Origin of the sequence: Levilactobacillus cerevisiae (genome assembly GCF_003946245.1) — a bacterium.
Lineage (GTDB): Bacteria > Bacillota > Bacilli > Lactobacillales > Lactobacillaceae > Levilactobacillus > Levilactobacillus cerevisiae.
Genome location: NZ_RHNN01000004.1, coordinates 57,350 through 147,403 on the forward strand (window position 1 = coordinate 57,350; position 90,054 = coordinate 147,403).

Here is a 90,054-nt window from a genome sequence, read left to right on the forward strand (position 1 = left end):
GCTGGATTAAGTGGCCGGCTTGCCTAACCGAAGGCCCAACCGTGTCAGCGACTGGGTAGAGGGCTACAATGGTCGCAATGGGGGTGAGGGCCGTGCAAAATGAAAATGGGTGGTTGGGGAGCCACTTAATCAAGCTTGAAGTCAGCTTTCAACGCAACCGGCAAGTGGCCGCCATTCGGCAGTCACTCCGGTTGATTTTTCCAATCATTCTTTTAGGCAGTCTCGCAAATTTCTTTGACCAGGCCTGGTTACAGCAATCGGGGTACTACTACCAAACGCTTCACGTGGCTAAATGGCTGTTTCAGGTGAGAGTTCTGCGGCAGTACCTGCGACTGGTCAGTGCGGGGACACTCGGACTGGCGGCTATTTTGATGGCCTTTGCCGTGAGCTATTATCTAGTTGTGCCCGTGACTCGCCAGACCACGAATCGGTTAATGGCCGGGATTACGGCCGTAATCAGTCTGAAATTTTTCAATGTGAGTCGCGCGTCGGTATTGAGCCTACGACCAATCAAGTGGGTGTCCGCTAACCTGGGATTGCAAGGCATTCTAATGGGTCTCTTGGTGGGCCTCCTGATTGGCAATAGCTATCGGTGGCTGTTGAACCGGCAAAAGGAAGCTGACTTGACGGCGCCGTTGCTGTTGACGAGTGGTTGGTTGATGGGCATGGCTGCCTTGGGCCTGATTTGGACCACGACGCAGACCGCTAGCCTCAACGCCGCGTTCGTCAGTGCTATTCAGTGGCCGTTTCGGTTACCGCATTTCATATTGGGCCTATTTGGTTATAGTGCTTTAAATAGTGTGTACGCGTGGTTGGGAGCACTGGGGTCCACCACCATTGGCGGCCAAACCGTGGCGACGGCACAAAATTTGGAAGCCGTGCTCAATCATCCGGGGTGGCACCTGCCGCACCCGTTGACGCCCCACACGGTGATTGACGTCTATGCTAATTTTGGTGGCACCGGCATGCTGCTGGGCTTATTGTTGGCCATGTTGTTGGTTCACGCGCACCAGCAATCCCGGCAGGTGGCCTGGCTGAGTCTGGTGCCGACCATCGGTAACTTCGGGGCGCCCCTCATGGTCGGGATTCCTGTAATTTTGAGCCCAGTGTTGGGGATTCCGTTTATCCTAGCGCCGCTGGCCTGCATCAGCGTCAGTTGGTTGTGTATCCGTCTGGCCTGGGTGCCGGCCGTGGCCTATCCGCTATTGACCGGGACACCGGGCCCCTTCTTAGCCTACCTGGGAACGGGCGGTAGTTGGGTGGCACTCGGCCTCGGCGTCGTGGACCTACTGATCAGCACAGCCATTTACTATCCATTTGTGAAATGGCATTGTCAGGCCCAAGCTCAATTGGACGGGGAGGTGTTGCCCGATGAAGCGTAAATTTACATGGGGATTCATTGGGGTCGTGAGCGTCATCATTCTGTTGTGCCTACCAGGATTTCTCTGGCGGCCACAACAGCGGAGCGAAGTGCGCGACCACTATCAAACGTTGCTGGCCCCCGTCTTTCTGGTCCCCGGCTCGAGTGCGACGCAGAACCGGTTCAACGCGTTGGTCACGGAACTCAATCACGAGACAAAAAGTAGCCACAGCCTTTTGCGGGTGGAAGTCAAGACGAACGGTCAATTGGTCTACACGGGCAGCATTCGCCCGGGGGATGAGCATCCATTCATCGTCGTTGGCTTTCAAAATCACAATGATGGCTATCAAAATATTTTAAAACAAGCCAAGTGGTTTGCCCTGGCCTTTAACGCGCTACAGAAGACGTATAAATTCAATCATTTCTCGGCGATGGGGCACTCCAATGGCGGTCTCATTCTGACCCTCTTCATGGAGGATAGCCTTGATCAAAAGACAGTCACGGCGAATCGCTTAATGACGATTGCGTCGCCATTTAACCTGGAGGAAAAGGATCCGGACGTGGATACGCCGCTGTTTAAGCGGCTAACGGCCAACCGCCAACACCTGCCACGCCAGCTAGTCGTCTACTCGATTGCCGGCAGTAAGACGTTCACCGGGGATGGCATCGTGCCCTTCGACAGCGTGAACCGTGGGAAGTACATTTTCCAAGATCAGGTTAAGGGTTTCACGCAGATTACGGTGACGGGCGCGAACGCCAATCACGCGGATTTGCCGGAAAATCAACAAATTGTTGGCCTCATGTGTCAGGACCTTTTGTCCCATTAGTGGTTTATTTCACAGGCCGTTACGTGTAAACTAGGGGCATAAGGAAAAATTACGGAGGCCAACAACGAATGATAAAAATGATTGCGCTCGACTTAGACGAGACGTTACTCAATACGGATAAAACCATCAGTGAAGCCAACGCGGCGGCATTACGCAAGCTGCATACGGCGGGCATCAAGGTCGTGCTATGTACCGGCCGGCCGATCAATGCCATCTGGGGTTACCTGGAACAATTGGGCTTGACCACGGCGGAAGACTACACGATTACCTTCAATGGTGCGCTAGTGATTCAGAACACGACGAAGGACGCGCTGGCCCAGAGTGGCTTGAGTCGCACCGATTTTCAACCGCTACATGAGTTTGCGGCGGAAAATGGGTACCCCCTGGACGTCTTGGACTTTGAACAGGTTTACCCCGTCGCCGACCTGACGCCATCCGTTTACCAGCAGATGTTGAAGGCGCCGATGACCTTCACGCCGACCGCGTTCGCTGACTTGCCGGACCATCTGTTTAGTAAGGCAGTCATGGCGACCGATCCAGCCGTCTTGGATGCTGTCGTTGCGAAATTAACGCCGAAAATGCATGACCTGTATCACGTGGTCCGGTCACAGCCGAAGATTTTGGAATTCCTGGCTGCGGACATGGACAAGGCCGTGGGATTGGGCCAACTGTTGACGCACTTCGGCTGGGACTTTAGCAATCTGATGACCTTCGGCGATGCAGAAAACGACTTAGGGATGATCAAGGCGGCCGGGGACGGTGTGGCCATGGTGAATGGCCAACCAGCTGTGAAGGAAGCTGCCAACCATATCACACCAAAGTCTAATAATGAGGCGGGAGTTGCGGCATATCTTGAACAAACCTTCCCAGAATTGTTGGGATAGGGAAGGTAGCGCTTGCAATTTCATAGACAAACTGGCAGTATAAAATGTGTATAGCATAAATCTTAAGGAGGATTATGGTTATGAAACGTTTGATGGTAAAACTTGGATTAGTAGTCCTTGCAGCGGGTACCCTGGGTGGCATCGCGGCACCTAGTGTGGCTAGTGCCAGCACCAAGGCCAAGCCAACGTTTACGAACACTGACTTGAAGCGTTATTACAAGAGTGCGAAGTCAAAGACGGCGTTTTACTTTAAGACTTATAAGTCGAATGGTAAGACCGGGACCCTGCTGATTTTTGGCGACTTCAACGGTAAGAATGCCAACGTCAAGTACGGTGTGCCAACTTCGATTAAGGTCAGCAAGAACAAGCGGACGTTGACCACGAAGTACAAGCTGATTGAATTTAAGACGACCAACAACAAGACGACCACGTCCTTGACGAAGAAGGCATACACCTTTAAGCTGACCAAGAAGACCAGCACGACCTTTAGCACCAAGGTGACTGGGACGAAATTAGCACGGCGCCTGGCAACTACTGGGAAGACGTACACGTATACCAAGACGAAGACTAGTCCAGCTTCCGCATACGCAAAGAAGTACGTGAAGCCAGCCATGCAAAAGGAATACACAGACATCTTCAATAACACGGATTCGTTGACCGCTGCGCAAAAGAAACAATACGCAACGCAATACACGAACACCGCTGTCACGACGATGATCAACAACTTTAACTACAAGTCATAATGAAGCGTTGCGCGCGTTGGTTGTGAACGACCACACGCTTTCAGTAAGCTAAATTTAGAGAAACTAAGAAGGTCATGACGATTGTCGTCATGGCCTTTTTTAATGGAGTTATCTCAGTGTTGTGGTAATCTGCCGGCTTACCGTGAGCCAAATTTAGGCTGGAACGCTGTGGGGAGGACGCCGAAAGCCTGGGAAGCGGTCTTTCAGCTCGCTTTGAACCGCCAAGTGCGCGTTTCAAAGTCGCCATTTTCCAAGATAGACTGCATGGAAAATCCCACGGTTGAGCCTAAATTTGGTTCACTCACGCCTACATTGAGTGAGTCGATGACTAAACGCTGGCTATCGCTGGAATAACATTTTATAACACTATAGTTGTTAGAACGCATTCTGAACCGGAGGAGGACAGAGATGGAGGCAGCTGTGTCGACGGCGTTAGCTGAGTGATCTACTCAGGTTACGCCGTGGGACACGTTTGGAGACTGACGATTTTTCAGGCTTCAAACCGAGCCGGAGGACCGTACCTCAGGCCGCAGGCGGTCCCCACAGCAGCCGGAATCTCTGGCAGCCGCAGGCGATGGAACGGAATCACCAACGTTATATTGCTGAATCGTGGAACGAAAGGCAGCCGGCTCAGCTTAAAACTGATAGCCAAACAATCCAAGCCCGGGATTATTCGGCTACCAGCCTTAATGCTCACCAGCAAACCGCCTTTCGTCCCACTCTCCAAAAGAAAAAAGCACCAGCCGCAGCCGATGCTTTCAAAATTGTTTACTTGTTAGCTTTGAATAAAGCAGTCAGGTATTCCATGAAGACCTTGAGGTAACGGTCCTTGTCAACCATGACGGAAACCTTGACGTTAGTAGGTTCGTTCAAGCGGTTGTCATCACCGATTGTCCGGCCGTAAGTTTCTTTGTTGTAGTTAACAACCATGTTCAAGTCAATCGTCGTAACGAAGCTAGGGTCCAAAGCAACCCCAACAGCCAGTGGGTCATGCAAAGCACAGCCACCTAAGTTGTCATTGAATTGCTTGTAGGCTTCGATGTAGTAGTCCACGATGTCAGCGAATTTTTCACCGGCAACAGTGCCTAATTCACGCCACTTCTTGGTTTCCTTCTTGGTTAAGAGGGTCCGCAGCGTGACATCCAGGCCAACCATCGTTGAGTGGAGTGGGCTAGTCAAGACAGCGTTGGCAGCTTCAGCATCTTGGTTGATGTTGGCTTCAGCGTAGGCCGTGACGTTCCCAGGCATGGTTAAGGCACCACCCATGAAAGTCATGTTGCCAATTTCGTTGGCGATTTCTGGGGCCTTCTTCAAGGCAGCGGCCAGGTTGGTCATTGGACCAGTTGGGACCAAGGTCAAATCTTTGCCGTATTTGTGAGCTGATTCGATTAAGAAATCAACGGCGGATTCTTTTTCAATTGATCGCGTAGGTTCTGGCAATTCAACTTCACCAATCCCATTTTGACCGTGAATGTTTGCACTAACTTCCATCCGGTCGAAGTGGTCAGAAGTTGAAGAGTGACTTTCGCCTAAGTATACGGGGATGTCGGTGTGACCCAACAGTTCCAAAATCTTCAATGCGTTCTTGCCACCCTCTTCGACGATGACGTTACCGTAGGATCCCATGATCCCGATTAAGTCAACATCAGGTGCACCTAATGCGTAAGCAATTGCAAGAGAATCGTCAATCCCAGTATCCAAGTCCAAAATCATTTTACGTTTTGCCATGATAAGCGTGTCTCCCTTTTGATCAAGATTTAAGCTTTAGAGCCTGCTTTAACTATAATGTAACTGGTTACATTTAGCAAGCTCAGTCAGTCACCAAGTTGAAGCATTTGTGGGTTCAGGGTAAGATAGAAGGCAGAAGTTGAAAATGAAAGCGCACTCATTTCGGGGACGAACAAAGACTGAGGTAAAGCGATTTACGTACACTTTCAAATTCGCCAAATTTCCGGAATTTATTGTGGTTCGACGGGGTTAAGTGGTAATCTAAATTTAGTAAAGTTTTTTTCTGGCGGCTGGAATTTTGAGTCGAAAATTGCGGAATTTGCCGACCAGCTATAATTGATGCTAATGAAAAGTAAGCTTAACGTACGCGATAACAAGGGAAAAATGAACCACAAGAAGAAAAACCACGTCGATCATTTCTTTATGGTTTAAACCGATGTGAGCCGCAGGGCTGGTGAAAATGAGCCAAGCCGTGGGAATTGTCTTAGCGGCGTCTTTTGCCGCTTAGACAATTGATACCTTTGAGACTCGCTAGAGGCTCAAAGTAAGCTCGGAGACCGCACTTAGGCTCCAGGCGGTCGCCCACAGCGATCCGGTCTCATTTTCACCAGCCCGGAGGCGCAATCAAAGCCGAATTTAAAAAGATAAAGTAAGGAGGCCGCTATGGCTAAGGAAGGCAGTAAGCCCATCAGGAAACATTTCGAGTATCACAATCACCTCCTAGACGACGCCACCAAGGAAATGAACGAGTGGACGGGGGAGAACAAGGTGGTGGAGATTCACCTGTTCCAAATGTTCTCGGAGGTCTTCAAGCACCACGATTTAGACGATGCCGAAGCCCTGTTTATCGTCGGCACCAAAGAAACTACGCCCTCACTGGAAGCCGTTTCGGCGGCGCCAGTCAAACCGTGGCTGTTCTCGCGGGTCTTTGGCGTGCTGGGCGCCAGCTTCTTTCTGCTCGCCATGTTGTTCTTGGTCTTTCGCAGTAACAACGCGGTTCCCGGGATGATTTTCATTGGCTCGTTGACGGTGCCGTTTGCGCTGTTGATCCTCTTCTTTGAAATGAACGTGTTTCAAAATATCTCCGTGTTCCAGCTGATGACGGTTTTCCTGGTCGGCGGCATCCTGTCGCTGATTGCGACGATGATTCTGTACTCCCTGATTCCGTCGGGAAACGGTACGTCGTGGGAGTCGGCGCTGATTGTCGGCTTCATTGAAGAAACTGCTAAGATGCTGGTGATTGCGTACTTCATCAACCGGTTCCATTTAAATTACATCTTCAATGGCCTCCTGATTGGTGCGGCCATTGGTGCGGGATTTGCTGTCTTTGAAACGGCGGGCTACACGGGGCAGTACGGCCTGGTGACGCTCCTGATGCGGAGTTGGCAAGCCATCGGCACGCATACGATTTGGTCGGCCATCATGGGTGCGGCAATTATTTTGGCCAAGGAACGCCATCAACCGGTTACCGGTAGCAATATGGTGGCGCCAAAATTCCTGCGCTTCTACCTGCTGGCGATTGCGCTCCACGCCATCTGGGATTGGAACGCGCCGTTTGCACTATTAGATATTTTATATCTGCAGCAGTGGGTCCTGATTGCCATCGGCTGGGTCGCCATCTTTGTGCTGATCAACGCGGGCTTGCGCGAGGCCCGCACGCTCCAGGGCCAGCGCATCCTCAAGGGCAATCAGCTCGGCGGATAAAGGTAGCGCATCATTTTCACGTCGAGCGCGGGATTTTCGTGAAGCAGGGAATGTTGCGTATCCCAGACGGGCCCGTTAAACGTGGCAAATTGGTACCCACCGACGTGGCCAGCCACCAAGGCTTTCAGCGGGGTAACGGTGTTGACCGGGACCTCGCTGTCGTTGGCGAGCCGGCCGATGGTTCCCGCCAAGTTAAGAATTTGGAGTTGGGGATAGTGGCCGCGTAGGGCGGTTCGTTCTGGAAAATCAGCTCCGACCATGACGATTCGGTGCACACGAACGGGGGCTGGCGCGTCATTGTTGAGGTAGTCGTAGGCAATCGTCCCGCCAGAAGAATGGCCGACAAAATTAACGCGGTCAATCCCGTAGCGCTGGTGCAGTTGCGTTAAGACGGTCGCCAGCTGACGGGCCTGCTTTTGCGGGTGGGTGTTGTCCTTAAAGACTACCGGAATCAGCGGGTTGTTGGCGGCGACAGCCTGGTGCTGTTGCCACGTCACCCGACCGTTCCAGCTGACGCGAGCGGTGAGGGCGAAGGTGCCAACTCCCGGGCGGTCGAGACTGGTGACCATGCTACGTAGCGACAACCACGCGCCGTGAGTTCCCGGCAAGAAGAGGGTGGCCGTCCGTGTCTGGGGCACGCGCAGGTGATTGAGCACGGTCCAGCGGTGATTCCACCAGACGACCAAGCTTCCCAGAACCAATAAAGTTGTTAAAAATATGGTGAGTCCACGTTGATGTTTCACGGTGACCACCTCCTTAAAATTGAAATGGAGAGCGATAAAATGACTGAAACTTATGACATTACGATTATTGGTGGCGGACCTGCCGGCATGTTTGCGGCCTTCTACGCGGGCATGAACAAGGCCAAAACGCAGGTGGTTGAGAGCCTCGCCGAGTTAGGTGGCCAGGTCAACGCGTTGTATCCGGAGAAAACCATTTTAGACGTTGCAGGCTTTCCCGCTGTGACGGGGCGTGACCTCATCGCCAACCAGCAGAAGCAGTTGGACCAGTTCCCGTTGACCATCAGGACGGGGCAGGCGGTGACCAACGTGACGGCCAACGCGGACGGATTTACCGTCACCACGCCGCAGGGCACGTCGCAGACCAAGACAATCATCGTGGCGGTCGGTAACGGGGCCTTTTCACCGCGTAAGCTGAACGTGGCCAACGCGGACGAGTTGACCGGTAAGCACTTATTTTACAGTGTCCGTGATTTGGAACGCTTCCGTGACAAAAATGTTATGGTGGCTGGCGGTGGTGACGCGGCGATTGACCAGGCGTTGATGCTCGAGCAGGTGGCGAAATCCGTCACGCTACTGCACCGCCGCGACCAGTTCCGCGGGTTGGCCCACATGGTTGATTTGCTGGAACAGTCCAGCGTCAAGGTCCAAACGCCATACTTGATTCGGGAGCTGGCGGAGACAGCGACTGGATTAGATGTGACACTCAAGCAGGTGGGTGAGCAAGGCACCATCGTCCATGAAGATATTGATGATTTGGTGGTCAGCTACGGTTTCACCGCGGATCATCGAGCTCTGGCGGCGTGGGACGTCGACCTGGCAGAAGACCATCGATTGATTGCGGTGGACTCGACCATGGCAACCAACGTGGCCGGCATCTACGCGATTGGCGACGGCGTGATGTATCCCGGTAAGCAACCGCTGATTGCGACGGGCTATGGCGAGGCACCGGTGGCGGTAAGGTCGATTATGACGCAATTCTTCCCCAACCTCCACGGCCCAGTGCGCAGCACATCGCTGAGTTCTAAATAGGCACGGCGGATCATGTAATAGAGACTTATGGAAATTGCCACCTGCGGCTGCCAGAGATTTCGGCTGCTATGGGGACCGCCTGCGGCCTGAGGGGCGGTCCTCCGACACAGCTACCACCATCTCTGCCCTCCTCCGGTTTTGGTTGGGTCTTCAACAGGACATTGAGGTGATCGTCGACAGACCACTTCACGGGGCGCCGGCGTCCTATCCATAGCTCTCTAATCTTCAACCTTTAGTTAATGTTTAACTAATTAGCCGCCACAACTACCTTAACAATAGTAGAAATTCAATATAAATCAAAGAAGCTGTTCGCGCAATCGTGTAGATTGAACGGACAGCTTCTTTATTTGGCCGAATCTTGCCAGCTTACCGTTCCCCAAATTTAGGTTGTAGTTGTATGAGTAATCAAAAAGCCGTCTATCCCAATCACAGTGATGGGATAGACGACTCATGAAAAATCTTTGGTAGCGTATTAATCAGGTAAGTCACCCAACAACGGAGAGACATTTTTGATTGTGAACGCCAACTGAATCATCAGTAACCAGTGACGCAAGCTGGAAGTGAACGGTCAATCTCAGCCGGAGACGGTTAGGTACGGAACCCTGTGTCGGTGGTGTTGGCCGGTGAATTGCCGGCCTTACAAGATGAAAAATATTCGGATAACTAAAAAGCCGTCTACCCAATCGTAGTGAGGGGTAGACGGCTCAGAGAAATCATTATTCACACGCTAACCAGGTAAGTCACCCAGCAACGACGACTCTGCGAGGAAGTAGCTTCATCGCGGAGCCGGAGAAATTCTAGGAACGCAGACCTGTGTCGGTGGCCTTAGATCGGTGGTTTTCCGATCTTAGACCACGGGTCGATCTTGGAAACTCACGGTTTTTGTGAGGTTTCAAGTCGCCTTTGAAGACCGGTTCTCAGGCTTCAAAGGGTCGCCCCACAGGCGGAGTTCCTAGAAATTTCGGAGGTGGAGCGGGAAGCTACTTCCCGCTAGTGTCATCTTGGTTGGTGATTTTGATTCGGTTGGAGTTGGTGGTCTTGTGGCCTAACTCGGGCGCATCCGTCTTATAGAACGGTTGCGTCGACTTATCCCCATTCCGGGAGAACAGGCTAGTCGACTTCAACCCCAACTTCTGCTCAATCTTCTCTTCCTTCTGGAGCCCGTCAGAGTAGTTGTAATCGGACGGATCCACGGTCTTGAAGCCCTTCGGATGGAAGAAACGCAGGAGGTTCTTTTGGTTCAACGAGTCGGAGTAGTTTAACCCTTGGTTGACGTGCTTTTGCATGGCCGCAATCTTCGCCTTCAATTTCTTATCCGGCTGAATGACCTGCTTGGTCTTATTGCTGTAAATGGTCCCGTCAATCGAGGTGTAATCCGGACTGACCCAATCTCTGTTCCGGAAAGCCACGACCGGATTGTGTTCCTTGGAGAAGAGGTCGGTCCCGAACTGAATGTACTTCTTGGTATTCATGCCCATCAGGTGCATCAGGGTTGGCAACACGTCGATTTCACCGCCATAGGTGTGGTCGACCTTCCCCTTGGTGTAGCCAGGCATGTTAAACATCAGCGGAACCCGCTGGAGTTGCGCGTTGTCGTAATCGTTCCAGTCATCTGGATTGACTCCGAGCAACTTGGCCAAACTCTTGTTAGAGGAGTTGGAAATACCGTAGTGGTCCCCATATATCATGATCAGCGAGTTCTTCGCCAAGCCGGATTTCTTCAGGTAGGCGTAGAATTCCTTCACGGACTGGTCGAGGTAGTGGGCGGTCTTAAAGTAGTTATCGACCGTCTTATCCCCGGTGTTTGGCGTCTTGAAGCTAGAATCCTCACTGTCCAAGGTGAACGGGAAGTGATTGGTTACGGTCAGGTATTTCACATAAAATGGCTGCTGCAGGTGCTGCAGGTACTTGATGGAATCGTGGAACAATAGTTTGTCCTTGAGTCCGTATCCCAGTGATTTGTCACCGGACGTATCGTAGTAACTGGCGTCGAAGAAGTACTGGTAACCCAGGTTCTTGTAGGTGCTACTCCGGTTCCAGAAGCTGGCGACGTTCCCGTGGAAGACCGCGGTGCTGTAGCCGGCCTGGTCGAAGATGGCCGGTGCCGCCTGGAAGGTGTTGTCGTTCCCCAGTTGGGTAAACAGCGAGCCCTGTGGCAGGCCGTAAGTCCCGGTTTCCAGCATGGTTTCGGCGTCGGAAGTCTTTCCTTGGCCGACTTCATGGAAGAAATTGTCGAAGCTGTAGGTCGACTTGCTCTTGTACAGCTTGTTCAAGAATGGCGTGACCTCCTGACCGTTAATCTTCTTGTTGATCAGGAACTGCTGGAAACTTTCCAGGTGAATGACAATCACGTTCTTGCCCTTGGCGATGCCGTAAGTCTGCTTATTTGGCGCGGCATAGTTCTTATGCACGTATTTCAAAATACCGCTGAGCTCAGACTTTTTGGCGTGCGACCGCAGTTCACTGGTGTGTTGCGACTTGATGCCATCGTAAACGGTGAAGGCGTCGAGCCCCATGTACTTCACCAGGTAAGTCCGGTCAAACGTCCGCGTTAACAGCTGGGGCCGATCCATTTCGCCCATGGTCAGGTTGACCGTGAACAACAGGAGGGCGCTAGACGTTACGGCAAAGCCGACGCGCTTATTTAACGGGCGCGGATCGATGTAGATGCGCCGCGTCGCCAGTAGGGCCAGCACGACGACTAGATCGAGCCAGAAGAAAATGTCGTGCGGCGAGGTCAGTGCCAGTGAGCTCCCGGAGAGTCCCTGGTCGACCTTGGAGTAACCCAGCATGGTGCTAACGGTCATGAAGTCCGTGAACTCACGGAAGTAGATGACGTTTATGTAGAGCAACAGGCTGTTGAGAATGTCGATGAGAAAGATAAACGGGTAGAAGAAGCGCGCTCGTTTGAAATATAACGCCAGGCCGAACAGGAGAATCGTTGTGGCCAGCGGGTTCAAGAGGAGAATCAGAAATTGAAACGGATCACTGAGTCCCAACTTGAAGTCGACGAAATAGGCGAGTAAAGTCTTTAGCCAGAACAGGACGACTAGCAGGGTGGTAAAGCCCATGCGCGTGCCGGTTCTGGCCCATATTTTTTTGAAACGTTCCACGGTTCGTTCGCTCCTTCATGTACGGATAAAGTAGTCTCATTCTACCATATAACTTTGGGTTGTGCGCTACTCGGTGGCCAGCCGCCCATCCTGTGGGGCAGACCTGAAGCCACAGGGCGGTCTTCAGGGCGGTTTGACCCCTTACCAAGAGCGTAAGGGGTCAAACTCGGCCGTGACCTAAGACGAGAACACCACTCGTCAAAGGCCACTGACACAGGATGGGCGGCTGGCCGCTCCGGAACACCGAGTAGCGCGCGGCAACGTTGTCTGGTTCATGAGCCGATGGGGTGTTGGTTAGGGTGATCAGGTGAGCCTCCGGTGACCAGACGCCACTCCTGTGGGGCAGACCTGAAGCCTGGGAAGCGGTCTTCAGGGCGACTTGAAGCCTTACCAAAAGAGTAAGGCTTCAAGCTCGGCCGTGGTCTAAGTCGAGAAAATCACTCGACTAAAACCACCGACACGGGGTTCTGTCTGGTCACCTCCGGCTCACCTGGCAGACTGCCCGCTAGTTACTGGTAGTTGAGGTGGTGGGGATGTTGTTTTGCTGTTCTATTGTTGTAGAAAACCTGTGCAAAAAGATGCGGTGCAGTGTGACTTGCAACAAATTTGTTTATGTTTCTTCCATTATATGTGATGCTCACTTGTACACATACTGATCAGGTACAGTCGTTAAGTTGCAAACCTAGAATTCACACGGTTTCTCAGCCATCAGGTCACACAGCGCCAGTGCACCAATCCCAACTACCCTATCCTAGTAGTCACATTTTCCTAATCCTATCAAACTTCACCCCGACGTAACCGTTTTGCCGGCAAGTTTAGGAAAACTTTAAGTCAGACTACGAAATTGTAACCGCTACCGTGCTTTCTTTGGTACACTAGAGGTATATTCAGATGAAAGGTGTGACTTAGATATGACGAAACAACTCACGCTGTACGTGGTCCGTCATGGGCAAACGTATTTTAACATCTATAATAAACTGCAAGGCTGGAGCAACTCGCCGCTGACTGAGGCGGGGATCGCTGATGCTGAGGGCGCTGGCCAACGGCTACAGGACGTGCAGTTTGGTGCGGCTTACTGCAGTGACACGACGCGGGCCGAACAGACGGCGAAGACAATTTTGGCCGCTAACCACTCGGCACCGGCTGCGCAATTGACGACCGCTGCTTTCTTCCGGGAAGAGTTCTACGGCTACTACGAAGGCACGGACATGGCGCAAGCCTGGTACGTGGCAGGTGCACCGCATGGCGTGCCGTCGTTTAAGGCGATTGAAGAAAAATACTCGATTGGCAAGGCCAAGGACTTCTTAAAGGAAGCCGACCCATTCCGCCAAGCCGAAAATAACCAAGAGTACTGGGCGCGGGTGGACCAAGCGTTTGACCTGATCCGCCACAATACCGATTTAAAAGACGGCGATAACGTCTTGATGGTCAGCCACGGCAACACGCTGCTGAGCCTGATGGAACGTTACGGCCAAGGCAAGTACGACCTGAGCGAACGGCCAGCCAATGGGAGTGTCACAAAGCTCCTGTTGACGCCGGACGATATTCAGGTGTTAAGCTACAACCAAAAAGATTAAGCGAGGATGGATAGGTTAATGGAAATTAGAATGGCTTGGGGCAAATTGAACCCCGTATACCAAGACGCCTTGCAACTGCGTAAGGACGTGTTCATTGAAGAACAGGGGATTGATCCCAAGGATGAGCTGGACGGAACTGACGAAGACAAGATGCACTACGTCGGTTACATTGATGACGAACCCGTCACGACGGCCCGGATTGACATGCTGGCTGGTAACCGGGTGAAGATTCAGCGGGTGGCCACGGCAGAAGATCAACGCAAGCACGGCTACGCGGCAGAATTGATCAAGCAGATCATCCACGATGCCAAGCGCTCAGACGTCGCGCACGTGGAACTGGACGCCCAGTTAACGGCCATGGATTTCTATAAGGAATTAGGATTTGAACCAGTAGGTGACCCGTTTGAGGAAGCTGGTATTCAGCATCAGACGGTGCGGTATTCTGGGGAATAAATAAGAATTAAATTAAAACACTCAACTGGATTATCAGTTGAGTGTTTTAATTACTGTTGCAACTTCAGATTTAGCTTTTTTTTGGTCAGAGGAATAAGTCAGATAACTGACAATGAAAGTTCCTACGGCAGGAACGATAAATAAGGCAATCCTTGTGAGGGTATTCGCCGTAATATTTACTGAAATTAATTGAGATGACACTAAAATAAGTGAAATGAAAAATTCAAGGATAATCCATGCAACGGAATTTTTGAACCATAAATTGGAGAAAGCATTAATTCCAATTTTGTAATTGTCAGTGGACTCAACAAAATCGTCATCATTATTAATGATTGAAGCATCAATGTGATTGATTTTATCTTCAATGAGGTTGAAGATGAGGTTCTCTAAATATTTATTTCGAATATAGTTTGGGTACAAGTGGAGTTTCATCGGTGAACGAAGTCCGCTGACAGTCCCGTGTTTTAACCAATTCAATTTAAGTAAAAGACGGCCTACGTCTTGTACATCGTCCTTGTATATGAAGTAGTCCGTTACAGACACTTTTTCTAAGAGATGTTGGCAAAGAAGATTGATAAGTCGGTCTTCTGTTGATTCCGATAAGGGTGAAACGAGCGACTGGAATTTTTGCACATCACTCTGAGTTAGACTCGGAGAAATTGTAAAATGGTATAATTCATTACGCCAGTCAAAAGTATTATGGAATTTTGCGTTGATTTGGGTACTATTGAGTAATGGAGAGATGATTACAGAGGAAATAATTACAGCAATCACAGCTCCTATGGCAGAATTCAATTTTGAAGCCTTCTTTCGGTTTAGAAAAATAAAACCACATAGCTGTCTTACCAACGCGGTCGAGTTAGTTTGAGGTGCTTACAACCTTCAGAATATAATACTCGACGTTCAAATGCAATATCCAATGTTGAGAGTAGAGCTGGAGAATCGTTTAAATGTAGAAAAGGCCCATGCTTCATCCCAAATGGATGAGAGCATGAGCCGGAAGTAAATCAAGATGATTCACCCCGAATGGCTGATCAGCTCATGACTCTCAATAGCGGTCAAAAATGTAGGAAAAAGGCGGTTTAAAAATGTCCTTTTTTGGCGGCCAAATTGTCGGTGTTAAGCGGTACGGCTCACTGGTTATCTTAATGATATGGGAATGATGAACCAGTCTGTTTAGGATTGCTGCGATGACCGTTGGATTCTTAAATATTTCTACTCACGTCGACAGCTCGTTGATACTCGTAGCAATGTTGGCGTATGTGGATTCCAGTTACGCTAAATGGTTTACAATTCGCTAAAATTCGTGTATATTGTGTACAGGAAGAGAGATACTTCCTCGTTAATTGTGTTTAAGATTGGTGATTCTCTACCGTGAGTGAGAATTTTAAGATTGGTGATTCACTACCGTAAGTGTGAATTTTAAGATTGGTGATTCTCTACCGTAAGTGAGAACTTTAGTGTGATAGGGGCTGGCCATCAGCCCTTTTTTTATTGCTAAATTTTGGGGGAGAGCAAGTGGAATTAGTTTACATCAACAGTGACTATATTACCTACCTAAGGAAGTTTGATGATAGAGTTCGCTGGAACAAGAGTCATCGTCCTTATGTGGGAATCGTCTTTAGTATTGGCGCTTTTACATATTTTGCTCCGTTGGAAACGGCTAGGAAAGGTAAGAAGATTAACAAGCGTATTGCAATTGAGATTTGGGATAATCCTAAGAGGGATGATTCTCCACTCAGCTTTCTACTCATCAATGATATGATTCCGGTTAATGCTGATAATTGGACACCAGTTGACTTTGAATTTGAGAAGGAAAATAACCTACCTAAATTTCAATTGTTAATGAACGAGGTTAATTACATTCGTTCCCATTTTGATAAAATTACGACTATGGCAAATAAGGTCTATGTGAACACGACAGTGAAACATCTTCCATTCTTTAAGCAGATGTGTTTAGATTTCAAAAAGCTAGAAAGTAAATCCTTGAAGTTTAAAAAGTAAGTCTCATTCAAATAGAGAAAGGTCTGGGACAGACTTGCATATGCTGCTACACACCCTGAAAGATGAAAACGACGACCACTGATCATTTAATGATAAACTATCATTGAGGGATTAGTGGTCGTCGTTTTATTGGCACTTTGTTTCGCCAAGGGATAAACTGATCCTTCTAACTTGTGAGCACCCCCAAACATTGTCTTGAGCATGAATATAAAATTACAGATTTGATTCAGTTAGGGAATCCTGCTACATATTAATACAAGGAGGCGCCATCATGGATATGGATGTAAATGATGATAGTTGCGCTGGCTGGGATGTCCACTAAGGAAACGTTGTGGCTTGTATCCTTCATGGTAAAAGAACTTTTACTCGTTCCAATGCAGGTCACTAATGAAGAAAAGACCCATGTTTCATCCCAAATGGATGAGAGCATGAACCGGGAGTAAATCAAGACGATTCACCCCGAATGGCTGATATCATCTCGTAATCATTATGCTTGTTCAAGAGGGGGCAGAGCAAGCGGTGGGGGGCGTTACTGGAGTTATACATCAAAAAAACACGCTACCACCGGCCATTCACCAGTGCGTAGCGTGTCGAATTTTTAATCGTTCAGATGAATTCATGAGGTGCAAACTGAACGTCTATTTCAGAAATTAATCAGCGTCGGTGGCGCTAGTAGTAGAGCTACTGTCATCAGTGGTTACACGTGCGTAACCAACAGCGTGCCACCATGGGGCATGAACGGCTTCGCGAACAACGCCGCGGTTTTGGGCATCGATCATCTTACCCTTACCAATGTACATCACCACGTGGGAGATAGAGTAGCTACTGCTACCGAAGAAGACCAAGTCACCCTTCTTGATGTTGCTGTAGCTGACGTGCTTGTAAGCATTGTATTGGGCTTGTGCAGTCCGTGGCAATGTTACGCTAGCACCCTTCTTGTAGATGTAACCGGTAAAGCCTGAGCAATCAAATGCCGTAGGACCAGTCGCACCGTACACGTAGCTGGCACCCAAGTGGGCCTTAGCAACCTTGTAGATGGACGTGAAGTCACTGGACGTAGCGGCCGAAGCGGTTGTTGTGTTACTGGCGTTAAAAGCAAAGAACCCGACGAAAACTAGTGCGCTTGCTGCGATTGTTTTAATAAATTTCTTCATTCTAATAAACACCCCTCATGAATTTTACAGTTACAAGAATACCAGTGTAATATGACAAATGTGTAACAAGCCAGTTGCAGGGCTGTTAAATGTCTTAAACAAAACATTACTTTTAACCAGAAAGTTGTAATTGGGGTACGGAATTTGCTATTATCTAACATAATTGGTAACTTAGTTAACAGGAATGTTCAGAGGAGGAGAGTAAAATGGCACAGTTTACAAATGAAGCGCGGAACTTCTTTGATGTCCAGCGGCTGGTCTTTCGGATTGGGGAGTTGGCAGCCATGACGGACGTCTCAGCCCGTCAGCTACGTTACTGGGAGAAGAAGGGCCTCATCGCCTCACAGGAGCGCGCAGATGGCCAGCAGGCGCGGGTCTACACGTTTAAGACCTTCGTGCGAGTGTCGATGATTAAGTATTTCTTGGATGAAGGCTTTACCTTAGCCGGGGCAGCTCGTCAATCCGACAAGCGTCAAGACCGGATGAAGTCGATTCACCACTTTGTGTTACACGGTCTCAAGGGGATGGCGCAGATTGACGGCCAGTTGGCCATTAATTTAGGCGCATTCGACGCGGATCAGACCTTAATGGCGCTGATGCCAGACGACGGTCCCATTCATTACAAATTGTTACCAAACGATGAAGCACAACGCGTGACCCAGGCGGAACCGGAATAGTCTAGGTTTAAGACCGGTTTGTGACGGGCTCAGGACAACTGTCTTGGGCCTTTTCGTGTGTCCTGGGCTAGTGGGAGACGGGTAAGCCGGCCCTATGATACTGCTGCGGACCATGTGTTCCGACTTCCCAGTCAGGCATAGCGAAACGGTTAATCGTTGGTGTATCCCAAGTTCACGCTATTTCCGCCCGGCCATTGCATGTATCGTCCAGATATACTATAATCAACAGCGAGGAGGGGTCACGATGTACGAATTATTTGTGTTAGGGCAACTCATGGATCACGAGATGGCCGGGTATCAGCTGCGCAAGGCGCTTAAGGCCGTGGTCGGGCAGGAACAGACCGTCAGCTACGGCGTCCTGTACCCACTGCTAGAGCGACTGAGCCAAGCGGGGGACATTATCCTCACGACGACTGACACGCAACGACCCAAGAAAGTGGCCACCCTCACGCCCCAGGGACATGCCCATTTCAAGGAACTAGTCCTAGTGCCGGTGACCATCAACAAGCAGGCACAACTGACCTTTCAAATCAAATGTGAGTTTTTGCATTTATTATCCGTGGCCGATCAGCGGACGGTGCTTCAAGACTTCCGGGCCTTCAGCCACTTTCAATTACAGAACCTGCAAGCGGTCCGCGACTACCTGACGGATCATCCGCGGATGGTACCCAGTGATGTGGCCGATTCCTTACAGGTTAACCAGCTCCAACAAGTACGGGCGCAGGCGCAAGACGATTGGATCGTCGAACGCATCGCCAATTTAGAAAAGAAAGCGTGAGTAACGTGCAACCGAAAACTTTTGCGGCCGATCCGCAGATTCAACAACACCGCTGGTGGATCCTCGTCGCGGTGTGTCTCTTTACCTTCATGTCGACGCTGGACGGTAGCATCGTCAACATTGCCTTGCCCGTCATGAGCAAGGACCTCCACATTCCCATGAACCAAGCGGAGTGGGTGGTCTCCATCTACTTAATCGCCATCTGTGCGCTCCTGCTGGTCTTTGGCAAACTCGGCGACACGCGCGGGAAGATTCGGATTTTTAAAATGGGTTCCGTGCTGTTCATTCTGGGGTCCTTACTCTGTGGGTTCAGTGCCGGGCTGCCATTTCTACTGGTTGCCCGGGCCATTCAGGCGATTGGGGCGGCGATGACCATGGCCACCAACAACGGCATCATCACCGAGGTCTTTCCGTTTAGTGAGCGGGGCCGGGCCCTAGGGATGATTGGCTCGTTCGTGGCTTTGGGGAGCATCGCCGGTCCCGGTGTCGGTGGCCTGATTCTGGCGCACCTCCACTGGGGGTATATCTTCTGGATCAACGTGCCAGTGGGCGTCGTCGCTTGGTTTATCGGTCAATGGATTCTGCCCAAGGACATCACCGTGACCCACGCACCGATTGACAAGGCGGGGGCCAGTCTCTTTGCTTTAATCATGGTCAGCCTCTTCGCTGCGGTCTTCGTGGGCCAAGAAATTGGCTTCACCCAGCCACTGATTCTCGGGCTGTTCGTGGTCGCCGTCGTGGCCATCGCAGTGTTCGTGCGCCTGGAGTTACGAATCGCTGATCCTATTCTGGCCTTGCAATTATTTAAAAATAAACGGTTCAGTATCAGCATTCTCTGTGCCTTTCTGATCTTCGTTGCCAACTTCTTCTTCAACGTGATTGCGCCATTCTACTTGGAAAACGCCCGGGGGTTGGCCGCCAATTACGCGGGATATGCGCTGATGACGTTCCCCGTGGTGCAGGTGATTGTGGCGCCGATTGCTGGGGCCGTTTCGGATAAGATTGGCCCGGAACTGTTGACGTTTATCGGCTTGATCCTGATCTCCACCAGTCAGATTGGTTACATGCTCGCGAACCTACAGACGCCGCTGTGGATCTTCATGTTCTTCATCGGCCTGGTTGGCCTGGGCAACGGGATCTTCATGTCGCCCAACAACTCGATTGTCATGAGTTCCGTCCCGGTCCAAAATTTAGGCGTGGCGGGCGGCATCAATGCCTTGGCGCGGGAACTGGGGATGATCATCGGCATTTCGATTGCGACGACCGTCCTGTTCTCAGCGATGGGGCACTACGCCGGCCATCACGTGACCGCGTACTTACCGGCCCATCCAGAAATCTTTATCGACGGGATGCGGGTAGCGTTCATGGTTTCGCTGGCGATCTGCCTCGTGGCCACGGCGATTACCGGGTTCCGCTTGTTCCGGCGTTCGGCGGAAGCCTAAGCGGGCTTGGTTTTATAGATCATCGCAGTATTTATATTAAAAAAGTAGTCCGTTCAACTGATCGTATCCCGGTCGTTGAGCGGACTACTTTTGGGTTGAAGTGATGATTATAGCGTCATATCTACAGGAGATGAACAGCCGGGAGGTGGGGATTTGAAGCGACATTACAGCATCTCACAGACATATGGACGATGCGTTTTCTAATAACGTCCGGTTGGTAGTCTATTCAATTTTGGAACAAAAAAAGCCACCGACCAATTTCATAGTCGGTGGCTCTCAGCTCATAATTAATCTTGTTTAGACTTGGTTGACTCATCAGTCTCAGTCGGCTTGGCATCGGCCTTGCTAGACTTCGCTGACTTCATTGGCCGGTCCGCACGCCGTTGCCGCTTTCTGCGGTGGGGTGCGTGGAATTGATGCGGCTTCTGTGCTGGAATGATCACGGATAACTTCCCGAAGGAGGCCGCCATGATTGGCAGCGTCAGGTTGAAAATGATTGCCGTCATGATGGTAATTAAGGTAACTGCGGTCAACGTTTGTGATTCAGCGACCAGCAGGCCTAAGACGCCGGCAATGATGATGAACAGTGAGTGGCGCATGGTTTGGCCAACCTCATTGATTCCTGGCAATAACCAGTCAAGCAGTGGGGCGTCGTTTAACCGGTAGCTCAAGGCTAACTGGGTCAATTCGACGACGGCCAAGACGGTGACTGGGACAAAGGCCAACAGTGGCACTTGCCAGTTGAAGTCGCCGTTACCGGTCAACCACTTCATGAACAAGTGGGTCAGCTGGTAACTGGCAGCTGTTGAGGCTAAGAACGTCAAGAACCAGTAGGTGGCTTGCAGGACGGACCGACTGAAGATGATCAGGAGCAATAACGTAATCCCGAAGACCATCAGTAAGATGCGTGGTAAGTCGTGTTGGAACTGGTTTTGAATCGTGGCCGTCGTTGCGGGTTGACCGGAGAAGGTTAAGGTAGAGCCTTCCAGGACGGTCCCGCGTAGTTGAGCGGCGGCGACTTGCTTCAATTGGGTCAACGTCTTTGCCGTATCATTGGCGTTTGGCGCTTTCTTCAAGGTGATGGTCAGGTACGTGGACTTGACCTTTTCATCCGTGAAGTTCGTCAAGGATTGTTGGAAATTGCCACTGGTGATTTGCGTTGGTGACAGGTACAAAGCCTTGGCTGCTTCGGAACTTTGCAGGCCACTCAGGTACAGGTACATCTTGTTTAAGGACTTCTGCGTGCTGATGACTTGCTTACGGGAATCATTCAGGCTGGTATTGACGGCCTTGATGGTTTCGGCGTAGTTGTTCAAATTAGTGTGGGCAGTGGTTGCGTCCGTGTTGGTGGTGCTAACGTCACTGGACAGGGTGCTCAAGGTACTGATGGCCGAGTTCAGTTGTGAGTTCACGGCGTTCAATTGGTTAATGTAGCGGGTAACCTTCTTGGACGTACTGCTGGTGCTGGCCGCGCTCGACTTGGTTTGAGCAGCTTGTAAGGAACTCTGCAGGGACGTGCTGTCGCTGACCAGACTAGTGGTTTGCGTTGACAGTTGTTGGAGACGTTTGATCTCAGCCTTCAAGGTCTTCTGCTTGAGGTTCACGCTGTCGGACTTCAAGTCGTTGCGGACGGTTCCCAACTGGCCGACGACCCCGGTCAATTCGTTGGTTAACGAGCTGAGTTGACTGGAAGCGTAGTACTCAGTGATGGGTTGGCCACCGGGTTGGGTGACGGACGTCACAGCGGCGACACCAGGTTGGGCACGTAATTTCTTGGTTAAATTATCCAACTGGAAGAGTTGGTTTTGGTTATCAAGACGTTTGTTCGTTTGGATGTAAAGGGTCAATGGCGTTGCTTTTCCTTGTCCAAAATGGGCACTTAAGACCCGAGCACCCTGCACGGCTTGGTTATTTGGAATATCCGTTGAATTATCATAGTTCAGTTGGTTGCGGTAGCTGTACGCGAACGGACCAACTAAGTAGAGGACGACCAGAATGGCAATCCATGGCTGCCAGAGACCAAAACGGGCCAGGCTGTGCCACAACTTGTGATCCTTGAGTTTTGGCCGGGTTTTCTTCGGCCAGAAGAGGCTGGTACCGAGCATCCCGGAGAAGACGGGGATGAGAGTAACACTGGCGATCCCGGTGATGGCAAAGCCAATGCCGAGGAGGCCGTAAGCCCGAATGGTGGAGAAGTCAAAGAGCATTAAGCTCCCAAAGGCCAAGGTTAAACTGAGCGTACTGATGAGGATCCGGTAGCCCAAGTCCTGAATGACCTGCGAGGTTGCTTCCTGACTTTCCATGCCGTCGTCCACGTGGTTGCGCAGTTCCCGGAAGAACCAGAAGCTGGTCAACAGCGTGAAGAGGCTAATCCCCAGCAACAGAAAAATAGGGGTGTACTCGGAGTAAGCAAAGTTCCAGTGATAAGCCAGGTTAGTCGCCAAACTAAGCGTAGAAATATAACTGATTAAAATGGCTAGGAACGTAATAATTGGGGCAATGATTGACGCGAATAAAATCCCCATGGCGACTAAGGCAATCAGTAACGTCATTAAGATCACGATTAACGTGAAGGACGAAATGTGCTCGTTCGCGGCGTCACTGACAATTTCTGGACTGGTCACGTAAGTTTGTAGGCCGAGCGTGGAAATTTGACTGGTCAGTTGACTGGTGATTTGACGAACCGTTCCCTGGTTGTGGCTGACCGCGAGTTGGACAATCTCGGTCGACTTATCCTTGGAGAGCAGTTGCGGTTGACTCGTCGGCGTGTTGGTCATTGTGGTAATCTTTTGGATTCCATAATAACTTGACCGTTTTTGCAAATTGGAGACGGTCTTGTTGACCGCTGCCAGTTGCTTATTGGTCAGCGCGCCGTTCGGGTTGTTGAAAACCGCGTTGACGGTGTACGTCCCGTTTAAGTTGCGTCCCCAAGTGTTTTGAATCTGGGTCGCCTTTACGGGTTGACTCGTATTCGCCAATTGTGGTTGACCATCATACTGAATAATGGTATTGACATTCGGCAAGGTGACAATGGCCGCAAAAACCACGATTAACCAGAATACGAGTGCAAAGATTCGGTTGTGGTGGAGCTTTCTAATCCGTTCTTGCATAAGTAGTCTGAGTCCTCTCTATGTATCCAATCTCCCGCCGTGCAAGCAGGGTGTAATCCATACTCAATTTTACCATAATGGCTGGCTTTGGGGCCGTTTTAAGTCGGATTTAACAAAGTTTAAGAAACTCTTTAGTTGCTTTAAAATCTTAAAGGGGTAAGGTTATAAACACTTGTATTACCCAATAAGGGAGGGGAGTTCAATGGCTAAGCATCATCAAGCGTACCAGAGTCCATTTGCGAAAATGTTAACTGACCAACGTTACCCGTTTGCCACCCAATTGGCCACACAGGCTGGGTTGGATCCGAGTCAGGTCATGTTTGCTTACTTGAAAATTACCGCGGGCGTGCCGGAAACGCTGACGACGGAGGCACGGCTGCGGGAGGTAGATCGCCGCTTCCAATCCTTCCTCAAGGACGCAGCTGCCAAGTAACAAAATGTGGCTTGACCCGCCACCTGCGGTAGACTGACAGCTCCGCACCTGTGGGGAACGGCCGAAGCCTGGGAAGCGGTCTTCGGCCTCGCCTTTGAGCCTTGAAGAACACAAGTCTCAAAGGTCGTCCCGAGCCCTAAGCTGAGACAACCGCTCAGCTAAAGCCACCGACACAGGGGCTCCGTGTCAGTCTACCTCCGGTTCTGGGTTGGCAACATTCGGTTGCTTGGCGTGGTCCTTTGCTTCATCCTGTCTCTGAAGTTGAGGGATGGTTAGGTTCCAATGGCTCTGAGACTCGTGGGCCTCTGCAGAGTGAGGAACGGCTGAGAAAGAACCTCGACCAACGAGACCGACACAGGACTGCGTGGTCTAGCTGCCTCTGACCAGCGTTGCTGTTTTAGTTTTGCTAGGACTGTTAGTCATTTGCTTCTTTGGATGTTTAAATATAATGTACACGAATTTTAGCTCTCTTTTGATTTTTGTCTGGCTGAAGTTTTAGGTGATTAGCGACCTTACGATGTGTAAAGTTAGAACAAGAATGACTGTAGAAAAATTGCAAGTATCTCTTTGGATTTCAGTTAGTTGGTTAGTCGATCAGTCATTTACTTTTAGACTTGCCAGCGGCTGACTGGTGGTATCGCTCATTTTTAAACGTCGTAGCTCCAGTTTAGTTTAGGGGACTACGGCTTCTTCGAGGTAATTGATTGAAGCGCTTTCATTTGTATGCTTTAATGAAGAGGTCGGGAAAGCTGATGGTGATAACCACTGACTCCGTTTGAGACAGCTGTCGGCGTGTTCCACGGACAAATCAAGTAGAAGGAGTGTTTTGAATATGACAAGAGTTGCGATTGTTACCGGTGGTGGCCAAGGAATTGGTGAAGGTATCGTTAAGCAATTGGTTTCAGATGGGTTGCAGGTTGCTGTGGCTGACCTGAACAAGGAACATGCTGAAGCTGTTGCCGCTGAAGTGGGCAATGGGTCCAAGGGCTACTTCGTCGACGTTTCTAAGAAGCAAGCGATGTTTGACTTGGTTAAAAATGTGGTTGCTGACATGGGCCACTTGGATGTCATGGTCAACAACGCTGGGATTGCTAAGATCGACCCCGTCATTGAAACCTCCGAAGAGGACTTGGACCAAATTTTAGACGTGAACATTAAAGGTGCCTTCTTTGGGATTCAAGCCGCCGCAACACAGTTCAAAGCACAAGGAACTGGCGGCAAGATTATCAGTGCGTCTTCCATCGCCGGCCACGAAGGCTTTGAAATGTTGGGGGCATACTCCGCAACGAAATTTGCCGTCCGTGGTCTGACCCAAGCCGCTGCCAAGGAATTGGCCAAGGATAAAATTACGGTCAACGCTTACTGCCCAGGCATCGTACTGACGCCAATGTGGGATGAAATCGACCAGCGGATGGCAAAGATTTACAACGTGCCTGAAGGGGAAACCTTGCAGAAGAACATTGACAGCATTGCCTTAGGCCGTGGTGAACAGCCAGCGGACGTTGCCAACTTGGTTTCCTTCTTAGCTGACAAGAAGTCCGATTACATTACTGGGCAAGCCATTATTGTTGATGGCGGGATTAATTTCGCTTAAAATGGAATAACTGCATAAAGCTATCGGTCATCGCTCAGTGCGGTGGCCGTTTTTTGTCTTGGTCCGTGGTTTTCGCTCCCGGCGGCAGCTCTTGCTCCCGTCGCTATGGGGACCGCCTCCAGCCTGAGAAGCGGTCTTCTGGCTCGCTTTTAAGGCTTGCAAAGACCGCAAGTCTCAAAAGTCTTCCCATTTCCTAAGCCGGGTGAACCGTCCGACTAAGGAAATCGACACAGCGACGTCCGCAAGGCTGCCTCTGGTCGCTGACAACGGCCAAGCCAAAAACGGTCAGCTTTGAGCGGTGACGATTGTTTCTGCCGTGATGTTGTTTGTCACGTTAAGATATATTGGTGACGCTATAGCTGGTGAGTGTGTGCATGGTGTATACAGAGAAGTTGATAGCGCACTGCATTAAGTCAGGAAACAATATCCAGTTGATGCTAGCAGCATAAAACCAGTAACACCCAAGAGCGTACACGTGCTGTACCCAAACCGGTATCAGCACGCGGTAAAATTAAGCTCAGTTTGGTTGGCTGGGTGGAGTCGGAGGCAGCCGAGCGCGGTAGTCCTGTGTCGGTGGCCTTAGTCGGGGCATTTTCCGGCTTAGGGCACGGGCCGACCTTTGAGACTTTAATCTCAGCCGTTTCAAAGGTGAATATTGTAAAACCAGTAACAACTAATCATATACGTGCGGTACCAAAGCTGGTATCAGCACGCACCAAAATTAATGTTAGGTTGACTTCACGGTTGGAGCCGGAGGCAGCTTGATGCGCAGTCCTGTGTCGGTTTCGTTAGTCGGAGTGTTTTCCCGGCTTACGAAACGGACCGATCCCTGAGACGCTGACCTCGGCCGTTTCAAGGTGAATATTGTAAAACTAGTAACAACCAAGAGCGTACACGTGCGGTACCTAAGCTGGTATCAGCACGCGGTAAAATTAAGCTCAGTTTGGTTGGCTGGGTGGAGTCGGAGGCAGCCGAGCGCGTAGTCCTGTGTCGGTGGCCTTAGTCGGGGCATTTTCCGGCTTAGGGCACGGGCCGACCTTTGAGACGCTGGGCTTGGCGGCTCAAAGGCGAGGGTGAAGACCGCTCTTTGGCTTCACCCGGGCCCCACAGGCGGTAGCGCTCGAGCTGCCGCAGACGGAACCCAGCCAACCAACCGCAAAGACAATTTTAAGGAGGCTGACACCTGTGTGTACCAGCATATTACAGATTGCGAAAGATGGGAGCCACATCCTAGCTCGCACCATGGACTGGCACGCCCTCTACGTCCAACCACTATTCGTTCCCCGCGACTACCAGTGGCTGGGACTCTACGACAACGCCGTTCACACCAACCGCTACGCTATGATTGGTGGCGGGGGCGCCCACGACCATGAAATTGACGTGTCCGATGGCGTGAACGAAATGGGATTGAGCGTACAAAAATTGACGTTTGCCAACGGGTCACACCTCGTGGAAACGCCAACGCCGGGCCAAGTTCACTTGGCACCGTATGAATTTTCATTCTATTTATTAGGGCACTACGCGTCGGTGGCAGACATTGAAGCCCACATCGACGAGATTCAATTGATGACCAACCAATTTGCCGTGAATGACATTGGCGATTCCGAACTCCACTTTGCGGTGGTCGATCGGACGGGCCGGACCGTCGTGATTGAGCCAACGCATTTTCCCATGAGGGTTCGGGAAAATCCGCTGGGCGTCGTCACCAACAGTAAGGACTTTGAGCTCCAACTGAAGCGCTTGGGCCAGTATGTCAATTACACGGACGACTTTGATGCCGGCACCGTGCCCTTGAATGCCCCGCGGGTCACGACTGGGCGTTTCTCTGGTAAACCCGTGCCGAGCGGATCCTTCACGCCAGGGGGCCGGTTCGTCCGGGCCGCCTATTACAAGGAACGGGCCGACCTGCCCGACAACGAGGACGAGGCCATCATCAGTGCCTGGCATTTGCTTGACAGCGTGACGGTGCCGAAGAGCTCCAAGTACCGGCCAACGTATTCAGTCTACCGGGCGGCCACGGTTTGCGAGTCGCTCACGTACTACTTCCAACCGTACAATCGGCTGGATACGGTTCAGCTGCGGTTGACGCCGGAAATGTTGAACTGGACGAAACCTAAATTTTACAACGTGCCCAACCAACTCAGCGTCACCGCATTAAATTAAGAACCACAGAATGTTGCCGGCAATCATGCCAATCAGGACGCCGCGATGCAGGCGGGGATGGAGCATGATAATGGCGAGAAATTCCCGCGCCCAAGCAGCTGGTAGGTAGCTCCCCGGTGTCGGTGCCGGGTAACCGCCAAAGCGAATGCCCAGCTGGCTGGCGAGATGTTCGGCCCGAAACAGGTGGTAGTTGTTGGTCACGATGACGACCCGGCCACCCTGCTGGGGCAACTTCGCCCACAACCGTTGACTGTTAAGTAAGTTAGTAAACGTACTGGTGGCCTTGGTTTCCTGTAAAATGCGCTCGCTGGGCCACTCGTGGTCAACGAGGTAGGCCGTCATGGCCGCGGCTTCGGTCGTTGTTTCATCGGGTCCCTGACCACCACTAACGACGATGGTAACGGGGCTTTTTTGGCGTCGCGCCAGCGCTAACGCAGTGTCTAACCGACTGGCCAGGACGCGACCAATCTGATTGCCGTGGCGCAGACCGGCGCCCAGCACCAAGATGGTGTCAGCGCGGTGGGCGCGCCAGATGTTGGCCCGAACGTAACCCACCAGACTGGCGGCGAACAGGATGCCGAGGTAGACGCTAAAGGCGGGGATGAAGGTCAGCCACGGCCACCAGCTTTCACCGAAGTCGCCGCTGGCCAGGCCGTAACCCCAACCGATACCGAGAATCAGCCACACCCAGATGCCGGCTAGTAAGCCGATGGTCAACCGCTCACGTTTACGAACGACCAACCGCGGGGCGTTTAGTATCAGCAACAGGACGACCAGACCCGCGATTCCGATCAGTCCCATCACACCCCAGCCGATGTGCGCAACCAGTTGCCAACCGGCGTGATGGGAGAAGCCGGCCAGTAAGATAATCAGGCCAGCACTGACGCAGGTCATCACGGCCGAGCTCAGACCGTGGGGTTGCCAAAAGGTTAGTAAGACAGTTAATAAAATTAGAATAAGGCTCACAGTGAGCAGCATCGACAATACTCCCTTCGCAAAGGTTAAGTTTTTTTGAGGCTTTTTGAATTTAGCAGTTCCTTAAACATTTCTAGGTATAATTGAGTCCATTATAACGGAAATGGAGGGATTCTGGTGGCAAAACGACGGAGAAAAAAGCGAAAATCAACGACTAACCCCGCCACGGCTACCTGGATCTTTGTGGTTATCCTCTTAGTGCTGGGCGGCGGGCTGTTAATGCGCGGCAAAATTAAAACGGTCATGCAGACCACCCGCATCGCACAGACGGGGACCAGTTCCAATTCTGGTGAAACGGCCGCTCAGAAAAAGTTCATCAAGAAGATGGCCGCACCGGCCGTTCGGGTGTACCAACAGAATGGGCAGGTGCTCCCCAGCATCGTGATTGCCCAAGCCATTCTTGAATCCAGCTGGGGGACCTCGAGCTTGTATTTACAAGCCAACAATCCCTTCGGCGTGAAGGGGAGTTATCAGGGCAAGAGCAAGGCCTTCCCGACCACCGAGTACGTCAACGGCAAGAAAATTCATATCAAGGCCAACTTCCGGGATTACCCCAGTCTGACCGCAGCTATCTTGGACCACGACGCTTTGTTGAAGCAGAATTACTTCAAGCAAACGGTCACGGACTACCAGACGGCGGCGAAGTTGCTTCAGGCCAACGGGTACGCGACGGATCCGGATTACGCTAAGAAGCTGGATAACGTCATCGCGACTTACAATTTGAACCAGTATGACACGTAGAACTTAACAGGGGTGACAGCCCAAATAGTTGCGACACGGTCTAAACCTGCCGGCTTACCGTTCGCCAAATTTAGGCCGGAACGCTGTGGGCAAGAGTGTGGCAGATGGCGGTTAGCTGGTGAGCATTAACGGTGATAACCGAATAATCCTGGGCTTGGATTGTTTGGTTATCAGTGTTAAGCGGAGCCAGCTGCCATCTGACACACGTTTCGACAATGAAAAGTTGGAGTACCAAATCCCACGACTGAGCCTAAATTTGGCTCACTCACGCCTACTTAGACCGTGTCCAACTATGGAAGACAGGTGTAGCAAGTCAAGCGATGGTCACGGCAATTTCATGTTAAAAAACAACCATAACCGGAGGAGGACAGAGATGGAGGTAGCTGTGTCGACGACGTTAGCTGAGTGATTTTCTCAGGTTACGTCGTGGGACGCGTTTGGAGACTGTCGTTCTTGGACAGGCTTCAAACCGAGACGGAGGACCGCTCCTCAGGCCGCAGGCGGTCCCCACAGACGCCGGAATCTCTGGCAGCCGCAGGTGGTAATTTTCGACTGATTTTGAGGATCGAATCCCTGTTAACTGGGCCGGTTTAGGTTCTTTTAAACTTTCAATCATTTGCTTGCAATCTTCAATAAACCAAGAATCCCCGCCACCAACGTTCACGAAGGATGTTGATGACGGGGATATTTGTTTGCTTAAATTTGCTGGGCAACTGCAATAAAGCGGCGGCAACGGAACTAGCGCGTTAGGTTGCCACGGAGCCGGAGGTAATCAAGCGCGAACCCTGTGTCGGTGGTGTTAGTCGGCGGTTTACCGGCTTACAGCACGGGATGTCCTTTGAGACTTGCGGGTTGGGCAAGGCTCAAAGGCAAGCCGTAAGCCCGCACTTCGGCTGAAGGCGGTCCCCACAGGGTGAAGCGCTTGAATTACCGTAGGCGGAGTAAAACAACCGCGTTAGTTCTCGTTGTAGTAGCGCGCGAGATCGTAGAGGGTCTTGGCCAACGTGTCAATCGACTTCGTTGGCTTCTGATTGGCGAACAACACGACACCCTTCTTGTTCCCCTCGGAACCATAGTAAATGGTCTCGTAACCAGAACCAGTCAACGCGCCACGCACCCGTTTGATACCGCCACTATAGTGATACAAGCCACCGGCATAGTTTAACTTGTAGTCGTTGGCGAGGTCGTAGTACTGCGACTTGGTGAGAATCTTACCGTTCCGCAGGCCCTTTTGAATCTTATAGTAGTCGGCAGGCGTTGCGTAGTAGTTGCCGGCACCCAACAGGGAGGACATCAACTTCTGCGAAACGTTGTTACTGACGTTGGTGCCGTTACTGTAAGTGTAACCGCTAGCGACCACGGCGTTGCTAGGCAGATTGTCCCAAGCGTAGGTATTTTGCAAGTTCATCGGCTTCACAATCCGGTTTTGCACCAACGTTTCGTAACTTTGGCCGGTCACCTTGGAGGCGATGGCGGCCAGTAGCGTGTAGTTGGCGTTGGTGTAGTTAAAGGTTTGTGAACCGGTACTCTTCAGCTGGCTCAACGTGTAGTTCAGCTCGGAAGCCTGCGAGGTCAGCAACGTGCTGGGCGTGCTTTCATCCATGTCGATACCGGAGCGGTGATTCAACAACTGTCGCAGCGTGATATTTCCACTGCCGGAGACGCTCGGGTAATACTTATTGAGCTTGTCGGTCAGGGATAACTTGCCACTGGCGGCTAATTGTTCGATGATGGCGCCCGTCATGACCTTTTGCAGCGAGGCGATGGGGAACAGTGTGGTGCTGGTGTTGGCTAATTTACTAGTGACATCGGCATCCCCCACGCTAACCTGACTCGCGCCGGTCGCGTAGTGGTTGAACAGCATCGCGTTCCCTTGAAAATGCGCATTGCTCAAGAGGGCCGCCGCGTTTTGCGAACGACTGTACTTTTGCAGGGCACTTTGATTGACCCAGCCAATCGTTTTGCCGTACCAAGCAAACTTCACGTAGGTGCTACCATCAGACAATTTAGCGGTCTGCGTCACCTTCACGAAGCGGTGTTGCCAGTTCTTCCCGCTAGCGTCACGGGTCTTGGCCGAGCGCTGCGTGTAGTAGGGTGCGTAGTAATAAATCCCATCGTTGCGGCTACTCTGGTTCACGAACCGCGCGTTGTAGCTGGTCTTCGTACTACTGGTAATCTGCAGGTAGCTCTTCGCATGTGCCGAAGTGGCCGGGATGAAACTACCGACAAGAAACAATGTCCCAATTACTAACCAAATTTTCTTCACAATCATCATCCATTCCCCTTATTGATACGTCCAATGGTACCGCGGGATAGTTGCGAAGAGGTAACAAGACTGTCACTTTTCAGTAACAATTACGACGATTTATTTTATAAATGGGTTCACTGAACTAACCAAGTCGGCTGGTAACCACTTGAATACGCTCGTGACAGCAATCGTCTAAACCATAAAAGACTGCAGGGCGAAGCAAATCAATGGTTCGCAAGTTTAGGGGGAGTGTGTTAAACTTAGCTCCAATATAAAATTAGTTATGAGGAGCTGAACCCAGCATTGTTACATTTTCTTGGCCAACTTTATGGGCCATTCTTTGATCTACACAATTGGGAAACGGTGGTCACGTCTGGACAAGATTGGCTACTGATTTTTTCCCTGGTCTTAATCGAATGTCTCTTGTCGGTGGATAACGCAGTCGTGTTAGCCGCCCAAACGCAGTCACTGCCCAACCGGAAGCAACAGGAAGAATCCCTGTTCTACGGGATCTGGGGCGCGTATATTTTCCGGTTCATCATCATTGGACTGGGAACGTATTTGATTAATTTCTGGGAAATCAAGGTTGTGGGTGCGCTCTACCTCGTCTTCCTCGTGTTCCAGTACTTCAGTAAGACCCGGGTGAAGCATACCCGCAAGCTGGTGAAGGATAAGAAACACCGGATTCTGCCGCTGTTCTGGTCGGTGGTCTTGCAGATTGAAATGATGGATATTATTTTCTCCGTCGATTCCGTGTTGGCGTCGTTAGCCATTTCCAACAACCCCGTGATCGTATTGATTGGGGGCTTGATTGGGATCCTGGCAATGCGGGGCGTGGCCGAAGTTATTATGAAATTGATGCGGCGAATCCCCGAGCTGGAGCCGATGGCCTACATCTTGATTGGGCTCATTGCGCTGAAACTGTTTGTCTCCATTCCAGCGATTGACATTGAGGTCCCCGCCACGTTATTTGGAATCGTCGTGCTGGGCGCCATCGTGATTACGCTGGTGATCCACGTCATCCGCAAGCGGCGGCAACCACAGCGTAAAACCGAAAAAGTCACAGAGGAAGCTTCCAAATCAACTGAATCGTAATACAAGGCCACGAACATTTTCTGTTCGTGGCTTTTTGGTAGGTCTGGGCTGAATAAATGGGTATACTGAAGCTAAGTTTCAATCAGTTCAGGGCTCGTTCTGTACGGAAAAATCTGGAGGTAACGCATATGCAAATTGGGTTTATTGGGACCGGCGTCATGGGCACCGGCATTGTGTTGAATCTTTTAAAGGCGGGGCAATCGGTCGTGGTTTATAACCGGACCAAGGCGCACGCCGAAGCCGTTTTGACCGCTGGGGCCACCTGGGCGGACACGCCCGCAGCCGTGGCGGCGCAAGCACAACTGGTCATGACCATGGTCGGTTATCCCCGCGACGTCGAGGAAGTGTACACCGGCGAGCACGGCATCTTTGCCGGGATTCAGGCTGGCAGTGTCGTGGTTGACATGACGACCAGTACGCCAGCACTGGCCGTAAAATTAACGCAGTTGGCACACGACCAGGACGTCCAAGCGCTGGACGCACCCGTTTCCGGTGGGGATGTCGGGGCCAAGAACGCGACGCTGACCGTCATGGTCGGCGGCGACCGTGCGGCGTATGACCAGGTGCTGCCCATTTTTCAAGAGTTGGGTCAGCGGGTCAATTACTTTGGGGAAGCTGGCAAGGGACAGCACACCAAGATGGCCAACCAGATTATGATTGCCGGCACGATGACTGGTTTGACGGAGATGTTGGTTTACGCCAAGGCGGCGGGATTGGATTTACCTCAGGTGCTTGCCACGTTGAGTAGTGGTGGTGCCGACAACTGGAGTATGGACAACTACGTGCCGCGGATTTTAAAGGGGGACTACACGCCGGGCTTCTTCGCCAAGCATTTCTTGAAGGACTTGCGGATTGCCCTGCAAGAAGCCGACCGGATGGGCCTGGATTTGCCAGCCACCAAGCAAGCTAAACTGTTGTACGAGGCAATGGTCGATGATTATGACTTGGGCGACGACGGGACTCAGGGCCTGATTAAAACGTACGGGAAGTAAGGGCGTTGATTGTAAAACGCTGTGCTAAATCAATGGAAGTGTTCGTTGAAATCGTCCGAGATGGGCGATTTTTTTGTAAATAAAAAAATAATCAGCCGCTTTTTACGGAGTTAGCCTTTAGAGTAGTAAAATTCTGGAGGTGCCCGTTTGATTGACCTTGAGTTGCTAGAACAAGTGATTGTGGAAATTAGGGAACTGTATGATTTGTTTACGGCCGAATTTTATGGTAGAGTTCAGACTAAGCAGTTAGTTAATCTGAAAAAGCTATTGGTTGATGATTTTGTGATGACAGGCGGATTGGTTAATGCGGATAACTATATCGATAGCCTTTCGCGAACTGACGTGAGTTTAATTGGAAGTATTGAAAGAGACTATATCTATTGGAAATTTCAATACCGAGTAAAGTTCTTGGCATCACTAAAAGTTAAGGTCGGTCACAATCTTGACAAGCATCGGTATGTGGCCAAGGTTGTGAATGACTTAGTGGGCACCAGGATTATTGTAGGACATCTGAATCGGAACTTTGATGAGGTTGAAGAAGTGCTGGTAAGATTGCTAAAGCGCCAGGTTATTTCACGATACTATTTACGAGAAGATGGGAAGTACCGAGCAATCCACTGTTATTTTCAATCTGAGAACCGTTACTTCCCTTGGGAACTGCAAATATGGGATACCGCCGACGCGACTGCGAATTTTCGAGAGCATGCAAGACATGATTTAGAGAAGGGAAGGTCGTAACGATGTACACGCACCTCGTCGTCTATACCAGAATTAAGGGTGTCGCTCTGGCGTATCACTTGGCCACGAGTAACGAAGACGCCCAAAAGTTTGATCGTGCTGTGGAACGCCTTAACCAGAATACAGAGGTCACCGGGAGCGACCATGCCATTCATATTTTAGGCACGGATTCGCCCAGCTTTACTTCTATCCAGAACATGGATCCGTACTTTGCTGATGTGAAAGAAGTGACGGATTTAGCTGAATTTTTCAGTTACTTTGATGAACTGGTGGCGGCACGTTCCCAATTAAGTGATTCGACCAGAAAGTCATAACTTCATATGATATTGGAAAGGGAGTGTCCCTAATGTTTCGTCATTTTATTGTTTACTCCGAGTTAGACGGTGTTGCTTTCGCTTACCATTTCTCGACCTCGGATCTTACGGGTCAAGAGATCGGTAAAGCGTGGAAACGCGTTCAAGCCCACACTACTGTGAGAGGCAGCGCCTATGCCATTCACGTTTTAGGCACGGATTCGCCTACCTTTGCTTCGGTTCAGGACATGGATCCCTACTTCGCGAACGTTAAGGAAATAACGGATCTCGCTGAATTCTTCAGTTATCTTGAGCCAGCAACACCAACGCAACCTTAACTGAGATAATTACTAGAATGAATTACATCAAGCAGACTGGATGTCAATGTACCCAGTCTGCTTTTGATTTACTCACGACCTGAGTGCGCCCGAATTTTAGGGATTGTCCCCGCTTCGATGGCGTGGTAAGGTTAACCTAGTGAATGAAAGAGGGTTGAATGAATTTGGTTAAAACATACATACGGGGGCTGGTGCCCACCTTGCTCTGGTTGCTGCTAATCTGCGTGCCAGTCACCAATGGCGCCGCGCACTTAGTCTTTTCTTGGTGGGCCGTGTACGTGGTCCTGAGTTACGGTTTTTGTTTTCCCCGCAGCTATCGGGTCCTCCAGAAAGTGGTGCATCGCAGTAAGCGTTCCAACCTGAACCAGCCACGGCAAAATGCCGAAGAAGAAGCCATGCGGCAGGGGGCCAGTTACGCCAACACCGGTAGATTTGGTACGGGACGACTGGGCGATGCTGACGGCCAGGACGGTCGCTTGATTCGTTGGGGGACGGAATTTGTCATTCTGATGTTTGCGGTTATCGCCGGCCCCGTGGTTGTGGCGGCTGACGTGATGCTGCACCGCAATTAGATCGGTGAAGGGGAGAAAGTCTAATTTTTAAGCAATTCGGCCACCAACAATAGACCGGCATCATTGGTAAGTTGGGTACCATGCATCACAAAAAGAAATTTTTGAATTGAACTCTAAGATACGGTTCAGCATATTAGTCATTAAGAACTCCCCTATTGGGTTCTTTGGCTGGTAATGTCACAGTACCATTGTGGGGTTCTGTTTTTTAACCTTTTTTGAGCCTGAGACAAAATCCCAGACGCTTTTGGTGTCTCCGAATTTACGTTGTTGAAACGTGCGACAAAAGGTTAGCTGGTGAGCATTAAAACTGCTAGCCAGCTAATCGCCCTTTGCCCACTCTCAAAAAAGCTAGAAAACCTCAGCACCATAAAGAACTGGTTGAGATTTTCTAGCTTGTGATGAATCATCCAGGTTAATCAGTGCACAGCTCCTACTTTACCACGAGACAGTCTGCAATTAGGCTAGGGCTCGCAGACCTTACGTGGCGCGTTTTCTACTTGAACAGGTCTGCGTGACTGCCAGTATCAATGAAGCGGATAAAGCTACCGTCATATTTGTAAATAAGTAGCCAGTCTGGTTTGATGTGCAATTCTCGTTCAGGTTTACGATTGACTAGAGGGTGGTCATTGTAACGTGGTTCTAATGCGTCGTCATTGATTAACATGTAGAAGACATTTTCAAAGTCAGCCTTGTGGTAACGACCACCCCGAAGTAGACTTTGATAGTGTTTCTTGAATTTTTTCTCAAATGCTGGCTTATAAGGCTGGCTAGTCATTTAACCAATCCAGTCCTTTCTGAGGGTCGTCAAATTCAATATAATCTTGGCTGTTGATTGCTTCTGTCAGACGTGGCGTGGGTTGGGCCACCTCAAATGGAATGCCGCCAACTTCAATCGCCTTTTTTGCAAAGATGCGAAATGCTTCAGCGGGTGTCAAACCCACTCGATGCATGACGGCTTCTAAGTCTTGTTTGTCCTTTTGATCCATTCGAAAATGTACTTGGGAAGTCATTTTATCACCTCTGGTTGGATGGTACCATCTAGTACCAAAGATAACAACTGATTTGCACGGTAATTACTAAAAATCGGTTTAACTGGACGGATGCTTCGGAATTCTGTTTGGGGAGATATTTATCAACTAACTGATTAACTGGTGGAAAGTATCCGGAAATTCTTAAAATAAATGCGTCACATAATAGAAAGGGGTCTGGGGCAAAACCCCAGACTCCTTTGGTATCTCCGAATTTACATTGCTGAAACGTGGGACAAAAGGCAGCTGACTCCGCTTAAGGCTGATAATCGCCTTTTGTCCCACTCTCATTTGGTTTGAATGATGATTTCAGTGACAATTGATGGTTATCTGTTAGGAATGACACTAGGGTAATCTGTCCATTCAATCTTAGCGCCCACAGCAGGTCAGCTTGAGTCCACTGTCGGGAACGAGCAATCCACCGGTTAGGTTACAGCGCCTTCTTCAAAGTCACCACCGGCGCTCCATCCTCATCGAAGGGCACACCCACAGCCTGGTAGCCGCAGCGTTCGTAGAAACTCTTGGCGGTGAGCTCGCCGTCAATCAGGCCGTGCGTGAAGCCGTGGGCCTTGGCCCAGTTCTCACCGGCTTGGAGCACCTGACTGCCAATCCCTTGTCCCCGTAACGCTTGGCTGGTACAGACCCGGCCAAAACGCATTTCGGTTGACGATTGGGCTTCCAGCCGCAAGGTGCCGACGGGGAGTTCTGGGCGTTGGTAGGCGACCACGTAAAGCCGGTCCGGTGTGTCGCGGTCATCGAACTCGACGTCGCGGGGGATGCCCCGTTCAGTAACGAAGATGGCTTGGCGCAACGAGAGCGCTGCGGCGCGGTTGAAGGGTGCGTTTGAAATCACGATTTCCATGAGAGACCTCCTATTCAATCTCGGCGAAGAAGCTGTAGAGCTTTTCGCTGGTCAGAGCTTGCTTGTCCGCACCGGCCACATCGTACGTGACCTTGCCGTGATGCAGGACAATCAAGCGGTTGCCGTACGTCAGGGCGTCTTCCATGTGGTGGGTGATCATCAGGCAAGTCAGCTTATCTTGGGAAACCCGTTCGTTGGTCAGATGCATCAGGTCCTGACCGGTGCGGGGATCCAGCGCTGCGGTGTGTTCGTCCAACAGTAAAATTTCTGGCCGTTTCAGCGTAGCCATTAAGAAACTCAAGGCTTGACGTTGACCTCCAGAAAGGTTGCCAGTGGCGGTGGTCAGCCGGTCGTCCAAGCCGTTGTGCATGGTAGCCGTCAGTTCCTTGTAGTGAGCTAAATGGTGGTTCAACCCGCGTGGCAATAAGCCGCGGCGTTGGCCCCGTCGTTCCGCCAGCAGGAGATTTTCGGCGACCGTCATCCGGGGGGCCGTTCCCAATTTAGGATCCTGGAAGACGCGGGCCAAGAAGCGGGTGCGTTTCTCCACGGATTCATGGGAAATATCCTTGCCGTTCAACAGAATCTGGCCGCCATCAATGCTGAGGTCGCCGCCAATGGCGTTGAACAGGGTGGATTTGCCGGCCCCGTTTGAGCCCAACACCGTGATGAAGTCCCCGGCGTTGATGGTGAGATTGAGCTTATTTAGAATCGTGATTTCCTCGGGCGTGTTGCGATTAACCTTCAGGACGACATCCTTTAATTCCAGTAATGGTTTAGTCATTGGTATCCAACCCCCGTTTCACAAGGTGTTTGAAATTGAGCACGTTCTTGAAGACCGGCAACATCATGCATAGCGCTAAGATGATGGCGGAGATCAGGTTGAGGTCGTTGGCACTGAAGCCTAGCTTGAGCACGATGAGCAACACGAAACGGTAGAGGATACTGCCGAGCGTGACGGCTACGAGCCGTTGGTTCAGGGTCAGATCGCCAAAGGCCACCTCACCAATAATGATGGAGGCCAGGGCAATCACGATAATGCCGATCCCCATGTTGACGTCGGCGTACCCGTTATTTTGGGCAACCAGGGCGCCACCAAAGGCAATCAAGCCGTTGGAGACCATCAAGCCCATGATTTTCATGTTGTCGGTGTTGATGCCGAGGGAGCGGGCCATCGTTTGGTTATCGCCGGTCGCGATGAAGCCTTGACCGAGTTCCGTTTGCAAAAAGTAAATGACGATGGTAGTGATGACAACCATGACTACCGTGCCCAGTACCACGCTGTCGAAGTATTGCGGCAGCGAGGCGAGTAAGTGATTTTTGAACAGAGTCGACTTCCCCAGTAGGGAGACGTTGGCCCGGCCCATGATCCGCAAGTTCACGGAGTAACAGGCGGTCATGACCAGAATTCCGGCGAGCAGGATGGGAATGTGGCCCTTGGTGTAGAGCAGACCAGTGATTAAGCCGGCCAGCGCACCGACGACAAATGCCAGTAACGTTGCCAACAGCGGGTTCATCCCGTTACTAATGGCAGCGACGGCGGTGGCGGCACCCAGTGGGAACGTGCCTTCGACCGTCATATCAGCGAAATCAAGAATTCTAAAGGTCAGGAATAACCCGACCCCGAGGACGGCCCAGAGGAGGCCTTGTCCGATTGCGGAAACTGCTAAACTCATTTAAAAACCTCCCCGTGTTCTTTGGCTTCTTTGACAACGGAAGCGGGGAGCGTGATCCCCAACTTCTTGGCTTGCTTCAAGTTGACCGTCATTTCACCCTTTTTCTCAAAGTGAATCGGGGTGTCGGCGGGGTTCTTTCCCTTTAAAATGGCAGCGGTCATCTTACCCGTTTCCACGCCCAACTTGTATTGATTAATACTCAACGTGGCAAGACCACCGGCTTTAACCATGGTGTCCACAGCGGGGAAGACCGGAATCTTTTTGGCGTTAGCGGTAGAGACCAGCGTCTGCATCGCGCTGGCCACCGTGTTGTCGGTTGGCACGTAGATGGCGTCGACCTGGCTCACCATTTGTTCAGCGACCTGGTTCAAATCGTTGGTGCTGGCAATCGAGTAGGCTTTGAGCCGGACGTGTTCCTTCTTACAAAGCGCCGCGAATTGGTGGTACTGGGCGGTTGCGGAATCATCGGACGATGTGTAAATAATCCCCAGCGTCTTCATATTGGGCATGATCTGTTGAATTAATTTGAGCTGTGACTTCAGCGGCGCCTGGTCGGAGACCCCGGTCACGTTATTGCCGGGATGGGTGTTGCTCTTGACCAGGTCGGCACCCATGGGATCGGTGATGGCTCCCAGGACAACGGGGATGTTCGAGCTAGCGTTGGCAAGGGCCTGCGCGGCTGGCGTGGCGATCCCAATCATGGCGTCCGCCTTCTCGTTGACGAAGCGGGCACTCATGGTTTTCAGATTACTCTGATCGTTCTGGGCGTTTTGAAAATCAATTTTGACGTTCTTCCCCACGTGGTAGCCTTCTTCGGCGAGTCCATGGATGATACCCTTGTGGATGGCGTCTAGGGCCGGGTGGGAGAGCAGTTGGAGAATCCCCACGGTGGGAACGGCCTGCTTGTTGCTTGATTCTGGTTTGCTTTCTTGAACAAAGGCGAATCCGAGAAAAATAAGTAAAAGGGCAATGAGTCCGTACATGCGTTTCATTTCGTTAACCTCACTTTAATGGTGGTTGGTAGCGGTAAGTGATACAAAAAAGAGCACCCAGACCGGCTGGGTGCCCAAATAAAAAGGCCCACAAAACCGGAATGAAACATCCGTGCGGGCTTTTGCATCAGAAAAGTTAGCCGGCGCAGATGCGAGAATCGCTCTGGGAGCTCAAGTCGCATCAACACTGATGACGACTTGATTACCGGCTTTGCCAACGTCCATTAAGTTTGTTGCTAGACATTTGCATTAACTTTTCCTTCTTTCCATAATTGAATAGTCTTAGTTTACGGCATCCGGTACAGGGCGTCAACCTTATTTTTGATTTTTTGGCTGATTGGTCTGAACCACGGAAAAAGCAGGCAAACTAGAATTAATTGATGATCTGAAGTGGTGTGATGTTCATGGTGATTTGGAGGTCTAATCCAGCCGCATATCTGTCGAGAGTCTTCAGGCTGGGAACAGAGTCTAAATTTTCAATTTTGGCTAGTTGTGGTTGCTTCATGCCAATGTGGTCTGCGAATTCTTTTTGGGAAATGCCTCTCCTTAGGCGTTCAACCTGCAGTGTGCTCAGTGTGTCAATAATTGACATTTCTTGCGGCGAAATATCTTTGATGGTTGGTTTGAAGTCTTCCCAGTTCCATGCGTTCATAGTTACTTAGTCTCCTCATCATATTTGTTTGCAATATAACCCGTTGGCCAAGCGGTGTCAAAACATCTGATTGCGACCGCCGATTTACTACGTATTGCGCAGTCATTTTTGGTATACTGGACGTTAACAGTTCGGCGCTGTGGCCCTAGAAAAGAAGCGGGCACAGACAAGTCGCTGAACGACTTTAGATCAATTTAAACTGAAACGAAACAAGGAGGCTGCACCATGAAAATTGCCGTTCTAACGGATACGTCGGCTGGGATTGATTTTGATGAGGCTGCGACGCTTCACCTGACACTGCTTGCCGCACCGATTATGTTTGGTAATCGCCAGTACCACGAGTATCAGGACTTGAGTACCGCTGATTACTACCGCCTAATGCGGCTCGCTAAATCAAAAAAGATGGTGCCGACCGCACCGCAAGTCTCAATGAAGACGGTACAGGCGACCTGTGATCGGCTGGCCAAGGACGGGGTGACCGACGTCATCGTGATTGGGCCCTCACTGGGGATTTCCGGGTTCGTCAATACACTGGCCGCCTACGTGGAAAATATCACGAGCGTGCACGTCTGGCCGTGGGATTCACGCGGTATCTTGACCACGATGGGCGACCAGGTGCGTCTAGCCGCCGGGCTGGTAGCGAAGGGGTTAACGGTCGATGAGGTCTTCGCCCAATTGACGAAGCTCCGCGACACGGCGCACAGTGTGTTTGTGGTGGACTCCATCAAGCCTTTGCTGCGAACGGGGGAGGTTAACCCCAGCCACAGTCCCGGAAGTACGCCCCTGTTAGCCGGCAAGCCCATTTTAATTTTTGATCCGTCCGGCAAAATGCGGGTGGCCGGCAGTGCGCTGCGGCTGAAAGGGGCCATGGCGGACTTTTTGGATGATTTGGCCACGGACCTGGCAGGCTCAGAACCGGTCAAGGCCACGGTGCTAAACGCCGACCAACCGGAAGCGACTCAGCACTGGTTGACGGGGGCTCAGAAACGTTTTCCCACGGTTAACTTTGACGTGGCGTTGATTGGGCCTAGTTTTGGCGTTCACGTGGGCGACGGGGCGATGGGGATGGCTTGGTGCCAAGACTACCACAGCCTCCTCGACCCATCCCCAGAAATCAGCACGCAATAATTTCGTTCCCGACGGCGGGTTCACAACAAACTGGTCGTTGCCAGTGCCTCCGGCATGGTGAAAATAGCCCGGAACGCTGTGGGCGGCCGCCTGAAGCCTGAGAAGCGGTCTTCAGGCTTACTTTGAGCCGCTAAAGTCGCGTCTCAAAGATACCAATTCTCTAAGCAGCGGAGAACCAGCCGCTACTAAGAGAATTCCCGCGGCTTAGGCTATTTTCACCATACCTGCGGCTAGATTGCGGTTGAACCCGCGTCAACGGCTGTATTGGGGGTGTTTCTCATGGATGATGCGGCTTGTGTTGCGGCTGTGGTTGAGTCAGGAAGCGAAAACTCAGACTGAATGTCGACACAGCTGGGGACCTTGACCCGCCTCTGGTCACTCGTGATTGTGGCAGTGATTTCTGGTGTTGGTCGTGTATGCTCTTTCGGTGCTGATAATGGTTGACAGCGCCTCCGGCATGGTGAAGATAGCCCGGAACGCTGTGGGCGGCCGCACGAAGCCTAGAGAGGGGTCTTCGTGCTTACTTTGAGCCGCTAAAGTCGCGTCTCAAAGATACCAATTCTCTAAGCAGCGGAGAACCAGCCGCTACTAAGAGAATTCCCACGGCTTAGGCTATTTTCACCATGCCTGCGGCTAGATTGCGGTTGAACCAGCCGCCAACGTGCTGTATTGGCGTGGTGTTTTCCTCTGGATGACGTGGCCTCTGGTTGAGTCAGCCTGCGATTACTCAGGCTCAAAATAACGATATGGCTGTGACTTTTGACTCGCCACTGATAGTTCGTGATTGTAATAATGATTAGTAACCATGGCTGCAATTTTGTTATTGTGGCCATTTTCAATGCTGTCGCTAAAAAGATTGGCATATCCACCCAGTAGCCAGACAGCTCACGTTTCGGGTTAAACCAACGTGAGCCGCAGGGAGAATGAAAATGGGCTAAGCCGTGGGAATTCCCTTGGTGGTGGGCTTTACCGCCTAGGGAATTGGTGTCTTTGAGACGTGCTCTACGGCTCAAAGCATCCCAGAGACCGCCCTTTGGCTCTGGGTGTCCGCCCACAGCGTTCCGGCCCGTTTTTCATTCTCCCGGAGGCGCTGGCAACGACGCATTTAAACCGAAAATGAGAATTAAATTAAAATTCAGGGTTGACAGGATTATTTTTTAATGGTTAACTGAAAGATGTAAATTGATAAATGAAAGGGATTATGACTCATGAAATTAATCAGCCTAACTCATTTAAATAACCAGTTTGCCTTTAGCTTTTTCTTTAGATAGCGTTTGTATTCACCTCGTTGGATACGAACGCGCCGCTCAATTGCGTTTGTATCTATCGAATAGCTAAAGTTTTTCAGCATGAACTTAGCGCCAGATAGATACGGGTATAATCTATCTGGAGAAAATATATCGGGCCCGATATCACCAGGTAGATTCTACTCAGAATCTATCTGGTGTTTTTTGTTTTCTCAGCAAAATTTTAGAGAGAACGGGTTACCTCCTTGGACGCAAGGGTGTGGGTAATGAAGCGCTGGAAGATTGGTTGGATTTGCCAATTAAAGGACCACTTAATCGTTCGCCGTAGCTTGAAAGCGCGACGGAAAATAACCACAACACAAACCCTTGGAGGAAATTGATTATGAAGAAATTATTAGCAAGTAGCTTAGCATTAGTGAGTTTAGGATTGCTTTTGGCCGGATGTTCCAGCAGTACCGCTTCAAGTAGTAAGAGCAGCCTGAACGTCGGGATTTTACAGGTCGTACAACACGGCTCCCTCGATGAAGCGCGGCAAGGGTTCAAGGCCGGGCTGAAGGCCGAATTAAAGGCACACGGCAAATCAACTAAGGTGACTTACCATTACTTAAACGCTCAGGGTGATCAATCGAACCTGAACACGATGAGCCAACAATTGGTACAGCAGAAGAATGATTTGCTGGTCGGGATCGCCACACCAGCCGCCCAGGCGTTGGCCAAGAAGACGACAACCACGCCGACCCTGGTGACAGCCGTGACCGATTTGAAAGCTGCTGGCTTGGTGAAGTCCGACAGTAAGCCTCAGACCAACGTGAGTGGGACCTCCGACTTGACGCCGGTTGGCCTGCAACTGAAGCTGTTGGCTAGCATGACCAAAGGCAACAAGCCGCTTGGCATCATGTACAACTCCTCTGAAGAAAACTCCGTGCTCCAAGTTAATTTGGCAAAAGCCTACGCGAAGAAGCACAATTTGAAATTGAAAATCGTGAGTGCCACCAGTACCAACGACGTGGCCAGTGTCTTGGCCGGCCTGACCGGTAAAGTTTCCGGCCTGTATTTACCAACCGACAACCTGATGGCCAGCGCGATGAAGACTATCGGTGCCAAGGCGAAAGCCGCTAAGCTCCCCGTTGTGACCGGGTCAATCGAAATGGCCGAAGACGGCGGGACTGCCACTTACGGCATCAACTACTACGACTTGGGTAAGCAGACCGGGAAGATGGCCTACGACGTCTTGGAAAACAACAAGAAGCCCCAAAACATGGCCGTTCAAACGTCCAAGAAGCTGCACCTGTACGTCAACAAGGCCAACGTGAAAGCTATCGGCCTGCAAGCTAGTCAGATCAAAGAACCTTAAGAAAGGGGACACCAGTTATGTTAATTACCAGTATTGGCCAAGGACTATTGTGGGCACCACTCGTTATTGGGGTGTTCCTAACGTTCCGGATTTTAGACATTCCCGATTTGACCACCGAAGGGAGCTTTCCACTGGGGGCCGCGGTAACCGTGAGCGCCATGATCAGCGGGCAGTCGGCCGTCGTTGCTAGCTTGTTAGGCTTCCTCGCGGGGTGCCTGGCGGGCTGGGTCACCGGCATGCTCGACACGAAGCTTCACATGCCATCGCTGCTGGCGGGAATTTTAACCATGACCGGTCTGTACTCCGTGAACATGCACGTGATGGGCAAGTCCAACGTGCCGTTGTTAAATGAAAAAGTATTGACCAACTATTTACCCGCAACCTGGTCCATTGACGGCCAAACGATTGTCGTCGGGGCAGTGGTGACGGGCGTGGTGATGGCCGTGTTGATTTGGCTGTTTAAGACGCGGCTGGGGCTATCCCTGATGGCAACAGGGGACAATCCCGCCATGAGCGCGGCCAATGGCATTTACACCGACCGGATGGTGATTATCGGCTACATGGTGTCCAACGGGTGCATTGCGTTGTCTGGTGCCCTGATCGCTCAGAGTAACGGCTATGCCGATATTGGCATGGGGATTGGTACCATCGTGATTGGCCTGGCCTCCGTCTTAGTGGGCGAAATCTTCTTACGCGGTCGCCAAATCTGGGTGCGACTCACAGGGATGGTCGTGGGCGCCATCATCTACCGGTTCTTGTTGACGGTGGCGATGGGCCTGGGCTTCCCGGTCGACGATTTGAAAATTCTCTCCGCGGGAATCTTGGTGGTGGTCATTTGCCTGCCAATCTTGCGGACCAAGTACAAGACGCATCAACAGCTGAAACGTTACCTCAAACAGATTGGAGCCGATGAACATGAAGCAGAATCAACCAGCAGTCTTAACCGTCAAGCATCTCCAGAAGGTCTTCTTTCCCGGGACAGTAAATGAGCGCCACGTGTTAAAAAATGTCAGTCTGACGATTGAGCCGGGCGATTTCGTCGCGGTCATCGGGAATAACGGGGCGGGCAAGTCGACGCTGTTGAACACGATTGCTGGGACCTTGCCGGCTGACGCGGGTGTGTTGACCCTGGCCGGCCACGATGTCACCAAGAAGTCCGTGGCGTATCGGGCTAAATGGCTGTCACGGGTTTTCCAGGACCCCAAGATGGGCACGGCGGGGGAACTGAGCGTGGCGCAGAACCTGACGTTGGCGCAGCAGCATACGGGCAGTATGGGCCTGGGCCGCTACCGCAAGGCCAGTCAAGAGGTGGCTTACCGCGAGTTGTTGCAGACGTTGAACATGGGATTAGAGGAGCGGTTGACGACGCAGGTGAAATATTTATCTGGTGGGCAACGGCAAGCGCTCTCGTTACTGATGGCAACGTTGAGTCAACCAGATTTATTGTTGCTGGATGAGCATACTGCGGCATTAGATCCCCAGACCAGTAAAAAGGTGATGGACCTGACGCAAAAGATTGTGGAGACCAATCAGCTAACCACGATGATGATTACCCACAAAATGAGTGACGCTTTGACCTATGGTAACCGGTTGGTCATGGTCCAAGACGGCCAGGTCAAGCTGGATGTCCGTGGCGCGGCAAAGGATCACTTGCGGCAGGAAGAACTGATGTCGTTGTTTGCGGAGTAGGCCTAGCCGCAAGTCAATATTGTACGTGATAATGGGAGTAAATATACTTTGCAGTAGCGGGACGTGGCGGACAAACCACTCCCAGATTGTGGACAACTAAGTGCATAAGTTCAGTCACTGTCGATAACTTTTCCTGAAAGGAGAATTGACAGTGGCTTTTTCTTTAGGAATGTCTGTTCTCTTTCCCTTGCTGGACGACATGTTAAACTAAAGCTTCATGCAATTTCAGTCGTTAGATGCATGATTAAAAAACTAGATCGAAAGGGGTGCAGATTAATAGCATTAATGCTATTATTTACTTATGGGGGAAGCTAAATTTGTTTTTTACGATCAAGGGGAGTTTAATGAGTTTTTAGATGGGCTCCCTAAAAAGGATGCTCAAAAATTGACGAAAACTATCCTACTGATTGAGAAATATGGACTGATAACTGCTAAGAGCATGAAGTGGATTAAAAAGTTGGAAAAAAACCTTTACGAGATTCGTTCAAGTGTTGGAAACAATAGTCAACGAGCTATCTACTTTCAGTTGCAAGGTGATGTTTTTGTTATTACGCATGGTTTCACTAAGAAAACGAATCGCACACCTGAATCTGAAAAAGGTCGAGGGCGGAGTGACAGAGAATTTTATTTAAAACACGGAGGTAAGTAAAAATGAAGTTAATTTCAATAGATGAGTATGCAGATCGCTTGCGAAAAGAAGATCCGGATTTTGACAAAGGATTAGCTGAGGCAGAAATGAGCTTAAAGGTTGCACTGGCGGTAAAAAAATTACGTCATGAATTAGGCTTAACGCAGAAAGACTTTGCAAAATTAGTTGGAAAATCAACGTCCACAATTGCGCGAATCGAGACTGGATTTGACAAGGCAAATTCTCAAACGTTGATTGATATTGCAGTCAAAACGCATAAGAGCTTGGATTTTCAATTTATTTAAGTGATGTTGGACGCTTCTCTGAAGGCGTGGGACTGAACTCTGTGTGGGGGCCGATTCGCTCTACCACCCTCGTAACCATATAGTGAAATGAACCGCCTTTCCCGGTAGCCATAGGGGGAAGGCGGTTCATTGTTTATCATGCTTTTTTTGGTGCTACTTCTGAGCGGCTACTTCTGAACACATAGAAAATGCTCGGTAGGTACTAATTATGTGAAGCTTTGAAAGCAGTAGTCTTCGCAGCACTGGCACCAGTAACACTATTGCAACCACGATATTCCCCCAAGTAACAGAAGACTCGTCGCTAAGTTGGACGTCGCAAACTGGTTATCTGGCAGAAAGTAAGCCTCAAGGTCATTGAGAAAGTGAAACAATATTGGTCATATGAGACTTCCCGACGCAAGATAGAGTGCGACCGCCACGAGTCCAAAACCAAAAGTTGAAAAGAGCTCGGCACTTACGTCTGTAGCGTTCAATGTTGCTAAGGAAACTGGCACGTGATACAGCATAAATAGTAAGTTGGAGATGCCCACTGCTAGCCAAATTTCCCAAGCTCCCAGTCATCGTCCCCGATGCAAGAGCGCCATCACTAATACGCCCCGAAACCAATACTCTTCCGTGATTGCTGATCTCAACGTAAATCCTAAATTTGCTACCGTTAGGTTAGACCAGCGCAAGGTGTCCATAGATTCCGGTCGAAACACATAGATTACGTAAATTGCCAACACAAAAAGTGGGGCTATTTGCTGACGCCACGGAATGGTTGAATGGAGTGAATAGACTCGCGCAGCCAATAACGATTCAGGCCGACTAGCAAGATTATGAGAAGAATATATTACTGATAAACATTATAAGTCATAAGTCGTTGAAACGTGCAGACCAGCTAACTATCAGCCCGGATAACAAACTAAATGCTAACATCATCCGCTCCTCAAAGTTATAATAAGAATCTCCACCATCAAGTGTAGACTTTCTCCGGCTACTCTGCCACCAGTGATGGTTTGCTAGTGATGCCAGAAATGTTGACGGTAGGCCATAACTGCGAGGGAAGACAGAAAAACGCGTCTAGGACAAATCCCAGACGCGTTTTTGAGTTTGCAGTCTATATTGTTGAAACGTGTACCAGCAGGCAACTGACGTGCATTAACAGCGATACCCAAACAATCCAAGCCCAGGATTATTCGGGTATCACCGTTAATGCATGTCAGTTAAACGCCTGCTGGCACACTCTTTTTAAATAAACGACAACAACGACAACGCATTATTCAAGAAATGCAACGTCATGTTGTAGCGCAAGTCGCGGAACTTCAGGTACGTGTATCCCAGCACCCAGCCCAACGCCGAGTACATCAGTAGCGTGAATGAGAAGCTCATCACGTGCATCATGCCAAAAATCAAACCGGACATGAAGACGCCCAGGAAGTTCATCACCCGTGAATTTTCGCGGAAGAAGTAGTTTAAGAAGATTCCCCGGAAAATGGTTTCCTCAACTAGCGGTGCCAGTAAGACGGCGTAGGCTAAGTTCCAGAAGGGGAGTTGGACAATCTGCGTGTTCAAAGCCGTCTGGTTGGCAGGGTCACTGAGGACGTGGGTGTTGATCAACATCGACCAACCGATTTGAATTGCCAGCATCAGCACAAACAGGCCAGCTAATTGCCACGCGCGTTTTGCCGTTAACGGAGTCTTGCCAATGTGGCGGGGGTTATTTTTCTTAAGCTGTTGCCAGTAACGCCAGGTGATAAAGGCGATGAGAAATGCCGAGTAGATCAGCATGATCCCAATCAGCCGCGTTGCCACCTGGGGATGACCGGCCTTGCCGGTGGCTGCCTGGAGGATCAGGGAGTCGACCAAATAAATGACCAGGAAGCCAATCCATTTGAGACTCCGAACCACCCAATCACCAGCGGCCGAAAGTAGCTGCATAAACTTATTCATTGATTAGCGGGACCTCCTACTTATCGTATTTGCCAATTTCAATCAAGTTTTCGTCAGGGTCGCGGACGTAAACGGAAGTCATGGGGCCCAGCGCACCTTCTTTAGGAAGGGGACCATCCACGATTTCGACGGCGTAGTTGGTCAGATGAGATAAAATGTTTGCCAGCGGGTCAGTCGCAATAATGGCGAAGTCCGCGCTCCCGACCAGGGGATGCTTGGCGACTGGCAAGTGGGGCGCGTCGGTTTGTTGGAAGTTGATTTTCTGCTTGCCAAGTTTGACACCGCGGCGCCCATCGCCAAATTCAATGATGGGTAAATCAAAAACTTCGTGGTACCAGCGAACGGAACGTTCTTCGTCGCTGACGGTTAAGGTGATGTGATCAATGTTACGGATATTCATTCAGAGTCAGTCCTTTTGTTTTTTATGATTGGTTTGGTACAAAGACGGATACTTGTCGTCGCCTCCGGGTGGGTGAAAATAAGCCGGAACGCTGTGGGCGCCGCCTGGAGCCAAAAGGCGGTCTCCAGGCTTACTTTGAGCCGAAGGTCGCGTCTCAAAGATAGCAGTTGACTAGGCGGTAAACCGCCAAGTCAACTCCCACGGCTGTGCTTATTTTTACCCACCCTGCGGCTTACATGGATGTGGCTGGCGACAAGCGAAGACTCAAAAGCAACCGTCTGCTTTCCGCTGTCCCGGGTGTATGTGGTGTGAGTCGATTTGATTTTGTTTTGGTGCAGTGTAGCACGGCATTTACAATCGCCTGGGACCCGTTAAAAACGTTAATGCCATGGTAAGCCGTTCCCGCCGGCGGATTCAAGATCCCCTGCTGTGGGGTCGGTTCCAGCCTGAGGAGCGGTCTGCCACCTCGACTTTGCGCCTGAGGGACGGTCGCAAAGGTCGCCCCATGTTCTAAACTGAGGAAAGCACTCAGCTAAGAACGTCGACACAGCTGGGGCTCTTGATCCGCCTCTGGTCACTCAAATTTGCCATGATGTTGACAATGATTAAATTGCTACTGTCCATATGGCCGTTACTGGCGACGAAACGTGTGGGCGTAGAAACAATCACCCGCACAGCCGTCGTTATTGACAGCTGAAGCGCTAGAGTATGAAATCTACCATGTTGGATTCCTTTGCGTTCAACCTGTAGTGGTTAGTCAACTGGCCAGTTAATTGTGGAATATGGGAAAGTTCAGTCCACACTCTCGGCGAAAAAATCACGATTAGCGTAATGGTCACTTCACTGTGGTTTAATCGCGTGTTAGCCGCAGGGCTGGTGAAAATGAGCCAGTGAAAATTACCACCCCGTTGAAATTTAGTGCGCCCATATGAGTGACCAGAGGCGAGTCAAGGTGACCAGCTGTGTCGATGGCATTAGCTGAGTGATCTGCTCAGGTTAGGCCATGGGACGACCTTGGAGACTCACGGTTCCTAGTGAGGTTTCAAGTCGAGGCGGAAGACCGCCCCTCAGGCTGGAGCCGGGCCCCACAGCAGGGCACCTTGAACTCGCCGCCGGGAACGGAATCCATGACTGTCTAAGTTTCGGCTGGCCGCCCACAGCGGACCGGTCTCATTTTCACCAGCCCGGAGGCACTGACAAAGACCAGTTTGGTTTACCACAATGAAGGTGAATTTCACCTATTATAGCATAGATGTCAGCGCGAATCCCAGTTCGGAAAGTTGACGAACCCGGGCGTTTCGTGGTAAGTTACTACCTAATATGGTTTTGCGAATACGGCCTTGACGTTGTCGGGGCTTTTTCTGCGTGAGAGAAGAAGGGAAGGGACTACAAGTGCCATTACTAGAAGTCGACGATCTAAGCATGAGCTTCGCCGACAAGAAACTTTACGAGAACGCCAGCTTCACTTTGAACAAGGGTGAACACATGGGCGTTGTCGGCCAAAATGGTGTGGGTAAGTCCACACTGATTAAGATTATTACGGGTCAGGAGCTGCCATTGACCGGCTCCGTGAAGTGGCAAAAGAAAACGCACATTGGGTATTTAGACCAATACGCGGACATTCCTGATGGGATGACGTTGATTGATTTTCTCCACACGGCCTACGCTGATTTGTACGAAATGAATGACCGGATGACGGCGATGTACACGGAATACGCCGAGACAATGGAAGATAAGTTGCTCGAACGGGCTGGCCGGATTCAAGAACAGTTAGACGCGCGTAACTTTTACGACGTGGAAACGGAAATTGAACGGGTAATTTCTGGATTAGGCCTCGATGATATCGGCCGGGACCATGCGGTTGCTAAGATGTCTGGTGGCCAACGGTCTAAAATTATTTTGGCAAAACTGTTGCTGGAAAATCCAGATGTGATTCTCCTGGACGAACCGACCAACTACCTGGACGTGGCGCACATTTCCTGGTTGGAAGATTACCTGAACAACTTTGACGGGGCGGCGCTGATTATTTCCCATGACTATGATTTCCTGCAGGATGTCACGAACTGTATCATCAACGTGGCTTTCGGGGAAATCACCAAGTACCGAGGTAATTTCAAACAAGCCATGCGGCAACGAGGCGAACGGGAAAAGGCACAGCAACGGGAATTCGACAAGCAACAGGTTGTGATTGAAAAGGCCGAACGCTTTATCCGGAAGAATAAGGCCGGGTCGAAATCAACCATGGCCAAGTCGCGAGAAAAGATGCTGAACCGGATTGACCGGGTCGATCCACCTTCGACCAACGTCCAGGCACACTTCGATTTCCCTTACCAGGAAACGGGGTCGCAAAATGCTTTGGTGGTTGACGAACTCTCCGTGGGGTATGACCGACCACTGCTCAAGCCCGTAACGTTCTCCGTGACGACCGACCAGAAGATTGGTCTGACCGGGTTCAACGGGGTCGGGAAGTCGACGTTGATCAAGTCCATCTTGGGGTTGATCAAGGCAAAGGGTGGCGAGGCGCATTTCTCACCATCTGCGCGCATCAGCTACTTTAGCCAAGACTTAGTTTGGGATAACAATCAACAGACCCCACTCCAAATTGTACAAGAAAAGTATGAGAAGCTGCCACAAAAGGCCATCCGGACCAAGCTGTCCAAGTGTGGTCTGGACTCCGCCAACGCGATGAAGCCCATTGGCGAGCTTTCTGGTGGGGAACAGACCAAGGTCAAGCTGGCTTTGCTGGAATTTGATCCCGCTAACTTCTTGATCATGGACGAACCGACCAACCATTTGGACGACGAAACCAAGCAGGCTTTGAAGCAAGCCATCTTGAATTTCCCGGGCAATGCGATTATCGTTAGTCATGAGGCCAGCTTCTACACAGGATTGGTCGATAAAATTTTGAACGTTGAGAAGCTTAGTTTAAAGAATTCTGCAAACTAAGTTGCATGTAGATTACGTTTTGGTAAAAGGCGTTCCTTTTTTCAGAAAAATCCGTTACAGTATACGTAGTCAGGAAATTTTCGTAAAGGACGGCAGAGTATGAGACGTTTTAGACAGTTACTCGTGGTGGTCGCACTGATCATCGTTGCGGCAGTCGGGGTCAACCGGGTCTTTCAAAAGATGACGGCGAGTCCCAGCACGAGTCAGCGGACGACCCAAACGACAAAGAAGACGGCCAAGGCGGATACCATTAATTGGCGGCAGCCGTCTGAAAGTAAACCCTACCCCAATCTCAACAAATACCCCAATGCTTGGCTGGACGTGAATACCAGCAAGCAACGTGTGTACGTTCGTGACGGCAATAATAAGGTGTTGTACACCATGTATTGTTCCACGGGGACGGGGAAGGAAAACAAGACCCCGCATGGCACGTACGCGATTCAATCGGAACGGGGTAAGTTCTTCTATAACCAGAGTTCTGGTGAAGGGGCCAAGTATTGGGTCTCCTGGAAGGATCATGGTATCTACCTGTTCCACAGTGTGCCAACCGATAAGAACGGCAATTACATCAAGAGTGAAGCTGAAGAGTTAGGCAAGACGGCCGCGTCACACGGATGTGTACGGCTATCCGTCGCCGACGCCAAGTGGGTCTACAACAACGTGCCTTACGGGATGAAAGTTGTGATTCACTAGTCATTGGGACGAACACAAGGAGGCAACCAGGCGATTGAGCCGGGTTGCCTTTTTGTGTGCTAAATTAGCTAAAGATTGTCACCTGCGGCTGCCAGAGATTCCGCCTGCTGTGGGGACCGCCTGCGGCCTGGGGAGCGGTCCTCCGGCTCGATTTGAAGCCTGTCAAAATTCGCCAGTCTCCAAACGCGTCCCACGACGTAACCTGAGAAAATCGCTCAGCTAACGTCGTCGACACAGCGGTCTGCATCTCTGTCCTCCTCCAGTTAAGATTGGGTGTTAACCACTACAGTGCTGCAAGGCAAGAGTGTGGTGGTAGTTGCCGCCTAATCCTTGACTGAGGCAATGTAGGTGCGAGCGAGTTCAGTTGTGGTTCAGCCGTGGAATTGGGTTTGCCGACCTTACATTGCCGAAACGTGTGGCAGCGCACTCTTTTCCAGTCCATGGCAAGCCAGCAGGTTCAGACACCGTTGCGATTCGGTGCGAGTAGTTCGGTTAAAAAAAATCCTCACAAGCCATCGCGGCTAGTGGGGATTTTTAGGATACAGATTATGCGTTAAAGTTACCAGATTCCACGTCACGCATGAACGTTGCCAAGTGATCGTAATACACTGGGGCGTTGTCGATCATGTGGTGGTGGCCACCTTCAGGCGTGGTGACGAAGCGAGAGTGGGGGATGAGTTCCGCCATCTTCTTGCCGGTCGCGATTGGCATGGTTTCGTGCTCACCAAAGGTCAACAGGGTTGGTACCTTGATTTCCTTCAGGTGGTCGCGGAAGTTCCATTCCTTCAGCTTGCCCTTGATGACAAATTCGTTGTCACCCTGGAAGGCACCGTAAACGTCGGTTGCCATGGTGCTGATCAGGTGAGAAATGGCTGCGGGCTTCTTCCGGTCCACGTAGCCATCGTTTAAAATATCCACGTAACTTTGGTACTTAGGGTCGTCGTAGTTACCATCGGCTTCGACCTGCTTCATGTAGGTCACTTGGTCGGCCGTCAAAACGGTTTCCCGGATATGGTTGATGCTTTCAACGTATTCGTCAATGTTATCAACCATGGAGGAAATGATGGCTCCCTTCAAATGTTCGCCGTACTTGGCAGCGTACATTTGAACCAAGGCGCCACCCCAGGATTGGCCAATCAGGTAGAATTTGTCGATGCCCAGCTTTTGCCGAACTTCTTCAACTTCATCCAGGAAGTAATCGTAGGTCAGATACTTTTTCGCCGTCTCGGGGTCGCTGTAGTCAGGTTGGTCTGAGTACCATGACCCAAGTTGGTCGTACATGTGAACCTGAACGTTCAGGCCTTGTGCGGCGAGTTGCTTAGCGGTATCTTCCCAGTATTCGTGGTTGCCACCGGGGCCACCGTGCAATGCGAGCAGGTGGATGTCGCCAGTGCCTTGGGTGTTGGTCCAAAGGTGGTAACCGTTGTCTAAGGTGATAATCGTTGTGCCTTGCTTCATGAAAAATTCCCCCGTTTCTAATAAGTTATTAATAGTTTAGCACTGTTAGCCATATTTCTAAACACTTAACCATTGGTCTTGGTTAAACTGGTGGTTTGCAGCGCCTCCGGGATGGTGAAAATAGGATCGGACCGCTGTGGGAAGGACGCCCAGAGCCAAAGGGCGGTCTCTGAGCTTACTTTGAGCCTCCAAAGGCGAGTCTCAAAGGTACCACTCCAAGTAATCACGTTCCGTGACTACTTCAAGTCCCACGGCTAGACCTATTTTCACCATCCCTGTGGCTAACACTGGTTTAACCAGGAAATGGATCGCTGCTATGCAGAGAGTAGCTGCCAGATGGGATTAATGCGTTGTGTCGTGATTTGGCGAAGTGACTGGATAATTGCCTAGATAAGACAATCAGGACGCGACTGCCATAGAAAAACGAAGGTTAATGTGAGTGACCAGAGGTGGGTCAAAGTTTCCAGCTGTGTCGATGGTCTTGGCTGAGGTTTCTCACTCAGCCTAGAGCATGGGGCGATCTTTGAGACGCCTGAACTTTGTGGCTCAAAGTCAAGCTGGAAGACCGCCCCTCAGGCTGGAAGCGACCCCACAGCAGGGAACTTTGAACCCACCGCCGGGAACGGACTTAACCTACTTTTTCTCAGGCAGGTAAGGCAGGTGGAGGGCGGAATTGCCGAGCTGAATCGAGTACTGCAGCTCCTGGTTCCCCCGCACCGTCATGCCAAAGTCAGTCGCATAAATGACCAACCCCAGCTGATGCCCCGCCAATAAACGGTAGTGCGTCGGTTGTAGGGTCACGCTCAGGTCGTAGAATTCATTTGCCTTGAGTGGATCCACGTGGTAAGTGTTGGTCCGATTCTGCAGGTTCCGGTGGCCCTTGGTAATCATCTTAAACGGCGTGCTCGTGGTCGTTTGAAATTCGCGGAGGTCGTCTTCACGCCAACGATAACCCTCGTCCAGAGCCTTGCGTGCCAGGATGGTTGGTGAGACTCCCAGGCGTTTGGCATCCCCGTAATCCACGATTTGGAAACTCAACATGCCGACCGGTTGGTTGACGGCGACGCGTAGATCAACGGTGGGCTTACCATCCAGCAAGAGGTCGTCGGTGAGCACGGCGGATTTGAAAATCAAACGGTGGTTAAACATGTCGTTGTGTTTCTCACCGAGCAGGGCGTTTTGCCAGTCGTCAATGTGGTGCGTGTAGTGATTGAATTGGTCCACCGGTAGTTGATCGTTGAAACTTGTGGCGTAGGCCAATGGTTCGTGGGTGTCCTGATCGACCAGTTCGTCCGCTTGCAAATTAAAGTTGCGGGTCGGATTAGTCGGCGCGTCCCAGTCTTCGTAAGCGTTCCAGGTTTCTGGTTGCACGTTGTCTTGAATGATGACGTTTGGCAACAGCGTGTCGGCCTGGTTGTCGACGCCCAAGAGTTCGTGCGTCAGCCAGAGATTCACGATGTCCGTGTAGTCAATGGAGCGAAAGGCATTGATGTAAATGTGTTGGCCTTGGTGTAGGATGATTTTCTTGGTCACGGGTAAATCACGGACGGCATTCCACAGATTATTGACGTTGCGGGGTTTGACGTTCCAGTCGTTCAGGCCGTGGACCAGCAGGAGGTCCGCCTTAATGTTTTTGACGTTCTTCAGGTAGTTTCGTGCGTCCCAGAAACTGTTGTAGTCCCCGGTTGACCGGTCTTGCCCGTGGGTGATGGCGGCGAGGTCGGCTTGCCATTTTGCCTGAATCCGGTGATAATCACCGGCCTGTAGCTGACGGCTAAACGTTTCTTCAGCCAGCACGTCGGCGTCTTCACCGGGGAAGCCACCGGGCGCGATGACCAGGCCACCGTCACGGTAATAGTCGTACCAGTTGGAAATGGCGGCCTCAGAAATTACCGTCTTCAAGCCGGCAACACCGGTCGTTGCGGCGGCCGTCGCTAAGGTACCTAGGTAGGAGCGGCCAGTCATGGCAACTTTGTGATTGCTCCACCAAGCGGGAATGGCCTGTGTGGCGTTGCGACTGGTGAAAGCAGTGCGGTTGCCAGCCAGCCATTCAATGATTGCAATGGTTGAGGTGGTTTCCTCGGGGTCACCGGTCGTCCGGACACCATCGGAATCCAGTGTCCCAATTCCCGCGGCATAAACCACGGCGAACCCGCGAGCTAAGAAGTAGTCGTTTAGCGTGTAGGACTGTTCCCGCGCAAAGGTCTGTTCGGCTTCCTGCGTGGTGGCGGTGACGGGACGGGGAGCGGGTACAGGTGTGTCGTCTGGCTGTGCCGTGATGTCAGCTAGTGTTAAATCGTTCGGCTGTTTTGGCTGCAGGGGCACGTTAACGTTGTGCATCATGTGGTCGCCGGCCTCGTCGTTGGTGCCCTGGTTGTAAGGACTCGCGGTGTAGAGGACGGGAACGGTCAACCCAGCTTCCGTTTCGGCCGGTCGGATAACTTCGGCCTTTAACAGGTCGCGTTTGCCGTCGTGGTCGGTATCCTGGGAACTTTCCACGTAAACGACCTCACGAATCAGGTGGGTCGTATCGAAGACGGCTTGGGACTTGCCGTTAAAAATGAGTGGCTTTTCCACGTGGGCGTCGTGAACGAACGGGTCAAAGTAGCCGTGGGTGGTCAGCTGGTCCAAGAAGCTCTGGCCGTTTTTAGAATGGGTCGTTAGTAACAGGTACCAGGCTTGTTTGAGCTCGGCCAACGTGAAATCGGGGCCGGCGTGATCAGCCACGGGCAGTTGAATTTTGACCATCGCAGCTAGTGGGTCGCTTAGCTTAAAGTCCAAGTCGACGCCAAAGCCTAGCCGTTGTAGCGCCAGGTTGTAGAAAACGGTGACGGGCACGTTGTCGTGGTGGCTCAGAAAGTCCAAGCCATCCGTATCCGGCGTGGCCATCAGGTTACTGAGCTGTTGCCGAATGACGTCTGGCATGGTGAACTCCGGCCAGCTGCGGGCATAGAAGTCACACAGTAAGTGGCTGGCAGTGGTGATGGTTGCATTGGTTTCGTCTAAAAAATGAATTCGTTGAAGTTCGTCTAGGGCCTGTGCGGGTGCAGTGGGCCGAATGGCAAATTGTTGGTTACGCATAATAATCGCCTACCTTTTCAATTTTAAAAATCAACGGGACATTGGGTTAGTTCTTGAAACTTGTGGTGATTGCGCCTCCGGGTTGGTGAAAACTGGGCCTGGTCGTGTCCGTTCCCGGCGGCGAGTTCAAGGTGCCCTGCTGTGGGGCCGGTTCCAGCCTGGAAAGCGGGCTTCCACCTCAACTTTGAGCCTGGGGTGCGGTCTCAAAGGTTGCCCCATGCTCTAAGTAGCGAAGTTCACGCTACTAAGACCATCGACACAGCTGGTCACCTTGACTCGCCTCTGGTCACTCCCACGACTGTACCAGTTTTCCCAACCCTGCGGCTAATACAGAATTTCAGGATTGACAGTTGTACTGGTGGCTCAAATGGTTGAACTTGTTGTTCGTGAGCCCAGTTAAAAGTAGTCATACCGAGAAGTTAGCATAACTTTACGGTAACGTTGACTAGGTTGAAGAATGGCGCGTTGTGAGCAAAATGCTCAGGCTAATAAATACATAGGTTAAGAAACAATCGGTGAATGTCCTCACTACTAGTGGGTTACACTCACCGGGATGTAAAAACGTATTCTAAGCCGGAGGAGGATGGAGATGGAGGTAGCTGTGTCGACGGTGTTGGCTGAGCGCTTTTCTCAGCCTACAGCGTGGGACGTGTTTGGAGACTGATGGGTTTAATCAGGCTTCAAACCGAGCCGGAGGACCGTTTCTCAGGCCGCAGGCGGTCCCCACAGACGCCGGAATCTCCAGCAGCCGCAGGCGAGTGGCTACCGACAATTTTGTTGATAGCGCCTATTTTAAAACCATCGTTACGCCTGATCGTTCAACCGGCTGTGACGGATGCCGTAGCCGAAGTAGATCAGGAGACCCAACGCAAACCAGATTGACGACGCAATCCAGGTTTCCGCTGGGAGTTGGAGCATCATGTAGAAACACAGAATGCCAGAGACGATGGGCAGTACCGGGTAGAAGGGCACCTTGAAGCCGGTATTGTGGGGCATTTCTGGTAAATGGCGCAGCCGGAGAATCCCGAAGGACACGAACAGGAAGGCCACCAGGGTGCCGATGTTGACCAGGTTTGTCAGCTGAGCCAGTGGCACGAAGCCACCAAGCAGGGCAATCACAACGGTAATGACCGCCAGACTGTGCTTGGGAGTGCTGGTCTTCTCATCAATTTTGCCTAAGAATTTTGGCAACAGGCCGTCTCGTCCGACCGAGTAGATTAGGCGTGACGAACTGTAAATCATGGTGACCATCATGGTAAACATCCCCGCCAGAGCACCCAGCGAAATGATACCGGACGTCCAGTTTTGATGAACCAACGTGAGCGCAAAGGCCACGGGGTCCGCGACATTGAGCTTGGTGTAGTGCACCATCCCAGTCAGCACGATGGCGACCAGCATGTAGAGCACGGTGGCCACAATCAGGGTGCCGATAATCCCAATCGGCATGTTCTTCTTGGGATTTTTAACCTCGGCAGCGGAGGCGGAAACGACATCAAAGCCCAAGTAAGCGAAGAACACGGTCGAGGCGCCCCGCAGAATCCCTTTGGCACCAAATGGGGCAAACGGTTGCCAGTTGCTAGGCTTGACGTAGAACACGCCAACGACCACGAATAAAATAATGATAGCAATTTTCACGACCACGATGACGTTGTTGATCCGCATGGACTCCCGCATTCCCCGGTTCAGGAGCCAGCTGATGAAGAACACCACCAGAATCGCCACGAGGTTGCCGTACGTGCCGTGGGCCGGATCGTACGAGCCACTAATGGCGTTGGGCAGATGTAGACCAAAGCCAGCGAGAAATGATTTGAAATAAGCCCCGAACGCGGTCGACACAGCGGCCACGGCCAGCACGTATTCCAGAATCAACGCCCACCCCAGAATCCAGCCGATGATTTCGCCAAAGACCAGGTTGCCGTATGAATAGGCGGAGCCGGCCACCGGCAAGACGGAAGCGAACTCGGCGTAGCACATCGCGGCAGTGGAACAGACGATGGCCGCGATGAGAAAGGACAGGACGATGCCGGGCCCACTGTACTGCGCGGCGATGGTCCCGGGAAGAATGAAGATCCCAGTCCCAATCACCGCGCCAATGCCCAGTGACATTAAGTCCTTAGCCGTCATTGTTTTGGCAAAGTGTTGATCACTCTTTAAATAATTATCTAATCGTTCGCGACGAAAGATTCGCGCAAGTCCCATAGAAAGCCTCCTTATGTAGTTGAACCTAAACGATCCCTATATAATGATGATACACATTGTGGGGAGCGGTTTCAGCATTTTTTGAAATTAAATGCCCCAATTGACCAGCACAATGGTTGGGGATGTCTCGGATAGTGTACCGTACCCTTAAATTAAAAGTCAATGAGAGTAAGCGCTTGTTTTTGAGAAAGTCGGAGTTATTTTACCCTTTCTGGTCAGTTTCGATTTAAAATAGAAGGAGTTTATTTAAAATCGAGGAGGCAATTTATTGTGATTACCGAAAATGCTAGCGGCGCGGTCGTGTACCGACTCGTCGATAATCAGATTCAGTACTTGTTGTTAAAGAGCGCTACCAGTAACTTCTGGGGCTTTCCAAAGGGTCACGTGGAGGGCGACGAGAGTGATATTCAGACGGCCGTTCGTGAGATTACCGAGGAGACCAGCCTGGTGGTTGCCATCAATCCAGAATTTCACGCCGACTTGGATTACGATATGCAAAATGGCCATCACAAGCACGTGGTGTTGTACACGGCCTTAGTGCCAGCAGATAGCGTCATCAAACGCCAAGTCGTGGAAATTAGTGAATTTGGCTGGTTTACCTATCAGAGTGCCCGGGAAACGCTGAGCTACGAGAATCTTAAAGGGTTATTGGATCAAGCCAATACCTACCTGGAGGACCAGCATGGCGAATAAAGTTTTGGTGATTACCGGGGCGACTGGGACGGGCAAGACCACGGTACAGGACTACCTGGTCAGTCAATACCCCGTCACCAAGGTCATCACACACACCACCCGCCCACCGCGGCAAGGGGAAGTCGATGGCGTCGACTACTATTTTGAAACTGAAGCCAGTTTCCCCAAGAACCATTATTTGGAGTCGGTCGTTTATGCTGGCTACCACTATGGTTCCTCGCGGGAGGGCTTGGCTCGTGGGTTTGAGCGGGCACCCTTTGACGCCATCGTGTTAGACGGCAAGGGCGCCATCACCTACGCGCAGGAACTGGGAGACCAGGCCGTGATCATTTTCTTAACGGTCAGTGAACCAGATAAGCTGGCGCATCGCCTGAGCAAACGGGGTGACGATGAAAAAATGATGGCCCAACGTTTAGCCAGTCCAGAATACCAGCGTGATTTGACCATGCCTCTGGCGTTGCGGGGCAAGGCGATTCAGTTGAACAATGACAATTGGCAACAGACCCAGCTTAAGCTGGATGAGCTGATGACGCGGCTGGAGCGGACGGAGACGGCAGATAGTTGAGTTTCCAGGTAAATATGGTAAACTAACAGGGAATTCGGGTTTCCGTTCGCCTTACCGGAAAATTAAAATGGGACCGGAACGCTGTGGGGAGGACGCTCCGAGCTATAGGACGGTCTCTGAGCTTGCTTTGAGCCTCTTAGTTCGAGTCTCAAAGACACCACTCATAGTAAGGACGTACCGTCCTTATTATGAGTCCCACGGCTGGGCCCATTTTAATTTTCCTCACGGCTGACACTGGTTCAACCCGTTCCCTGTTGGTTTATCAATTTCTTGATGGGGTGTGGGTAGTTTGAATGTGACCGGAATGCTGTGGGAAGGACGCTCCGAGTCTGAGAAGCGGTCTCTGAGCTTGCTTTGAGCCTCCTAGTTCGAGTCTCAAAGGCACCACTTATAGGAAGGACGATTCGTCCTTCCTATAAGTCCCACGGCTGGGCACATTTAATCCGCCCTCATGGCTGACACTGGTTTGAACCATTCCCTGTTGGTTTATCAATTTCTCGTTTTGGTCAGGTGAATCATTGGAGTATCTTGGATGCTCAGTATCGGTCTGGCAGCGGTTGCCAGTATGATTGGTTACTATCTATGTAGGCGTGAGTGAGCCAAATTTAGGCTCAGCCGTGGGATTTTCCAAGTGTTCTACTTGGAAAATAGCGACTTTGAAACGCGATTTTGGCGGTCCAAAGCGAGCTAGCAGACCGTTTCCTAGGCTGCTGGCGTCCTCCCCACAGCGTTCCAGCCTAGATTTGGTGAACGGTAAGCCGGCAGTTTTAGACAATGTTGCCGATGCTATTCAGACTACATTTCAACTAAAAATTAATACAAGCTACACCCAAGAAGGAGGGCCCCGATTATGGCAGAATCTTTGACCACCGCCGTGGCAATTTTAAAAAAGAATAAACTGAAGATGACCAAGCAACGGCATGCGTTACTTGAGTTCTTGCTGACGAACCAGGCCCACTACACGGACGTGGTCACCGTTGATGCGTACATGCGGACTGAATTTCCGGGGATGAGCCACAACACGGTTTACCGCAATCTGAAGGAATTCGAGGAAGTCGGCATCGTTGAGCAGAACACGGAACAGGAACGGGCCCGCGTGAAGTATCAGTGTGACCTTCACCACCAACATCATCACCACTTTGTTTGTCAAAATTGTGGCAAGGTGATTGAACTACAGATGTGTCCAATGGACTTTTTCACCGACCAATTACCCGGTTGTGAAATTGCTGGTCACAGCTTTGAGCTCTACGGCCTGTGTGCTGAGTGCAAAGCGGCCGGCGTTCAGGAAGCAGACTTAGTGAAAAATTAAGAGAAATTTGACAGATTTTTGAATTTCCTATGCGACAATGGGATTAATTACGTTAAATGGAAGGAGGAATGACGCATGGGGTACCGCACACCACCCTTAATTACGCCATTCGCAATCGTATCAATGGCCTTGGCCCTTGGTGCAACCAACGTGGTCACCAACACGGTCACGAAGACGAATGAAGGGGCGACTCGGGTGTCTAACACGAGTTCGTCACTGGTTAGCAACATGTCTTCGAGTGATTCGAAGAAGGCTAGCGATAGCAGTAAAAAGAGTTCTGACTCATCCAAGAGTAGCTCCGACAGCAGCAGTGATTCCTCATCGGACAGTTCATCGACGGATACGGCTAGTTCATCCGCTAAGAAGACGTCGTCCACCGACAACAGCACGGCTGATACGACTGGCACTGGGACGACCGGCTCAACCGGGACAACCACTTCCAAGAAGAAGACGTCCTCCAGTGCGGCTAGTTCATCGGCCACAACGAATGACACGACGAACAGTACCGACACAGCAAGTGACACCACCGGGACCGCGGACACGGGTTCCAGCACGTACAGTCACACGACTTATGGTGCCAACAACACGACCGATGATTCCGGTCAATAACGAAGGAAGGGGGACCGATAATGCTTAGTTTCCTTGATATGGTCAACCATTATTTAGGCTACATCAACGTCAATGCGAAAATTAAAAACCGGATTTACGTGGTCATCGGTGCGTTAGGTGACCTGTACCTGTTCTACATCGCGGTCCGGTACCTGCAAAATAGTCACCCGTTCTGGGGACTGTTGATCTTATTGGTAGCTTTGATTCTCTTATACTTTGTCTACTTGAATACCATCTATTTCTTCACTGAAAAGAAAGCACCCTTTGATATTTCACCGACAATTGAAAGATGGCTGCACATTAAGCCCAAAGACGCCGACATCGAGACGACTAAACCCGGTGTTCGCGGCGGCCGAAACATTCCCGCCAACGGGTACTTTGACGAGAAGAAAATATTACCCGGTAAATTAACGGCGAGCGCTCAGGATGCCCAGAACGTTCAGAATTTGGCGACTCAGCTGCAGCAGAACCAACTGCTACAACTAGACTATTCTGGTTTGGGTGATCGCGAAATTATGGAACAGACGCGCAAGAATGGCAAACCCGTTTACGCTTCGGGCCCCGGCATCTTGATTCCTTATTTTGAAATGAAGAATGAAGGCAATCAGCTGGTGGTCTACGCGGGCCTGAACCAAGCTGAAAAGCAGCGGGTCGGTGTCGTCAGTACGGTCGGTCTTCAAAATGTGGCCGACGTTCGCGACCAAATCGAACTGTACTTGGCTAACGCAACCTTGGTGGGTGGCCCCTTCAAGGTGTTGGGCCGCACGTCACTGATTGAGCAACCTGGTGATTTCCAGGTTGCCGTACAGTTGGCGTATAAGCACAGCGATGATCAAGCCACGAAGCCATATAGTAGTGGGACTAGTACCAGCACGTACGGTTCCACGACCACGGCACCGCGCAGTACAACCACGCGGCGCACACGGTATGACAATGATCAACCAACGTCTACGAGTGACGATGAGCCGATGACGCGGACGTCACGGTATCGGCACTAAATAGTGAGATTAACAGAGTCAGTCACCTTTAAGGGTGATTGGCTTTTTTTCTGCCCTGCCGCAAGTGACGCGACTATGACAGCTTGACTGGATGTGCTAGATTGCTAGGCGAAAAGTGCCACCTGCGGCTGCCAGAGATTCCGTCTGCTGTGGGGACCGCCTGCGGCCTGGGGAACGGTCCTCCGGCTCGGTTTGAAGCCTGTCCCAAAACGACAGTCTCCAAACGCGTCCCAGCTAACACCGTCGACACAGCTGACTCCATCTCTGTCCTCCTCCGGTTATGATTGTTTTTCAACCTGTAACAATCGAGCACAAAATCTGTGGGTGATTCATGAGAATTGAGGCCCTGCTTACTTGAGTCGTTTGGTCAACTGAAATATTTTTGAAAGCAGGCCGAACCATGGTACGTCTAATCTTTGAACCCTCAAATGGTCAGTAGGGGTGGGTAACCTAAAGTGGTTTACTTTGACCGGGTAAAAAATTTGGTTTAAACTTTACTTTAGACACTTTAAAAATTCATTCTCAAGGGATTGAATGAGGCGCTAGTCCGCCGCAAGCACGGCAAACAAATCACTAGTGGAGGGAATACTTTATGTCAATGATCGAATTTCACAACGTGGAAAAGTACTACGGCGATTTCCACGCGCTGCATAACATTAATTTAACGATTGAAGCCGGGGAAACTGTTGTTTTAATCGGGCCTTCTGGTTCCGGGAAGTCCACCTTGATTCGGACCGTTAACGGTTTGGAACAGATTCGCGATGGCCAATTGATTGTTAACGGCCAAGATTTAGCGAACCCCAAGACTGATATGAACCGGATCCGGAAGAACGTGGGGATGGTGTTCCAACACTTTAACCTCTACGCCAACAAGACGATTCTGGAAAACATCATGTTGTCACCCCGCATTGTGCTTCACCGGGGCGAAGAGGAAAACAAGAAGGTTGCCATGGAAATGCTCGATCGGGTTGGTTTGGCCGATCAAGCACCTAAGATGCCATCCCAACTTTCTGGTGGGCAACAGCAACGTATCGCCATTGCGCGGTCGTTAGCCATGAAGCCAAAATGTCTCTTATTTGACGAACCAACCAGTGCCTTGGACCCCGAAATGATCGATGATGTACTGAACGTTATGAAGACCATCGCCCGGGACTCCAGTATGACGTCTTTGGTTGTGACCCACGAAATGGGCTTTGCCCGTGAAGTGGCCAACCGGGTTATTTTCATGGCTGACGGCCGGATTTTGGAAGACGATTCTAAGGAAACCTTCTTCGATGGCCAGCCAACCAACGAACGGGCTCGTCAATTCTTAAGCAAGATTTTGACGCACTAATAACGGGGAGGAAAGCTCACAATGAAAAAATTAATTCGCAGTTTGAGCCTGCTGCTCTCCCTGGTTGCCTTGACGGTCATCGTTAGTGCGTGTGGGAATAAACTGTCCTCACGGAACGTCTACAAAACCGATCAACAATCCAAGACAATTACTTGGGGGGTCAAAGCAGATACCCGGTTATTCGGGTTGCTCGATACCAAGGACGGGAAGATCAAAGGGTTTGAAGTGGACTTAGCCACAGCACTCACCAAGCAGATGCTTGGCAAGGATGCTAAGGCCAAGTTCATTCAAGTAACGAGTTCGACGCGGATGCCCATGCTGAAAAATGGGAACATCGACGCCATCATCGCTACCATGACCAATACGCCAGAACGACGGAAGCAAGTCACTTTTTCAAACACCTACTTCTTTGCCGGTCAATCATTACTGGTTAAAAAGGGTAGTAGCATTAAAAATGTCAAAGATTTGAACAAACAAAAGGGCACGGTCCTGGGAGTTGTTGGGTCTGATTCAGTGGAAAACGTGGCGAAGGTCGCTCCCGATGCCAAGGTCTTACAATTGACCGACTACGCCCAAGCAATGACGGCGTTGAAGTCCGGCCAAGGCCAAGCGCTGACAACCGACAACGGGATCCTTTACGGGATGTCCGTGCAAAACCCGGGGTATGAAGTTACCGGGGGCACGTTCGTTTCCGAACCTTACGGGATTGCCATGGATAAGAACCAGACGCCGTTTAGAAACGCGACGAACACGGCTTTGGCTGAGTTGCGGGCAAACGGGACTTACAACAAGCTCCTCCACAAGTGGTTCCACAACGTGAAGGGCTTCGACTACAAGGAGGCGGCTAAAGAATGATTCATATCTTTGCAAATTATGGAGGCACGCTCCTTTATGGCCTAGGCCAAACGCTGCTTTGCAGTCTGCTTGCCTTGATCTTCAGCTTGATTCTCGGGACGCTCTTTGCCTTACTTGAAGAGTCTCCTAGCAAGTTCGCCCGGGGTGTTGCGCGGGTCTACATCGAAATCTTCCGGAACATTCCCTTACTGGTGATCACCATGTTCTTCTACGTGGTCTTCCCACTGTACGTCATCAAGATGAATGGGTTCACCGCCGGAACGATTGGGTTAACGCTCTACACCTCAGCCTTCATCGCTGAAACGGTGCGGGCCGGCATCCAGTCCGTTGATCCTGGTCAAATGGAAGGGGCCCGCGCCAACGGGTTATCTTTCTGGCAGGCCATGCGGTTCATCATCTTGCCCCAAGCCTTTCGTTACGTGATTCCGCCACTGGGTAACCAATTTGTGAACCTGGTCAAGAACTCTTCAACGTTAGCCTTCGTGGGTGGCTTTGATTTGATGTACCAAGGGAACGTCATCGCGTCCAGTTCACTGGAAACCATTGCGGCTTATTCCGCAGTCGGGGTCCTCTACCTGGTCATCACGATGCCCATCAGTTACTACATGCGCTACTTAGAAAAACGGTTAGCTTAGGGGAGGAGAATAAATATGTTACAAAACTTTATTGATGCCTACTCCCCAGATAACTTACGCTACCTGTTCGGTGGACTTGGTATTACGATTCTGGTTTCCGTCGTGTCCATCATTGGGAGTTTCATTATCGGCTCGATTCTCGGAATCATTCGCTACGTTAAAATTAAGTATTTTTCAGCAATCGTCGGGTTTATCATTGACGTTATTCGGAATTTGCCGCTGATTTTAATTCTGTTCTTTACTTACTTCGGGTTACCCAATTTGGGGGTTAAACCAGAAATCATTCCGGCGGCCATTCTGGCGATGACGATTTTTGAATCCACCATGCTGGCAGAAATTGTCCGGTCTGGGATTCAAGCCGTTGACTCCGGCCAAATGGAAGGGGCCCGTGCCAACGGGTTGAGTTACTGGCAAGGTTTGTGGTACATTGTGTTACCGCAAGCCATGGTCAAGATGATTCCCGCCATCGTGAGTCAGTTCATTTCGCTGGTTAAGGATACGTCACTGGCAACCATCATTCTCTTGCCAGAAATGCTGTACCGGTCACAAATTATTTATGGCCAAAACACCAACTACATCATTCCGATGTTCGTGGCGATTGCGCTGATGTACTTTGTGGTTTGCTACTGCTTGTCCGTCCTCGCCCGGTACTTGGAGAAACGCCAGGCTTAGGAATTAAAACATCGCCTCCGGGATGGTGAAAATGAGGCCGTGGCGCTGTGGGCGGGCGCCTGGAGCCGAAAGGCGGTCTCCAGGCTTACTTTGAGCCGCTGAGAAGCGCGTCTCAAAGATACCAATTCCCTAAGCGACCAAAACGTCACTAAGGGAATTCCCACGGCTTGGCTCATTTTCACCATCCCTGCGGCTGACACTGTCTTAATGCCACACTGGCGGTTCTCCACGACTGTTCTTTCTGAGTGGTTGATTGCGATGGCCACTGGGTTGAACAGTTTGTTATCTATGATTTAATCATGTAAATATGAGCTCACTCATTTCGGTTTTAGAAATGGGTGGGCTTTTTTAATTTGTGGGTGATTACTATTTTCGGCGGCGAGTTCAAGGTGCCCTGCTGTGGGGTCGGTTCCAGCCTGAGGAGCGGGCTTTCACCTCGACTTTAAACCTGGGGAATCACCAGTCTCAAAGGTCGTCCCGTGGCCTAAGCCGAGAAAACTCGGCTAATGCCATCGACACAGATGGGCACCTTGACTCGCCTCTGGTCACTTACATTGGTGGCTTATGTTTCTATGGACAGTGGGAATTGTTTGAATGATACTCTTGTCTCGTGTCATGTTCCTTCTTGAATGGCATTCGAACCTGCACACAAATAAGGCGTAGACCATCCCGTTATGAGATGTGCCTACGCCTTAATTTGTGATTTTGTTAAATTAGCTTTTTTGAAAGACCGGATAGCCTCGAAACAAAGGAATGATCCTACTCCGTCACCACATATTTCTTGAAGCGGTCGAAGTCAACGTCTTGCAACTCAACTTTCAGTGCGGTGCCTTCTGCTTCGTAGTTGGTGGTTAAGACGTTAGCGTGGTCGTTCATGTAGGCTACTACGTCACCATCCGCAAATGGCACCAGGAAGTCGGCCGTCACGTAGTTGTGGAAGACCTTTTCCTTGATGGCTTCTACTAACGCGTCGATGGAGGCCGGATCTTTGGCGGACAGAATCAGTTGGTCGCCAACTCTGTTCGGGTAGTGGGCCTCTGTCAGGTCAGCCTTGTTGAAGACCGTGACCATTGGGACGTCCGTGACGCCGATGTCTTCCAGCGTTTTTTCAGTTGTAGCCATCATGGATTCCTTGTTCGGGTCAGCATAGTCAACGACCTGAATTAAGAGGTCGGCGTTGGCTGCTTCGGCTAACGTGGAACGGAAGGCCTTGACCAGTTGGGTGGGCAGTTGACTCACAAAGCCAACCGTATCGCTCAGGAGCATTTTCTTTTGGTCGGGGAAAGTCAGTTGCCGGACGCTGGTGTCCAACGTGGCGAATAGCATGTTCTTCACGAAGACTTGTTTTTCTTCGCTCTTACCAAATTCGCGGACCAAGGCGTTCATTAACGTGGATTTTCCAGCGTTGGTGTACCCAACGAGGGCAACGGATGGCAACTGGTTGCGTTCCCGTTGTTGGCGTTGCGTGGCCGCTGCCTGGTTGATTTCCTTGAGTTCATGGTTGACGTGATTGATGGACCGTTGAATGGTCCGGCGACTCATTTCAGTTTGAGATTCACCGGCACCACGGTTGGTAAAGCCACCGCCGCCACCGCTACCCGTTTGTTGGTCCAGCCGTTGTGAGGCGCTGGTGTGCAAACGGGGGAGCTGATATTGGAGCATGGCGAGTTGCACCTGAAGTTTAGCTTCACGAGACTGAGCCCGGTTGGCGAAAATTTCCAGGATTAAACCGGTGCGGTCCATGATGCGGGCCTTGGTGCCGGCTTCCAGGTTCCGGATTTGGCTAGGGGATAGCTCATCGTTCACGACAATGGTATCTACACCGTCATCCGCAACAATGGTGGCGAGTTCCGCCACTTTTCCCGTGCCAAAGTAAGTGCCGGGATTAGGCTTCGGTAAAGCCTGTTGGATCTCTTCAACAACGGTCATGTTGTTGGCTTCCACTAAATTCTTCAGTTCAGTCATCGAGTAGCTAAACGTGGCTTGACCAGCGTTCAGACCAATTGTGATAACTGGTGTTTGTGGGGTTTCTTCCAAAAAATCACCCTCCTTAAAAGTCTATACGTTGAGTATACCATGCCAGCTGGCAATCGCCGAAAGATTAGGTCACGTTAGGCTTTTGATTGTGTGAACTGCTTCACGGCATTGATTTGAAATGGGTGACATTGTCTAAACCTACCGGCTTACCGTTCGCCTCCGCCTGCGGCTGCTGGAGATTCCGGCGTCTGTGGGGACCGCCTGCGGCCTGAGGAGCGGTCCTCCGGCTCGGTTTGAAGCCTGATAAGGAACATCAGTCTCCAAACGCGTCCCACGCTGTAGGCTGAAAAAAGCATTCAGCCAACACCGTTGTCACGGCTACCTCCATCTCCAGCTTCCTCCGGCTACGATTGTGGTTCGACACTTAAATTGGTGTTAGTCACCGGTGGTAGTAGTCAACGTCAATTTCGGATCATTGACCAGGTTTTGAATCTCACGGAAATGGTGTAGCTCTAATTGTGACAAGGGTGTTGGCGCCTCTAACGAAAATTTTATAAACAATAAGTATCACTTAGCCGGTAGTACGACGGGGCGGCGGCTTTTGGACTGTTAACAAAAAGTGTAGAAAGTTTCAATAAATGAGAATTTAGTATTGATTCTCATTTAGTTTTAATCTATAGTGGTCTGTATCAACAAGTTGTTTGGACATACCAACTTATAGAGGGGTCGGAATTTGATGAGGGTAAAATCAGTTTTAAAGTTAGGGACGGTGGCCGCGTTGACTACTGTGGCGTTAGCTGCTTGTGGCTCGTCCAGTAGCAGTAGTCAGGCCAAAGATCAAACGTTGACTTGGATGGAAAGTTCTTCGTTGCCTACCATGGATAATTCGCTGGCGACCGATGTCGTTTCCGGTGAAACGCTGAACAACACGGGTGAGGGCCTGTTGAAGTTTGGCAAGAATAGTAGCACGCATCCCGGGGTTGCCAAGAGTTACAGCAAATCCAAGGATGGCAAGACGTATACGTTTAACCTGCGGAAATCCAATTGGAGTAACGGGGACAAAGTAACGGCCAAAGACTTCGTTTACGGCTGGCAACGCACCGTTAACCCGAAGACGGGGTCACAATACGCCTACCTGTACGCTGACGTCAAGAATGCCAACGCGATTATGAATGGCAAGAAGGCCGTTTCAACCTTGGGCATCAAGGCCGTTGGCAACTACAAGGTGCAGGTCACGCTGGTTCACCCCGTGAGCTACTTCCCAACCTTGGTAGCTCAGACTGCGTTCTTCCCGCAAAACCAAAGCGTCGTGCAGAAGTACGGCAAGAAGTACGCCACCAACGCTCAGGACAACGTGTATAACGGGGCCTTCAAGCTGACTTACTGGACCGGGACGTCAGACAACTGGACGTTGACCAAGAACACCAAGTACTGGAATGCCAAGTCCGTGAAATTGAAGCACATTAAATTTAGTGCGGTCAAGGATCCTCAGACGGCTTTGAGCCAATACCAGAGTGGCAAGCTCGATGCCATTTACCTGAGTGGGCAACAACCGAAGAACTACAAGAACAGTAAGGAATACCACGCCCGGAACAGCTCTCGAGTTGCTTACCTGGAATTGAACGAAAAGAAAGACTCCATGATGCGGAACAAGAAGGCCCGTCAAGCCTTGTCCTTAATCATCAACCGGCAACAATTTGTGAACAAGGTGCTCGACAACGGGTCCAAGGTCGCCAACGGTATCGTCACCACCGGCTTAGCTGTCCGCAATGGCAAAGACTTCGCTTCTGAAGCCTCGATTCCGGCCGCAACGGAACACAACGTGGCCAAAGCCAAGAAGCTGTGGAAAGAAGCCCTGAAGGAAACGGGCCGCAAGAGCTACTCCCTGACGTTAATGGCTGATGATACGGCTGAAGGCAAGAGCACCACAGAATACGTGCAAAGCCAATGGTCGAAGCTGCCTAACTTTAAGGTAACGAACTCTAATTTGCCATACAAGACGCGGTTGACGCGTTCTGCATCCGGCCAATTCGATGCCGTCGTGACGTTATGGGGCGCTGATTTCCCAGACCCAATCACCGACCTGTCCCTCTTCACGTCGGACAACTCGTACAACAATGGGAAATGGTCCAACAAGACTTATGACAAATTGATCAAGGAAGCAACGACCACCAATGCGAACAAGCCAGCCGCTCGTTGGCAGAACATGGTTGATGCCCAAAAGGTTCTGTTAAAGGATCAAGGCATCATCCCGGTTTACCAGAGTGGCAAGCCACAATTGATGAAGTCCAAGGTCAAGGGAATCGTCTACTTCCCAGTTAGCTCCAACTGGGACTTCAGCAAAGCATATATCTCCAAGTAAAAGGTTGGTGGGGGATTGCCACCTGCGGCTGCCAGAGATTCCGGCTGCTGTGGGGACCGCCTGCGGCCTGGGGGAACGGTCCTCCGGCTCGGTTTGAAGCCTGCCAAAGGTCGTCAGTCTCCAAACGCGTCCCACGGCGTAACCTGAGAAAATCGCTCAGCTAACGCCGTCGACACAGCTGCCTGCATCCCTGTCCTCCTTCGGCTACGATTGCTCTTCAACATGATATTGCCGTGACAATCGCTGGACTGTCAACGTTTGTCTACCGTAATTGGCACCGTCTATGTAGGCGTGAGTGAGCCAAATTTAGGCTCAGCCGTGGGATTTTCTAAGTGGTCTTCTTGGAAAATGGCGACTTTGAAACGCGGTTCTGGCGGTTCAAAGCGAGCCGGTAGACCGCTTCACAGGCTACCGGCGTCCTACCCACAGCGTTCCGGCCTAAATTTGGCGAACGGTAAGCCGGCAGGTTTAGACAGTGTTCTATCCCTGCGTACATCTAAAGGTTGCAACCTTTAGATCGCAGAAAATAAGAACAGGACTGATTTGCTCCTAGAGAGGGCAAGTCAGTCCTGTTTTCGTATGGATAGGTATTTGACCAGTCATGGTGTTAGACGGTCGTGAGCGGACTGCTAGGCCCATTCACGACCGGATGACGTCTTCAGTCGGTTATCCTTTTGTTCGTTGACCGCTCTTACGGAAAACTTAGAAAGCTATACACGATCCTAGCAAAAATGAATATTACTAATTTTGAGGATGCTGAGGGCTGATGAGTCGCGACTACGGGAATAAAATCCAGTCCCCAATGACCACGGATTCCCGTCAATCGGCGTTCGCCGAACTCTCATAAAAGGATTTACTAACTTCTTGTAACCGTAACCAACGCCGAGATTTCAATGATTAGCGGGGCAAACTTTATGCCATTTTTCTGCATATGGTATACACAAAACGGAAATTTATCCCAAATCAAATGTGACATGAGATTTTAATTTTTCATTTGAAACACTGCTGTATCAACGTTCTTATAAAACTTTTTAAATTAAATGTGCTTTTACCATTGATTTTAATTGTTTTCTAATATACAATTGCAATATCAAATTTGAGGTTGTCAATTTATTTCTCAAACAACACTAAGAGGGGTTGGATTTAAAAATGAAAATCAATTCGGCAGTCAAACTAGGAACGGTGGCGACGTTCGCAGCTGTATTACTTGCAGCGTGTGGGTCATCGTCAACTTCTAGCAGTTCCAGTAAGCAAACGCTAAACTGGATGGAAAGTTCCGCTTTACCATCTATGGATTCATCCACCGCAACCGACGTGGTTTCAGGGGAAACCATGAACAACACCGGTGAAGGTCTTCTCCGGATCGGTAAGAACAGTTCCATTCACCCTGGGGTCGCTAAGAGCTACACCAAGTCAAAGGACGGGAAGACTTACACCTTCAACTTACGTAAGTCTAACTGGAGTAACGGCGACAAGGTAACCGCTAAAGACTTCGTTTACGCCTGGCAACGGACCGTCAACCCCAAGACGGCTTCACAATACGCTTACATGTACGCGCAGGTTAAGAACGCCAACGCCATCATGAACAAGAAGAAGCCAGTTTCTAGCTTAGGAATCAAGGCCGTGGGTAATTACAAAGTGGTTGTCACGTTAACGCAAGCCACTAGTTACTTCCCTTCATTGGTTGCAAGTCCAATGTTCTTCCCACAAAACAAGTCAGTTGTTCAAAAGTACGGTAAGAAGTACGCAACGAACGCAGCTGATAACGTCTACAACGGTCCGTTCAAGTTGACGTACTGGACTGGGACGTCTGATAACTGGACAATGAGCAAAAACACCAAGTACTGGAACGCCAAGAATGTTAAACTAAAGAAGATTAACTTCAAGACGATGAAGGATCCACAAACTGCTTTGAGTCAATACCAAAGTGGCAAGCTGGACGCAACATACTTGAGTGGTCAACAACCAAAGAACTACAAGAACAGTAAGCAATACGTTGAACGGAAGAGTGCTTCGACCTTCTACATTGAATTGAACGAAAAGAAAGATTCAATGATGAAGAACAAGAAGGCGCGTCAAGCCTTATCCTTAGCAATCAACCGGAAGCAATTTGTTAACAAGGTCTTAGCCGATGGTTCAACGACTGCCAAGGGCCTGGTTTCAACTGGGTTAGCTTCTAAGAACGGGACGGACTTCAACACCGCTGCTGGTGTCTCCTCCGCTACCTCACAAGACTTAACCAAGGCCAAGAAGCTTTGGAAGGAAGCCTTGAAGGAAACCGGTCGTTCTAGTTACTCATTCACGTTGATGGCCGATGACACCCCAGCTGGTAAGAACATCGCTGAATATGTTCAAAGCCAATGGGCGAAGTTAGGCAACATCAAGGTTACGAACAGTAACTTACCATTCAAGACACGGTTAAGCCGTTCACAAAATGGTCAATTTGATGCCGTCGTCTCCGCTTGGGGCGCTGACTTCCCAGATCCAATCTCATTCTTGTCCCTGTTTACTTCTGGTAACTCATACAACAACGGGAAATGGTCTTCAAAGGCTTACGACAAGGATGTTGCCGCAGCCACTGGTAAGGATGCCAACAACTCATCTGCTCGTTGGACCGACATGGTTAACGCGCAAAAGACCCTCTTAAACGACCAAGGGATCATCCCCGTTTACCAACAAGGGAAAGCCCAACTGGTCAAGTCCGATGTTAAGGGATTGATTTACTTCCCAACCGGCGCTAACTGGGACTTCAGTCAAGCTTACATCAAGTAGGCATACGTGTGACTCAGGTATCACGTGTTAGGTGAGAGCCTAACCAAATAAGCATTATCGGGGAGTAAGGATTAACGCGAGTTGGTCCTTACTTTTCGATATTATTGCAATCATTTATCATCTTGTTGTTTTCGTGGAGTTTTTGTTAAGTTTAACAACTTAACGGTAACGAATAAGTCTACTGATTGAGAGGTAAACAAATGGCAAAGTACCTAGCAAAGCGGATCTTCTACCTGATCCTGACCTTATTCATCGTTATTACCGTGACGTTCTTCCTGATGAAGTTGTTACCCGGAACGCCACTGACCAACCAAGCTAAGTTGTCCAAGAGTCAGATTGCGCTGATCTACGAACAATATGGTTTGAACAAGCCAGTTTGGCAACAGTACCTGCTGTATCTGGCAGGCGCCGTGCGTGGTAACTTCGGAACGTCTTTCCAATTTAGTGATCAACCCGTTTCCTACTTGTTATCAAGTCGGATCGGACCATCCTTGCAGATTGGGCTGCAAGCCATGATCTTTGGGGTTATTCTCGGAATTCTTGTGGGATCCTTTGGGGCAATGCGGCAAAATACGTGGGTTGATACCACCGCAACCGTTGTTTCCATCTTAGGGATTTCCATTCCATCCTTCGTCTTGGCCGTTTTACTCCAGTATTACCTGGGGTTGAAGCTCGGCTGGTTCCCAATCGCCGAATGGGGCGGCTTTATCTACACGGTATTGCCAACCCTTGCGCTAGGAGCGACGCCGTTAGCCGAATCGGCGCGGTTCGTCCGAACCGAAATGGTCGACGTGTTGAGTTCAGATTATATTGAGCTCGCTAAGGCGAAAGGCTTGAGTCGTACGGGGGTTATTTACCACCATGCACTCCGGAATAGTTTGATTCCGTTGATTACGATTGTTGGGCCGTTAGCCGTTAACATCATGACTGGATCCATGGTTGTTGAAAACATTTTCTCCATTCCTGGTATCGGGGAACAATTCGTCAAGTCCGTCTTGACGAACGATTACCCAACCATCATGGGCTTGACCATCATCTATTCATTCATGCTCTGTGTCGTTCTGTTGTTCACTGATATCTTATACGGTATCGTTGATCCACGGATTCGGCTTACAGGAAAGGCTAACTAGGAGGTAAATAAATGGCAGATACAGTTAAACTCCCTGAAGATAGCTTTAAGCGAATCAATGCCGATGACCGGGCAGCGCTCGACAGTGAAAAAATTGCGGCGCCTTCCTTAACCTTCGCGCAAGATGCATGGCGGCGGTTGAAGAAGAACAAGGGTGCTTGGGTATCCTTGATTGTCTTAGCCATTGTGTTCATCATGGCCTTTGGGTCCCTTGTGGTTTCGCCACATGACCCGAACGCCGTGCACCCGTCTTACGCCAACTTACCGTCAAAAATTCCCGGCATCAACATTAACGGGTTCAACGGGACGTTGGTTCAAGCGGGCGAACGAATCGATGCTTACAAGCAGGCTGGGGCTTCCAGCAAGTTTTACGTGATGGGGACCGACTACTTAGGCCGGGACCTGTTCTCACGAGTCCTTTACGGGACACGGATTTCCTTGATCATTGCGTTAGTGGCGACCCTCTTTGATTTAACGATTGGGGTGACCTACGGGATGTTCTCGGGGTGGAAAGGTGGCCGCATAGATACCATTATGCAGCGAATCATTGAAATCATCTTGTCCATCCCTAACCTAGTTGTGATCGTCCTGTTGATTTTGATTCTGAAACCCGGGATGACCTCGATCATCATTGCCATCGCGTTGACGTCGTGGACCAACATGGCCCGACTCGTCCGAGCGCAAACGATGGAGATAAAGGAACAAGAATACATTCTGGCGGCGAGAACGCTGGGTGAGCGACCGATGAAGATTGCCTTTAAGCATCTTCTGCCGAACCTCTCCAGTGTGATCATCATTAACACGATGTTTACCATCCCTAACGCCATCTTCTTCGAAGCCACCTTGTCCTACATTGGGATTGGGATTTCCTCACCACAGGCTTCACTAGGGACGTTGTTGAACGATGGGCAGAAGAACTTCCAGTTCTTACCATATCAAATGTGGTGGCCAGCACTGGTCCTTTCCATCATCATGTTAGCCTTTAACCTCTTGGGTGATGGCTTACGGGATGCCTTTGATCCGCGGACGAAAGAGTAGGTGAACTAACGTCATGGAGAACGAAAAAAACATTTTGGAAGTACGCAACCTGCAGGTGAATTTCAAAACTTACGCCGGTGACGTTAAGGCCATCCGGAACGTCAGCTTTGATCTGCGGAAGGGTGAAACCTTGGCGATTGTGGGGGAATCTGGTTCCGGTAAATCCGTGACCACCCGGACAATCATGGGGTTAAACGCTCGGAACGCCGACATCACCAGTGGCTCGATCCTGTACAAGGACCAAGACCTGTTGAAGAAGAGCGACAAGGATATGGAAAGTATTCGGGGCCAAGATATTGCCGAAATTTTCCAAGATCCAATGACCTCACTGGACCCAACAATGAAAATCGGTAAGCAAATAGCCGAACCATTGATGGTCCACAAGGGCATGAAGAAAGAAAAAGCCTTGGCACAAGCCTTGGAAATGATGAAATTAGTTGGGATTACCGACGCAGAAAACCGGATCAATGACTATCCGCACCAATTCTCAGGTGGGATGCGGCAACGGATCGTGATTGCCATTGCCTTGATCAACTATCCAGAAATTCTGATTGCCGATGAACCAACGACTGCTTTGGATGTGACGATTCAGGCCCAAATTTTGAACCTGATGAAGGAACTCCAAGACAAGATTTCCACCTCAATCATCTTTATCACGCATGACTTGGGTGTCGTGGCCGGCATGGCCGACCGGGTCGCCGTTATGTATGCGGGGAAGATTGTGGAATACGGGACCGTTGATGAAATCTTCTACAACCCGAAGCATCCGTACACGTGGGGCCTGTTGAGCTCTATGCCGACGCTTGATTCGAGTGGGGATGAGTTGCCATCAATTCCTGGGACGCCACCAGACTTACTGGATCCGCCCAAGGGAGACGCCTTTGCTGCTCGGAACGCGTACGCTTTGAAGGTCGATACGGAACAGGAACCACCATTCTTCAAGGTTTCTGATACGCACTACGCCGCAACCTGGTTGCTCCATCCAGAAGCACCAAAAGTTACGCCGCCCGCTCAAATTGTGGCCCGGCAAAAGAAATACGCCGAGATGCAAAAGGACTTGGTCGCCCAACAACGGCCAGCCGTGCCAGTTGAAGAAGAGGAGGAACAGCAATAATGGATTACGAAAATGCCGATAAAATCCTCGAGGTCAAGCACCTCAAGCAATACTTCAACGTGGGTAAGGCTGATGAGGTCCGCGCCGTCGATGATATCTCGTTTGATATTTACCGCGGGGAAACCTTTGGACTAGTTGGAGAATCCGGTTCTGGGAAGACCACGACCGGTCGTGCCATTATTCATTTGTACGAACCCACGTCAGGTGAGATTTTGTTTAACGGGAAGAACGTCGATAACTTTAAGAGTAAAGCCGATCAACGTGAATTCCGCCAAGACATGCAAATGATTTTCCAAGATCCTTACGCTTCCTTGAATCCACGGATGAAGGTCAAGGATATCGTCGCCGAAGGGATTGATATCAACCATTTGGCCAAGGACGACGCCGACCGGACGAAGCGGGTCGAGGACTTGCTGGAAACGGTTGGGTTGAACAAGGACCATTCCAGTCGGTACCCCCACGAATTCTCTGGTGGCCAACGCCAACGGATTGGGATTGCCCGGGCGTTAGCCGTTGATCCCAAGTTTGTGATCGCTGATGAACCCATTTCCGCTTTGGACGTTTCTATCCAAGCCCAAGTGGTTAACCTGATGAAGAAGTTGCAGCGGGAACAGGGCTTAACGTACCTGTTCATCGCCCATGACCTCTCCATGGTGAAGTACATTTCCGATCGCATCGGGGTCATGCACTACGGCCGGATGCTAGAAATCGCCGACTCTGACGAAATCTACGCTCACCCGCTGCACGACTACACCAAGAGTTTACTGTCCGCCGTTCCCGTCCCTGATCCTGAATTTGAACGGACCCGGGAAGAGATTCACTACGACGGCTCCGGTGAAAACGATGGCAAGGAACGTCACCTGGTTGAAATCGCACCGCGTCACTGGGTACGGGCTGACGATGATGAAATTGACATGTACACCCAACGGGCTCACGAGGCTTCGTTGATTAGAAAATAACTTGTTCCATTGCACCGTAGCCGTTCTTGGGCTACGGTGTTTTCTTTTGGTCTTCGGGCTTGGTCTTGGGGTTTTAGGGTCTTAGAATCTTAGGTCAAAACCATTAGTGCAGGTTGTGGTAAATTAGCCGCCTGCGGCTTCCAGGGTTCCACCTGCTGTGGGGTCGCTTCCAGCCTGAGGAGCGGTCTTCCAGCTCGACTTTGAGCCGCAAAGTTCAGGCGTCTCAAAGGTCGCCCCATGCTCTAGGCCGAGTGAGAAACCTCGGGACTTTGGGGATCTAGTTCAAAAGTGTTAGTGCAGGTTGTGGTAAATTAGCCGCCTGCGGCTTCCAGGGTTCCTCCGGCTCTTTGATTGTGCGTCGACAAATTTATTCGTTCGGCGCTGGAACCCGAAAGCCCGAAGCCCATTAAGATCAAGCACTGCCAACTAGTTCTGGCAACTGTCTGTGAAATCCGACTGGTTTGTTGGGGCGTTGTCCTAATCTGCTGTGGCTTACTGCTGACTTGGACGAGATTATCCGTTGAGTTCAGGGAATAGGTCAATCAGTAATTGACGGACCTCGTACAAGTTAACTGAAACGCTGATTCAATCGTTGGTGAGGCCTGTGTCAGCCGGAGGGATGGTGAAAATGAGACGTCCCTGACACGACAGAAACTTGAGCTGCCAGTGTAAGTGACCAGAGGCGAGTCAAGGTGCCCAGCTGTGTCGATGGCATTAGCTGAGCGATTTTCTCAGCTTAGGCCATGGGACGACCTTGGAGATTCACGGTTTCCAGTGAAGCTTCAAGTCGAGGTGCAGGACCGCCCCTTAGGCCGGAGCCGGGCCCCACAGCAGGGCACCTTGAACTCGCCGCCGGGAACGGAAATCACTTGCAACTTAAGGATTCGGTCCGCGCGCTGCGGTCCAGTCTTATTTTCACCATCCCGGAGGCACAGGCTTCACCAACGATTTGTTCGGATTTTACGGAAAGGACACCCGCGACGTTATTTGGCGGGCGTCCTTTATTTCAAGCGCTTTCATAACCAGCACATTGCGGTTTTAAGCTTACATTAGGCTTCGCTTAGGTTTGCGATAAGAAAGGTAAAGAAAACCTATGCCTCTAGCCATTCCTTAACATTATATTGGATTTATCTTCACAATTTTCACAAATCCGACTCGCATAATGGAGATAGTTTAGAACTTGAAAGGATTGGTGTGTTCTATGTCTTATCGTGTTATTGATCCCATGACCGGTGCTGAATACCGGTCTTACCCCGACGCTACCGATGCAGAAGTTGATCAAGCGCTTGCCGTTAGCGAGAAATACTTTACCGAACAACCGACCACCCGCTTTGAACGGGCCCAGCATTTACTGGCCCTCGCCCAAATCTTTGACGACGAAGCCGATAAATTTGCCGAAGAGGCCGCCCACAATATGGGTAAATTATTTAAGGAAGGGCAGGGGGAATCCAACGCCGCCGCCAACATTACGCGGTACTACGCTAACAATGGTGTGGCCTTTCTCACCCCCAAACCTTACGTTTACGGTCCCGACGATGCGCACGCTCAACTAGAGTACGCACCAACCGGAATCGTCATGAGCGTGGAACCCTGGAACTTTCCTTATACGCAAGTCATTCGGGTCCTGGCGCCGAACTATTTGGCCGGAAACCCAGTGATCTTGAAGCATGCGAGTTCCGTTGCCGGTTGTGCAGAGCTGATTGAACAGGCGGCGCGTCAAGCAGGGATGCCGGTGGGCGCCTTCCAGAATCTCTGCTTGACCCACGACCAAGTGGCCCGTGTGATTGCGGACGACCGCGTTCAGGGACTGGCCGTGACCGGATCCGAACCCGTTGGTCGCCAATTGGCTGGCTTGGCGGGACAAAACCTGACCAAGAGTACCTTGGAATTGGGCGGGAGTGATGCTTGCTTGATTTTAGATGATGCCGACATGGACAACGCCCTGGCTGAAGCGGCCATTTCGCGGTTGCGGAATTCCGGGCAGACTTGTACCTCTGCCAAACGGTTTATCGTTCGGCGGGAAGTTGCCGATGAATTCACGGCGGGGTTAAAGCAAATCTTTGAGGCGCAGGTTGTAGGTGATCCCATGGACCCACAAACCACGTTGGCACCCTTGGCGTCTAAGGCGGGCCAGGTCAAGTTGGCCCAACAGGTGGACGCCGCCGTGCAAAACGGTGCGACCGCCATCGTGGCTGGCGGGCCGGTGGGTGCCGCGACTGGTTTCCGCCCCACACTGTTGGGGGACATCACTTTAGACAATCCGGCTAGCCAAGAAGAATTCTTCGGCCCCGTTGCCCAACTGTACGTGGTCGATTCCGATGATGAGGCCGTGGAAGTTGCCAACGCCACGCCATTTGGACTGGCGGGGGCCGTCTTCTCGGGTGACGAGGAACGGGCGAAACGGGTGGCGAGTCGCATGGCCACTGGTCAAGTCTTCATCAACAAGGGCTCCACGGGGATTCCCGAACTGCCATTTGGTGGCGTCAAGAACTCTGGCTACGGTCGCGAAATGAGTGACCTGGGTATTATGGAATTTATGAACGCAAAGATTGTTGTGCTACCAAAATAAGGAGGCGGTTGAATGAGTGATAATGCCGCAAGTACCGAAGAAACAATTGCCCCACGAACCACGACGCTCCGGAACAAGATTGGCTATGCCATCGGGGACGTCGGTAACAACTTCCTGTTCGATATGGGACAACTTTACTTATTAAAATACTTTACCGATGTTCTTCAACTACCTGCAGCATTAGCAGGAACGGTCTTCTTAGTGGCGAAAGTCTGGGACGCGTTCATGGATATGAGCGTGGGGACCTGGATCGATAACCGACAAAATATTGGTCCTCGTGGGAAATACCGGCCGTTCATTCTCTGGGCCGCAATTCCCCTGGCACTGATGTTGATTGCCAACTTCTCCGTGCCGGATTTCTCGGTGACTGGCAAAATGATCTGGGCCTACATTTCCTACATGATCTTTGGGACCGTCTACTCGATTTCTAACGTGCCGTTTGGTTCCATGATTCCAACCATGACGCGAAACAGTCAGGAACGCTCCGAGCTGGCTTCGTTCCGGCAAGCGGGGTCCAACTTGGGCCTGATGCTGGCGACGATTGGGTTCATGCCGATTGTTAACATGTTGCCAACCGATCACGAAGGCTACACGGTGGCCGTCATTGGCTTTGCCATCGTGGGGGTTGCTTGTCAGTGGATTTCCTACTTTAACATCAAGGAAGTTTACAAGGAAGAACCAAAGCCCAAGGCCACTAAGGCAGACTTGAAGAAGAGTTTCCAAGCCTTACTTAAGAACAAGCCGCTGGTCACTTTATGTATCGTCAACTTATTTACCTTCTCTGCGTTCAACTTGAAATTGGCCGTGCAAGTTTACTACTGCCAATACATTTTAAAAGACAGTGCTGCCGTTTCTTACCTCGGGTTCTTCAGTATTGGGATGGTCTTCGTCGCCGTGGCCTTGGTGCCAATGTTGACGAAGCGTTTCGATAAGAAGACCGTCTATGCGATGGGGTGCCTAATCTGGGCGACCGCTGATATTCTCGGTTTCTTCTTTGCTAGCAGCACACTTATGTTAGTTATCTTTACAAGCATTGCCTACCTGGGTAACGGGTTTACCAGCGCGCTGAACTGGGCCTTGGTCTCCGATTGTGTGGAATACGGCGAATGGCAAAGTGGGATTCGTTCCGAGGGAATGGTCTATTCGGCCTTCACCTACTTCCGGAAGTTATCCCAAGCGATTGCTGGCTTCATCCCCGGGGTCATCTTGACCTGGGTCGGCTACGTGCCGAACCAAACGCAGACCGCCACGGCCTTACTGGGAATTCGGGGGCTGATGTTCTTCTACTCAGCCGCGATGGCGCTCATGACCGTGGTCATCATGCACTTTCTGTATCCCTTAACTGAAAAACGGTATCACGAGGTCTTGGTCCAGCTCTTAAAACGGCGGGACAAAGAGGCCGTCGTCGAAGCAACTTCTACGGAAAACTGAAAGGACGCGTAAATCATGAAATACTTTTTAGATAGTGCCAAAATGGACGAAATTAACTATGCTTACGACAACTACGGTATCGATGGCGTCACCACGAATCCCAAGCACATCATGGCTAGTGGTCAACCATTTATGGTGGCCGTGCAGAATTTAGCCGACTTCGCCGCTGACAAACCCGACTTTCCCATTTCAATCGAAATCAATCCCCATTTGACCGAAACGGCTGACATGATAACGATGGCCGAAAAGATTCACGAGTTGTCCGCCAACTTTGCCATCAAAATTCCGGCAACGGAGAACGGGATCATCGCGGCCCGGAAGCTGGAGCAAGAGGGTATTCGGACCAACGTGACGTTGATCTTCTCCGCCGCCCAAGCCATCATGCCCGCGAAGATTGGGGCCAAGTACGCCTCACCATTTGTGAACTGGAAAGAATTGAACGGTGAAGACGGCATGGCTTACGTCAAGGACATTGCCCAAATCTACCGGAACTACAATTATAAGACGGAAATCATCGTCGCCGCAGTCCGGAGTGGTCACCAAATCGTGCAGGCTTCCCTGGCTGGCGCCGATATTGTGACGGCTGCTCTCGACGTTTACAAGGACAGTTTCTACCATCCGTACACGGATCTGGGCCTCAAACGGTTCCAGGACGCTTGGGACAACACACCTAAGGAGGTGTAGGCCGATGAGCTTAGTCTATATTCCCGTTGTGCGCCGCAAGTTTGACGCCGAACTGGCCCAGAAGCGGTTTGAAACCACGCTGGCCACTTTAAAATTAATCGAACCCGCCATCGTGGCGCCCCACGAGCCGCTGGGGGAACCCGCAGAACTGTTGAATTTCATTGAAAACCTCGAGGAAGAACCCACGGCCATCATTTTCCAACAGCTGACCTTTACCGGCCAAGAGTTCGTCACGGAACTGGTGAAACGCTATGCCGTTCCCGTCTTCCTCTTGATTGAAAAGGAACCTAGCGTTCATGGCTGGTTACATCTCAACGCCATGACGGGGCTTTTGAGCACGGCCAACTACCTGCACATGCACGGTCAGGTCTACCAAGAATTTATCGGTGGCGTCGACGAGGACGCTGGTGCCCAAGCCGTGCGCCAGTTTATCAGCTCCGTTCAAGCCTACCACGACCTGCAACACTTGACGGTCGGCGTCGTGGGGACCTTCCCACCGGGTTTTAACTTCTCCGGGACCAATCCGCAAGAGCTGCGCGCCAGCTTAGGCGTGACCCTGAAGCACTACGCCATTGACCACGCGTTCCAGGATGCGACGACCTTGGCGCCAACAGCCTACCAGGCCCAACTGACCTACGCTGAGCAACATTTAAAAGACCTGGATCCAAAAGATCCGCGGGCAATCAAGATGGCGCAGTACGTGACCGTGATGCAAGATCACATTCACGACGACAACCTGGGCGCCATCGCATCCCGTTGCTGGCCAGACTTCTTTGACAAATTTGACAGTGCACCGGGGGGCGTCTTCTCCCAACTGACGAATCAAAAGACGCCAGTGGCGGAAGAGGGCGACATCCACGGGGCCGTTTCCATGTACGTCCTGCAAGCCTTGAAAGGCCACAGTGACCCGGTCTTCTTGGGCGACCTGTGTCGTGAAGACGAAACGGATAACAGCCTGACCATTTGGCACGATTATGGGCCTTACGACTTGGCTAATCCCGACTACCCAGCCACGGCTGGGGTTCACCCGAACCGTAAAATTGGGGTCAGTGTCGACGGCTCCCTGAAGCCGGGCGAGGTCACCCTGTTGCGGGTCCACTACGACACGGACGGGTATCATTTGATCAGCATCCACGGGAAGGCATTGCCAGTGGAGAACCAATACAACGGTTTCTCCGGCAAGGTTCAGGTCGACCTGCCAATCAATGAACTGGTTCACAACCTGGCGCAGAGCGGGGCCGAATCCCACTTTGCCTTGGTCTATGGCGACTACACCACGGCCATCAAGTGGTTGGGTCAATGGTGCCATTTACCCGTAACACAGTATTAACACGAAGACGGAGGTAACGGCATGCAAATTTGTTTAGACGGCGAGCAGTTAACAGTGCGCGATGAGGCCGTGGCCGACGACTGGCAACTACGCTGGGCCCATCAACCGGAGGCCAGCCTGCACAGCACGGTGGCGCACCCGGCCATTGCGGTGGGTGACGGCGATAGCCAGGTGAAAATGAATCAGGGAAACTTCCAGCTCCACGACACCAACGTGGAACGGATTGGGTTGCCGGTCGTGCAAACGTTCACCAGTTCTGCGACTTCGGCCACGCTCGAACTGGCGCCAGCCCCTGATAGTCCCAGCTATTTACGCGTGCTGATTCATTACGTCAATGGTGGCTGGCACTTAGATTTCAAGGCGCTCGCGGCAAAATTAAACCGCTTTTGGCTGCGGCTGACCGCGCAACCCAGCGACCGATTTTATGGTGGTGGGGAACAGATGAGTTACCTCAACCTGGCTGGGCGGACATTTCCAATTTGGACCTCCGAGCCGGGCGTGGGCCGGAATAAGCAGACGGCCATCACGCAGGCCGCCGACCGAAACAACGGCGGGGGTGGGGACTATTACACCTCGAATTACCCCCAGGCGACCTACCTGACCAGTCGCCATCAGATGGTCCATTTAGCCACGACGGCCTATGCCGAGTTGGACTTTACGGACCACCGTTATACGGAGCTGAGTGCCTGGGCGGTGCCGGATTCCGTGTGGTTAGCCAGCGCACCGACCTTAGCGGGCCTGGTGCGGTTGACCAAGGATTGGTTCGGCACCCAGCCGGTCTTACCCGATTGGGCGAACCAGGGCGTCGTGCTCGGCCTGCAAGGCGGCACGCAGGTGGTGGGTGACCGCGTGGTAGCCGCACAACGCGCCGGCATTAAGGTTGCTGGCGTTTGGCTCCAGGACTGGGAAGGGCCGCTGTTCACCAGTTTTGGCAAACGTCTGCACTGGGATTGGCATTGGGATCAAGATTTCTATCCGGGGCTCGATGAGCAGATTGCAAAATGGCGGCAGCAGGGTATTCGATTCCTCGGCTACATTAATCCGTACGTGGTCGACGATGGACCGTTATTTGCCACGGCAAAGGACGCCGGTTACCTGGCCACCCAGGCCGATGGCGACGTCTACTTGGTCGATTTCGGCGAGTTCAACTGTGGGGTCGTCGATCTCTTGAATCCCGCGGCTTATCAGTGGTACCAGGGAATCATCGAGCAACGCCTGATTGACTTCGATATGAGCGGTTGGATGGCCGATTTCGGTGAGTATTTGCCGACGGACGTGCAACTGGCCGGCAAGGCCGACCCGATGCTGGCGCACAACCAATGGCCAGTGCTGTGGGCAAAATTAAACCGCGATGCGCTGGAACATGCTGGCAAATTGGGCGAAGTCGTGCCCTTTTTCCGGGCTGGTGGTGCCGGTACCCAGGGTTACGCGCCACTCCTGTGGGCGGGTGACCAGAGTGTCGATTGGACGCCGGATGACGGGTTACCCTCCGCTCTGACGGGGATGTTGACGGTTGGCTTAACGGGTAACGGTCTGACCCATCCCGACATTGGCGGCTATACCAGTTTATTTGGCAACGTTCGGACCAAGGAACTGTGGTTGCGGTGGCTGGAACTGGGAGCCTTTACCCCGTTCATGCGGACCCACGAAGGCAACCGGCCCAGTGAGAATTTCCAGTATTATGACGACTACGCAACCATGCGCCAGGTGGCCCGGCTAACGCGGGTGCACCAGCAATTGGCGCCGTACCTACGAGCCGTGATGCAGGAAAATACCGCGACCGGGATGCCCGTGATGCGGCCGTTAGTCTTGGCGGACGAAGAGGACGAGCAAACCTGGGATGAGCACACCAGTTACACGCTGGGCAGTGATCTCCTGGTGGCGCCCGTACTCAAGCCGGGCGAGACGCAACGCAGCGTTTACCTGCCGGGTGGCGAGTGGTGCCATCTCTGGAGCGGCGAACTGTTTCGTGGGCAAGACCGCGTGACGGTGGCAGCGCCGATGGGGATGCCACCGGTGTTCTACCGGGCCAGCAGCAGCTTCGCCAACCTCTTCTCAACATTCCGGTAAACGGTCTACGGTGGTCTTTGCCGCCTGCGGCAGCTAGGTACTCCGCTCTTGTGGGGCGACCCTCCGGAGCCAAAGTGCGGTCTCCGGAGGCGGTGGGAAGCCTTGCCAAAGGCGCAAGTCTCCCCACACGACCCATGTTGTAAGGCCGGAAAATTCACCGGTCTAACAACACCGACACAGAGAGCTACGTACCTAGCTGCCTCCGGCTATGGCCACAGTAGTCCGGTCCGGGCTGGATGTTCTTTCATTTTAATATTTTGTGATTATGGGATCGACTGGCGGTGAGCCGGCTGGTCCCATTTTCTATGGAGAGTGTTACTGATTTCATTGGTTTTACTGTAGAGAATGGTGTTCTAGACGGGGAGCCAGCGGGTAAGAGGGCTCGGTGATTTTTAAGCAGTGTATCAGGGATAACCTTTCTTGGGGGAAAGACTTGACAATTATTAAATGAACGTTTAATATACTGATTAACGATTCACGTGACTGCCAAACGTAAGTTACTATTTTGACAATCACCCGTAGAGTCGTTTAATTTTCAACGTTAATTAAATGATTATTTAATTGAAAGAGATGAGCATTATGAATTTAACCAATGAACAAGTCACCGCTGACGTTTCTACTCTGGTTGCTGCGCTGCGTCGGAGTCATTTTACCGTTGCGCTTACTGGGGCTGGGATTTCTACGCCCAGTGGGATTGCCGACCTGGAACATATGTCGCCACTTGCCGGCAATCTGCTGTCTTCTGAGGATGAGCTGAAACGAGATCCGAAAAGTTATTATCACCAACTGCAGCGGACCTTCCTCCATGGCATGTTTGACGTTGGGCCGACCGTTGCTCACCGTGAGTTGGCTCGTCTCGAGCAACAGGGCTTGCTACAGGGGGTCGTTACGACTAATGTGGACTACTTGCACGAACTGGCAGGTTCCGTAAACGTTGCGAATATTTGGCACAGCTTCAATGAAAATGTGTGCGTCGACTGCGGGCGGGTCTATCCCGTTAGCGTGTGGCAACAGGGTAGTGTGCCGCGTTGTCCCGTGTGTGGTGGCTTGCTATCCCCGGCCCCCGCACATGATCACATTGGTCGGGACCTAGTTGCCGTGGAGCGGGCCAACGCGTGGATGGACCAGGCGGATTTGGTGATTGTCACGGGGTCTAACGGCTATTACGATTACCTCAACGACTACGCCGAGGTGATTCAGATTAACCCGCGACCGACGGAGTTTGACCAGCGCGCCACGCTAAACATTGTGGCCACGGCTGATGAAATTTTAGGAAAGGTGGGAAAAATGGTTGACAGTAACTAATCAATCGTTTAATATAAACTCATGAGAAAAATTGATGAAGGAAAAAAAGAACGTGTCAAATTAGCTGTTTTTGAAATCACGCGGGATGAGGGAATCGCGGGTCTGTCATTTGGTAAGATCGCCAAGCACGCCAACGTGAGCTCCGGGACGCCATACGTGTACTACAAGGATAAGACGGACATGTTGGGTAAGATCTACCTGGACGTCAAGGACTTGTTGGATACAGGGTTACGGGCGTCGATTGCTGCGGGGAAGACACCAGAGGACAAGCTGTTCAACTGCGTTTACCACTTCGCCCAACAGTTTCACGAGCATCCGCTTGAGTCGATTTACCTGGACGAGGTTCGTGACAATCCCAAGGTGGTCACGGCCGAGGTAATTCGGCAAGGGAACCGCTTGGCTCAGCCAGTTGATAATTTGTTTCAAGAACTGAACGAGGCGGGGATGTTCGTGATCAACAACCAGGAAACACTGTACGCACTGCTGTTTGCACCGTTTATTATGGTGCAGAAGCAGCGGGTGGTTACGGATCAGCCGATGATGTTGAGTGAGTTGGAAACGGTCATTCGTTTATCCATCCAAGGTGTATTAAAAAATCGTTAGCGCGATTTTTATTTTTACTTAATTATTAAATAAATGTTTAGTCATTAAAAGGAGATCACTTATGGAAACTGCACCGGAACCAGAAACACTGTCGTTGCCCCTTTGGTTAATGTTTGTCAATCTAGTCGATGAGGCCCAGTGGCAATCTGGTACAACGGTGACGGAATTGGAGGCGGTAAGATGAAAATTGTTATTTTTGGTGCCAGCGGGAGTGTTGGCAAGTTCTTGATTGATGAAGCGGTCGCACAAGGAAATCAGGTTGTGGCGGTGAGTCGCCAGGCCGGAAATGTTTCGGAACAGGCCAACGTGAGCGTTCAGATTGCGGACTACACGGACCAGATGAGCTTGCAAAAGGTGATTGCTGGCAGTGACGCAGTAATTATTTCACTCGGCGACTTTGGCGTGGTGGATCCCGTACGGCAGATTGCAGTAGCCATGAGGGCGGTCAACGTTGACCGGGTAGAAATCGTGACTGGTTATGGCGCGGATGTGGCCTCTCGCCAGAGTTTAACCGCGGCGGAGTTGACGGAATTTATGGGTGTGCGGCAGGACTATTTAGAGGGAACGACGAACAAAGAAAAACAGGTCGCTATCCTAAAAAAATCAGGACTGACCTACACCAACGTCCAACCGTCATGGTTAACGTTTGATCCCGCCACGAAGGCCTACCGGTACGGCGAGTTCACCCCGAAATCGGTCCACGATGAGCTGAGTCGTGCGGATTTAGCGGCGTTCATGATTACGAATTTGATGAAGGATCAGTTTCGGAATCAGTCGGTCTATATTTCTGGGCCGTTGGTGTATCGTTAAGAGTAGGACGAAAGGCAGTTAGCTGGCTTTCGTTTTCTCCTTTGGCACATGTCTCAGCTATATAGTTTAGTGTTAAAAACGAGTCTGGGATTGTGTCCCAGACTCGTTATTTGTACAAAATTATTTATAAGACGTATCATGAAGAGAATGAACCTATCTCTGTTACACTAGTGCATGCAGGAAGTTTTGTGAACGGAGGTTGTCTTTTCTCCTTTCGAGGTGATGTCTATGGAGACATGGAAAAATCTGAAGAAAGGTTTCACAGCCTATGAGCGTGTTTCAGGCGCTGTCATTGATGCTGGCATTTGCCACATTAATGATATTAATCGATCGCCATAACGATCGAAAGTAACTAAAAAAGCCGTCCTCTAAATACTTTAGGTTCTATGTCAACTGTTGTTGGTAATTCCATTTATAAAATTGTCTAATCCTTTGAGATTAGGCAATTTTTTTTGAG

80 protein-coding genes (1 of these 80 running past the window's edge) are annotated in these 90,054 nt (G+C 50.9%); 57 read left to right on the forward strand and 23 right to left on the reverse strand.

Features of this window, described 5'->3' with window-relative positions:
- The 5 genes from EKM99_RS02475 to EKM99_RS02495 all read left to right on the forward strand — a co-directional run.
- Positions 1 to 10: the 3' portion of an HAD-IIB family hydrolase gene (locus EKM99_RS02475; protein ID WP_125580597.1), read on the forward strand. The gene continues 815 nt to the left of window position 1, outside the view; only the last 10 of its 825 coding nucleotides appear in the window; the start codon falls outside the window, past its left edge; its stop codon occupies positions 8 to 10.
- 82 nt (positions 11 to 92) lie between these two features.
- Positions 93 to 1,382: a PTS transporter subunit EIIC gene (locus EKM99_RS02480; protein ID WP_225419756.1), complete on the forward strand. Its 1,290-nt coding sequence runs from the start codon at positions 93 to 95 to the stop codon at positions 1,380 to 1,382.
- Positions 1,372 to 2,187, forward strand: coding sequence for an alpha/beta hydrolase (locus tag EKM99_RS02485; RefSeq protein ID WP_125580599.1), 816 nt, complete (start codon positions 1,372 to 1,374; stop codon positions 2,185 to 2,187). Before EKM99_RS02480 ends, EKM99_RS02485 begins: the two co-directional genes overlap by 11 nt.
- Positions 2,188 to 2,255: 68 nt before the next feature.
- Positions 2,256 to 3,071, forward strand: coding sequence for a Cof-type HAD-IIB family hydrolase (locus tag EKM99_RS02490; protein ID WP_125580601.1), 816 nt, complete (start codon positions 2,256 to 2,258; stop codon positions 3,069 to 3,071).
- A gap of 80 nt (positions 3,072 to 3,151) precedes the next feature.
- Positions 3,152 to 3,814, forward strand: coding sequence for a hypothetical protein (locus EKM99_RS02495; protein WP_125580603.1), 663 nt, complete (start codon positions 3,152 to 3,154; stop codon positions 3,812 to 3,814).
- A 768-nt stretch (positions 3,815 to 4,582) separates the two neighbouring features.
- Here EKM99_RS02495 and EKM99_RS02500 read toward each other — a convergent pair.
- A complete protein-coding gene (locus EKM99_RS02500) occupies positions 4,583 to 5,542 on the reverse strand; it encodes a nucleoside hydrolase (protein WP_125580605.1) in 960 nt (319 codons plus the stop codon).
- A gap of 663 nt (positions 5,543 to 6,205) precedes the next feature.
- Here EKM99_RS02500 and EKM99_RS02505 point away from each other — a divergent pair.
- The gene (locus EKM99_RS02505) at positions 6,206 to 7,246 is read left to right on the forward strand and encodes a PrsW family intramembrane metalloprotease (protein ID WP_125580607.1); all 1,041 of its coding nucleotides are present in this window, start codon (positions 6,206 to 6,208) and stop codon (positions 7,244 to 7,246) included.
- Here EKM99_RS02505 and EKM99_RS02510 read toward each other — a convergent pair.
- Positions 7,231 to 7,989 carry an alpha/beta fold hydrolase gene (locus tag EKM99_RS02510; RefSeq protein WP_125580609.1) on the reverse strand — a complete coding sequence of 253 codons (759 nt, stop codon included), beginning with the start codon at positions 7,987 to 7,989 and terminating at the stop codon, positions 7,231 to 7,233. The two genes, EKM99_RS02505 and EKM99_RS02510, sit on opposite strands and share 16 nt — an antisense overlap.
- Positions 7,990 to 8,028: 39 nt before the next feature.
- Between EKM99_RS02510 and EKM99_RS02515 the strand changes: the two genes are divergently transcribed.
- Positions 8,029 to 9,018: an NAD(P)/FAD-dependent oxidoreductase gene (locus tag EKM99_RS02515; RefSeq protein WP_125580611.1), complete on the forward strand. Its 990-nt coding sequence runs from the start codon at positions 8,029 to 8,031 to the stop codon at positions 9,016 to 9,018.
- Between the two features lie 980 nt (positions 9,019 to 9,998).
- Here the strand turns inward: EKM99_RS02515 and EKM99_RS02520 are convergent.
- Positions 9,999 to 12,089, reverse strand: coding sequence for an LTA synthase family protein (locus EKM99_RS02520; RefSeq protein ID WP_125580749.1), 2,091 nt, complete (start codon positions 12,087 to 12,089; stop codon positions 9,999 to 10,001).
- A 953-nt stretch (positions 12,090 to 13,042) separates the two neighbouring features.
- On the opposite strand from EKM99_RS02520, the gene EKM99_RS02525 reads away from it, so the two are divergent.
- Positions 13,043 to 13,708: a histidine phosphatase family protein gene (locus EKM99_RS02525; protein ID WP_125580613.1), complete on the forward strand. Its 666-nt coding sequence runs from the start codon at positions 13,043 to 13,045 to the stop codon at positions 13,706 to 13,708.
- Between the two features lie 18 nt (positions 13,709 to 13,726).
- Positions 13,727 to 14,161 (forward strand): GNAT family N-acetyltransferase, encoded by a 435-nt coding sequence (locus tag EKM99_RS02530; RefSeq protein WP_125580615.1) that lies wholly within the window; start codon positions 13,727 to 13,729, stop codon positions 14,159 to 14,161.
- A 33-nt stretch (positions 14,162 to 14,194) separates the two neighbouring features.
- On the opposite strand, the gene EKM99_RS02535 is transcribed toward EKM99_RS02530, so the two are convergent.
- The gene (locus EKM99_RS02535; protein WP_125580617.1) at positions 14,195 to 14,956 is read right to left on the reverse strand and encodes a hypothetical protein; all 762 of its coding nucleotides are present in this window, start codon (positions 14,954 to 14,956) and stop codon (positions 14,195 to 14,197) included.
- Between the two features lie 253 nt (positions 14,957 to 15,209).
- On the reverse strand, positions 15,210 to 15,374 hold the full coding sequence (locus EKM99_RS15960) for an ATP-binding protein (RefSeq protein WP_225419761.1): 165 nt from the start codon (positions 15,372 to 15,374) through the stop codon (positions 15,210 to 15,212).
- Positions 15,375 to 15,679: 305 nt separating this feature from the next.
- Here EKM99_RS15960 and EKM99_RS02540 point away from each other — a divergent pair, with 305 nt between their 5' ends.
- Both EKM99_RS02540 and EKM99_RS15725 read left to right on the forward strand, forming a co-directional pair.
- Positions 15,680 to 16,165, forward strand: coding sequence for a type III toxin-antitoxin system ToxN/AbiQ family toxin (locus EKM99_RS02540; protein WP_164511493.1), 486 nt, complete (start codon positions 15,680 to 15,682; stop codon positions 16,163 to 16,165).
- Between the two features lie 287 nt (positions 16,166 to 16,452).
- Positions 16,453 to 16,608, forward strand: a complete 156-nt coding sequence (locus EKM99_RS15725; RefSeq protein ID WP_164511494.1) for a hypothetical protein — start codon at positions 16,453 to 16,455, stop codon at positions 16,606 to 16,608.
- A 207-nt stretch (positions 16,609 to 16,815) separates the two neighbouring features.
- Here EKM99_RS15725 and EKM99_RS02545 read toward each other — a convergent pair whose 3' ends face one another.
- On the reverse strand, positions 16,816 to 17,319 hold the full coding sequence (locus EKM99_RS02545; RefSeq protein ID WP_125580620.1) for a C40 family peptidase: 504 nt from the start codon (positions 17,317 to 17,319) through the stop codon (positions 16,816 to 16,818).
- 206 nt (positions 17,320 to 17,525) lie between these two features.
- On the opposite strand from EKM99_RS02545, the gene EKM99_RS02550 reads away from it, so the two are divergent.
- The 3 genes from EKM99_RS02550 to EKM99_RS02560 all read left to right on the forward strand — a co-directional run bounded on the left by EKM99_RS02550 (position 17,526) and on the right by EKM99_RS02560 (position 20,216).
- Positions 17,526 to 17,996 (forward strand): MerR family transcriptional regulator, encoded by a 471-nt coding sequence (locus EKM99_RS02550; RefSeq protein WP_125580622.1) that lies wholly within the window; start codon positions 17,526 to 17,528, stop codon positions 17,994 to 17,996.
- 244 nt (positions 17,997 to 18,240) lie between these two features.
- Positions 18,241 to 18,774, forward strand: coding sequence for a PadR family transcriptional regulator (locus tag EKM99_RS02555; RefSeq protein ID WP_125580624.1), 534 nt, complete (start codon positions 18,241 to 18,243; stop codon positions 18,772 to 18,774).
- A 5-nt stretch (positions 18,775 to 18,779) separates the two neighbouring features.
- Entirely contained in the window at positions 18,780 to 20,216 is a 1,437-nt protein-coding gene (locus EKM99_RS02560) for an MFS transporter (RefSeq protein WP_125580626.1), read from the forward strand.
- Between the two features lie 287 nt (positions 20,217 to 20,503).
- Here the strand turns inward: EKM99_RS02560 and EKM99_RS02565 are convergent, their stop codons facing one another.
- Complete coding sequence (locus EKM99_RS02565) at positions 20,504 to 23,326, reverse strand: MMPL family transporter (protein ID WP_125580628.1); 2,823 nt, start codon at positions 23,324 to 23,326, stop codon at positions 20,504 to 20,506.
- A 202-nt stretch (positions 23,327 to 23,528) separates the two neighbouring features.
- Between EKM99_RS02565 and EKM99_RS02570 the strand changes: the two genes are divergently transcribed.
- The 3 genes from EKM99_RS02570 to EKM99_RS02580 all read left to right on the forward strand — a co-directional run bounded on the left by EKM99_RS02570 (position 23,529) and on the right by EKM99_RS02580 (position 27,516).
- Positions 23,529 to 23,759, forward strand: a complete 231-nt coding sequence (locus tag EKM99_RS02570; RefSeq protein WP_125580630.1) for a hypothetical protein — start codon at positions 23,529 to 23,531, stop codon at positions 23,757 to 23,759.
- Positions 23,760 to 24,591: 832 nt separating this feature from the next.
- Positions 24,592 to 25,353: an acetoin reductase gene (locus EKM99_RS02575; RefSeq protein WP_125580632.1), complete on the forward strand. Its 762-nt coding sequence runs from the start codon at positions 24,592 to 24,594 to the stop codon at positions 25,351 to 25,353.
- Positions 25,354 to 26,538: 1,185 nt separating this feature from the next.
- Positions 26,539 to 27,516: a linear amide C-N hydrolase gene (locus EKM99_RS02580; protein ID WP_125580634.1), complete on the forward strand. Its 978-nt coding sequence runs from the start codon at positions 26,539 to 26,541 to the stop codon at positions 27,514 to 27,516.
- Here the strand turns inward: EKM99_RS02580 and EKM99_RS02585 are convergent.
- Positions 27,508 to 28,482, reverse strand: coding sequence for a YdcF family protein (locus tag EKM99_RS02585; protein ID WP_225419757.1), 975 nt, complete (start codon positions 28,480 to 28,482; stop codon positions 27,508 to 27,510). The genes EKM99_RS02580 and EKM99_RS02585 overlap by 9 nt on opposite strands.
- Positions 28,483 to 28,608: 126 nt before the next feature.
- Here EKM99_RS02585 and EKM99_RS02590 point away from each other — a divergent pair, with 126 nt between their 5' ends.
- The gene (locus tag EKM99_RS02590) at positions 28,609 to 29,232 is read left to right on the forward strand and encodes a glycoside hydrolase family 73 protein (RefSeq protein ID WP_125580638.1); all 624 of its coding nucleotides are present in this window, start codon (positions 28,609 to 28,611) and stop codon (positions 29,230 to 29,232) included.
- Positions 29,233 to 30,187: 955 nt separating this feature from the next.
- Here the strand turns inward: EKM99_RS02590 and EKM99_RS02595 are convergent.
- Positions 30,188 to 31,498 carry a serine hydrolase gene (locus EKM99_RS02595; RefSeq protein WP_125580640.1) on the reverse strand — a complete coding sequence of 437 codons (1,311 nt, stop codon included), beginning with the start codon at positions 31,496 to 31,498 and terminating at the stop codon, positions 30,188 to 30,190.
- A gap of 285 nt (positions 31,499 to 31,783) precedes the next feature.
- On the opposite strand from EKM99_RS02595, the gene EKM99_RS02600 reads away from it, so the two are divergent.
- The 6 genes from EKM99_RS02600 to EKM99_RS02625 all read left to right on the forward strand — a co-directional run bounded on the left by EKM99_RS02600 (position 31,784) and on the right by EKM99_RS02625 (position 35,508).
- On the forward strand, positions 31,784 to 32,575 hold the full coding sequence (locus EKM99_RS02600) for a TerC family protein (protein WP_125580642.1): 792 nt from the start codon (positions 31,784 to 31,786) through the stop codon (positions 32,573 to 32,575).
- 128 nt (positions 32,576 to 32,703) lie between these two features.
- Positions 32,704 to 33,567 carry an NAD(P)-dependent oxidoreductase gene (locus tag EKM99_RS02605; RefSeq protein WP_125580644.1) on the forward strand — a complete coding sequence of 288 codons (864 nt, stop codon included), beginning with the start codon at positions 32,704 to 32,706 and terminating at the stop codon, positions 33,565 to 33,567.
- Between the two features lie 147 nt (positions 33,568 to 33,714).
- On the forward strand, positions 33,715 to 34,305 hold the full coding sequence (locus EKM99_RS02610; RefSeq protein ID WP_125580645.1) for a nucleotidyltransferase family protein: 591 nt from the start codon (positions 33,715 to 33,717) through the stop codon (positions 34,303 to 34,305).
- A 2-nt stretch (positions 34,306 to 34,307) separates the two neighbouring features.
- The gene (locus tag EKM99_RS02615; protein ID WP_125580647.1) at positions 34,308 to 34,619 is read left to right on the forward strand and encodes a hypothetical protein; all 312 of its coding nucleotides are present in this window, start codon (positions 34,308 to 34,310) and stop codon (positions 34,617 to 34,619) included.
- Between the two features lie 32 nt (positions 34,620 to 34,651).
- Positions 34,652 to 34,936 (forward strand): hypothetical protein, encoded by a 285-nt coding sequence (locus tag EKM99_RS02620; protein ID WP_125580649.1) that lies wholly within the window; start codon positions 34,652 to 34,654, stop codon positions 34,934 to 34,936.
- A gap of 158 nt (positions 34,937 to 35,094) precedes the next feature.
- Complete coding sequence (locus EKM99_RS02625; RefSeq protein WP_125580651.1) at positions 35,095 to 35,508, forward strand: hypothetical protein; 414 nt, start codon at positions 35,095 to 35,097, stop codon at positions 35,506 to 35,508.
- Positions 35,509 to 36,001: 493 nt separating this feature from the next.
- Here EKM99_RS02625 and EKM99_RS02630 read toward each other — a convergent pair whose 3' ends face one another.
- The 7 genes from EKM99_RS02630 to EKM99_RS02660 all read right to left on the reverse strand — a co-directional run bounded on the left by EKM99_RS02630 (position 36,002) and on the right by EKM99_RS02660 (position 40,715).
- Entirely contained in the window at positions 36,002 to 36,283 is a 282-nt protein-coding gene (locus EKM99_RS02630; RefSeq protein ID WP_125580653.1) for a type II toxin-antitoxin system YafQ family toxin, read from the reverse strand.
- Entirely contained in the window at positions 36,276 to 36,518 is a 243-nt protein-coding gene (locus EKM99_RS02635; protein ID WP_125580655.1) for a type II toxin-antitoxin system RelB/DinJ family antitoxin, read from the reverse strand. The genes EKM99_RS02630 and EKM99_RS02635 overlap by 8 nt, the downstream gene beginning before the upstream one ends.
- 448 nt (positions 36,519 to 36,966) lie before the next feature.
- Complete coding sequence (locus EKM99_RS02640) at positions 36,967 to 37,398, reverse strand: GNAT family N-acetyltransferase (protein ID WP_125580657.1); 432 nt, start codon at positions 37,396 to 37,398, stop codon at positions 36,967 to 36,969.
- Between the two features lie 10 nt (positions 37,399 to 37,408).
- Complete coding sequence (locus tag EKM99_RS02645) at positions 37,409 to 38,179, reverse strand: ABC transporter ATP-binding protein (RefSeq protein ID WP_125580659.1); 771 nt, start codon at positions 38,177 to 38,179, stop codon at positions 37,409 to 37,411.
- A complete protein-coding gene (locus tag EKM99_RS02650; RefSeq protein ID WP_125580661.1) occupies positions 38,172 to 39,071 on the reverse strand; it encodes an ABC transporter permease in 900 nt (299 codons plus the stop codon). The genes EKM99_RS02645 and EKM99_RS02650 overlap by 8 nt, the downstream gene beginning before the upstream one ends.
- Positions 39,068 to 40,063: a tryptophan ABC transporter substrate-binding protein gene (gene trpX / locus EKM99_RS02655; protein WP_125580663.1), complete on the reverse strand. Its 996-nt coding sequence runs from the start codon at positions 40,061 to 40,063 to the stop codon at positions 39,068 to 39,070. Before trpX ends, EKM99_RS02650 begins: the two co-directional genes overlap by 4 nt.
- A gap of 373 nt (positions 40,064 to 40,436) precedes the next feature.
- Positions 40,437 to 40,715 carry a helix-turn-helix domain-containing protein gene (locus EKM99_RS02660; RefSeq protein WP_125580665.1) on the reverse strand — a complete coding sequence of 93 codons (279 nt, stop codon included), beginning with the start codon at positions 40,713 to 40,715 and terminating at the stop codon, positions 40,437 to 40,439.
- 225 nt (positions 40,716 to 40,940) lie between these two features.
- Here EKM99_RS02660 and EKM99_RS02665 point away from each other — a divergent pair, with 225 nt between their 5' ends.
- From EKM99_RS02665 to EKM99_RS02690, 6 genes are all read left to right on the forward strand, one after another.
- The gene (locus EKM99_RS02665) at positions 40,941 to 41,843 is read left to right on the forward strand and encodes a DegV family protein (RefSeq protein ID WP_125580667.1); all 903 of its coding nucleotides are present in this window, start codon (positions 40,941 to 40,943) and stop codon (positions 41,841 to 41,843) included.
- A 1,629-nt stretch (positions 41,844 to 43,472) separates the two neighbouring features.
- A complete protein-coding gene (locus EKM99_RS02670; RefSeq protein ID WP_125580669.1) occupies positions 43,473 to 44,444 on the forward strand; it encodes an ABC transporter substrate-binding protein in 972 nt (323 codons plus the stop codon).
- Between the two features lie 17 nt (positions 44,445 to 44,461).
- On the forward strand, positions 44,462 to 45,433 hold the full coding sequence (locus EKM99_RS02675; RefSeq protein ID WP_125580671.1) for an ABC transporter permease: 972 nt from the start codon (positions 44,462 to 44,464) through the stop codon (positions 45,431 to 45,433).
- Positions 45,360 to 46,133 (forward strand): ABC transporter ATP-binding protein, encoded by a 774-nt coding sequence (locus EKM99_RS02680; protein WP_125580673.1) that lies wholly within the window; start codon positions 45,360 to 45,362, stop codon positions 46,131 to 46,133. Before EKM99_RS02675 ends, EKM99_RS02680 begins: the two co-directional genes overlap by 74 nt.
- A gap of 301 nt (positions 46,134 to 46,434) precedes the next feature.
- Positions 46,435 to 46,782 carry a type II toxin-antitoxin system RelE/ParE family toxin gene (locus tag EKM99_RS02685; RefSeq protein WP_125580675.1) on the forward strand — a complete coding sequence of 116 codons (348 nt, stop codon included), beginning with the start codon at positions 46,435 to 46,437 and terminating at the stop codon, positions 46,780 to 46,782.
- A 2-nt stretch (positions 46,783 to 46,784) separates the two neighbouring features.
- Positions 46,785 to 47,066, forward strand: a complete 282-nt coding sequence (locus EKM99_RS02690) for a helix-turn-helix transcriptional regulator (protein WP_125580677.1) — start codon at positions 46,785 to 46,787, stop codon at positions 47,064 to 47,066.
- Positions 47,067 to 47,443: 377 nt separating this feature from the next.
- On the opposite strand, the gene EKM99_RS16135 is transcribed toward EKM99_RS02690, so the two are convergent.
- The 3 genes from EKM99_RS16135 to EKM99_RS02705 form a co-directional block, all read right to left on the reverse strand.
- Positions 47,444 to 47,623, reverse strand: coding sequence for a CPBP family glutamic-type intramembrane protease (locus EKM99_RS16135; protein ID WP_367377227.1), 180 nt, complete (start codon positions 47,621 to 47,623; stop codon positions 47,444 to 47,446).
- Positions 47,624 to 48,296: 673 nt separating this feature from the next.
- Positions 48,297 to 48,998, reverse strand: a complete 702-nt coding sequence (locus tag EKM99_RS02700) for a CPBP family intramembrane glutamic endopeptidase (RefSeq protein WP_125580681.1) — start codon at positions 48,996 to 48,998, stop codon at positions 48,297 to 48,299.
- 16 nt (positions 48,999 to 49,014) lie between these two features.
- Complete coding sequence (locus EKM99_RS02705) at positions 49,015 to 49,398, reverse strand: VOC family protein (RefSeq protein WP_125580683.1); 384 nt, start codon at positions 49,396 to 49,398, stop codon at positions 49,015 to 49,017.
- A 1,422-nt stretch (positions 49,399 to 50,820) separates the two neighbouring features.
- Here EKM99_RS02705 and EKM99_RS02710 point away from each other — a divergent pair.
- Together EKM99_RS02710 and EKM99_RS02715 are read left to right on the forward strand one after the other, a co-directional pair.
- Positions 50,821 to 52,344 (forward strand): ABC-F family ATP-binding cassette domain-containing protein, encoded by a 1,524-nt coding sequence (locus tag EKM99_RS02710; protein ID WP_164511496.1) that lies wholly within the window; start codon positions 50,821 to 50,823, stop codon positions 52,342 to 52,344.
- Positions 52,345 to 52,443: 99 nt separating this feature from the next.
- Positions 52,444 to 53,037 (forward strand): L,D-transpeptidase, encoded by a 594-nt coding sequence (locus EKM99_RS02715; RefSeq protein ID WP_125580687.1) that lies wholly within the window; start codon positions 52,444 to 52,446, stop codon positions 53,035 to 53,037.
- 546 nt (positions 53,038 to 53,583) lie between these two features.
- On the opposite strand, the gene EKM99_RS02720 is transcribed toward EKM99_RS02715, so the two are convergent.
- From EKM99_RS02720 to EKM99_RS02730, 3 genes are all read right to left on the reverse strand, one after another.
- Entirely contained in the window at positions 53,584 to 54,495 is a 912-nt protein-coding gene (locus EKM99_RS02720) for a proline-specific peptidase family protein (RefSeq protein ID WP_125580689.1), read from the reverse strand.
- A gap of 633 nt (positions 54,496 to 55,128) precedes the next feature.
- The gene (locus tag EKM99_RS02725; RefSeq protein ID WP_125580691.1) at positions 55,129 to 57,576 is read right to left on the reverse strand and encodes a Xaa-Pro dipeptidyl-peptidase; all 2,448 of its coding nucleotides are present in this window, start codon (positions 57,574 to 57,576) and stop codon (positions 55,129 to 55,131) included.
- A gap of 804 nt (positions 57,577 to 58,380) precedes the next feature.
- Positions 58,381 to 59,775, reverse strand: a complete 1,395-nt coding sequence (locus EKM99_RS02730) for an APC family permease (protein WP_125580693.1) — start codon at positions 59,773 to 59,775, stop codon at positions 58,381 to 58,383.
- A 270-nt stretch (positions 59,776 to 60,045) separates the two neighbouring features.
- Here EKM99_RS02730 and EKM99_RS02735 point away from each other — a divergent pair, with 270 nt between their 5' ends.
- The 9 genes from EKM99_RS02735 to EKM99_RS02775 all read left to right on the forward strand — a co-directional run bounded on the left by EKM99_RS02735 (position 60,046) and on the right by EKM99_RS02775 (position 67,444).
- Positions 60,046 to 60,468: a bis(5'-nucleosyl)-tetraphosphatase gene (locus EKM99_RS02735; protein ID WP_125580695.1), complete on the forward strand. Its 423-nt coding sequence runs from the start codon at positions 60,046 to 60,048 to the stop codon at positions 60,466 to 60,468.
- Entirely contained in the window at positions 60,458 to 61,033 is a 576-nt protein-coding gene (locus EKM99_RS02740; protein WP_125580697.1) for a nucleoside/nucleotide kinase family protein, read from the forward strand. The genes EKM99_RS02735 and EKM99_RS02740 overlap by 11 nt, the downstream gene beginning before the upstream one ends.
- A gap of 850 nt (positions 61,034 to 61,883) precedes the next feature.
- A complete protein-coding gene (locus tag EKM99_RS02745) occupies positions 61,884 to 62,342 on the forward strand; it encodes a Fur family transcriptional regulator (protein WP_125580699.1) in 459 nt (152 codons plus the stop codon).
- A 75-nt stretch (positions 62,343 to 62,417) separates the two neighbouring features.
- Entirely contained in the window at positions 62,418 to 62,951 is a 534-nt protein-coding gene (locus EKM99_RS02750) for a hypothetical protein (protein ID WP_125580701.1), read from the forward strand.
- A 20-nt stretch (positions 62,952 to 62,971) separates the two neighbouring features.
- Complete coding sequence (locus EKM99_RS02755; protein WP_125580703.1) at positions 62,972 to 63,949, forward strand: DUF6681 family protein; 978 nt, start codon at positions 62,972 to 62,974, stop codon at positions 63,947 to 63,949.
- A 592-nt stretch (positions 63,950 to 64,541) separates the two neighbouring features.
- Complete coding sequence (locus EKM99_RS02760; RefSeq protein WP_125580705.1) at positions 64,542 to 65,282, forward strand: amino acid ABC transporter ATP-binding protein; 741 nt, start codon at positions 64,542 to 64,544, stop codon at positions 65,280 to 65,282.
- A gap of 21 nt (positions 65,283 to 65,303) precedes the next feature.
- Positions 65,304 to 66,137: a transporter substrate-binding domain-containing protein gene (locus EKM99_RS02765; protein WP_125580707.1), complete on the forward strand. Its 834-nt coding sequence runs from the start codon at positions 65,304 to 65,306 to the stop codon at positions 66,135 to 66,137.
- Positions 66,134 to 66,772 carry an amino acid ABC transporter permease gene (locus EKM99_RS02770; protein ID WP_125580709.1) on the forward strand — a complete coding sequence of 213 codons (639 nt, stop codon included), beginning with the start codon at positions 66,134 to 66,136 and terminating at the stop codon, positions 66,770 to 66,772. The genes EKM99_RS02765 and EKM99_RS02770 overlap by 4 nt, the downstream gene beginning before the upstream one ends.
- 15 nt (positions 66,773 to 66,787) lie before the next feature.
- A complete protein-coding gene (locus EKM99_RS02775; protein WP_125580711.1) occupies positions 66,788 to 67,444 on the forward strand; it encodes an amino acid ABC transporter permease in 657 nt (218 codons plus the stop codon).
- A 759-nt stretch (positions 67,445 to 68,203) separates the two neighbouring features.
- Here the strand turns inward: EKM99_RS02775 and hflX are convergent.
- Complete coding sequence (gene hflX, locus EKM99_RS02780; RefSeq protein ID WP_125580713.1) at positions 68,204 to 69,481, reverse strand: GTPase HflX; 1,278 nt, start codon at positions 69,479 to 69,481, stop codon at positions 68,204 to 68,206.
- A gap of 676 nt (positions 69,482 to 70,157) precedes the next feature.
- Here hflX and EKM99_RS02785 point away from each other — a divergent pair.
- The 16 genes from EKM99_RS02785 (at position 70,158) to EKM99_RS15965 (ending at position 89,949) form a co-directional block, all read left to right on the forward strand.
- A complete protein-coding gene (locus tag EKM99_RS02785) occupies positions 70,158 to 71,783 on the forward strand; it encodes a peptide ABC transporter substrate-binding protein (protein ID WP_125580715.1) in 1,626 nt (541 codons plus the stop codon).
- Positions 71,784 to 72,932: 1,149 nt separating this feature from the next.
- Positions 72,933 to 74,555, forward strand: a complete 1,623-nt coding sequence (locus EKM99_RS02790) for a peptide ABC transporter substrate-binding protein (RefSeq protein ID WP_125580717.1) — start codon at positions 72,933 to 72,935, stop codon at positions 74,553 to 74,555.
- A gap of 200 nt (positions 74,556 to 74,755) precedes the next feature.
- The gene (gene opp3b / locus EKM99_RS02795) at positions 74,756 to 75,685 is read left to right on the forward strand and encodes an oligopeptide ABC transporter permease (RefSeq protein ID WP_125580719.1); all 930 of its coding nucleotides are present in this window, start codon (positions 74,756 to 74,758) and stop codon (positions 75,683 to 75,685) included.
- 11 nt (positions 75,686 to 75,696) lie between these two features.
- Complete coding sequence (locus EKM99_RS02800; protein WP_125580721.1) at positions 75,697 to 76,722, forward strand: ABC transporter permease; 1,026 nt, start codon at positions 75,697 to 75,699, stop codon at positions 76,720 to 76,722.
- A 13-nt stretch (positions 76,723 to 76,735) separates the two neighbouring features.
- Complete coding sequence (locus EKM99_RS02805; protein WP_125580723.1) at positions 76,736 to 77,836, forward strand: ABC transporter ATP-binding protein; 1,101 nt, start codon at positions 76,736 to 76,738, stop codon at positions 77,834 to 77,836.
- Entirely contained in the window at positions 77,836 to 78,795 is a 960-nt protein-coding gene (locus EKM99_RS02810) for an ABC transporter ATP-binding protein (RefSeq protein ID WP_125580725.1), read from the forward strand. Before EKM99_RS02805 ends, EKM99_RS02810 begins: the two co-directional genes overlap by 1 nt.
- 1,201 nt (positions 78,796 to 79,996) lie before the next feature.
- Positions 79,997 to 81,364, forward strand: coding sequence for an aldehyde dehydrogenase family protein (locus EKM99_RS02815; protein WP_125580727.1), 1,368 nt, complete (start codon positions 79,997 to 79,999; stop codon positions 81,362 to 81,364).
- 12 nt (positions 81,365 to 81,376) lie between these two features.
- Positions 81,377 to 82,795: a glycoside-pentoside-hexuronide (GPH):cation symporter gene (locus tag EKM99_RS02820; RefSeq protein WP_125580729.1), complete on the forward strand. Its 1,419-nt coding sequence runs from the start codon at positions 81,377 to 81,379 to the stop codon at positions 82,793 to 82,795.
- A 15-nt stretch (positions 82,796 to 82,810) separates the two neighbouring features.
- Positions 82,811 to 83,479 carry a transaldolase family protein gene (locus EKM99_RS02825; protein WP_125580731.1) on the forward strand — a complete coding sequence of 223 codons (669 nt, stop codon included), beginning with the start codon at positions 82,811 to 82,813 and terminating at the stop codon, positions 83,477 to 83,479.
- A 4-nt stretch (positions 83,480 to 83,483) separates the two neighbouring features.
- Entirely contained in the window at positions 83,484 to 84,809 is a 1,326-nt protein-coding gene (locus EKM99_RS02830) for a hypothetical protein (protein WP_125580733.1), read from the forward strand.
- A 21-nt stretch (positions 84,810 to 84,830) separates the two neighbouring features.
- Entirely contained in the window at positions 84,831 to 86,879 is a 2,049-nt protein-coding gene (locus EKM99_RS02835) for an alpha-glucosidase (protein WP_125580735.1), read from the forward strand.
- Positions 86,880 to 87,458: 579 nt separating this feature from the next.
- Positions 87,459 to 88,184 (forward strand): SIR2 family NAD-dependent protein deacylase, encoded by a 726-nt coding sequence (locus EKM99_RS02840; RefSeq protein WP_164511495.1) that lies wholly within the window; start codon positions 87,459 to 87,461, stop codon positions 88,182 to 88,184.
- A 21-nt stretch (positions 88,185 to 88,205) separates the two neighbouring features.
- Positions 88,206 to 88,787 carry a TetR/AcrR family transcriptional regulator gene (locus tag EKM99_RS02845; protein ID WP_125580739.1) on the forward strand — a complete coding sequence of 194 codons (582 nt, stop codon included), beginning with the start codon at positions 88,206 to 88,208 and terminating at the stop codon, positions 88,785 to 88,787.
- Positions 88,788 to 88,848: 61 nt separating this feature from the next.
- Entirely contained in the window at positions 88,849 to 88,971 is a 123-nt protein-coding gene (locus EKM99_RS16055) for a hypothetical protein (RefSeq protein WP_263853860.1), read from the forward strand.
- On the forward strand, positions 88,968 to 89,597 hold the full coding sequence (locus EKM99_RS02850; protein ID WP_125580741.1) for an NAD(P)-dependent oxidoreductase: 630 nt from the start codon (positions 88,968 to 88,970) through the stop codon (positions 89,595 to 89,597). Before EKM99_RS16055 ends, EKM99_RS02850 begins: the two co-directional genes overlap by 4 nt.
- 268 nt (positions 89,598 to 89,865) lie before the next feature.
- Positions 89,866 to 89,949 (forward strand): putative holin-like toxin, encoded by an 84-nt coding sequence (locus EKM99_RS15965; RefSeq protein ID WP_225419762.1) that lies wholly within the window; start codon positions 89,866 to 89,868, stop codon positions 89,947 to 89,949.
- Positions 89,950 to 90,054 lie beyond the last annotated feature (105 nt).

Coding starts and splice junctions, on each gene's coding strand:
- EKM99_RS02775 (WP_125580711.1), top strand. CDS start 66,788: ATGTTACAAAACTTTATTGATGCCTACTCCCCAGATAACTTACGCTAC.
- EKM99_RS02640 (WP_125580657.1), bottom strand. CDS start 37,398: ATGGAAATCGTGATTTCAAACGCACCCTTCAACCGCGCCGCAGCGCTC.
- EKM99_RS02525 (WP_125580613.1), top strand. CDS start 13,043: ATGACGAAACAACTCACGCTGTACGTGGTCCGTCATGGGCAAACGTAT.
- EKM99_RS02765 (WP_125580707.1), top strand. CDS start 65,304: ATGAAAAAATTAATTCGCAGTTTGAGCCTGCTGCTCTCCCTGGTTGCC.
- EKM99_RS16055 (WP_263853860.1), top strand. CDS start 88,849: ATGGAAACTGCACCGGAACCAGAAACACTGTCGTTGCCCCTTTGGTTA.
- EKM99_RS02495 (WP_125580603.1), top strand. CDS start 3,152: ATGAAACGTTTGATGGTAAAACTTGGATTAGTAGTCCTTGCAGCGGGT.
- EKM99_RS02625 (WP_125580651.1), top strand. CDS start 35,095: ATGAATTTGGTTAAAACATACATACGGGGGCTGGTGCCCACCTTGCTC.
- EKM99_RS02650 (WP_125580661.1), bottom strand. CDS start 39,071: ATGAGTTTAGCAGTTTCCGCAATCGGACAAGGCCTCCTCTGGGCCGTC.
- EKM99_RS02685 (WP_125580675.1), top strand. CDS start 46,435: ATGGGGGAAGCTAAATTTGTTTTTTACGATCAAGGGGAGTTTAATGAG.
- EKM99_RS02620 (WP_125580649.1), top strand. CDS start 34,652: ATGTTTCGTCATTTTATTGTTTACTCCGAGTTAGACGGTGTTGCTTTC.
- EKM99_RS02700 (WP_125580681.1), bottom strand. CDS start 48,998: ATGAATAAGTTTATGCAGCTACTTTCGGCCGCTGGTGATTGGGTGGTT.
- EKM99_RS02615 (WP_125580647.1), top strand. CDS start 34,308: ATGTACACGCACCTCGTCGTCTATACCAGAATTAAGGGTGTCGCTCTG.
- EKM99_RS02705 (WP_125580683.1), bottom strand. CDS start 49,398: ATGAATATCCGTAACATTGATCACATCACCTTAACCGTCAGCGACGAA.
- EKM99_RS02630 (WP_125580653.1), bottom strand. CDS start 36,283: ATGACTAGCCAGCCTTATAAGCCAGCATTTGAGAAAAAATTCAAGAAA.
- EKM99_RS02555 (WP_125580624.1), top strand. CDS start 18,241: ATGTACGAATTATTTGTGTTAGGGCAACTCATGGATCACGAGATGGCC.
- EKM99_RS02680 (WP_125580673.1), top strand. CDS start 45,360: ATGAAGCAGAATCAACCAGCAGTCTTAACCGTCAAGCATCTCCAGAAG.
- EKM99_RS02805 (WP_125580723.1), top strand. CDS start 76,736: ATGGAGAACGAAAAAAACATTTTGGAAGTACGCAACCTGCAGGTGAAT.
- EKM99_RS02830 (WP_125580733.1), top strand. CDS start 83,484: ATGAGCTTAGTCTATATTCCCGTTGTGCGCCGCAAGTTTGACGCCGAA.
- EKM99_RS02825 (WP_125580731.1), top strand. CDS start 82,811: ATGAAATACTTTTTAGATAGTGCCAAAATGGACGAAATTAACTATGCT.
- EKM99_RS02835 (WP_125580735.1), top strand. CDS start 84,831: ATGCAAATTTGTTTAGACGGCGAGCAGTTAACAGTGCGCGATGAGGCC.
- EKM99_RS02715 (WP_125580687.1), top strand. CDS start 52,444: ATGAGACGTTTTAGACAGTTACTCGTGGTGGTCGCACTGATCATCGTT.
- EKM99_RS02675 (WP_125580671.1), top strand. CDS start 44,462: ATGTTAATTACCAGTATTGGCCAAGGACTATTGTGGGCACCACTCGTT.
- EKM99_RS02515 (WP_125580611.1), top strand. CDS start 8,029: ATGACTGAAACTTATGACATTACGATTATTGGTGGCGGACCTGCCGGC.
- trpX (WP_125580663.1), bottom strand. CDS start 40,063: ATGAAACGCATGTACGGACTCATTGCCCTTTTACTTATTTTTCTCGGA.
- EKM99_RS02660 (WP_125580665.1), bottom strand. CDS start 40,715: ATGAACGCATGGAACTGGGAAGACTTCAAACCAACCATCAAAGATATT.
- EKM99_RS02720 (WP_125580689.1), bottom strand. CDS start 54,495: ATGAAGCAAGGCACAACGATTATCACCTTAGACAACGGTTACCACCTT.
- EKM99_RS02745 (WP_125580699.1), top strand. CDS start 61,884: ATGGCAGAATCTTTGACCACCGCCGTGGCAATTTTAAAAAAGAATAAA.
- EKM99_RS02565 (WP_125580628.1), bottom strand. CDS start 23,326: ATGCAAGAACGGATTAGAAAGCTCCACCACAACCGAATCTTTGCACTC.
- EKM99_RS02740 (WP_125580697.1), top strand. CDS start 60,458: ATGGCGAATAAAGTTTTGGTGATTACCGGGGCGACTGGGACGGGCAAG.
- opp3b (WP_125580719.1), top strand. CDS start 74,756: ATGGCAAAGTACCTAGCAAAGCGGATCTTCTACCTGATCCTGACCTTA.
- EKM99_RS02750 (WP_125580701.1), top strand. CDS start 62,418: ATGGGGTACCGCACACCACCCTTAATTACGCCATTCGCAATCGTATCA.
- EKM99_RS02785 (WP_125580715.1), top strand. CDS start 70,158: ATGAGGGTAAAATCAGTTTTAAAGTTAGGGACGGTGGCCGCGTTGACT.
- EKM99_RS02665 (WP_125580667.1), top strand. CDS start 40,941: ATGAAAATTGCCGTTCTAACGGATACGTCGGCTGGGATTGATTTTGAT.
- EKM99_RS02530 (WP_125580615.1), top strand. CDS start 13,727: ATGGAAATTAGAATGGCTTGGGGCAAATTGAACCCCGTATACCAAGAC.
- EKM99_RS02545 (WP_125580620.1), bottom strand. CDS start 17,319: ATGAAGAAATTTATTAAAACAATCGCAGCAAGCGCACTAGTTTTCGTC.
- EKM99_RS02550 (WP_125580622.1), top strand. CDS start 17,526: ATGGCACAGTTTACAAATGAAGCGCGGAACTTCTTTGATGTCCAGCGG.
- EKM99_RS02505 (WP_125580607.1), top strand. CDS start 6,206: ATGGCTAAGGAAGGCAGTAAGCCCATCAGGAAACATTTCGAGTATCAC.
- EKM99_RS15725 (WP_164511494.1), top strand. CDS start 16,453: ATGATGATAGTTGCGCTGGCTGGGATGTCCACTAAGGAAACGTTGTGG.
- EKM99_RS02645 (WP_125580659.1), bottom strand. CDS start 38,179: ATGACTAAACCATTACTGGAATTAAAGGATGTCGTCCTGAAGGTTAAT.
- EKM99_RS02570 (WP_125580630.1), top strand. CDS start 23,529: ATGGCTAAGCATCATCAAGCGTACCAGAGTCCATTTGCGAAAATGTTA.
- EKM99_RS02850 (WP_125580741.1), top strand. CDS start 88,968: ATGAAAATTGTTATTTTTGGTGCCAGCGGGAGTGTTGGCAAGTTCTTG.
- EKM99_RS02800 (WP_125580721.1), top strand. CDS start 75,697: ATGGCAGATACAGTTAAACTCCCTGAAGATAGCTTTAAGCGAATCAAT.
- EKM99_RS02485 (WP_125580599.1), top strand. CDS start 1,372: ATGAAGCGTAAATTTACATGGGGATTCATTGGGGTCGTGAGCGTCATC.
- EKM99_RS02575 (WP_125580632.1), top strand. CDS start 24,592: ATGACAAGAGTTGCGATTGTTACCGGTGGTGGCCAAGGAATTGGTGAA.
- EKM99_RS02755 (WP_125580703.1), top strand. CDS start 62,972: ATGCTTAGTTTCCTTGATATGGTCAACCATTATTTAGGCTACATCAAC.
- EKM99_RS02815 (WP_125580727.1), top strand. CDS start 79,997: ATGTCTTATCGTGTTATTGATCCCATGACCGGTGCTGAATACCGGTCT.
- EKM99_RS02635 (WP_125580655.1), bottom strand. CDS start 36,518: ATGACTTCCCAAGTACATTTTCGAATGGATCAAAAGGACAAACAAGAC.
- EKM99_RS02760 (WP_125580705.1), top strand. CDS start 64,542: ATGTCAATGATCGAATTTCACAACGTGGAAAAGTACTACGGCGATTTC.
- EKM99_RS02725 (WP_125580691.1), bottom strand. CDS start 57,576: ATGCGTAACCAACAATTTGCCATTCGGCCCACTGCACCCGCACAGGCC.
- EKM99_RS02500 (WP_125580605.1), bottom strand. CDS start 5,542: ATGGCAAAACGTAAAATGATTTTGGACTTGGATACTGGGATTGACGAT.
- EKM99_RS02840 (WP_164511495.1), top strand. CDS start 87,459: ATGAATTTAACCAATGAACAAGTCACCGCTGACGTTTCTACTCTGGTT.
- EKM99_RS02710 (WP_164511496.1), top strand. CDS start 50,821: ATGAGCTTCGCCGACAAGAAACTTTACGAGAACGCCAGCTTCACTTTG.
- EKM99_RS02770 (WP_125580709.1), top strand. CDS start 66,134: ATGATTCATATCTTTGCAAATTATGGAGGCACGCTCCTTTATGGCCTA.
- EKM99_RS02790 (WP_125580717.1), top strand. CDS start 72,933: ATGAAAATCAATTCGGCAGTCAAACTAGGAACGGTGGCGACGTTCGCA.
- EKM99_RS02820 (WP_125580729.1), top strand. CDS start 81,377: ATGAGTGATAATGCCGCAAGTACCGAAGAAACAATTGCCCCACGAACC.
- EKM99_RS15965 (WP_225419762.1), top strand. CDS start 89,866: ATGAGCGTGTTTCAGGCGCTGTCATTGATGCTGGCATTTGCCACATTA.
- EKM99_RS02490 (WP_125580601.1), top strand. CDS start 2,256: ATGATAAAAATGATTGCGCTCGACTTAGACGAGACGTTACTCAATACG.
- EKM99_RS02845 (WP_125580739.1), top strand. CDS start 88,206: ATGAGAAAAATTGATGAAGGAAAAAAAGAACGTGTCAAATTAGCTGTT.
- EKM99_RS02690 (WP_125580677.1), top strand. CDS start 46,785: ATGAAGTTAATTTCAATAGATGAGTATGCAGATCGCTTGCGAAAAGAA.
- EKM99_RS02670 (WP_125580669.1), top strand. CDS start 43,473: ATGAAGAAATTATTAGCAAGTAGCTTAGCATTAGTGAGTTTAGGATTG.
- EKM99_RS02810 (WP_125580725.1), top strand. CDS start 77,836: ATGGATTACGAAAATGCCGATAAAATCCTCGAGGTCAAGCACCTCAAG.
- EKM99_RS02730 (WP_125580693.1), bottom strand. CDS start 59,775: ATGGGACTTGCGCGAATCTTTCGTCGCGAACGATTAGATAATTATTTA.
- EKM99_RS02520 (WP_125580749.1), bottom strand. CDS start 12,089: ATGGGCTTTACCACCCTGCTAGTCGTCCTGTTCTGGCTAAAGACTTTA.
- EKM99_RS02605 (WP_125580644.1), top strand. CDS start 32,704: ATGCAAATTGGGTTTATTGGGACCGGCGTCATGGGCACCGGCATTGTG.